Genomic DNA, 114,364 nt, shown 5'->3' with positions numbered 1-114,364 from the left:
GTAGAAGGTGTCGCCGAGGCCGAACATGGCGTAGCGCACGCCGGTGAGGTCGCCCGCGAAGTCCTTGAACTTCTCGAAGAACGGCAGGGCGGTGTTCGGCAGCTCGCCCTCGCCGTGCGTCGAGCAGACGATGATGTAAAAGTTGTCGGCGGTGATCGACTCGGGCTCGAAGTCCTGCAGGTCGAACACCTCCGATTCGTGGCCGTCCTGCTGCAGGCGGTCGTTGATGTCCTGCGCGATGAGCTCGGAGTTACCCGACTCGGTGCCGTAGAGCACGGTGATGGTCATGAGTGTCCTCACTTAGTGGTTGCGGCTCGCACCGTTGCGAGCATGGTGTCGTGGTCGGTGATCTTGTGGCGGATGCGCCCGGGCTCGGCCGCGCGCACCTCGGCCTCGTCGATGTGGCGCCAGTCGTCGAAGCTGACGGCGTTCGCGCGGGCGCGCTCGGGCAGGCCCTCGTAGCCCCGCGCCTCCTCGTGGGCGTGGAATCGGTCGGCCTCGACGTCGGCGATGATCTCCTTCGCGACCTCGTTCGCGTCGGCGCGGTTCGCGGGGATCGCGCCGTGGGGGCCCCGCTTGAGCCAGCCGACGCGGTAGAGCCCGTCCTCGATGCGCCCCGTGGCGTCGGCGGGCGTGAAGTCGAGGTGCTGGGCGTAGTGCCACTGCCCCGGGGCGTTCACGTCGAAGCCGATCGCGCTGATGACGGTGTCGCACTCGAGCACGCTCGGCTCGCCGGCGGGCGCGGCCTGGAGATGCAGGGCCTCGACGTGCTCGGTGCCGCGGATGCGCCCGGGCTCGGCGCCGAAGATGAAGTGCACGCGCACGCGGGGGTTGTCGACCTCGAGCGCCGCGAGCTGCGCGAAGGCCTCCTCGCGCTTGCGCCCCAGCGCGTTGTCGTCGGTGGCGGGGCTCGTGTTCGCGTAGCTGAACTTGACGCCGTCGATCTTGCCGAGCTCTTTCACCATCGCGACGTCGGCCTTGGCGGCGGCGATGGGGGAGCGGCTCAACACCGTGATCTCGGTCGCGGGTGCCTCGAGGTACTGCTGCAGCGCGGCGGATGCGACGTCGCTGCCCTCGTAGTCGGCATCGGTCTTGATGAGAAAGCGCACCATGTCGAGCGCGACGTTGCCCGCGCCGACGACGACGACCCGGCGGCCGATGCGGGGCATGGGGATCGCTGGTCGCGGCACGGCGTTGAGCGCGTTGACGATGTCGCCCGATACGACGACGCCGGGGAGTTTGCCGCCGGGAATCGAGAGCGCGCGGTCGCGCCACCGCCCCGAGGCGAGCACGACGATGTCGTAGTTCTGGCGCAACTGGTCGAGGCCGAGGTCGGTGCCGACTTCCATATTGCCAGCGAACCGCACGCCGCCGTCGGCGAAGCTGCGGTCGAACTGGCGGGTGATCGCCTTCGTGTGTTGGTGGTCGGCGGCGACCCCGTAGCGAATCAGCCCGTACGGCACCGCGAGCCGGTCGAAGACCGTGACTTCAGCATTCGGCCACTTGCGGTGGAGTGCTTGGGCGGTAAAGCAGCCGCTCGGGCCACTGCCGACGATGGCGATATGGCGCGGCGCTGCGTGATCCGTTGCGAGGATCTCGGACATGGGTCCTCCATTAAAAATCTGGTTTTCAATCATTACCCGCTCGGCGAGGATCCGGCAAGTGCTCCTCGCAAACCCCGTACACATTCAGAGAATCGGGCAAACTGCCCTCTTGCGCTTCCGTGGGGCCTGTGATTCTATTCATTCACCAATGAAGGTTTAACCACCTGAATCCCCGGAAATCGAAGAAGATTTGCAAGAAGGGAACGTCATGAGTCGCGCCGAAGTGATCGACGATCTGCCATATTTCGACATCGCAGACCCGAAGTTTGCGATGCAGTCCGAAGCGGTGCGCGATGCGCGCGAGCGCTCGTGGATCGCGAAGACCAACTACGGCTACGCGGTGCTGCGGTACGCCGAGGTGGCCGAACTGCTCAAGCACCCGAAGCTGTCGCAGGGCTCCGCCCGCTGGCCGGAACTCAACGGCGTGCACTCGGGCCTGTTCTCCGAGTGGTGGAGCAAGAACCTGCTCGTGCTCGAGGGCGACGAACACCACCGCATCCGCCGCCTGCTCAACCCGGCCTTCTCGCCCTCGATGGCGCGCCGGCTCGAGCCCGAGTTCACCGCGCTCGCGGAGGAACTCGTCGCGAGCTTCAAGGACCGCGGCGAGTGCGAGTTCGTCGCCGACTTCGCCGAGCCGTTCGCGACCCGCGCGCTGTGCATCATGATGGGGCTCGACCACAAGCACTGGCAGTTCATTGCGAGCCGGGCGAACACAGTCGGCTACGCGCTCAGCGTGAGCATCAAGGACGACATCGAGCAGATCGACGAGGCCGTGCACGAGCTGTACGAGTTCGTCGAGCAGCTCATCGAGGAGCGCAAGGTGAACCCCGGGCAGGACGTCGTGTCGCGGCTCGTGCAGTTCAGCGACGACGGCGACAAGCTTTCGGGCGAGGAGCTCCGCAACGCGCTCGTGCTCATGCTCTTTGGCGGGATGGACACGACCCGCAACCAGCTCGGGCTCGCGCTGCAGACCTACATCCGAAATGCCGCGGAGTGGGAGAAGCTCGCCGCCGACGAGTCGCTCGCGACCGCGGCGCTCGAGGAGGCGCTGCGCGTCAACCCGACCACGCGCTGGGTCACCCGCGAGGCGATCGACGACTTCGAGTACGAGGGCGTGCAGATCGCGAAGGGTACGACCGTGCACCTGTTCACCGCGACCTCGGGCACCGACCCGGTCGCGTATCCCGACCCCGAGGTCGACATCACCGCGTCGGAACGCAAGCCGCACTTCACGTTCGGTGGCGGCGTGCATCACTGCCTCGGCCACTACATCGCGCGCGCGGACATGAGCCAGGCACTGCCGGTGCTCGCGCGCAATCTCACCAACATCCGCTCGGCGGGTGGGGACGAGTGGCTGCCGGACTCCGGCAACACCGGCCCGGTGCGATTCCCCATCTCGTTCACGGCGCGGGCCTAAGCCCACGCGCACGGAAGGCAACGTAATGACCAACCACAGCACGACGACGGTTGAGCCGCACGTCGAGAAACTCCAGACCGCGGCGGTCGAGCTCGGGCGCAACCTTGGCGACTTCTATCGCGAGAGCGTCGAGGCGGCGCTCAACGACAACGGCGCGTTCGGCTACCACCAGGAACAGAACCTCGAGGACGACACGGTCGCCGAGATCGTCGAGAAGATCGAGCGCTCCGGCGTGAAGTACCTCTATTACATGCTGCCGACGCTCGGCGCGCGCACCGTCGCGAAGATGGTGCCGGCGAAGCACATCGTGCGCAACCTCGAGAAGGGCATCGCCTTTCACCGCACGGCGCTGAGCGACCTCCAGTCGGACATCTTCGGCAACCTCATCGGTGGCGGCATCGAGGCGAAGGAGTTCGTCGGCCTGCCCGAGCCCGAGTCGTTCCAGCAGCTACCGTGGGACGGCGAGGTCGGCCGCATCTTCTGCGCGGCCTACGAGCCCGAGCACCTGCCGGGCGTCGGCGGCCGCCCGCTCGCGATCGACTCGCGCGCGAACATGCAGCGCACGCACCAGCTGCTCAAGGACGTCTTCAGCCTCACGATGAAGTCGGGCACCGAGCCCGAGATGACCTGGACCGGCGACTCGATCGAGCCCACGCTCATCCCCGGGCACAGCCCCGCCTACCAGGTCGAGAACCTCGAGGTTATGCGTCCTATCTATAAGCGGCTCGAGGAGTACGCGACCGCGCTCGACTTCGACATGATCGAGGGCGACTACGAGGACAAGGGCCAGATCGAGCTCAACTGGATGTTCGACGACATTGAGCGCACCGCCGACCGCCTCGTGACCTATCGCCAGATCTGCTCGCAGGTCGCGCGCGAGTTCGGAGTCAAGGCGTCGTTCATGCCGAAGCCGTACCTCGGGTCGATGGGTAATGGCTGCCACCACAACCTGTCGCTCTGGGGCGACGAGGGCACGAACACGTTCATCACGCCGGGCGTCACCGAACTGCACATGTCGCAGCTGGGTCGCTGGGCCATCGGCGGCGTGCTCAAGCACGCGCCGGCGATGATGCTCGTTATGGCGAGCACCGTGAACTCGTACAAGCGGTTCTGGGACCCGGGCCAGTTCGCGCCCGCCAGCGCCGATTGGGGCCTCGACGACCGCGCCTCGATGGTGCGCATCTCGGCGAACGGCCGCGCCGAGGTGCGCGTGCCCGACGCATCCGTAAACCCCTACCTCTCGCACTCGCTGCTCGTGTCGGCGATGGCCGACGGCATCGGCAACGAGATCGAGCCGCCGGCCGCTGGCTCGGGCGGCGTCGACCTGCCGATGACGCTCGGCGAGGCGATCGAGGCATTCAAGTCGTCCGACTGGATTCAGGCGAACCTGCCTGAGGATCTTCGTCGCATCTATCTGGAGATGAAGTCGGACGAATGGGCCCGCTACTGCGGGGCCGTGACCGAGTGGGAATTCAATCAGTATTGGCAGGCGATTCCGTAATGCGCACCATCAAACTTGCATGTATCGATTCGGCGGCACCGCCGCTCTTTGACCTTTCGACCGACGGCGGCAAGACCCGCCCCGGCTTCGAGCCGGATGTGGCGGTGCTGGTCGCCGGCGAGCTCGGCGCCGAGGTCGAGTGGGTGATTCTGCCCTGGGACGACATGATTCCCGCGGTGCAGGATGGCCGCGCTGACGCCGTCTGGTGCGGCCAGGGCATCATCCCCTCGCGGCAGGAGCTCGTCGACTTCACCCGCCCCTACACCGTGTTCAACGAGTCGGTGCTCGTCCGTGCCGGCGACCCGGCGCGGGCGCCCGAGGACATGCGCGGCTACCGCGTCGGCGCGATCGCCGGCTCGACGAACATGAAGCTCGCCGAGACGTTCCCCGAGGTTGAGCTCGTGCCGTTCGGTGCGAGCGATGACGTATTCGCCGACATGCTCGAGGCCGTGCGTAGCGGCTCCGTCGACGCGATGATTGACGACGACGTGGTGACGGTGCCGCTCGGTGACGAACCCGAGTTCGACCTCGCGTTCACCGCGCAGACCCGCAACAAGTGGGGCGTCGGGGTGCGCAAGGGCAACACGGAGCTGCTTGAGGAGCTCAACGGCGCGATCGGCCGGGTGCTCGCAGACGGTCGGCTCGAGGCCGTCTGGACGAAGTGGATGCCGCACCTGCCGTTCCCGGGCGAGACCCTGCGCGGGGAGGACGCCTAACCGTGCGACCGATCATTGGCGTGCCGGGGCTGAGCTCGGCCAAGATTCAGGGCCTGCGCTTCGACGCCTCGGTGGCCGCCAACGCCGTCCTGCGCGCGATCCAGCGCGCGGGCGGCGACCCGGTCGTGTTGAGCCCGCTCGTCGACTGGGCGAACCCCGACTCGCGACTCTGGGGCTTCGTCGATGGGCTCGTGCTGCCGGGCGGGCCCGACATCGACCCGTTCCGGTACGGCCAGCTCGCCGAGGCGAGCTACGCGGGCTGCTCGTTTGATGGGCAGGATGACGCGGACGCCGCGGCCATCGCGGCGGCGGCCGAGCGCGGCATCCCTGCCCTGCTGATTTGTCGCGGGATGCAGCTGTGGAACGTCGAGCGCGGGGGCGACCTCGTGCAGCACTGGCCGCAGCAGCCGCAGGAACACGTCGACACCATTCACGACGTCGAGATCGCGCCGGGCAGCGCGCTCGCGGCGGCGCTCGGGGAGACCGCCTCGCGCGCCGTCTCGGTGTCGAGTTATCACCATCAAGCCGTTGGGCGCGTTGGCGAGGGCCTGCGCGTGACGGCGCGGGCCGCCGACGGCGCTGTCGAGGCACTCGAGGACCCGGAGCTGAACATCGTCGGGGTGCAGTGGCATCCCGAGGATCGCAGCGACTCGGTCGCGAGCGATCAGGCGCTGTTCGACTGGATCGTGGCCCAAGCCCGCGCGCGCTCGAGCGAGCGGAGCGCGGCGTGACGCCGCTGACGTGGGACGAGGCGGTGACGACCTCGGCGCATCCCGAGGCCGACGTCGAGATCGCCGTCGTCGTGCAGCTGAATACGCCGGGGCAGTCGTCGTTCTCGCGCGGGCTGAATCGCGATCTGATTCAGGTGGCGGTGGCGGCGTTGCACGATGCCGGCGCCCGCGCGAGCCTGCACGACGTGGCCGACGAGACGCCGCCCGACTCCGAAGCGATTCGCGGTGCCGACGGCATCCTCGTGCTCGGCGGTGGCGACGTCGACGCGACGCTCTACGGGCACACCGACCCCGTGCCGAACGAGTACGGCAAGGATCGCCGCGCCGACGACCGCGAGCTCGAACTCATCCGCACCGGCATCGCCGACGACGCGATCATGCTGCACCTCTGCCGCGGCTCGCAGCTGCTCAATGTCGCGTGCGGTGGCTCGCTCGTGCCCGATCTTGACCCGTTCGAGCTGCACAAGGGTGCGCCGGGCGATCCGCTCTTTGTGGATGAGGTGGTCGAGCTGGTCGAGGGCAGTCGCCTTCGCGAGCTGTACGGATCATCAAGCCTGACGGTGCGCAACGGCCACCACCAGGCGGTCGACCGGGTCGGCGCGGGGCTGCGCGTCGCGGCGCGTGCTCGCGACGGCATCACCGAAGCGACGGAGCGCGTCGAGAACACCTGGATTGTCGGGGTGCAGTGGCACCCCGAAGAGCTCGCGGCGAATCGTGACGACCGGCGCGTGCTCTTCGGGGAGTTCGTGCGGCAGGTGCGGGCGCGAGTCGGGGCTCGCTAGCCGCGCCGGCCCGGGAACTTCTGTAGCACCTTCTCGTAAAGCTCTTCTTCGGCGTTCGGGCCGGGCTTGACGCCGCCCGGAATCGCTACGAAGAACACGGCGCCGACGATCCACCAGACGCCGAAGATGAGCCACGACTCAACGCCGATGCCGGCGGGCATCCCGGGCAGGTAGAGCGAGCAGAGGAACGCGGTGATCGCGATCGAGAGGCCGCCGATGGCAACGCCGAACTTGCCCTTGCCACCGATGCGCAGCGGGCGCTCCATGCGCGGTTCGCGCACGCGGAGGATTACGAACGAGATCGAGACGAGCAGGTAGGCGATGACGATCATCGGCGAGCCGGCGTCGACGATCCAGCCGAGGGCTGAGGCGCCGAAGAACGGGGCGATCGTCGCGATGGCGCCGAGCACGATGAGGGCGTTCGCGGGGGTGCCGTACTTCGGGTGCAGCTTGCCGAACCACGCGGGCAGCATGCCGCCGCGCGCGAGCGAGAACATGAGGCGCGAGGCGCCGAGCTGCAGCGAGTTCCACGAGGTGATGATGCCGGCGACGCCGGCTGCGACCATGAGGTTGGCGAAGAACTGGTTGCCGAACAGCGCGCCCATCGCATCCGCCGCCGGCAGGCCCGAGCTTGCCATCTGGTCGTGGGTGAGGGCCGACGAGACCGTGAGCACGATCATGATGTACCAGGCCGCGGCGATGAGCACCGAGATGAACGAGATGTTGCCCACCTTGCGCGGCGGGATGTCCACCTCTTCGGCGGCCTGGGGGATCACGTCGAAGCCAACAAAGAGGAACGGCACGACGATGAGCACCGCGAAGAAGCCCGCGGAGCCGCCCGTGAAGAAGGGCTCGAAGTTTGCGCCAGAGCCGCCCGTGACCGAGCCGAAGATCTGCAGCGCGCCGATGGCGAAGAGGAAGATGACGACGAACATCTGCACGCCACCCGCGACCTTGACGCCGAGGATGTTGATGATCGTGATGAGCACCGCGACGACCGAGCCTACGAGGGCCCAGACGAGGAAGACCTCGGAGCCGCTGACGGTCCAGAGGTGGATCTGCTCAAGGTCGACGACGTAGTCGATCGCGCGGGGGAGCGCGACCGCCTCGAATGCGACCACCGTGGCGTAGCCGCCCGTGATCGCCCACGAGCCGATGAATGACCAGCGGGGGCCCATCGCGCGGATGATGTAGTTGTGCTCACCGCCGGCCTTCGGCATTGCGGCGACGAGCTCGGCGTAGACGAGCGACACGATCGCCATCATGAAGCCGCCTACGACAAACGCGAGGGTTGCGCCGAGCGAGCCGGCGCTTTCGATCCAGCCGCCGACGAGCGTGACCCAGCCGAAGCCGACCATGGCGCCGACGCCAAGGGTGAGGGTGCTCCAGACGCCGAGCGTGCGCTTCAGCCCTGTTGGTTCCGGTGGGTTGCGATCTTCGAGCGTTGTTGGGCTGGCGGACATGCGTGGTTCCTAACGTCGTTGTATGGCGCGGATGCCGTCGTGAAGTTTTTCAGCAAGTTAGCACGGAACGCCCAGCTTGAAGGATGCTTCTTTACCTGCTCGAGACGCACGGTGTGCCGAGTAGGCTCGGTGCCATGCGCTCGATCTATAAGTCCCCCGAAGAGCTGCGCCTCATGGTGCCCGCCGGACTGCTCACCTCGCAGGCCCTGGATGCGGTCGAAGCCGCCATTCGCCCCGGCATTTCGACGCTCGAGCTTGATGCCATTGCCGAGCGCGTGATCCTCGCCGGGGGCGGCGAGTCGAACTTCAAGCTCGTCGAGGACTACGCCCACACCGTGTGTGCCTCGGTGAACGACGTCGTCGTGCACGGGATCCCGAACGAGACGCCGCTGCAGCCGGGCGACATCGTGTCGATCGACTGCGGTGCCCAGTTGAACGGTTGGAACGGCGACTCAGCACGCACGTTCATCGTGCCGGGTAAGCCGCAGCGCGAGAACGCCGAGCAGTGGCTGCTGGATGCGCGCCGTACGAGCGCCGCTGCGCAGGCTGCCATGTGGGCGGGTATCGCCGCGGTTGCGTCGGCCCGCCACCTCAACGACGTGGGCGGCGCGATCGAGGACGAGATCGATATGCACCTCGACGAGGGTCCGCTCGGCAACCTCGAGGGCTACACCGGACACGGTATCGGCCGCGATATGCACGAAGAGCCGACCGTTTTCAACTACCGCGTGCGCCGTCGCGGCCCGGTCGTGAAGGCTGGCCTCGCGATCTGCATCGAGCCCATGCTTACCGCGGGCAGCCCCGATGTGCGTACCGACCCCGACCACTGGTCCGTGCGCGCGATCGATGGAACGCCGAGCGCCCACTGGGAGCACACCGTGCTGCGCCATAAAGAAGGTATCTGGGTCTCCACCGCCGCCGACGGCGGCGCCGCTGGTCTCGCGCCGCTTGGTGTGACGCCCGTTCCCGTGCCGTAGCCCCAAAGCGCCCCAGCGCATCCCGAGTACCGCTCTCGATGTGACGAGCGGTGCGGCCCTGATGTGGTCCGGTGGATGTGCTGGGGTGCTGGGGTGCGTTGGCCCGTTCGTGGGCAGACCGCACCCTTAGAAGGGTGGCGGATCGTGCACCTCGACAAAGCGGGGCCCCGGCGGTTCGGGTGAAACGTGGATGGTTCGCCCCTCGGGCGTGATCCATGCCAGTTCGCCGCCGCCGAGGTTGAAGACCTGCCACGGCTGCACGTGCTTCTGCGTGTGGTGGGCGCGGCAGAGGTGCCCGAGATTGCCCGGGTGCGTCTTGCCGCCGTCCTGCCACGCGACCGTGTGGTCGAGCTCGCTGCGATGCGCCGGCCGGCGGCAGCCCGGGAAGCAGCAGACGACGTCGCGGGCGCGGAGATACCTGCGCAGCGACGCGGTCGGCGCATAGGTGTCGGAAGTGATGACGTGCCCCGTGATGGGGTGCGTGAGGATGCGCTCGAGCTCGCCATCGGCGGCCCACTGGCGGGCCTCTTCGGCGCTCATGGGCTGGATGCCGTTGAGCATCGCCACCCCGGCGCAGGTGTCGGAGCCGCCCGCCCGAGCGAACGCCCCGGCGAACTTTGGGTCGCGCAGCGCCAGCACCGGCGTGACGATGCTCACCGTAGCCCTGACCCGCGCGGCGCCCTCGGCAGGGCCCTCGAGGATCGTCTGTGCCGTGGCAGTGAGCAGGGTGTCGGAGAGGATGTTGGCGCGGTGCTGGTCGCGCGTGCGCAGGTCGGCGTCGAACTCGGGCTCGTTCCGACGGTCCCTACCCTCCTGCTTTGCGACGTCGATCATCGCTTCGGCGTCGCGCGACAGCTGCTCGTCGATGGCGGCCGCGACGACGGAGGGGAGATAGGCGGTGAGGAAGGCCATGCCGAAGTCGTCGTGGTTGACGATGACTCGGCGCTTCTCGAACGCCTGCTTGTGGGCCTCTTCGAATTCCTCGCTCGCGAGTTTCGCCGCGAGTTTCTTCGCGTAGGTCTCGGTCTGAGGAGCGGTGTGCGCCTTCGCGTATCGCAGCACGCCGTTGCCGTAGGTGGCGTAGTGCTGCGGCGGTACGGGGGAGTGGTGCCGGAGCATCGCGCCCACGTGCCCGGCCTGCACCGAGGCCTCGGCGAGCGCATCGTGCCAGTACGGGAACTTCGTGAACAGGTTGTGCGCGCCCCGCGCGCGGTTCATCAGCGCGTTGTCGGTGAGCTGCGAGTCGCACGCGAACTCGCCCGCGACCGAGCGCAGATGCCACTGGAACGTCTCGGCGCGCTTCGTGGCCGAGACGGCGGGCCCACAATCGCGCGAGGTGTAGGCCTCGGCAGTGTTGTAAATAGTTGCGTAGGTGCGGAAGTCGGAGGCATCGACCGCCGCCCGCGCGCGCAGGTCGGCGTGGAACTGTTCGAGCGCGACGCGGAGGAATGCGTCGGTCTGGTCATCGTCAAACTCGGGTGCCGTGCTGGTCATCTCGCGCCGCCTCCTTCCGCGCTGCTGCGGGGTGCTCTTGTCGGTAATTGCAGTGGACTATGAGCCTCCGACATCTCCGCAGGCGTGCATCCGAAACCCACCGCTCGCTATGAGTGTGTTCTGCGCGCAAGGCTGTTAGGCTCAGGCTGTCTGAGTTCCGTGGGATCTGAACGGAACTCCCCCTTGCATTTCGCGAGCGCGCCAGCCTATAGTTGAAAGTCGGCTTGTCGTGCCTGCTTTGGCATGTCTGCGAGAAGTCGATTTCCGCATGACCGGCATGCGGCGAACTACAGCAAGCGACAGTGAGGCTATGGCCAAAAAAGACGGCGTCATCGAGATCGAGGGCACGGTCATCGAAGCATTGCCAAACGCAATGTTCCGTGTCGAACTTTCCAATGGACACAAGGTCCTCGCACACATCTCCGGCAAGATGCGGCAGCACTACATCCGCATCCTTCCCGAAGACCGAGTGATCGTAGAACTCAGCCCCTACGACCTCACGCGTGGCCGCATCGTCTACCGCTACAAGTAGCCTGCAGTTCGTTTCGGCCGGATAAGGAACGGCTGGCGCACCCGCGTCAGCACGAGGCCAGCGAAGAAAGAAGAACACTCATGAAGGTCAAGCCTTCGGTTAAGAAGATGTGCGACAAGTGCCGCGTGATCCGTCGTCACGGCCGCGTCATGGTCATCTGCGACAACCCGCGCCACAAGCAGCGCCAGGGCTAGTTGCGGTCGGCGGGCCTCGCGCTCGCCGCGCATCCGCCGCCTCGGTGGCACACAACTCAATAATGCAATCGCAGCGGTAAGAACCGATCGCACCACGGTCGGGGACACCTCCGGGCACGAGGCCGGGGCCCAGCTGCTGCACCACACCTCTCACCATCTAGGAGCACACTCCAATGGCACGTCTAGCAGGCGTTGACCTCCCGCGCGAAAAGCGCGTCGAGGTTGCACTCACCTACATCTACGGCATCGGCCGCACCCGCGCGCTCAAGTCGCTCGAGGCTACCGGCGTCGACGGCAACACCCGAGTCAAGGACCTCAGCGACGAGCAGCTCGTTGCCCTCCGCGACCACATCGAAGGTACCTACCAGGTTGAAGGTGACCTTCGCCGTGAGGTCGCAGCCGACATCCGCCGCAAGGTCGAAATCGGTAGCTACCAGGGCATCCGCCACCGTCGCGGTCTTCCCGTGCACGGTCAGCGCACCAAGACCAACGCGCGTTCGCGTAAGGGCCCGAAGCGCACCGTCGCCGGTAAGAAGAAGGCGAAGTAACCCATCCGCATTGCGGATGTGAGTGAACCGAATTTCGTAGGAGAGAAGAATTGGCTACCCCCAAGACCGCCGCGCGCAAGCCGCGCCGCAAGAGCAACAAGAACGTCGCCGTCGGCCAGGCGCACATCAAGTCGACGTTCAACAACACGATCGTTTCGATCACTGACACCACCGGTGCTGTGATCAGCTGGGCCTCGTCAGGCGCCGTTGGCTACAAGGGTTCGCGTAAGTCGACCCCGTTCGCCGCGCAGCTCGCCGCTGAGTCGGCTGCTCGCCAGGCACAGGAGCACGGCATGAAGAAGGTTGACGTCTTCGTGAAGGGCCCGGGTTCGGGTCGCGAGACCGCCATCCGTTCGCTGCAGGCCGCGGGCCTCGAGGTCGGTTCGATCACCGACGTCACCCCGCAGGCGCACAACGGTGCTCGCCCGCCGAAGCGTCGTCGCGTCTAACGCCCCCGGTCGCCCGGTCCTCACCTCGAGGGTTGGGCGACTTTCCGGCACCCGCCGGACCGCCTGTCTTTCGCACCACTACCTACCTCACGTGAGATCGCCACTCACGCACACGCCAAGCGTCATATAGCGGACGCTTTGCCGAAAGGAACCACACAGTGCTCATTGCACAGCGCCCCACCCTCACCGAGGAGCACGTCTCCGAGTACCGTTCGCGCTTCGTCATCGAGCCGCTCGAGCCTGGCTTTGGCTACACGCTCGGCAACTCGCTGCGTCGCACCCTGCTCAGCTCGATCCCCGGCGCGGCCGTTACGAGCATCCGCCTCGACAACGTGCAGCACGAGTTCACGACCATTTCGGGCGTGAAGGAGGATGTCACCGAGATCATCCTCAACATCAAGCAGCTCGTTGTTTCGAGCGAGCACGACGAGCCGATCACCGCGTACCTGCGCAAGACCGGCGCCGGTGAAGTGACTGCCGCTGACATCTCCGCCCCCGCCGGCGTGGAGATTCACAACCCGAACCTCGTCATCGCGACGCTGAACGACGACGCGAAGTTCGAGCTCGAGCTCACGATCGAGCGTGGCCGCGGCTACGTTTCGGCCCAGCAGAACCGCAACGAGTACTCCGAGGCCGGCCAGATTCCGGTCGACTCGATCTATTCGCCGGTGCTCAAGGTCACCTACCGCGTTGAGGCCACCCGTGCGGGTGAGCGCACCGACTTCGACCGCCTCGTGGTCGACGTCGAGACCAAGCAGTCGATGTCGCCGCGCGACGCCGTTGCTTCGGCCGGCGGTACGCTGGTTGAGCTGTTCGGGCTTGCACGCGAGCTCAACGTTGAGGCTGAAGGTATCGAGATCGGCCCCGCGCCGGTTGACCAGGTCATCAACGAAGAACTGTCGATGAGCATCAACGACCTCGACCTTTCGGTTCGTTCGTACAACTGCCTCATGCGCGAGGGCATCACCACGGTGTCGCAGCTCGTTGCGCTGAGCGAGACGCAGCTGATGAACATCCGGAACTTCGGTCAGAAGTCGGTGGATGAGGTGCGCGACAAGCTGTCGAGCATGGGCCTGAGCCTCAAGGATTCGGTGCCCGGTTTCGAAGGCACCCACTTCTACGGTGCTGGCGAAGACAGCGGCGAGTACATCTAAACCGCGCAGACGCGGATACCTAGTTTCAGAAAGAGATCACGAGAATGCCTAAGCCTACAAAGGGTCCTCGCATCGGCGCCGGCCCCACCCACGAGCGCATGATTCTTGGCCAGATGGCCGCGCAGCTGTTCACGCACAAGCGCATCCAGACTACCGAGACCCGCGCGAAGCGCCTCCAGCCCGTCGCTGAACGCCTCATCACGCAGGCCAAGCGTGGCGACCTGCACAACCGCCGCAAGGTGCTTGAGACGATCACTGACCGCGGTGTCGTGCACGAGCTCTTCACCGAGATCGCGCCGCTCGTCGCGGAGCGCCCGGGCGGCTACACCCGCGTCATCAAGACCGGTTACCGCAAGGGCGACAACGCGCCGATGGCCGTGATTGAGCTTGTGCTCGAGCCCGTCACGCCGAAGGTGAAGAACACCGCTGCCGAGACCCCCGTCGCCGAGGCGCCGGTTGTCGAGGACGACGTGGTGACCGAGGACGTCGAGGCCGAGGCCGCCGTCGAGGCCGAGGCAGCCGAGGCTGCCGCTGAGGTCGAGACCGACGAGGCCGCCGCCGAGGCGACCGACGAGGTTGCTGCCGACGACGCAGCCGAGGAAGAGACCAAGTAGTCTCCTCGCACCAACAGGAAGGCCCCCGCCACTTGGCGGGGGCCTTCCTCGTTTCCGCGCGAGCGCCTCGGCCCGGCGGGCGCACGGATGCGGCAAGATGGTGCGCATGAATGTCCGCGTGCGCCTCGACATCGCCTACGACGGCACGGCCTTCAGCGGCTGGGCCGCGCAGCCCGAGCTCCGCACGGTGCAGGGCACGCTCGAGGATGCGCTGCGCATCCTCTACCGCGCGCTGCCCGAGACCGGCCCGCTGCTCACGGTCGCTGGCCGAACGGATGCTGGGGTCCATGCCACCGGTCAGGTCGCGCACCTCGACCTCGATGACGAGGTGTGGGCGTCGACCGTGCGGGGGCGTGGCGATGACGACCCCGCGGCCGCGCTGGTGCGCCGCTGCGCGGGCATTCTTGGCGCCGACTCGGACGTCCTCATCACCGGCGCGCGCGAGGTCGGCACCGAGTTCGACGCCCGCTTCTCGGCACTCTGGCGCAGCTACGAATATCGTCTCGCCGACTCGACCTCGGTTGCGAATCCGCTCGAGCGGCACCGCACCACGGTCGTGCGCAGAGCCCTCGATCTCGACGCGATGAACGCTTCCGCCGAGGTGCTCGTCGGGCTGCACGACTTCGCGGGCTTCTGCAAGCCGCGGGAGGGCGCGACGACGATCCGCACGCTGCAGGAGTTCCGCTGGGAGGAGCTCGAGCGGGGCGTCTTCCGCGCGCACGTGCGCGCCGACGCCTTCTGCCACTCGATGGTGCGTTCGCTCGTCGGGATGTGCGCCGCGGTCGGGCAGGGCAGGCTTCCGCTCGCGCGCGTGCCCGAGCTGCTCGAGGTGCGCAGCCGCTCGAACGCGTTCACGGTGCTCGCGGCGAAGGGCCTGACCCTCACCGGGGTGGGGTACCCCGACGACGCTGACCTCGCATCCCGCCAGCTCGCGACCCGCGCGAAGCGGCCCGACAATGTCGTTGAATTACCACGACGCGAGGCCTCCAAACTGTAAGAATCTCGCCAATTCGCTGGAAGTCACTATGCTTGGCCACGCGCCGCACCCGCACGGCGCGCGTCAACTCAACGCAGAGCTGAACCAGTGAGAGCGAGAAAGAATGACAAGGATCGACGAATCGCGCGCCGACGACGCCGCGAATCCGCCCGTCGAATGGGATGAGTCCCAGCTCAACACCCCCGAGGGGTACCCGGTCGCCGGCGCCGACGCCAAGGCGCTCGACCGCGCGAGGAAGTGGACGCCAGGCAAGATCATCACGTGGGTGCTCATCGCCCTCGTCGGTGGCGTGGCCTGGACCATGCTCGCATTCGTGCGCGGCGAATCGGTCAACGGCATCTGGTTCGTGTTCGCCGCGGTGTGCACCTACCTCATCGCCTACCGCTTCTACGCGAACTACATCGAGAAGCACCTGCTGCGCCCGAACGACCACCGCGCGACGCCGGCCGAGTACCTGGCGAACGGCAAGGACTTCGTCGCGACCGACCGCCGCGTGCTGTTCGGCCACCACTTCGCCGCGATCGCTGGCGCCGGCCCGCTCGTCGGCCCCGTGCTCGCCGCGCAGATGGGCTACCTGCCCGGCACGATCTGGATCATCGTCGGCGTCGTGCTCGCGGGCGCGGTGCAGGACTACCTCGTGCTGTTCATCTCGACGCGTCGCCGCGGCCGCTCGCTCGGCCAGATGGCGCGGGATGACCTCGGTCGCGTCGGCGGCATCGCCGCGATTCTCGCGACCCTCACGATCATGATCATCATCGTTGCGATCCTCGCGCTCGTCGTCGTGAACTCGCTCGGCGAGAGCCCCTGGGGTGTCTTCTCGGTCGGCATGACGATTCCGATCGCCCTGTTCATGGGTATCTACCTGCGCTACCTGCGCCCCGGCAAGATCCTCGAGGTCTCGGTGATCGGCTTCATCCTGCTCATGGCCGCGATCATCGGCGGTGGCCAGATTGCCGCCACCGAGTGGGGCTCGTCGTTCTTCCTGCTCGACCACACCACCATCGCCTGGGCGATCATCATCTACGGCTTCATCGCCGCGGTGCTGCCGGTGTGGCTGCTGCTCACGCCGCGCGACTACCTGTCGACCTTCATGAAGATCGGCGTCATCGTCGTGCTCGCGGTCGCGATCGTCATCGTGCGCCCCGAGATCACAACCCCCGCGTTCAGCGAGTTCGCGGGCCGCTCCGACGGCCCCGTGTTCAGTGGCGCGCTGTTCCCGTTCCTCTTCGTCACAATCGCGTGTGGCGCCCTCTCGGGCTTCCACGCGCTCATCTCGTCGGGTACGACCCCGAAGATGGTGCACAAGGAGCGCCAGACGAAGTTCATCGGCTACGGCGGCATGCTCATGGAGTCGTTCGTCGCGATCATGGCGCTTGTCGCCGCCGTGTCGATCGACCGCGGCCTCTACTTCGCCATGAACTCCTCCGTCGCGGCCACCGGCGGCACGGTCGAGGGCGCGGCGATGTTCGTGAACTCGCTCGGCCTCAACGGCGTGCATGTCGAAGGGTCGTTCCTCCAGCAGATGGCCGAAGAGGTGGGGGAGGAGTCGATCGTCTCTCGCACGGGTGGCGCGCCCACGCTCGCCATGGGTATCGCTCACATCATGCACAACATCACGCCGGGCCTCATGGGCTTCTGGTACCACTTCGCGATCATGTTTGAGGCGCTGTTCATCCTCACCGCGGTCGACGCCGGTACCCGCGTGGCGCGCTTCCAGCTGCAGGAGGCCCTCGGCAACTTCTGGCCGCGCATTAAGGACAACAACTGGCGCGTCGGTGTGTGGCTCACGACCGCGCTCATGGTCGCGGGCTGGGGCTACATCCTGTTGCTCGGCGTCACCGATCCGCTCGGCGGCATCAACACGTTCTTCCCGCTGTTCGGTATCGCGAACCAGCTGCTCGCGGCGGTCGCGCTCGCCGTAGTCACGGCGGTGCTCGCAAAGCGCGGGCGCAAGATGTTCAAGTACCTCTGGATTCCCGGTATCCCGCTCATGTTCGACCTCGTCGTCACGATGGTCGGTTCCTGGCACAAGATCTTCTCGCCGGTGCGCAACATTGGGTACTGGGCCAATCACTTCGCCACGCGTGCCGACATCGACACGGCCCTCGCGGCCGATCCGAGCGCCGACGTCACCAAGCTTGAGGCGACTGTGCGCAACACGGCCGTGCAGGGCTCGCTCTCGATCCTGTTTGCGATTCTCACACTCGTGGTCGTCGGCGCGGCCTTCGTCAAGGTGTTTCAGGCCTGGAAGCACGATGGCCTGCCGACTTCTGAGCCGAAGCCGGTGCCGTCGTTGACCTTTGCTCCGGCGGGGATCACCGCGACCAAGCCCGAGAAGGAGCTCATGGAGAAGTGGGCGCAGCTGCCCGAGGACAAGCGCGATCGGACGCTCGAATAATGACCGCGCCCACGCACTCGAACAAGCCCGGGCGCATCCGGGCCTGGTTCGCGAACGCGAGCTGGTTCCTCAACGGCATGATGGGCGGGCACGCGTACGAGCGGTACGTGAACCACCTGCGCCGGGAGCACCCCGACGCCACGCCCATGACGGAGCGTGAGTTCTGGCGGCAGAAGGCGCGCGACGAGGATGCGAACCCCTCGGCGCGCTGCTGCTAGCGACTCCCAGCGGCGAAAGCACGGCGGCGGCCCCGATCTGGCATGGATCGGGGCCGCCGTTGTCTGTGCCGCGTTCGAGAACTTGTCGAGTTCGAGTGCAAGACTGGCCGTACCGAACGCGAGACAAGGAGCAGCCCATGGGCACAGTGGCGCAGAATCTGGTCGACAATCTTCGAGTGAACGGCGTGCGCCGCGTGTATGGGGTGCCGGGCGACTCGCTCAACGGCTTCACCGACGCGATTCGCAAAGACGAGCAGGTCGAGTGGGTGCACGTGCGCCACGAGGAGGCGGCGGCGTTCGCGGCCGCGGCCGACGCCGAACTCACCGGCGAGCTCGCGGTCTGCGCCGGCAGCTGCGGCCCCGGCAACCTGCACCTCATCAACGGACTCTTCGATGCGCAGCGCTCGCGCGTGCCCGTGCTCGCGATCGCCGCGCACATCCCGAGCGAAGAGATCGGTTCGAATTACTTCCAAGAAACGCACCCGCAGGAGCTGTTCCGCGAGTGCAGCGTCTACACCGAGCTGGTCTCGTCGGCCGAGCAGATGCCCCGCGTGCTCGAGATCGCGATGCGCGCGGCGATCGAGCGCCGAGGAGTCGCGGTCGTCGTGCTGCCCGGCGACGTCGCGCTGCAGCAGGCCATCCACGAGGGCGAGCACGTTGTGCGGGCCGCGCAGCCGCGGGTGCTGCCGTCCGAGGCCGAGCTGCACGAGCTTGCCGAGCTGCTCGCGGGTGCCTCGAGCCCGACCATCCTCGCCGGTGCCGGCGTCGCGGGCGCGCACGACGAGGTCGTCGAACTCGCCGACGTGCTCGGGGCGCCGATCGTGCACGCGCTGCGCGGCAAGGAGCACATCGAGCACGACAACCCGTTCGACGTTGGCATGACCGGCCTGCTCGGCTTCAACTCGGGCTACCGCGCCATGGAAGATTCCGACGTGCTGCTCATGCTCGGCACCGACTTCCCGTACCAGCAGTTTTTTCCGAAGGATGCGAAGGTCGCGCAGGTGGATATCCGCGGCGAGCAGCTTGGTCGCCGCACCCCGCTCGACCTCGGCCTGGTCGGCGACGTCGGCGACACCGTGCGCGCCCTGCTGCCGCTGCTCAAGCGCAACCGCAAGCGCGCGCACCTCAATGACTCGGTGAAGCACTACGAGCGCACGCGCAAGCGCCTCGACGAGCTCGCCGTGCCGTCGCGCGGCAAGCGACCCATCCATCCGCAGTATGTCGCGAGCGTGCTCGACGAGCTCGCCGACGACGACGCCGTGTTCATTCCGGACGTCGGCTCGCCCGTCGTCTACGCGGCCCGGTACCTCCACCTCGGTGGCGGCCGGCGCCTCGTCGGCTCGTTCAGCCATGGGTCGATGGCGAACGCGCTGCCCCACGCGATCGGCGCGCAGGCGGCGTTCCCCGAGCGGCAGATCGTCGCGCTCGCGGGCGACGGCGGCCTGTCGATGCTCATGGGGGAGTTGCTCACCGTGACGCAGAACAAGCTGCCGGTAAAGCTCATCGTGCTCAACAACTCGTCGCTCAACTTTGTCGAGCTCGAGATGAAGGCCGCCGGCTTCGTCACGTTCGCGACCGACCTCGAGAACCCGAACTTCGCGAAGGTCGCCGAGGCCGTGGGCATCCGCGGCTGGCGCGTCGAGGAGTCGAAGGACGTCGAGTCGACCATCGCCGAGGCGCTCGCGCACCCGGGCCCGGCCCTCGTCGACGTCGTCGTCGAGCGACAGGAGCTCTCGATGCCGCCGGCGATCACGGCCGAGCAGGTGAAGGGCTTCTCGCTCTACGCGATCCGCACCGTGCTCTCGGGCCGCGGGGACGAGCTGCTCGACCTCGCGCGGGCGAACTTCCGCCAGCTCTTCTAGCGCACTGCATCCGAGGTCAGCCATTGCGCCGCTGCCACGCCGTGAAGTAACATATTCAGGTTGCCCGCTTACCCGGGCATCGAAGTGGACCCTCAACTGTCGCGTTCACCCGTCGTTTGGCGGGCCAACACGACGACCGAGCGGGACTCACGACCATTCCCTTCGAACGAAAGATGCATTGCTATGCGTACTTACACGCCCAAGGCAGGTGAAATCACCCGCGAATGGTTCGTCATCGACGCAACCGACATCGTCCTGGGTCGTCTCGCCTCGCACGCTGCCGCCATCCTGCGCGGTAAGCACAAGGCCATCTTCGCTCCCCACGTCGACACCGGCGACTTCGTCGTCGTCGTGAACGCTGACAAGGTCGCGCTCACGGGTGCGAAGCTGGAGCAGAAGAAGGCTTACCGTCACTCGGGTTACCCGGGTGGCCTCCGCGCCGAGACCTACACCGAGCTCCTCGAGAAGCGCCCGGAGCGCGCCGTTGAAAAGGCGATCCGGGGCATGCTGCCGAAGAACTCGCTCGGCCGTGACCAGCTCAAGAAGCTCAAGGTGTACGCGGGTCCTGAGCACCCGCACGCTGCGCAGCAGCCCAAGCCCTACACCTTTGACCAGGTTGCCCAGTAGCGGCACGAAGAACGAAGGACTGAGATAGTGGCGACCATCGAAGACTCCACCGCGGAGCAGCTCACCAACTTCAGCACCGAGACTCCGGCCTCGGAAGCTGTCGAAACCACCCCGCGCCCCGCACTCACCGTGTCGGGCCAGGCCGTGGGCCGTCGCAAGCAGGCTGTTGCCCGCGTGCGCGTTGTCCCCGGTACCGGCAAGATCACCGTCAACGGCCGTGCCCTTGACGAGTACTTCCCCAACAAGCTGCACCAGCAGCTCATTAACGATCCGTTCACCCTGCTGACGTTGAACGGTGCTTACGACGTAATCGCAACGATTCACGGCGGCGGACCTTCGGGTCAGGCTGGCGCGCTTCGCCTGGGCATTGCGCGTGCGCTCAACGAGATTGACCGCGAGCACAACCGTCCCGAGCTGAAGAAGGCCGGCTTCCTTACCCGCGACCCGCGAGTCAAGGAACGCAAGAAGGCCGGTCTTAAGAAGGCCCGCAAGGCTCCGCAGTACTCGAAGCGCTAATCGGAAGGGCCAACATGGGTCGACTTTTTGGAACGGATGGTGTTCGCGGCCTCGCCAACGAACGCCTGACGGTAGAACTCGCAGTCGGCCTGGCTCAATCGGCCGCCGTCGTGCTCGCGCGTGAAGCGCGCGAGCGCGGCGAGCGCCCGGTCGCGGTTCTCGCCCGGGACCCGCGCATCTCCGGCCAGTTCATCAGCGCGGCAGTTGCCGCCGGACTCGCCTCCGCGGGCGTCGATGTCTTCGACGCCGGCGTGATCCCAACGCCCGCCGCGGCGTTTTTGACCGCCGATGTTGACGCCGACTTTGGCGTCATGATCTCGGCGTCCCACAATCCTGCCCCCGACAACGGCATCAAGTTCTTTGCCCGCGGCGGGAAGAAGCTGGCCGACGAACTCGAAGACGAGATCGAGGCCCAGCTTGAAGCCGAGCAGCTTCGCCCCACGGGCGACGGAGTCGGCCGCATCGAGCGCTTTGCCGATGCCGAAGACCGCTACGCACTGCACCTGCTTTCGTCGCTGCCGGTCGTGTACGACGACGGCCGCCCGCCGCTCGACGGCATGCGCATCGTCATCGACGGCGCGAACGGTGCCGCCGCGGGCGTTTCGCCCGAGGTGTTCGCCGACGCGGGCGCCGACGTCACCGTCATTGGTGGCGAGCCCGACGGCCTGAATATCAACGAGGGCGTCGGCTCGACGCACCTCGACAAGCTGCGTGAGACCGTCGTCTCGCTCGGCGCCGATCTCGGCGTCGCGCACGATGGCGACGCCGACCGCTGCCTCGCGGTCGACTCGAACGGTGAGGTCATCGACGGCGACCAGATCCTCGCGATCCTCGCCCTGTGGCTCAAGGGCCGCGGGATGCTCAAGGACGACACGCTCGTCGCGACCGTCATGTCGAACCTCGGCCTGCGCATCGCGATGCGCGAGCACGGCATTAACCTCGTCGAAACCAAGGTGGGCGACCGCTACGTGCTCGCCGAGCTCAACCGCCGCGAGCTCACCATCGGTGGCGAACAGTCGGGTCACGTCATCGTCACCCGCCACGCCACTACCGGCGACGGTGTGCTCACGGGACTGCTGCTTGCCTGCGTCGTCGCGTCTGAGGGCAAGCCCCTCAGCGAGCTGAAGCAAGTCATGAAGGTCTACCCGCAGGTGCTCGTCAACGTGCGCGGCGTGCGCAAGGACGAGTGCACCTCGAACGAGGCCGTTCAGGCCGCGGTCGAGAAGGTGACCCTCGCGCTCGGCGACACGGGCCGCGTGCTGCTGCGCCCATCCGGCACCGAGCCCGTCGTGCGCGTCATGGTCGAGGCCGAGACCGACGACGCCGCGCGCCTGCACGCCGACGCGCTCGCCGACGTCGTGAAGGCCGAGCTCGCGCTCGTCTAGTTTTTCGCGCAAACGGCTGCGGCCCCGACCAGATTGGTCGGGGCCGCAGCCGTTTCGCGTGGGTGTCGCTTAGTCTTCCGCGAGCTGGCCCGAGGCGAGCGCCATCTCGTTCACCTCGTGGGGGAGCGCGGCCGACTGTGTGACTTCGCCGCCGAGGTAGTCAACGACGTACATCGTCGAGGTGTTCGGGTCGCTGATGTAGACGAAGCCGCGGTCCTGCACGATCGCCGGGTGACTGGTCTGCCACTCATCGGGCACGGTCCACTCGTCGGTCACTGCGATCTCGTTGACGAGCTCGCCCGACTCGGGGTCGAAGACACGCAGGGTGCCGTCGGTGCCGAAGACGAGCGCTTCGCCGTCCTCGCCGCGGGCGAGGCCGTGCCAGGTGTACTCGGCGCCGGTGTCGACCACGTTGATCGACTCGTCGACGGTGTCGATGAGGGCGATCTGGCTCAGGTTGATGCCGCCCTCGGGGTCGGTCTTGTAGTCGCCGAGCACGGCGGTCGAGCCGTCCGCGGCAAACGCGTTGCCGGTGCGGCCGAAGTCGTCGGGCGCGTCGATCTTGTGGAAGTGGTCGCCGTGCGAGAGCAGCACGCCGTCTTCGCAGCCGGCGAGGACGAGGTCGTCGCCAACGGTGGTCTCACCGTGGATGCCGGGGCACTCGTCGGATTCGGCGATGACGTTGCCGTCGGCGTCAACGACCTGGGCGCCGCTGCGCTCCGACTCGTTGCCGACCGTCACGAACAGCTGGCCGTCGGCGAGCGGCACGGCGACGCCGTGGTGCGCATCGGCCGATTCGTAGGTCGCGGTCGGCGTGATGCTGCTGGCCTCGACCTGCTCCTCGAGCGTGGCGGTGTCGAAGATCGTGACCTCGCCCGTGCCGTCGTCGAACAGCGCGGTCTGGCCGTCGTGGTGCACGACGTGGCCGGGCGTCTCGGCGCTCGCGACGACGTCGCTGAGCACGGGCTCGGATGTGTAGGAGTGGGTGTGGTCGCCGTGCGGCTGCGTGTAGGTGCCGGCGTCGAGCACGGCCCAGCCGCCCGTCGTCGAGACGAAGACGTTGCGGTTGTCGCCGCCCGGGCTGAGGCGGTTGAAGCCGTCGATGGGCAGATCGGCGACGACCTCGAGCGAGTTCGCATCGACGACCATGATGCCGCCGTCGTAGGTCAGCGCGAGGCGGGGCTGCGGGCCCGACGACTCGGTCGCCTCGTGCTCGTGCTCGTGTTCGTGACCGTCTTCGTGGTGGTGTTCAGCCTCGGTCGACGCGGTGCTCCCGGGCTGCGAACCGGCCGCGCAGCCCGTGAGGGCAAGCGCGGCAATCGCAAGGGATGCGGCGGAGGCGAGCAGCGGCGCTCGACGGGACAGGATCGGTGCCATTGAGGCGGGTCCTTCCTAAAGAATCAGCAAATTCGATGCCGCTTCGGCGGCATTGCACGAGACTATCTGCGAATAAGAATCGTTATCAAATAGCGAGTCGCTGATATTTCGGCGCGTGGGCGCGAGGATCGTGAGCGGCGGGTGCGCGCGGGCCGCGCATCCGCTTGGCCGGCGCATCCGCTCGCGACTGCGCCCGCGCATCCGTTTGTCCGGCGCATCCGCTCTCAACTACGCCCGCGCATCCGATGCAGTTTTCTACGATCGATGCGGCTGTAACCGCAGCGAACCTAGAAAACTGCGTCGGAGTCGTCGGAGTCGTCGGAGTCGTCGGAGTCGTCGGGGCTATCGGGGCTGTCACCAGTGGCCACACCGACGGCGCGGCTACGACTTGCGGAGGAGGACCTTCGAGATTGCGTGGTTCTCGGATTTGCGCAGGATGAGCTTCGCGCGCGAGCGGGTCGGCAGCACGTTCTGCTCGAGGTTCGGCAGGTTGATCGAGTTCCAGATATCGGATGCGGTGGCGACGGCCTCGGTCGGGGAGAGATCGGCGTACTTGCGGAAGTACGACGACGGGTTCGCGAATGCGCCGCGCTGGAGCTGCAGGAACCGGTCGAGGTACCACTTCTCGATGTCGGAGGTGCGCGCATCGACGAAGATCGAGAAGTCGAACATGTCGCTCACCGCGAGCCCGCCGCCGCGCGACGGCGGCTGGAGCACGTTGAGGCCTTCGACGATGAGCACGTCGGGCGCGTTCACGACGATCTCGGCGTCGCGCACGATGTCGTAGACGACGTGCGAGTAGAACGGCGCGCGCACCTCGGGGGCGCCCGACTTCACCTGTGTGACGAAGCGCAGCAGCGCGCGGCGGTCGTACGACTCGGGGAAGCCCTTGCGCGACATGAGGCCGCGGCGCTTGAGCTCGGCGTTGGGGTAGAGGAAGCCGTCGGTCGTGATGAGCTCGACGCGCGGCGTGTCTTCCCAGCGCCGCAGCAGCTCGCGCAGGAGGCGCGCCACCGTCGACTTGCCCACGGCAACCGAGCCCGCGACACCAATGACGAAGGGAGTGCCATCGCCGCGGTCGCCGAGAAAGGAATTCTGCGCGCGGCGCAGCTGGCGCGCGTTGTTCACGTGGATGTTCAGCAGGCGGGTCAGCGGGAGATAGACCTCCCGCACCTCGTCGATGTCGATCGGGTCGCCGAGGCTGCGCAGGCGCGCGACGTCACCCTCGTCGATCGTCAAGGGCGTCGACGGTGCCAGCTCGGCCCAGTCGGCCCGATCGATCTCGTCGAACGGCGTCGACCACTTCGTGGTGGCCGGGCGCCGTGCGGTGGTGAGCATCCACCCAGCTTACTGGCAGCCAGGGCAGCACGAAACGCTGAACCCAATCGTCATATTCCTGAGCGCGGGCGCAGAGTACGCTGAACAGAGGATGAATCGCGACGTCGCGGTTCCGCCCGTATCTCACGAGGATCTGGAGGCAGTGGTGTCCGCAACTACCGCGCCGTCGACCGACTCAGCGTCAGGCGGCAATAACAAGTTCAGCGTCGGAGTCCAGAAGTTCGGCACATTCCTCTCGGGAATGATCATGCCGAACATCCCTGCCCTCATCGCGTGGGGTCTGTTCACCGCGTTCTTCATCGAAAAGGGATGGACGCCGAACGCGAGCCTGTCAGAGCTCGTCGGCCCGACCATCCACTACCTGATGCCGCTGCTCATCGCGAACACGGCCGGCCGCATGGTCTACAAGGAGCGCGGCGGTGTCGTCGCCACCGTCGCGACCATGGGCGTCATTGTCGGCAGCGACTACATCGTCGACCAGTTCAACGCGGCGCTGCCCGAGGGCGCGAGCGAGCTCGGCCAGGTGCACATGTTCATCGGCGCGATGATCATGGCGCCGATCGCGGCCTGGCTCATGAAGCAGCTCGACAAGCTCTGGGACGGCAAGATCCGCGCCGGCTTCGAGATGCTCGTCAACCTGTTCTCGGCCGGTATCTTCTCGTTCATCATGGCGATCGCGGGCTTCTACCTGCTCGCGCCGGTCGTCAACGGACTCATGACCGCCCTCGGCAACGCGGTCGGCTGGCTCATCAATAACGGCCTGCTGCCGCTGACGAGCATCCTGATCGAGCCCGCGAAGGTCTTCTTCCTCAACAACGCCATCAACCACGGCGTGCTGACGCCGCTCGGCACGCAGATGGCGTCGGTCGACGGCAAGTCGATCCTGTTCCTGCTCGAGGCGAACCCGGGCCCCGGCCTCGGCATCCTGCTCGCATTCTCGGTCTTCGGCGTCGGCATGGCCCGCGCCTCGGCACCGGGCGCTGCGATCATCCACTTCCTCGGCGGCATCCACGAGATCTACTTCCCGTACGTGCTCATGAAGCCGGCCCTGTTGCTCGCGGTCATCGCGGGTGGCATGAGCGGCGTGTTCACGAACATGATCTTCGACTCGGGCCTGCGAGCGCCCGCGGCGCCGGGCTCGATCATCGCGGTGCTGTTGCAAACCGCGAGCGATAGCTACCTCGGCGTGATCCTGTCGGTGGTCATCTCAGCCACGGTCACCTTCGTCATCGCCGCGGTGATTCTGCGGGCCTCGCGCAAGCGTGACCTCGAGGCGCTCGAGCGCGGCGAGGACGGCATGAGCGCGGCGGTCGCGAAGACTCAGCGCAACAAGGGCAAGGACTCGGCGGCGCTCTCGAGCCTCGCGGGCCAGGCCGCGGCCGGTTCGCTGCGCGACGAGGTGGCCGACCCGAATCGCGAGATCTCGAGCGTCGTGTTCGCCTGCGATGCGGGCATGGGGTCGAGCGCGATGGGCGCGAGCGTGATGCGCAAGAAGGTGAAGGATGCGGGCATCACCGGCGTGAGTGTGACGAACGCCGCGATCGCGAACCTCGACAGCTCGGCCGACCTCATCATCACGCAGGAGGAGCTCACGCCACGCGCCCGCCAGCGCCGCCCCGACGCGATTCACGTGTCGGTCGGGCAGTTCATGAACTCGCCGAAGTACGACGAGGTCGTGAACCTGCTCAAGCAGCGCCAGGACGGCGAACTCGCTCCGGCTCCGGCAGCGGCCGAGCCCGAGGCCTCGCCGTACGCCCCGGGCGAGGGTGCGGATGCGCTAGCGCCGGCCGCCGCGCCTGCCGCAGCCACCGCCACCGCCCCGACCACACCGGCGGCCGACCCCGACGTGCTCACGCTCGAGAGCATCACGACGGCGCCGACCGCGACCACCCGCGACGAGGCGATCCGCGAGGCGGGCGAGCGACTCGTCGCCCGCGGCTCGGTCACGCCCGACTACGTGGATGCGATGTTCGCCCGCGAGGCCGAGGTGTCGACCTTCATGGGCAGCTTCCTCGCGATTCCGCACGGCACGAACGACGCCAAGCAGGCGGTGGTCGCGTCGGGACTCTCGGTTGCGCGCTACCCGCAGCCGATTGACTGGGACGGCAACGAGGTGCGCTTCGTGATCGGCATCGCCGGTAAGGACGGCGGGCACCTCGAGATCCTTGCCAAGATCGCCCAGATTTTCGCCGACCAGAGCCAGGTTGACCGCCTGCTCGCGGCGCAGACCGACGAAGAACTCTACGAACTGCTGAGCGGAGTAAACGACTAATGGCCAAGACCGCAGTACATTTCGGCGCCGGCAACATCGGGCGCGGCTTCATTGGCCTCGCCCTGCACGAGGCGGGCTACGACCTCGTGTTCTCGGACGTCAACGCCGAGCTCGTCGACACCCTCAACGCCGCCGACAGCTACGAGGTGCGCGAGGTGGGCGCGAACGCCCGCACGCACACCGTCGACCGCTTCAGCGCCGTGAACTCGGCCTCCGACCCGGCCTCCGCGCAGGCGGCCGTGGCCGGGGCCGACATCGCGAGCTGCGCGGTCGGCGCCGGCGTGCTCAAGTTCATCGCGCCCGTCATTCGCGAGGGCCTGCGGCAGCGGGCGGTGGATGCGCCGAAGCTCGTCGTGCTCGCCTGCGAGAACGCGATCAACGCCACCGACACGCTGCGCGACTTCGTGCTCGACGGCGCCGAGGAGCTCGCCGACCGGGCGATCTTCGCGAACACCGCGGTCGACCGCATCATCCCGGCCGTGCACGCCGACGGCGTCGACGTCGTGGTGGAGGACTTCAGCGAGTGGGCGATCGAGCGCGGCCCGTTCGACGGCGCCGAGCCGAGCATCCCCGACGCCCATTTCGTCGACGACCTCGCCCCATACATCCGCCGCAAGCTGTTCACGGTGAACACCGGCCACGCGACGGCCGCATACTGGGGCTCGCTGCTCGGCGAGGCCTCGATCGCCTCGGCGCTCGCGAACCCACAGGTGCGCGAGCACGTCGACACGGTGCTCGGCGAGACGAGCGAGCTGCTCATCGAGCAGTTCGGCTTCGGCCACGATGAGCACGCCGCCTACGTTGCGCGCACGATTCAGCGCTTCGAAAACCCCGAGCTGCCCGACACCCCGACGCGCATCGGGCGTCAGCCCCTGCGCAAGCTGAGCCGGCACGAGCGGTTTGTCGAGCCCGCGGTCGACCTCGCGGCGCGCGGACTCGAACACGGCGGCCTGCTCGCGGCGATCGGCGCGGCCCTGCAGTTCCGCAGCGACGACGACGAGCAGTCGCACGAGCTCGGCGAGCTGCTCGAGACACGCCCGGCCGCCGACTTCGTGCCCGAGGTGATGGGCGTGCAGCCAGGCGAGCAGCTTTTCGACGAACTCGTGGCGGTCGTAAGCCGCGTGCAGCAGAGCTAGCGCGGCCCACGCCTCCGGCGCGCGCGTGAGGGTGAACGCGCGCGTCGGAGGGATGGGGCAGAATTACCCCTATGTGTGGAATCGTTGGATACGTCGGTGACCGAACCAGTCAGCAGATCCTTTTGTCGGGTCTGGCCCGACTCGAATACCGCGGCTACGACTCGGCGGGCATCGCCGTGGTCGACGAGCACGGTGCGCTGAACACCCGCAAGCGCGCAGGCAAGCTGCAGACGCTGCTCGATGACCTCGAGCAGGCTCCCATGGCAGATGGCCACATCGGCATCGGCCACACCCGCTGGGCCACCCACGGCCCCGCAAACGACAGCAACGCGCACCCGCACCTGTCGGACGGAGGCAAGCTCGCCGTCATTCACAACGGCATCATCGAGAACTTCCACGAGCTGCGCGAAGAGCTCAAGGCCGACGGCGTCGAGTTCCTCTCGGAGACCGACACCGAGGTCGCCGCGCACCTGCTCGGCCGCGAATACGCGAAGACGGGCGACCTCGTGCAGACGTTCCGCAACGTCGTGCCCCGCCTCGAGGGCGCGTTCACGCTGCTCGCGATTCACTCGAATCAGCCCGACGTCATCGTCGGCGCGCGCCTCAACTCGCCGCTCGTGATCGGCCTCGGCGACGGCGAGAACTTCCTCGGTTCCGACGTCGCGGCGTTCGTCGAGCACACCGACCGCGCGATCGCGGTGGGGCAGGAGCAGATCGTCGTCGTGCGCAAGGAGTCGGTCGAGATCACGACCTTCGACGGCGAGTCCGCCTCGGGCGACGAGTTCGAGGTGAGCTGGGATGCGTCGGCCGCCGACAAGGGCGGTTGGCCGTCGTACATGGCGAAGGAGATCGCTGAGAACCCCGAGGCGATCGAGAAGACAATCCTCGGCCGCATCGCCGACGACCACGTCAAGCTGCCCGACCTCGAGGGGCTTGGCGCCGACTACTTCCGCGAGATCGACCGCATCCTGCTCATTGCCTGCGGCACCGCGTACTACTCGGGTCTCACCGGCCAGTACGCGCTCGAGCAGTGGACCCGCGTGCCTGTGACGGTCGAGCTCGCCCACGAGTTCCGCTACCGCAACCCCGTCGTCACCGAGCGCACGCTCGTCGTGTCGCTCTCGCAGTCCGGCGAGACCATGGACACCCTGATGGCCGTGCGCTACGCCCGCGAGCTCGGTGCGAAGACCATCTCGATCTGCAACACCCAGGGCGCGTCGATTCCGCGCGAGTCCGACTCGGTCGTCTACACCCACGCGGGCCCCGAGGTCGCCGTGGCCTCGACGAAGGCGTTCACGGCGCAGGTCGCCGCCATCTACCTGCTCGGCCTCTACGTCGCCGGCGCGCGTGAGACCCTCTCGAAGGAGGAGGTCGCGGGCCACCTCGAGGAGTTCCGCCAGCTGCCCGAGAAGATGCAGCACGTGCTCGAGCACCACGACCGCATCCGCGAACTCGCGAACTGGATGGCCGACACCCGCTCGGTGCTCTTCCTTGGCCGCTCGACGGGCTACCCGATCGCGCTCGAGGGCGCGCTCAAGCTCAAGGAGATCGCCTACATTCACGCCGAGGGCTTCGCCGCCGGCGAGCTGAAGCACGGCCCGATCGCGCTAATCGAGCCCGGCCAGCCGGTGTTCGTCATCGTGCCGAGCCCGCGCCACGACAACACGCTGCACCCGAAGGTCGTCTCGAACATTCAGGAGATCCGCGCCCGCGGCGCCCGCGTGCTCGCGGTGGCCGAAGAGGGCGACGCCGCGGTACTGCCGTTCGCCGACGAGGTGTTCGCCATGCCGCTGACCGAGCACTTCTTCGAGCCGTTCCTGCGCGTGCTCCCGCTGCAGATCTTCGCGCTCGAACTCTCGACCGCGAAGGGCCTCGACGTCGACCAGCCGCGCAACCTCGCCAAGTCGGTCACCGTCGAGTAGCGGCGCCCGCATGTCGCTGATTTTCGGAATTGGCGTCGACACCGTCGAGCACGTGCGCGTCGAGCGCGCGCTGCGCGTGCCGCGCTTCGCCGAACGCATCTTTGCCGAGGCCGAACTCGCGCTGCCGCTCACGAGCATTTCCGCTCGCTGGGCGGCGCGCGAGGCCGCGGTGAAGGCGCTCGGCGGGCTGCACGGCCTCACCCTGCGCGAGCTCGAGGTGCGGCGCACCCACCTCGGCGCGCCCTCGTTCGTGCGCAGCGACAAGCTCGACGGCGTCCTCGCCGAACTCGGCGTGGGGCGCCTGCACCTGTCGATCTCGCACGATCGCGATGTTTCGACGGCCTTTGTCGTCGCGGAAGGAGCGGCGTCGTGACCCAGCGCGCCCCGGCCCCGCGCATCCACGTCGATCTCGACGCGGTGCGCCACAACCTGCGCGTTTTTGCCGACGCGGTGCAGGTGCCCGTGATCGCCATCGTTAAGGCGAACGCGTACGGGCACGGCATGGTCGAGGTGGGCCGCGCTGCGCTCGCGGCGGGGGCGAGCGCGCTCGGCGTCGCCGACGTCGACGAAGCGCTCGCGCTGCGCGCCGCCGGCATCACTTCGCCGGTCATCGCCTGGCTCGATGCCCCGAGCATCGACTTCGGCGCGGCGGTTGAGGCCGGCATCGAGCTCGGCTTCTCGAGCCCGCAGCACCTCGCGATGCTCGCCGACTGGATCGAGCGCGAGGGCCGGGTCGATGGTCCCGCGCGGGTGCACATCAAGCTCGACACGGGCCTCGGCCGCAACGGCGTGCGCGAGCCCGACTGGCCGGCCATGTTCACCCTCGCGAGCGACTACGAGGCGCGCGGCTACTTCGAGGTGCGCGGCCTCATGAGCCACTTCTCTGGCACGAGCGACGCCGACGACGCCGAGCAGATCGCCGCGTTCGACCGCGCCGCCGCCCTCGCCGAGACCTTCGGCCTGCAGCCGAGCCTGCGCCATCTCGCGGCGACGGCCGGCGCCCTGCGCTTCCCCGAGGCACGGTATGACGCGACGCGACTCGGCATCGCGCTCTACGGCCTCGACCCCATCGCGCCCGACGCCCGCTGCGGCCTCGAGCTGCGCCCTGCCCTGACGCTGACGGCGCACGTGCGCCGCTACGACGTCGACGACATGCCCCGCTGGCTGCTCGACGTCGGCCAGGTCGACGGACTGCTGCCCGTGGCCGAGGGTGAACTGTTGCTTCAGGACGAGGCTGGGGATCGCTGGCGCCTCGAACGCGTCGACGCCTGCCACTGCGTTGTCACGCCGCTCGGCGACGTCGAGCGCAGCGCGCATCGCCGCGTCACCGTCATCGGTGGCACCGCGAGTGCTGATGACTGGGCTGCCGCCTCGGGCACCATTAACTACGAGGTGACGACGCGGCTCAGCCCGCGCATCGTCCGCGAGTACCACGGGGGCGTGGCCGAGCATCCGAGCCACTCGGCCCGGCGCCGCACACCCGAGCGGCCCGCGTCGGCGTCGCCCCTGCCCGAGTTCGTGATCGACGATGCCGAGCTCGCCGCTCGGCTGCAGCAGCTCGCCGAGGCGGGCACGGCGCTCGACCTCACCGCCGACGCGTACGGCTTCGGCCTCGAGCGCGTGCTCGGACTCGCGGCCGGCCTGCGCCTCAACTACCTCGTGCGCCGGCCACACGATCTCGCCGCCCTGCGTGAGTTCGGCGTCTCGGCGACGGTCGAGCCGTTCGCACCCGCGGCGACGCGCGCCGCCTACGGCCTGGCCGACGACACCCGCGCGCCCGCCGTGCTGCGCAGCGAGCTCGCGCAGATCAAGCGCGTGCACGAGGGCCAGGGCGTGAGCTACGGCTACGAGTGGCACGCGAGCGAGACGACGACGATCGGCCTCGTGCCGGTGGGCTACGCGGATGCGATTCCCCGCTCGGCCGCGCACCGGGCCGAGCTGCTCGTGCGCGAGACTCCCGCGCCGCTTGTCGGCCGCGTCGCGATGGACCAGGTCGTGGTGAACCTCGGCGACCGCGACGGCGCTCCGGGCGAGCCGGTGCGCCTGTGGGGCCCGCGCTCGAGCGACTTCAGCCTGCAGGACTGGGCCGGCTGGACCGGCCTCTGCGTCGAGGGGCTCGTGGCCGGCCTCGGCACCCGCGTGCAGCGCCGTTCGGCCCGCGACAACGAAGCTGTGTAGGGTGCGGGCATGACGCGAATCGAGACCTCCGACGACATGGAACGCCTCGGCGCCGCGCTCGCGAGCGTGCTGCGCCGCGGCGACGTGCTCGTGCTCAACGGCCCACTCGGCGCGGGCAAGACGACGCTCGTGCGGGGCCTCGGCGAGGCGCTCGGCGTGCGCGGCGCGGTCGCGAGCCCGACGTTCGTGATCGCCCGCACGCATCCCTCGCTCGGCGACGGCCCCGCGCTGATTCACGTCGACGCCTACCGGCTCACCTCGGCGCTCGAGCTTGATGATCTCGATCTCGATCTCGACTCGGCCGTCACCGTCATCGAGTGGGGCAGCGCGGTCGTCGGCGCCATTACCGACGAGTGGCTCGAGCTCGACCTTGCACGGCCGCGCGCGGCGCAGGCTGAGCCGGCCGCCGACGACTCAGGCGACCCGGATGCGGCGGTCGAGGAGCCGCGCGAGGTCACGCTGCGCGCGGTCGGCGACCGCTTCGCCGGCGTCACGCTCGAGGCGCTGCTCGCCGACGACGGGGCGGCGCCGCGCGCGTAGACTTGGCGCCATGCTGCTCGCCATCGACACTTCCGCCGGAACCGACGTCGCCGTCGTGAGCGACCAGGGCCGCGTCATCGGCGAGTTCCGCGAGCCGAGCTCGCGTCACCACGCCGAGGTGATCGGCGCCGCCATCTCGACGGCGCTCGAGGCGGCCGGGCTCACCGCGGCCGAGATTACCGACGTCGTCTGCGGCATGGGCCCCGGGCCGTTCACCGGCCTGCGCGTCGGCGTGGCCGCGGCGCGCACCTTCGCGTTCGCGCGCGGCCTGCCACTGCATCCGATGCCGAGCCACGACGCGATCGCGCACGAGTGGCGCCACGCGCATCCCGCGAGCACCGGCCCGCTGCTCGTCACGACCGACGCCCGGCGCCGCGAGCTCGCCATGAGCCACTACCCGGCCGGCTCGGTGCTCGCCGACGGCGGCTTCGAGCTCATCGCACCCGACGCCGTGCCCGACGCCGATGCCCGAGCGGATGCGCGCCAAGTCTCGGCCGCGCACCTCGCCCTCGCGTGGCTCGCGCGGCAGGAGCAGGGTGTGCCCGCCGACGCCGACGAGATTCTCTACCTGCGCGCGCCCGACGCGAAGCCCGGCGCAGTGCCGAAGCGGGTGACCGCGTGAGCGTGCAGCTGCGGGCCGCGACCGTCGACGACCTCGACGAGATGGTCGCACTCGACCACGAGATGTTTCCGCTCGACCACTGGAGCGCGTCGGGCATGCACGACGAGCTTCGCAGCGAGCACACCCACTACGTCGTGCTCGAACGCGACGGCGCGCTCGTCGGCGCCGCGGGCGTGCTCGCAGCGCAGGGCGCGGGGGAGGCGGATGTGCAGACCATCGCCGTGCGCCCCGAACTGCGCCGCGATGGCTGGGGCACGCGCCTCCTGCGCGAGCTGCTCGCGTGGGCGCGCTCGCGCGGCGCGCGGCGCGTGTTTCTCGAGGTGCGCGAATCGGGAGCCCCGGCCCGCGCGCTCTACGCCGCCCTCGGCTTCACCGAGATCGGGCGGCGCGACAACTACTACCGCAAGGAACGGGAGGCCGCGATCGTGATGCGAGCCGACATCGACACGGCGCTCAGCGCGGCCGACGCGCGGCTCGAGCCCGCGCGGGAACCGCTCGTGCTCGGCATCGAGACGAGCTGCGACGAGACCGGCGTCGGCATCGTGCGCGGCACGACGCTGCTCACGAACTCGGTCGCCTCGTCGATGGACGAGCACGCGAAGTTCGGCGGTGTCGTGCCCGAGGTTGCGGCCCGCGCCCACGCCGACTCGATGGTGCCCGTGCTGCAGCAGGCCCTCGATGAGGCCGGCGTCACCCTCGACGACATCGACGCGATCGCCGTGACCGCGGGGCCCGGCCTCGCCGGCGCGCTCATGGTCGGCGTCGGCGCGGCGAAGGCCCTCGCGGTTGCCACCGGCAAGCCGCTCTACGGCGTGAACCACCTCGTCGGCCACGTCGCGGCCGACCTGCTGCGCGAGGGCGGCGACCCCGTCGAGTTCCCGACCATTGCGCTGCTCGTCTCGGGCGGCCACACCTCGCTGATCCGCGTCGACTCGCTCACCGGCGACTCCGAGCTGCTCGGCGAGACGATCGACGACGCCGCCGGCGAGGCCTTCGACAAGGTCGCCCGCGTGCTCGGCCTACCGTACCCCGGCGGCCCGCAGATCGACCGCGTCGCGGCCGAGGGCAACCCGAAGGCGTTCCGCTTCCCCCGCGGCCTGTCGCGCGCATCCGATCTCGAGCGGCACCGCTACGACTTCTCGTTCTCGGGGCTGAAGACCGCCGTCGCGCGCGAGGTCGAGCGTTTTGAGGATGCGGGGGAACCGGTGCCCGTCGCCGACATCGCGGCGTCGTTCCGCGAGGCTGTCGCCGACGTGCTGGTGACGAAGGCGCTCGCGGCGTGCCGCGACCTCGGCATCCCGCGGCTGCTGCTCGGCGGCGGCGTCGCCGCGAATGCGCGCGTGCGCGAGCTCACGGCCGAGCGGAGCGCCGAGGCGGGCGTGCAGCTGCACATCCCGCCCCTGTCGCTGTGCACCGACAACGGCGCCATGATCGCCGTGCTCGGCGCGCAGCTCGTGGCCGCGGGGCACGCCCCGTCGCCCGCCGATTTCGCCGCCGACTCCACGCTGCCAATGACCCAGGCACAACTCACGGAATCTTCGAGCCTGACAATTTAGGATGATGCCGATGGCGAAGGGAGCATGTCGATGACCGACAGCGAGGGCGCGAACACGCAGCGACCGCACGGCGAAGATGAACAGATTGTGCCGGCCTCGGGCGGCACCTTTGGCGTCACCGACGACCGCTCCGACTTCGGCCGGGGCCCGATTCACCCGCGCGACGCGGGCGACGACGGTGAGGCCGACGACAGTGACACCCTCGACGTCGACGGGCTCACGAACGACGACTACACCGACCGGGTGCAGCACCCCGAGCACCGCGAGTACGGCGACTACGCGGACGGCCAACCGCCGCTCGCCGGTCAGCCGTTGCCCCAGCAGCCGGGCCAGCAGGCTCCGGGCCAGCAGGCGCAGCAGCAGCCGGGGGGCTACGGCGCCCCGCCGGTGCAGCAGCCGGGCTACGGGCAGCCGCGCGAGCAGGAGTTTGCGCCGACGCAGTTCGGTGCACCCGCAGTCACCGCGGCGCGGCCGACCTTCTCGTACGTCGGGCTCGCGCTCGCGCTCGTCGCGCTGATTCTGCTCTGCTTCCCCGGCATCCTCTGGATCATCGCGGGCGCGCTCGGCGTTATCGGGCTTGTCGTCTCGGTCGTGGCGATGAGCCGCGAGCCGAACGGCAAGGCACTCGCCGGCATCGGCATTGCGGGCAGCGCGATTGCCATTGCGATCGCGATTGCGACCGCGATCGTCGTCGCGCTGTAGTCAGCCCGCGGCCAGGCCCGGGCAGCCTAGAGGAGTACTTGCCTGCCACTCCGTGATCGTCTGGTGCCGGAGACGACTTCCTCCACTTCTCCGGACTATCCCCGCGGCCGCAGTCGTCTCCCGCACATAGTGGCGCGCTCAGCGACAACTGGCGCAATCACCATCGCGCCAGTTGTCGCTGAGCGCGCCACTGCCATTCGTGCGGCGTCGCTGACAGCGCCACCTCCACTCGCACTGCATCGCTGACAACGCGACTGCTCACGCGGCAGTCACCAGAGCGCCGCTCAGCGACGGCCCCGCCGGAGCTCGCGTCCCAATCGCATCAGGTGGAGGGCTGAGCTGACCCGGGTGTCCCACAGAGTGCGTCAAGGGGTATATATCCCTCCTGATCGGATAGTGGGACAGTTGGGTCACGGGCGCGAAGCAGCGTGGGCTGGCGGTGATGCCGAGACGGACGCGGCACCTCACGCCAACCCGTTCACAACGTCACTGGGAAGAACGCCTAGGCGCGGTCAGCGAGGATCGCGACGCGGCGCTCGTCGACGCGGGTGCAGATGAGTGTCGCGGCGTTGTCGCCGCGCGGCTGCAGCTCCTTGCGGAACTTCGCGGGGTCGAGGTCGACGCCGCGCTTCTTGATCTCGAGCCGGCCGATGCCGAGCCCACGCAGCCGCTTCTTGAGCGAGCTCGCGTGCAACGGCAACACCTCGCGCACGCGGAAAACCTGCGCGAACGGCGTCTCGTGCAGCTCCGGCGCCGTCACCCAGGCGATCTCGGGCGAGATCATGTGCCCACCGAGGATGCGCGCGAGCTCGCCGATGAAGCGGCCGCGGATGAGCGCCGGATCGGGCTCATAGAGAAACTCGCCGAGCTCGCCGACGGGCGCATCGTCGCTCGCCGCGTCGGCCGAGGTGAGCTCGTGCGCGCCGTCGCGCAGCACGAGCGCGCTGCGGCACACGCCGGCCCGCGCCGTGGCGCCGAGCCAGACGGCGCACTCGACGAGCTCGCCGTCGACCGAGAGCCACTGCGTCTCGACGGGCCGGGATGTGGTGCTCGGCGGGAGCAACTCGTGCGGCAGCGCCGGGCCGAGCTTCACACCCGCCGCCCGGCCGTTCGCAGCGACGTCGAAGGCGAAGCCGAGCGACGGGCGCCAGTCATCGGGGTCGGCGAGCCGGCGAGTGCCGCCGCGCGACTCGGTGCGGCGCGCAGGGTCGAGGAACACGCCCTCGGCGCCGTCGAGGTTCGTGGCCTCGGCCGTCGAGTGCTCGACGCGCGCGTTCGAGAACGGTGCGAGGTTGAAGCTCGCGATGGCCGCCGTTAGCTCGTCGGCGTCGACCGCGAGCAGGTCGAAGCCGAGTGACGCGAACGCGAGCGAGTCGGCGCCGATGCCGCAGCCGAGGTCGGCGAGCGTGCGCACCTCGGCCCGGCGAAAGCGATCGGCGTGCCGCGCCGCGACCTGCAGCCGGGTCGCCTGCGCGAGCCCCGCATCCGTAAAGAGCATGTTCGCGGCGAACTTGCCGAACTTCGTGCGGGCCCGGCGCCGCAGCTGCAGCTGCGTGAGTACGACGGCGCTCGTGTGCGCGTCGACGCCCGCCTTGCGCAGGGTCATGACCGCGCCGACGGCATCGCTCACCGTGTCGAGCTCGGCGTACTCATCGAGCAAGCGCAGGGCCTCGGGGGTGAGCAGCACTTCCAGGTCGTCGCGATTCACCCTGCCTACCGTACTTGCCGGCGATGCCCTTCGCTCTGGGCGTACGCTCGGGCGGCTGGGTGGCACCATCAGGGAGCACCCAATACACTCGAGTTAGCACCCTCAGGGTGAGAGTGCTAACTTCAAACTTGCACAGCTCGTCAAGAGAAAGAGGATTGCCGTGTCGGTGAACATTCAGCCGCTCGAAGATCGCATTGTCATCCAGCAGGTCCAGGCCGAGCAGACCACCGCGTCGGGTCTCGTGATTCCTGACACCGCCAAGGAGAAGCCGCAGGAGGGCGAGGTTGTCGCCGTCGGCCCCGGCCGCTTCGACGAAGACGGCAAGCGCATCCCCGTGGATGTCGCCGTTGGCGACAAGGTCATCTACTCGAAGTACGGTGGCACCGAGGTGAAGTACGCCGGTGAGGACTACCTCATCCTTTCGGCTCGCGACGTGCTCGCGAAGATCGCCTAGGCTACTCGCGTAACGACCAGGCGGGCTCCCGGAATACCGGGGGCCCGCCTTTGTTGTTGCTTCGGCGTAAGCTGCCGAGGTGACCAACTCTGCAACCAGCCCCGCATCCGCACCGGAGCGATCGGGGTCGACGCAGACGACCGGCCTGATTCTCGGCATCTCGTCATTCGCGGTGTGGGGCCTGCTGCCGCTCTACCTGCAGACGGTGAAGCCGACGAGCACCTTCGAGATCATCGCGTGGCGCATCGTGCTGTCGGTGCTCTTCTGCTTCGCCGTGCTGCTCATCGCGCGGCGCTGGGGCGCATTCACGCGCATCATCAAGAACTGGCGCTCGATGCTGTTCCTCGGCCTCGCGAGCCTCGCCGTGTTCGCGAACTGGACGCTCTACGTGCTCACGGTCGAGGTGGGGCGATCGCTCGAGGGCTCGCTCGGGTACTACCTCAACCCGCTCATCTCGATGCTGCTCGGCATGGTGTTTCTGCGCGAGCGGCTGCGGCCGCTGCAGTGGGTCGCGGTCGCCTTCGCGACGGCGTCGTTCATCGTCATGGTCGTCGCCTACGGCGAGCCGCCGTGGCTCTCGCTCGCGATCGCGTGTTCGTTCGCGATTTACGGTCTGCTCAAGAAGCAGGTCGGCCGCAGCGTCGACCCGATCGCCGGGCTCACCATGGAGACGCTCTGGCTCGCGCCGCTCGGCATCGGCATCCTCATCTTCATCGAGGTGACCAGCGGCCTGACGATGGGTCGAGTTTCGGGCGGGCACACCACGATGCTGCTGCTCGCCGGCGTGATGACGAGCGTGCCGCTGCTGCTCTTCGCCGCCGCCACCGCGCGGCTCAGCCTCGTCGAGGTCGGCATCGTGCAATACGTCGCGCCGACCATGCAGTTCATCTTCGGCGTCGTGCTGCTGCACGAACCGATGCCGCCCGAGCGCTGGCTCGGCTTCGGCCTCGTCTGGCTCGGCCTCGTCTTCTTCACGATCGACCTCGTCATCGACGTCGGGCGCCGGCGGCGTCGCACCCGGGTCGAGCCTGATCCGACCGGCGAGATCAACGTCGTCTGAGCATCCGCTCTGGCCCTGACGGTGGGTGGGGAATGCCCCGCGCCGCCCCGGCGTTGGGTCGTACCATGGAGATACGCGCCCGCGTCCTCGGCGGGCGAACACAACCGCGTTTGCAGGAGCAAAATGACTGAGCACGATCCCTTCGGCTTTACCGGACTCACCTATGACGATGTGTTGCTGCTTCCGGAAGAAACCGATGTGATTCCGTCTGAGGTGGACACGACCACGCAGCTCACGCGCAACATCTCGATCAAGGTGCCGCTCGTTTCGGCGGCGATGGACACGGTGACCGAGTCGCGACTCGCGATTGCGATGGCCCGCCAGGGTGGCCTCGGCATCATCCACCGCAATGCCTCGATTCAGGACCAGTCCGTCATGGTCGACCGCGTGAAGCGGTCGGAGTCGGGCATGATCACCAACCCCATCACGACCTCGGCCGGCGCGACCGTCGCCGACGTCGACGAGATCTGCGGCCAGTTCCGCATCTCGGGCCTGCCCGTCGTCGACGAGGCCGGCAAGCTCGTCGGCATTATCTCGAACCGCGATATGCGCTTCGTCGCCGACAGCGAGAAGGCGACCACCAAGGTGCACGAGGTGATGACCTCGGAGGGCCTCGTGACCGGCCCCGTCGGCATCAGCGGCGACGACGCGTTCCGCCTGCTCGGCCAGCACCGCATCGAGAAGCTGCCCCTCGTCGACGAGGGGGGCATTCTGCGCGGCCTCGTGACGGTGAAGGACTTCGACAAGCGCGACAAGTACCCGCTCGCGACGAAGGATGCGAGCAACCGGCTGCGCGTCGGCGCGGCCATCGGCTTCTTCGGCGACGCCTGGGAGCGTGCGGGCTCGCTGCGCGACGCCGGGGTCGACGTCATCGTCGTCGACACCGCGAACGGCCACTCGCGCGGCGAGATCGACATGATCCGCAAGCTCAAGGCCGACCCGGCGTTCAAGGACGTCGACATCATCGGCGGCAACGTCGCGACCCGCGAGGGCGCCGCGGCGCTCGTCGAGGCGGGCGCGGATGCGGTCAAGGTCGGCGTGGGCCCCGGCTCGATCTGCACGACCCGCATCGTTGCCGGTGTGGGCGTGCCGCAGGTCACCGCGATCTACGAGGCCTCGAAGGCGACCCGCGGCACCGGCGTACCGGTCATCGCTGACGGCGGCCTGCAGTACTCGGGCGACATCGCGAAGGCGCTCGTCGCCGGCGCGAACGCCGTCATGCTCGGCTCGCTGCTCGCGGGCACCGACGAGGCGCCCGGAGACCTCATCTTCGTCAACGGCAAGCAATACAAGTCGTACCGCGGCATGGGCTCGCTCGGCGCGATGCAGACCCGCGGCAAGAAGACCTCGTACTCGCGCGACCGCTACTTCCAGGCCGACGTGCCGAGCGACGACGAGCTCATCGCCGAGGGCATCGAGGGCAAGGTGCAGTACCGCGGCACCGTGCGCCAGAACGTGTTCCAGCTCACCGGCGGCCTGCACCAGTCGATGTTCTACGTCGGCGCCCGCACGATTCCCGACCTGCAGTCGCGCGGTCGCTTCGTGCGCATCACGGCGGCGGGCCTCAAGGAAAGCCACCCCCACGACGTGCAGATGGTCGTGGAGGCCCCGAACTACAAGAAGTAGGCGCGTGCGCGAGGCCGGCGCCGCGCTCGCGGCCGGCCCCGCGCATCCGCCACCTCAGCCATAGGTGTTGCGTTTGGCCCCATTTTCACGCGATTCCAGCGAGGAAATGGGGCCAACCGCAACACCAATGCATCGTTGAGAGCGGCTAGTTTTCGGCGCGGCCGAGGCGCCAGTAGCCCATGAAGGCGACGGTGCGCTTGTCGATGCCACGCTCGCCGACGAGGTGCCGGCGCAGCGTCTTGACGGCGTTCGACTCACCCGCGAGCCAGGTGTAGAGCGAGGTCTGCTCGAGTGCGGCACCGCCCTTCGCGGTGCGGGGCACCTCCCAGAGCAGATCGGTGTCGAGGTTGATCTCGGTGACGGTCTGCGGCGTGCCTTCGGGCGCGAGTTCGGCTGCGGCCCGCTCGACTGCGGGGATGAGCGCCGAACCATGCTCGGCACCCGCCCGTGCGACGGCGCGCACCTCGAAGCCCGGATGTGCGGGGAAATACGCCGCGTCGGCGGCCGACTCGACCTCGACGACGGCCACGCCCCGAACATCCGCCGGCAACTGCTCGAGCATGACCGCGATCGCGGGCGCCGCCGTCTCGTCACCAATGAGCAGGAACTGCTCGGTGCGTGCCGGCGGCACGAAGTCGACGCCGCCGGGCTCGCCGTCGAAGCGCGCATCCGGGCCGAGCAGCACCAGCTCGTCGCCCACGGTGGCGGTCTCGAGCCAGCGCGAGGCCGGGCCGGTTCCGCCAGGGTGCACCACGAGGTCGACATCGACCTCATTGCGCTCGGCCCGCACGTAGCGGGTCGTGTAGGTGCGGATGGGCGGGCGCGAGTCTTCGGGCAGCTCGCGCCAATCGCCGTACCAGTCCGTCGAGCCGAGCAGCGTGCGCGCATCCGCGGTCGGCGTCGAGAAAAGCAGCTTGATGCGCTGGTCCCAGCCCGGGTCGCCGAAGTGTTCGAGCGAATCGTCGACGAACGTGACTCGGCGGAAGCCGGGGGAGATGTCGCGTACCGCGGCGACGCGCACCGGGAACAGGGCGAACGGGGCGACGGTGGTGCTAACGGGCATTGCTTCCTCCGGAGGGGTCGGTATGGTGACGGCCGACGGGCAGCACGAGCGGTGCGCCCGAGACCGGGTCGTCGATGACGCGCGAGGTTATGTCGTACACCTCGGCCATGGTGGCTTCGGTGACGACCTCGCGCGGGCTGCCGGTCGCGACGATCTTGCCGCGGCGCATGGCGATGAGGTGATCGGCGTAGCGGGCGGCGATGTTCACGTCGTGGAGCACCATGACGATGGTCGTGCCGCGCTCGCGGTTGAGGTCGGTGAGCAGGTCGAGCACCTCGTACTGGTGTGTCACGTCGAGGAACGTCGTCGGCTCGTCGAGCAGCAACACGTCGGTGCGCTGCGCGAGGGCCATCGAGATCCACACGCGCTGCCGCTGGCCGCCCGAGAGCTCGTCGATGGCACGGCCCGCGAGCTCGGTGACACCGGTCGCGGCGAGGGCGTCGGCGATCACCGCGTCGTCGTCAGCGGCATGCGTCTGAAACGCCCGGTGATGCGGGTGCCGGCCGCGCGCGACGAGGTCGTACACCGTGATGCCCTCGGGCGCGATCGGCTGCTGGGGGAGCAGCCCGAGCTGGCGGGCGAGCTCCTTCGACGGCATCGCGGCGACGTCGCGCCCGTCGAGCACGACGCTACCCGCGAGCGGCTTGAGCACGCGCACGAAGGTCTTGAGCAGGGTCGACTTGCCGCAGGCGTTGGCGCCGAGAATCACCGTGATTTTGCCGGGCGGGATGCGCACGGTCGCGTCATGGACGATCGCGGTGCGGCCGTAGCCCGCGTCGAGCCCCGACGCTTCGAGCACGAGAGCGTGCTTCGTCATTGGGCCCCCTTTCGGTTGGAGCGGATGAGGAGGTACAAGAAGAACGGCGCGCCCATGAGCCCCGTGACGACGCCAACGGGCAGGCGCACGCCGAGCGCGTGCTGACCGATGAGTTCGCACGCGAGCACGAGCACCGCGCCGACGAGCGCCGCGGGCACGATCGGCGAATGATTGCTGCGGCCCGTGAGGCGCAGCGCGATCGGACCCGAAAGGAATGCGACGAACGAGATCGGGCCGGATGCGGCGGTCGCGAACGCTGTGAGGGCGACGGCGAGCAGCATGAGGGCGAGGCGCGAGCGCTGCACGCGCACGCCGAGCCCGGTGGCCGCCTCGTCGCCAAGCTCCATTGGCAGCAGGTTGCGCTGGAGGGCGAGCACCCCACCGCCGCACACGACAACGGCGATGAGCAGCACAGGAATGTCGTCCCAACTCGCATTATTGAGACTGCCATTGAGCCAGCGCAGCGCCGCGGGCACGCTGTTCACATTGCCGTACATGAGCAGGTAGCTCGTCACCGAGACGAGCATGGCGCTCACACCAATACCGATGAGGATCAGTCGGCCGCCGAAGCCACCGCGTCCCGCGGCGAGCGCGGCGATGAGGAGCGCGATTGCGATGCCAGCGATCACCGCGAGGGCCGAGACGGCGGGCCCGCTGAGCCCGAGCACGAGGAGGCCGAACACGGCCGCCGTGCTCGACCCCGACGAAATACCGATGATGTCGGGGCTCGCGAGATCGTTGCGAAGCAGATTCTGGAAGACGGAGCCGCTGATACCGAAGGCGATGCCGGCGAGAACCGCGAGCGATGCTGCCGGGAGGCGTCGCTGGCCGACGTTGAATGATGCGCCCGGAACGTCCTGGCCACTGAGCACCGCCAGAATGTCGGTGATCGGGTAGACCACGTCGCCGATCATCGCAAAGGCGAGCATGAGCGCTGCGAGGAGCACCACGAGCACCCCAACGACGATGCGATAGCGGCGGGTGCGGGCGCGGCGGACGATGTCGAGGGTCATAGTTCGCGCACCTTCGCGCGGCGGGCGATGACGATGAGCATCGGCGCGCAGACGAACGCGGTGATGAGGCCGACCGCGAGCTCGCCGGGGCGCACGACGACGCGGCCGATGACGTCGGCGAGCAGCAGCAGTGTCGCGCCGCCGAGGGCCGAGAGCGGTACGACCCAGGCCTGGTTCGGGCCGACGAGGAACCGCACGATGTGGGGCACCATGAGCCCGACGAAGCTGATTGGCCCGGCGACCGCGGTGACGGAAGCGCAGAGCAGCACGCCCGAGATGGCGACGAGGATGCGCGTGCGCAGCACGTTCACGCCGAGCCCGGTCGCGGCCTCGTCGCCGAGCGCGAGCGAGTTGAGCGGGCCGAGCGAGAACGCCGTGAGGGCCGCCGCGATGATGAGCAGCGGCGAGATGATCGCGAGTGACTCCCAGCTGCCGCGGCCGACCGAGCCGACGGTCCAGTGCCGCCACACGTCGAGCACGTCGCTCTGCGTGAGCGTGACGACGCTGACGAGCGACGTGAGCACGGCGGTGGTCGCGACACCGGCGAGCGCGAGCTTCACGGGCGTCGCGCCGCCCGAGCCGAGCGAGGCGATCGCGTAGACCGCCACCGCCGTGACGAGCCCGCCGAGGAGCGCGAACGCGAGGTACTGGGGGAGGGTGGAGAGGCCAAAGACCGACATGCTCACGACGACGCCGAGCGCGGCGCCGGTGTTGATACCGAGGATGCCCGGGTCGGCAATAGGATTGCGGGTGAGGGCCTGCATGAGGGCGCCAGAGACACCGAGGGCGGCACCCGCCACGAGCGTGAAGATGGTGCGGGGAATGCGCTCCTGCACCGCGATCGCGCCGATGTCGGTCGCGCCGGCGTTGCCGGTGACGCCGTCAAGAAACTCCTGCCAACTCACCACCCGGGCGCCGAACGCGAGGGAAAGTGCGGCGGCCACCGCCAGCAGACCTACGAGCAGGAGGAGCCCGAGGAGTCTGCGGCGGCGGCCGATTCGCACACTGTGCACGCGGGGACTACTTGACCTTGTCGGCCGCGTCGGCGATCAGCTGCACGTACTCGTCGACACCCCACGGAATCGAGAGGGGCGACGGGTTCGCCGAGGCGGCGAGGGCGCCATCGTTGCCGAGCAGCACAACCGAGCCGTTCTGCACGGCGGGGATCTGGCTGATCAGCGGGTCGGCCTGCCACTCGTCGAGGAGTGCCTGGTCGCCGTAGACAACGAGCACGTCAACGTCGTTGAGCTGGTCGATGTTCTCTGAGCTAATGTCGACGTAGAAGCCGTCGGCGGTTTCGCTCGCGTCGGCCACCGACTGTGGCACCGAGAGGCCGAGGTCTTCGAGGTAGCCCGCGCGCGGGTCGAGCGACGTGTAGAAGCCGATCTGCGACTCGTCGCCGAGGCCGGCGTACATGAACGCGCCGGTCTTGCCGTCGATCTGCGGGTACTGGGCGACCTTCTCGTCGAGCAGCGTCTCGAGCTCGGTGGTGAGCGCTTCGCCTTCGGCAGCCAAGCCCAGGGCCTCCGAGTTGTACTTGATCTGGTCGCGCCAGGTCGTGGCCCACGCCGTCTCGGGGTACGCGACGGTGTCGGCGATGTCGCTCAGCGTGCCGTATTCCTCTTCGGTGATGCCCGAGTAGGCGGCGAGGATCACATCGGGGGCGGTGTTCGCGAGGGCCTCGTAGTCGATGCCGTCGGTCTCGTCGAAGAGCACGGGGTCGCCACCGAGCTCTTCGACCTTCTCCTTCGTCCACGGCATCATGCCGCTGCCGTCCTCGACGCCCCAGGTCTGGGCGCCGAAGCCGACGGGCGAGACGCCGAGCGCGAGCGCCGTGTCTTGGTTGGCCCAGCCGACGGCGGCGACGTTGGTCGGCTTCGCGTCGATCGTGGTAGTGCCGAGCGCATGCTCGATCGTGATGGGGTAGCCCGCCTCGCCGCTCGCGGCGCCGTCGCTGCCGGATGCGGGGCTCGAGCAGGCAGCAAGGGCCAAGGATGCGACAAGAGTCGTGGCGACGGTGGTCACGCGGCGTGCGCGCATGGGGGATCCTTTCGTAGGGACCTCAGGAGGAAGGTCACGCGATCGAGGACATTCGATGGAGCCCGTGTCGATCGTGACTCAGGTAAGGCTACCCTAATTCACTCCGAGCTTGGGTCGTTGTTGGGTGCACAGAATTACCGAGACGCCGACCAAGAATGGTCGCTTTTGCGTAATCTCACGCATCTGCGTGCAACAAACTTGCAAAGATTTTCAGGTTTCCTGAACGACATCTGTGCAATGGGTGAACAACCACCTAAAGTATTCATCCAAAGATCCGGCTTCGGGCAGGCAGAGTTGCACGCCCATTCCAGAGAAGTCGGCCTCACCAAAGAATTGAGGAAACATGTCGAGACGACCACGACTCCTGCGGGGCTCCATCGCCCTCGCAGCTGCAGGTGCGCTCATGCTCGCTGGCTGCGCCAGCGGCAACACCGGCGGCGATGGTGCGACGGAGGCCGCCAGCGGCGACTCGTCGGCGATCATCACCACCAACGGTAGCGAGCCCCAGAACCCGCTGATCACCTATGCCACCACCGAAACCGGTGGCGGCAAGATCCTGAGTGCGATGTACGCCGGCCTCGTCAGCTACGACGCCACCGGTCAGTACCAGAACGAGATGGCCGAGTCGATCGAAAGCGACGACGCGACCACCTGGACGATCACGATCAAGCCGGACTGGACCTTCACCAACGGTGAGGCGATCACCGCGCAGACGTACGTGGACACCTGGAGCCACGCGGCGCAGGACCCTTCGGGCGCCTACTGGTTCGGGAACTTTGAGGGCGCCAGCGAAGACGGCAGCACCGAGCTGACCGGCATCGAGGCGACCGACGACACCACCTTCACGGTAACGCTGAAGGAGCCGGAGGCTGACTTCCCGATCCGTCTTGGCTACACCGCGTACATGCCGCTGCCCTCGGTCGCGTTCGAAGACATCGAGGCGTTCGGCGAGAACCCGATCGGCAACGGCCCCTACATGCCGGATGGCGAGGACGCTTGGGCGCACGACGAGAGCATGTCGCTCGTCACCAACCCGGACTACTCGGGCAACCGCACCCCGGTCAACGGCGGCGTGAAGTTCGTCTTCTACACCGGTCTCGAGGCTGCCTACGCCGATGCGCAGGGTGGCAACCTTGACGTGCTCGACACCGTGCCAGACACGTCGTTCAGCACCTACACGACCGACTTCCCCGACCGCAACGTCAACCAGGCGGCCGCGATCTACCAGGGCATCAACATCCCCTTCTACCTCGACCACTTCGCCGATGACGAGGAAGGCAAGCTTCGCCGCGAGGCCATCTCGCTGGCGATCAACCGCGAGGAGATCACCGACACGATCTTCCAGGGCACCCGCACGCCGGCCACCGACTTCACGTCGCCGGTCGTTGAGGGCTACGACGAGAACCTCGAGGGCAACGAGGTGCTGAGCTACGACCCCGAGAAGGCGAAGGAACTCTGGGCCCAGGCCGACGAGATCTCGCCGTACGAGGGCACGTTCTACATTTCGTACAACGCCGACGGCGGCCACCAGGCCTGGGTCGACGCCACCGCGAACAGCATCTCGAACACGCTCGGCATCACCGCCGAGGGCGAGTCGTACCCGACCTTCGCCGCGGCCCTTGAGGACCGCGAGGCGCAGAAGCTCGACGGTGCTACCCGCGCTGGCTGGCAGGGTGACTACCCGTCGCAGGGTAACTTCCTCTCGGGTCAGTACCAGACCGGTGCTTCCTCGAACTACGAGGGCTACTCGAACCCCGACTTCGATGCGAAGGTGCAGGCAGCACTCTCGGCCGCTACTCCTGAAGAGGCAACCGCGCTCTACACCGAAGCCCAGCAGATCCTCCTTGAGGATCTCCCTTCGGTTCCGCTCTGGTACCAGAACGCGGTTGGTGTCTGGGGCGAGACCGTCAGCAACGTCACCTTCGGGTGGGACTCGGTGCCGCTCTACGAGCAGATCACCAAGGAATAACCATTCGAGAACCCGGGGTTCGGTTGCCGAGCGAGTACGCTCGGCAACCGGACCCCGGTTCCATCCGTGCGAACGGGATGCGACCCGTCCCCGTTCGTGACATGTCAAGGAGGAGCCGCCGATGCTTTGGTATCTCGGCCGACGCTTGCTGCAACTCATCCCCGTTTTCTTCGGGGCAACATTCCTGATTTACAGCCTCGTCTTTCTTTTGCCCGGCGACCCGATCGCCGCGCTGTTCGGAGACCGTCAGCCGTCACAAGCGGCCATTGATGCCATCCGGGCGCAGTATCACCTCGATGAACCCTTCATCGCCCAGTACTTCTATTACATTTCTGGCCTCGTCCGCGGCGACTGGGGTACGACCTTCTCGGGTCGCCCTGTCACCGAAGTGATGGCCCACGCCTTCCCCATCACCCTGCGCCTCGCGTTGCTCGCGCTCGCATTCGAAGCTGTCGCGGGCATCCTGATCGGCCTCATCGCTGGCCTGCGCAAGGGCAAGCTCTTCGACGCGAGCGTGCTCGTCGTCAGCCTGCTGCTTATTTCGGTGCCGACGTTCGTCATCGGTTATGTGCTGCAGCTCGTCTTCGCCATCAACCTTGGTTGGGCGCGAACTACCGTGAGCGCCGAAGCGCCCTGGGGTGAGCTGATCCTGCCCGCCATCGTGCTCGCGAGCGCATCCTTCGCCTACATCGTGCGGCTCACGCGTTCGAGCGTCGCCGAGAACATGTCGGCCGACTTCGTGCGCACCGCCACCGCAAAGGGCCTTTCCGGTCGACGCGTCATCACGGTGCACGTCGTGCGCAACTCGCTCATTCCCGTGATCACGTTCCTCGGCATCGACCTCGGCACGCTCATGGTCGGCGCCATCGTTACCGAGGGCATCTTCAACATCAACGGCGTCGGCGGCACGGTCTACCGCGCCGTGACTCTCGGCGAGGGGCCGACCGTCGTGTCGTTCGTCGCCATCATGGTGCTGATCTTCATGCTCGCCAACCTCCTCGTCGACCTGCTCTACGCGTGGCTTGACCCAAGGATTCGCTATGCCAAATAACACTCGTCTGCATCAAGAACGCTTCGTCGCACCCGTCTCAGAGACGCCGGTGCAGGCGGTCGACGCCGTGCGCACGAGCGGCAAGCCGCGCACCACCTGGGGCGACGCCTGGGAGTCGATGCGCCGTCGCCCGATGTTCTGGATCTCGGCGGTACTCATCGTCATCATCCTGTTCGTCGCCTTCTTCCCCGGCGTCTTCACGAACGAGTCGCCGAACCAGGGCTGCCTGCTCGCGAACAGCGACGGCCTGCCCACCGCCGGCCACCCGTTCGGCTACACTCGCCAGGGCTGTGACGTCTTCGCCCGCGTGCTCTACGGCGCGCAGGCCTCGGTGATCGTCGGCTTCCTCGCGACCCTGATCGTCGTGCTGTTCGGCGGCGTCGTCGGCGCGCTCGCCGGCTACTACGGCGGCTGGCTCGACACGATCATCTCGCGCGTGGGCGACATCTTCTTCGCGATCCCGACCGTCCTCGGCGCGATTGTCCTCATGTCGGCCCTCTCGGGGCGCACCCCGCTGCTCGTCGCCCTCGTGATCTCGCTGTTCGCGTGGCCGCAGGTCGCGCGCATCATGCGCGGCTCGGTCATGACCGCAAAGCAGTCGGACTACGTGACCGCGTCGATCGCGCTGGGGCTCTCGCGGTTCCGCATCCTGCTGCGCCACGTGCTGCCGAACGCGATCGGCCCCGTCATCGCCGTCGCGACGGTGTCGCTCGGTGTCTACATCGTGGCCGAGTCGACCCTGTCGTTCCTCGGTATCGGCCTGCCGCCGAGCACGATGTCGTGGGGTAACGATATTTCCCAGGCACGCGCATCCCTCAACACCAACCCGCTCGTGCTCGTGTTCCCGGCCGCCGCGCTGTCGCTCACGGTACTCTCGTTCCTCATGCTCGGTGACGTGGTCACCGACGCGCTCGACCCGAAGGAGCGTGCACGCCGATGACCACCAGCCCAGCAACTACGCCGGAGACGACGGGCGCGGCGGAGACGCCGCTGCTCGAGATCCGCAACTTGCAGGTGAACTTCGAGACGAAGTCGGGTTCTGTGCCAGCCGTGCGCGGCGTCGACCTCACGATCTATCCCGGCCAGTCGGTCGCGATCGTGGGCGAGTCGGGCTCCGGCAAGTCGACCACAGCGCAGTCGATTATTCAGCTGCTACCCGGCACCGGTCACGTGACCGGCGGCGAGGTTCTCTTCGAGGGGCGCGACCTCACGAAGCTGAACTCGCGCGATATCACCGAGCTGCGCGGCGAGCAGATTGGCTACGTGCCGCAGGACCCGATGTCGAACCTCAATCCGGTGTGGACCATCGGGTTCCAGGTCGAAGAGACGATTCGCGCGAACAACGTCGCACAGGGCCGCAAGGCGGTGCGCCAGCGGGCGATCGAGGTGCTCACCGAAGCTGGCCTGCCGGATGCGCAGGCTCGCCTTCGCCAGTACCCGCACGAGTTCTCGGGCGGCATGCGCCAGCGCGCGCTGATCGGTATTGGTATGTCGGCCCGGCCGAAGCTGCTCATCGCCGACGAGCCGACCTCGGCCCTCGACGTGACGGTGCAGCGGCAGATCCTCGACCACCTCGAGAGCCTGACGGCGACACACGGCACCTCGGTGCTGTTCATCACGCACGACCTCGGCCTCGCAGCCGACCGTGCCGAGCACCTCGTCGTCATGTACAAGGGCCAGGTCGTCGAGTCCGGGCCGTCGCGCGAGATCCTCACCGACCCGCAGCATCCCTACACGAAGCGCCTCGTGAGCGCCGCGCCGAGCCTCGCCTCGAAGCGGCTCGAGGTGGCTCGCCAGGACGACCTCGACGTGTCGCCGACGGGTGCCCTTGAGGAGCAGATGCTCGAGCGCGCCGCCGAGCGCGAGGAGGTGGCCGAAGAGGCCCCGTCGAGCGAGCCGCCGCTGATTCAGATCAAGGATGCGCAGAAGATTTACAAGCTGCGCACCCGCGGCCTCGCGAAGAAGGAGGTTCGCGCCGTCGACGGCGTGAGCGTTGACGTCGCGCGCGGCACGACCACGGCGATCGTGGGGGAGTCGGGCTCGGGCAAGTCGACCCTCGCGAAGCTGTTCCTGCAGCTCGAACCGCTGACCTCCGGCAGCATCGAGTTCGACGGCCGCGACATCACGCGACTGAGCCGTAAGGAGCTGCTCGCGTTCCGTCGTCGCGTGCAGCCGGTGTTCCAGGACCCGTACGGCACGCTCGACCCGCAGTACAGCGTCGGCAACACCATTGCCGAGCCGATGGCGATTCACGGCGTCGGTACGCCGAAGTCGCGCCGCGAGCGTGTCGAGGAGCTGCTCGAGCAGGTGGCCCTGCCGACCGAGCTGCGCGACCGCTACCCGAGCGAGCTTTCGGGCGGTCAGCGACAGCGTGTCGCCGTCGCCCGTGCGCTGGCGCTGCAGCCCGAGGTGCTTGTGCTCGACGAGGCCGTCTCGGCACTCGACGTGCTCGTGCAGGGGCAGATTCTGCAGCTGCTCACGAAGCTGCAGCACGAGCTCGGCCTGACGTATCTGTTCATCACGCACGACCTCGCGGTCGTGCGCCTGGTGGCCGACAACGTCTGCGTGATGCGCCAGGGCCAGATCGTCGAGCGTGGCACGACCGACGAGCTCTTCGACAACCCGCGCGAGGAGTACACGCAGCGCCTGCTCGAGGCGATCCCCGGTGCGAACTTCGAGTTCGCCGCCGAGGCCTAAGCCTCAGCACCACCCGCTGCCGCCCGGCGCTTCCTCGAAAGCCGGGCGGCAGCCCCCGTTTCCCGCTGTGTGAGGGGGGTTGAGTGGTCGTTTTTTGTAGTTCTGGCACCGCCAGAACTACAAAAAACGACCACTCAACCCCCCTCTAACGGCAACCCGGTTAGGGGGATTCCGGGGTGTGGCGTTGGAGGAACTCGAGGACGGCGACGCGGTCGACGCCCGTGAACGTGCCCGTCGGCATCGCCGCGAGCAGCGACGAGTTCATGCGGGCGCTCGGGTAGGAGCGCTCGCCCCAGCGCTCGACGAGCTCCTCCTCGGGCTCGCGGCAGCACGACGGGTTCGGGCAGTCAGAGCGCAGCCGCACCGACGTGTCGCGGCCACGGAACCACTTCGCCTCCGAAAACTTCGTGCCGACGCTGATCGAATAACTGCCGCCCGGCCCCGACTCGACCTGCGAGGTGCACCAATAGGTGCCCGCCGGCTTGTCGGTGTACTGCGAGTAGGTGCCGATGCGCTGATCGGTCGTGAAGACCTGCCGGGCGCTCCACCAGCGGCAGACGATCTGCCCCTCGACATTGCCCAGCGCATCCGTCGGGAAGAGCACCGAGTCGTTCTCGTAGGCCTTGAGCACCGCGCCCGACTCGTGCACCTTGAGGAAATGTACGGGTATTTCCAAGTGCTGTGTCGCGAGGTTGCTGAAGCGATGAGCGGCCGTTTCGTAGGTGACGCCGTAGTGGCCGCGGAATTCTTCGATCGACAGATCGCGCCGCTGCTTCGACGCGCGCAGCAGGGGAGCGGCGCTCGACTCGGGCAGGAGAATCGCGCCCGTGAGGTAGTTCGTCTCGACGCGCTGCTGTAGCAGGTCGCCGTAGTCGACCGGCTCGCGCTTGCCGAGCACATGCGCGGCGAGCGCCTGCAAGACGACCGAGCGCGAGCGACTCACACCGCTCGCGGAAAGATAGACGCGCATCCGCTCGCTGTCGGTGATGCTGCGGGTCGAGTAGGGGAGGTCGGTCACGGCGTGCAGCGTGAAGCCGAGGTGCTCGGCGATCTGCTTTACGGTGTCCATCGACACCGGCCCCTCGCGATAGCCGACGGCACGCAGCAGCGCTTCGGCCTCGCGCTCGAGCTCCTCGAAGTAGTTGCCGCGCTCGCGCTGATCGGCGCGCAGCTGCAGGTTCGCGAGGCGCGCGACCTCGGGCGTCGCGGCCCGCGTCGAATGCAACTCGGTGAGTTCGCCCAGCAGCTTGAGCATCGCCTGCATCGTTTCGTCGCTGAGCGACTTGCGCACCGGAATCTCCGGCAGCCCGAGGCTCGCGTAAAGGGGAGTGCGCTGCGCCCGCAAGAATTCGATCTCGAGCGCATCCCGTTCGCTCAGCTCGCCCGACTGAGCGAGCGCATCGCTTGAGGTGTCGAGCGCGGTCGCGATGTCTTGCAGCTCGCTCAAGCGCAGATCGCGCTGTCCGTTCTCGATCACCGAGACGCGCGAGGGCGCCTTGCCGATGCGGTCAGAGAACTCTTGCAGCGAGAGGCCGAGCTCGACTCGGCGGGCTCGGATGCGGCGGCCGAGGGTCAACGCGTCATTGGGGACCATGACGCAATCTTGGCCGAGCATCGGGTTCGGAGCAACGCGAACTTTTCCGAAGTGCGGAAAAACGGCAACATTTCTGCCCCGGTTTGGGAGTTCGAGGCGTGCCGGCGGCCGCAAGCTGGATGCACACCAGGCAACGAGCGCAGGCTCGGCCACCGAGAAGACAAGGAAGTCCGCGATGTCGAACAACCAGCTGCCAGGAGACCAGACCCAGACCGCCGCAGAGCTGCAGGCTGAGTGGGAGAGCAACCCCCGCTGGGATGGCGTCGAGCGTAACTACACCGCCGAAGACGTCATCAAGCTGCGCGGCCCGTTCCGCGAGGAGCACACGACGGCCCGCCGCGGCGCCGAGCGCCTCTGGTCGCAGATTCAGCGCAACCACGAGGACCCGAACGAGTGGACCTACGCCCTCGGCGCCCTCACCGGTAACCAGGCCGTGCAGCAGGTGCGCGCCGGTCTGCAGGCCGTCTACCTCTCGGGCTGGCAGGTCGCCGCCGACGCAAACCTCTCGGGCCAGACCTACCCCGACCAGTCGCTCTACCCGGCCAACTCGGTTCCCGCCGTCGTCAGCCGCATCAACAGCGCCCTCCAGCGCGCGGGCCAGATCGAGTTCGCCGAGACCGGCACGACCGAGCGCGACTGGATGGCCCCGGTCGTCGCCGACGCCGAGGCCGGCTTCGGTGGCCCGCTCAACGCCTACGAGCTCATGCACCAGATGATCTCGGCCGGCGCGGCCGGCGTGCACTGGGAAGACCAGCTCGCGAGCGAGAAGAAGTGCGGCCACATGGGCGGCAAGGTGCTCGTGCCCACCAGCCAGCACATCCGCACCCTCAACGCGGCTCGCCTCGCGGCCGACGTCGCCGACGTGCCGACCCTCGTCATCGCCCGCACCGACTCACTCGCGGCCACCCTCATCACGAGCGACGTTGACGAGCGCGACCGCCCCTTCGTGACCGGCGACCGCACCGCCGAGGGCTTCTACGAGGTGCAGAACGGTATTGAGCCGGTCATCGCTCGCTGCCTCGAATACGCGAAGTACGCCGACATGCTCTGGGTTGAGACCGCGGTGCCCGACCTCGAGCACGCCCGCGTCGTCGCCGAGCGCGTCCGCGCCGAGCACCCCGGCCAGCTGCTGGCCTACAACTGCTCGCCGAGCTTCAACTGGCGCCGCCACCTCGACGACGACCAGATCTCCCGCTTCCAGCGCGAGCTCTCGGCCATGGGCTACGCGTTCCAGTTCATCACCCTCGCCGGCTTCCACGCGCTCAACCACTCGATGTTCGAGCTCGCCCGCGGCTACGAGGAGCGCCAGATGGAGGCGTACGTCGAGCTGCAGGAGGCCGAGTTCGCCTCCGAGGCCAACGGCTACACCGCCACCAAGCACCAGCGCGAGGTCGGCACCGGCTACTTCGACCTCATCTCGACCGCGCTCAACCCCGACTCGAAGACCCTCGCTCTCGTGGGCTCGACCGAATCCGAACAGTTTCACTAGGCCGCCAGGGCCGCTCGCGCGAAGGAGCGCATCATGACCATTCTCACGACCGAACAGACCACCACCCGCACCGGCGGGCGCATCGAAATCCGCGGCACCATGCATCCTCGCTTCGACGAGGTGCTCACGCCCGAGGCCCTCGAGTTTCTCGCCCAGCTGCACGACCGTTTCGGTCAGCGCCGCTGCAACCTGCTCGCGGCTCGCGATGAGCGCCGCCGCGAAATCTCGCAGGGCGCGAACCTCGACTTCCTCGCCGAGACCCGACACATCCGCGAGGATTCGAGCTGGCAGGTCGCCGGTACGGGCCCGGGGCTCGAGGACCGCCGCGTCGAAATCACTGGTCCGACCGACCGCAAGATGACGATCAACGCGATGAACTCGGGCGCCAAGGTCTGGCTCGCCGACCATGAGGATGCGACGAGCCCCACGTGGTTCAACGTTATCGATGGCCAGCTCAACCTCGCCGACGCGATTCGCCGACGCATCGACTTCACGGCCGAAAACGGCAAGGAGTACCGCCTCGGCGAGCAGACGCCGACGATCGTGTTCCGCCCGCGCGGGTGGCACCTGCCCGAGAACCACCTTCGGTACGTGGATGAGCGGGGCCAGTCGGGCGTCGTGTCGGCGTCGCTCGTCGACTTCGGCCTCTACTTCTTCCACAACGCGAAGGAGCTGCTCGCGACTGGCACCGGCCCATACTTCTACCTGCCGAAGCTCGAGAACCACCGCGAGGCGCGCCTCTGGAACGACGTGTTCACCTTCGCCGAGCGCCACGTGGGCGTGCCGTACGGTTCGGTGCGGGCCACCGTACTCATCGAGACGATCACCGCGGCGTTCGAGATGGAGGAGATCCTCTACGAGCTGCGCGACCACTGCGCCGGCCTCAACGCGGGCCGCTGGGACTACCTGTTCAGCATCATCAAGACCTTCCGCGACCGCTCGAAGCGTTGGGTGCTGCCGAACCGTGGCCAGCTCTCGATGACGCAGCCGTTCATGACCGCGTACACCGAGCTGCTCGTGGCGACGTGTCACCGTCGCGGCGCCTTCGCAATTGGCGGCATGGCGGCGTTCATCCCGAACCGCTCCGACCCCGAGGCGACCGCGCGGGCGCTCGAGAAGGTGTCGGCCGATAAGCGTCGAGAGGCGGCCGCGGGCTTCGACGGCTCGTGGGTCGCGCATCCGGGGCTCGTCGAGACCGCGCAGGCGGAGTTCGACGAGGTGCTCGGGGATGCGCCGAACCAGATTTCGCGCCAGCGCCCGGATGTGCAGGTGACGGCTGCTGAGCTGCTCGACCTGCGCATCGAGGGCGGCGAGATCACCGTTGAAGAGGGCCTCAAGGTGAACATCCGCGTGGCCATGCTCTACATCGCGAGCTGGCTGCGGGGCACCGGTGCCGCGGCGATCTACGGCCTGATGGAGGATGCGGCGACGGCGGAGATCTCGCGCTCGCAGCTCTGGCAGTGGATTCACCAGGGCGTCGTGACGCAGGACGACGGGATTCCCGTGGTGCGCACCCGCATCGAGGGGTGCATCGAGCGCGTGCTGCGCGAAGACCTCGAGCGCTTCGAGGGCGACCGCCTCGACGAAGCCGCGGGCCTGCTCGCCGAGATCGTGCTCAGCGACGACTACCCGGCGTTCCTCACCATCCCCGCCTACAAGCACCTCACCAAGGACACCGTCCTCTAACAACACAACGGTTGAGTGGTCGTTTTTTGTAGTTCTGGCGCCGCCAGAACTACAAAAAACGACCACTCAACCGTTGTGGGTGGCGCGGAGGGCGCCTAGGGGAGGAGCGTCAGGATGTTGTTGTACGCCTCAATCGGGCGCATCACCTGCGACGCCTTCGCGTCGACCGGGCGGTAGTAGCCACCGATGTCGACCGGCTTGCCCTGCTCGGCGATGAGGGCCGCAGCGATGTCCTCGACCTGCTCGGCGAACGCCTCGGCGACCGGGGCGAAGGCTGCGGCGAGCTCGGCGTCGGCCGTCTGCTTCGCGAGCTCCTCAGCCCAGAACTTCGCGATGTAGAGGTGCGAGCCGCGGTTGTCGTGCTCGCCCGTCTTGCGGCTCGGCGAGAGGTTCTCGTCGAGCAGGCGCTCGGTCGCGGCGTCGAGGGCGTCACCGAGCACCGAAGCGCGCTCATTGCCGGCCGCGGCCTCGTGGCGCAGTGACTCGGCAAGGGCGAGGAACTCGCCGAGCGAGTCCCAACGCAGGTGGTTCTCGTGCACGAGCTGGTCGACGTGCTTCGGGGCCGAACCGCCGGCGCCGGTCTCGAACAGGCCGCCACCGTTCATGAGCGGCACGACCGAGAGCATCTTCGCCGAGGTGCCGACCTCGAGGATCGGGAACAGGTCGGTGAGGTAGTCGCGCAGCACGTTGCCGGTCACCGAGATGGTGTCGAGACCGTCGCGGATGCGCTGCACCGAAAGCTCGGTCGCGGCCTCGGGCGAGAGGATGCGAATGTCGAGTCCGTCGGTGTCGTGCTCGCCGAGGTAGGTGTTCACCTTCTCGATGAGGTTGCGGTCGTGCGCGCGGGTCTCGTCGAGCCAGAACACGGCCGGCGTGTCCGAAGCGCGAGCACGCGTGACGGCGAGCTTCACCCAGTCGCGGATGGGCGCATCCTTGGTCTGGCAGGCGCGCCAGATGTCGCCGGTCGCGACCTGGTGCGAGGTGAGCACCTCGCCCGACGAGTTGACGATCTCGATACGGCCGTTGCCCGGCGCCTCGAAGGTCTTATCGTGCGAGCCGTACTCCTCGGCCTTCTGCGCCATGAGACCGACGTTCGACACCGATCCCATCGTGGCCGGGTCGAAGGCGCCGTTTGCTTTGCAGTCGTCGATCGTCACCTGGTAGATGCCGGCGTACGACGAGTCGGGCAAAACGGCGAGCGTGTCTGCCTCGTTGCCGTCGGGGCCCCACATCTTGCCGCCGATGCGGATCATGGCGGGCATCGACGCGTCGACAATGACGTCGCTCGGCACGTGCAGGTTGGTGATGCCCTTGTCGGAGTTCACCATCGCGAGCTTCGGGCCGGTCTCGTAGGCCTTGTTGATGGCCTCGAGGATGCCGTCGCGCTGCGGCAGGTTCTCGGCGCCCTTGATGATCGCGGCGAGGCCGTCGTTCGGCGAGAGGCCGGCCTGGGTGAGCACATCGCCATAGGTGTCAAAGAGGTCGGGGAAGAAGGCGCGCACGACGCGGCCGAAGATGATCGGGTCGGAGACCTTCATCATCGTGGCCTTGAGATGTGTCGAGAACAGTACGCCCGCATCCTTCGCCGCCCGCACCTGTTCGCGCAGGAACGCGTCGAGGTCGGCGAGGTGCATGACCGTCGAGTCGACGACCTCGCCCTCGAGCACTGCGAGGTTGTCCTTGAGCACGCGCGAGGTGCCGTTGTCGCCGACGAAGCGGATCTCGAGGTTGTCAGCGGCGGGTAGCACGACCGACTGCTCGTTGTGGCGGAAGTCGCCGTCGGTCATCGTCGCCACCGCGGTCTTGCTGTCGGCCGACCAAGCGCCCATCGAGTGCGGGTGCTTGCGGGCGAAGTTCTTCACCGCCGCCGGTGCGCGGCGGTCCGAGTTGCCCTCGCGCAGCACCGGGTTCACGGCCGAGCCCTTGATCTTGTCGTAGCGGGCACGCACCTCGACGTCCTTCGCATCCTCCGACTCCTCGGGGTAGTCGGGGATGTCGAAGCCCTGCGCCTGCAGTTCGGCGATCGCGGCCTTGAGCTGCGGCACCGACGCCGAGATGTTCGGCAGCTTGATGATGTTCGCCTCGGGGCTCTTCGCGAGTTCGCCGAGCTCGGCGAGGGCGTCGCCGATGCGCTGCTCCTCGGTGAGGTTCTCGGGGAAGGTGGCGAGGATGCGGCCGGCGAGCGAGATGTCGCGGGTCTCGACCTCGACGCCAGCGGTCTTCGCGTACGCCTGGACGATGGGCAGGAACGAGTAGGTCGCGAGGAGCGGGGCCTCGTCGGTGTGCGTATAGATGATTTTCGCCATGCGCGGCACTCCCTTGTAGTTCTCTCTACTTCAAGATTTCTTGCCCAGTCTACTTTGCGCCGGTGACCGGCCGCTTGGCGTCGGGGCGGCCCGCGGGCTGCGACGGTCCACCTCGAGACACTTCTACGCGCATGGGTGTTGCGTTTGGGCCCGTTCTCGGCGCGAAAACGCCTTCGGATGGGGCCAAACGCAACACCTATCGCTCCGCTAGGCGAGGTCGAAGCTGCGCTCGACCGCGCGGAGCCAGCCTGCGCGGAGCCGGTCGCGCTCCTCATCAGACATGTTCGGCTCGAAGCGTCGATCCTCGCGCCAGAGGGATGCGAGCTCCTCGCGATCGCGCCAGAAGCCGACCGCGAGCCCGGCCGCGAACGCTGCCCCGAGCGCCGTCGTCTCGACGATCTTCGGGCGCACGACCGGCGTGCCGAGCAGGTCGGCCTGGAACTGCATCAGGGCATCGTTCACGGCCATGCCGCCGTCGACGCGCAGCTCGCGCAACGGCTCGGGCGCATCCGAGTTGCACGCGTCGAGCACATCGCAGCTCTGGTACGCCGCAGCCTCGAGTGCAGCGCGGGCAAAGTGCCCGGCCCGCACGTAGCCGGTCAGGCCCACGATCACACCGCGTGCATCCGGCCGCCACCACGGCGCATACAGCCCCGAAAACGCGGGCACGATGTAGCAGCCGCCGTTGTCGTCGACCGTCGCCGCGAGCGACTCGACCTCCTCCGACGTGCGGATCAGCCCGAGGTTGTCGCGCAGCCACTGCACGAGCGAGCCGGTCACGGCGATCGACCCCTCGAGCGCATACCGCGGCGCCTCGTCGCCGAGCTGGTACGCCACGGTCGTCAGCAGCCCGTGCTCGCTGTGCACGATCTGCTCGCCGGTGCCATAGATGAGGAACGAACCGGTGCCATACGTGTTCTTCGCCTGCCCCTCGCCGAACGCGGCCTGGCCGAACGTCGCCGCCTGCTGATCGCCGAGGATGCCGGCCACCGGCACGCCCGGCAGGGGAGTGCGCTCGGCGCAGTGCCCATACACCTCGCTCGACGAGCGCACCTCGGGCAGGCACGCGCGGGGAATGTCGAAGGCTTCGAGCAACTCGTCGCTCCAGTCGCAGCTGCCGAGGTCGAGCAGCAGCGATCGCGACGCGTTCGTCACGTCGGTGACGTGCACGCCCGAGCGCGGCCCACCCGTGAGCCACCAGGTGAGCCACGTGTCGATCGTGCCCGCGCAGAGCTCGCCCCGCGCGGCCCGCTCGCGGGTGCCCGGATGCTCGTCGAACAGCCACGCAAGTTTCGTCGCGGAAAAGTACGTGTTCAGCGGCAAGCCGGTGCGCTCGCGGAAGCGATCGACGCCGCCGTCGGCCGCAAGCCGGTCGACGATGCCCTGCGTGCGCGTGTCCTGCCACACGAGCGCCGCATGCACGGGGCGGCCGGTCGCGCGATCCCAGAGCACCGTGGTCTCGCGCTGATTCGTGATGCCAACCGCGGCGATGTCGCTCGGGGCGAGCTGCGCCTCGGCGAGCGCCGTGCCCATGCAGGCGCGTGCATTGCGCCAGATCTCGAGCGCGTCGTGTTCGACCCAGCCGGGCTGGGGGAAGTGTTGCTCGTGTTCACGCTGCGCGCTCGCAACGATCTGCCCGTCGTGATCGAAGATAATCGCGCGGGTCGATGTGGTGCCCTGGTCGAGCGCGAGGATGTAATCGGCCACGCTGCCTCCTGTCGTCGTGCGTCTATTCTGACGCGTTCATCGGAGAGCCCCGGTAGGCTAGGGGGGTGACTGAGATTGAGATTGGCGGCACGAAGCGCGCGCGCCCCGTGTTTGGCCTCGATGACGTGGCAATCATTCCTTCGCGGCGCACCCGCGACCCCGAAGACGTCTCGACGACATGGAAGATCGACGCGTTCACCTTCGACGTCCCCTTCCTTGCCGCCCCCATGGACTCGGTGATGAGCCCGGCGACGGCGATCGCCTTTGGCCAGCTCGGCGGCCTCGGCGTGCTCGACCTCGAGGGCCTCTGGACCCGCTACGACGACCCGACGTCGCTGCTCGCTGAGATCGCCGACCTGCCGCAGAAGCAGGCGACCGCGCGACTCCAGCAGATTTACCAGGAGCCGATCAAGGGCGAGCTCATCAAGGCGCGCCTGCAGGAGATCCGCGACGCCGGCGTCGTTGTCGCTGGCGCGCTCTCGCCGCAGCGCACGCAGGAGTTCTACTCCGACGTGCTCGCGGCCGGTGCCGACGTGTTCGTGATCCGCGGCGCGACGGTCTCGGCCGAGCACGTCTCGCAGAACCGCGAGCCCCTCAACCTCAAGAAGTTCATCTACGAGCTTGACACCCCCGTCATCGTCGGCGGCGCGGCTTCGTACTCGCCGGCGCTGCACCTCATGCGCACCGGCGCGGCCGGCGTGCTCGTCGGCTTCGGCGGCGGCGCGGCAACGACCACCCGCCGCGTGCTCGGCATCCAGGCGCCGATGGCGACCGCGATCGCCGACGTCGCGAGCGCGCGCCGCGACTACATGGACGAGTCGGGCGGCCGCTACGTGCACGTCATCGCCGACGGCGGCTTCGGCTCGTCGGGCGACATCGTCAAGGCCGTCGCGTGCGGCGCCGACGCGGTCATGCTCGGCGCGGCGCTCGCCCGGGCGACGGATGCGCCGGGTCGCGGCTGGCACTGGGGCGCCGAAGCGCGCCACCCGCGCCTGCCCCGCGGCAACCGCGTTGAGGTCGGCCAGGTTGGCAGCCTCGAAGAAATCGTGCGCGGCCCGTCGGCGACCGCCGGCGGCACCGCAAACCTCGTGGGCGCCCTGCGCTTCGCGATGGCGACGACCGGCTACACCGACCTCAAGTCATTCCAGCGAGCTGACCTCGTGGTGAGCCCCACCACCGCCAACTCGTAGTCGCGCGGCCGCATGCTGCGCACGATGCTCAAGCCCAAGTGGCTTGCGTTCCTCGCCCTGGTGCTCGTTGTCGTCGTGGCGTTCCTGCTGCTCGGCCGCTGGCAGCTCACGGCGGCGTTCGAATCAGCGGGCACCGCGGCTGACTCCGAGGCCTACGTTGAGCCGGTGCCGCTCGGCGAGCTCATCGCGCCCGACACCTGGGTCACCGACGAGGCCGCCGCGCGGCCGATCGTGGTCGAGGGGTTCCTCGTGCCCGGCGACTTCGGTGTGGTCGAGGGGCGGCTGCAGGATGGGGTGAGCGGCTTCTGGGTCGTCGGCCATTTTGCGGTCACCGATGACGGCACGACCAGCTTCGGCGGCGTCGACGCGAGCGAGCTGCCGGGCATGCCCGTCGCGCTCGGCTGGGTCGCCGACGAGGCGCAGGCCGTTCAGGCGATCGCCTCGCTCTCCGCAGCCGAGTCCAACCTCGGCAGCGCGCAGACGCCGCTGGTCGTCCTCGCGAAGCTCGAGGTCGGGCAAGACCCGGTACCCGCGCGCGATGGTGATCCGCAGCGCATCCTCTCGATGTCGCCGGGGCAGCTCATTAACACCTGGGCGACCGAGGCATCCGACTACTACCCGGCCTGGCTGCTCGCGACCGCCGGCCTGCCGGTGCCGGCCCCGCTCGAGGGCATCGATGTCGTGCCCATCGACGACTCGCTGCAGATCGATCTGCTCAACATCTTCTACGCGATCGAATGGCTCGTGTTCTGCGTCATGGCGATCTACATCTGGTGGCGCATGGTGCGCGACGATTACGTCACCGACAAGGCCGAGAAATCCGACGCCGCCGTCGCCGAGCGCGTGCGCCGCGAGTTGCTCCTCGAACTCGCGAATAAGCGCGACCGCGAGCGGTAACCGCCAAGCCCCGCCTCGTAGACTCAGCCCATCCCACCCCGACACCTCTGGAGCGCATCCCGTGGCCCGCATCCCCACCCCGACCGAGTTTCCGACCATCCGTAAGCGCCTGCGCTTCTACCAGGTCACCTCGGTGATCACGGGCGTGCTGCTGTTGCTGCTCGTGTTCGAGATGCTGCTGAAGTACATCTGGCACGTCGAGATCGAGCTCGGTGGGCCGTTCGGTTTCCTCTCCCTCGTGCAGGAAGACACGGTCACGGCGATCAACCTCTCGCGCTGGATCCTCATCGTGCACGGCTGGTTCTACGTGATCTACCTCATCAGCTGCTACCTGCTCTGGCAGAAGATGCGGTGGGAGCTCGGCTGGCTGCTCGCCCTCGCGGGTGGTGGCGTCGTGCCGTTCCTCTCATTCATCACCGAGGCGCTCATCACGCGCCGCACGAAGCGACTGCTCGGGGAATACCAGGAGATCTGGGACGAAACCGACGACGAGGACGCCCGCGTGGCCCGAGTCGAGGCCGAGCTCAGCGACGAGGAGCGCGCGGCGCTCGACGCGAAGGTCGCGGAGGAAGTGCGGCGTCGGCAGGAGAACTAGACTGGTCGCGTGACTGAAACCGTGACCCAGGCTCGTCCAGTGCTGGTCGTCGACTTCGGCGCGCAATACGCGCAGCTGATTGCGCGACGCGTGCGCGAGGCGAACGTCTATTCCGAAATTGTGCCGCACACCATCTCGGCTGCCGAGGTGCGCGAGCGACAGCCGCTCGCCATTGTGCTCTCGGGCGGCCCCGCGAGCGTCTACGCCGACGACGCCGCGAGCTTTGACGCCGAGGTGTTCGGCCTCGGCGTGCCCGTGTTTGGCATTTGCTACGGCTTCCAGACCATGGCGATCGCCCTCGGCGGCGAGGTCGCCAAAACCGGCCGGCGCGAGTACGGCGCGACGAGCGTGACGCTCGCGGATGCGGCGGCCGAGTCGACCATCTTCGCCGAGCAGCCCGCGCAGCAGACGGTGTGGATGAGCCACGGCGACTCGGTCGTGCGGGCTCCGGAGGGCTTCGAGGTACTCGCCTCGACCGAGACAACCCCGGTCGCGGCCTTCGGCAACCCCGAACGTGGCCTCTACGGCGTGCAGTGGCACCCCGAGGTGCTCCACTCCGAGCAGGGCCAGGCCCAGCTCGAGGCGTTCCTGCACCGCGCCGCGCAGATTCCCGGCGACTGGTCGAGCGCATCCATCATCGACGAGCAGGTCGCGCGCATCCGTGAGCAGATCGGCACCGACCAGGTCATTTGCGGCCTCTCCGGCGGCGTCGACTCGGCCGTGGCCGCGGCCCTCGTGCAGCGCGCGGTGGGCGAGCAGCTTACCTGCGTGTTCGTCGACCACGGCCTGCTGCGCAAGGACGAGCGCGAGCAAGTCGAGCAGGACTACGTTGCGGCGACCGGCGTGCGCCTCGTGACCGTGGATGCGCGCGAGCAGTTCCTCGGGCACCTCGCGGGTGTGACCGACCCGGAGCAGAAGCGGAAGATCATCGGGCGCGAGTTCATTCGCGTGTTCGAGCAGACCGCGGCCGACCTCGTCGCCGAGTCGCGCGCCGACGGCGGTTCGGGCGAGATCAAGTACCTCGTGCAGGGCACGCTGTACCCGGATGTCGTCGAATCGGGCGGCGGCACGGGCACTGCGAACATCAAGTCGCACCACAACGTCGGCGGCCTGCCCGAAGACATGACCTTCGCCCTCGTCGAGCCGCTGCGTGCCCTGTTTAAGGACGAGGTGCGCGCGATCGGCCGCGAGCTCGGCGTGCCCGAGGTCATCGTGGCCCGCCAGCCCTTCCCGGGCCCCGGCCTCGGCATCCGCATCATCGGCGAGGTGACGCAGGAGCGGCTCGACCTGCTCCGCGACGCCGACGCGATCGTGCGCGAGGAGCTCACGGCAGCCGGCCTCGACCCGCAGATTTGGCAGTGCCCGGTCGTGCTGCTTGCCGACGTGCGTTCGGTGGGCGTGCAGGGCGACGGCCGCACCTATGGTCACCCGATCGTGCTGCGCCCGGTCTCGAGCGAGGACGCGATGACGGCCGACTGGACCCGCCTGCCCTACGACGTCACGGCGCGTATCTCGAACCGCATCACGAACGAGGTCGATGGCGTCAACCGCGTCGTGCTCGACGTGACGTCGAAGCCGCCGGGGACCATCGAGTGGGAGTAGTCCCACCGCATCCTAACTGCGCGGCTTCGGCCTGACGGTGAGGAAACGACTGTGGCCCCGAGTAAATGCTCGGGGCCACAGTCGTTTTCCACGGGGATGCGCGTTACGCGTCCTCGCCCTGGCGGCGGCGGAGGATCATGAACGCGGCGCCGGCGACGAGCAGCACGGCAGCGGCGATCGCGATCGGGCCGAACGCGTCGGCACCGGTCGTGGCGAGCGAGCCGCCGTCAGCGTCGGTCGAGTCGCCCTGGTTGCCCGCGGCGGGGGCGTCGGTCGACGTCGCCGAAGCGGTGGGGTCGGTCGTCGCGGTCGCGGTGGGCTCAGCGGTCTCGGTCGGCTCAGCGGTGGGCTCGGGGTCGGTGGTCGGCTCCGGCTCGGTCGTCTGAGTCGGCTCCGGAGTCTCTTCCGCGGCAACCCACGTGGTGTCGAGCAGCCAGTTGGCCATGTCGACGTTCGAGAGGTAATCGGTGCGCACGAGGTCGTGGCCGGTGGCGAAGCCGAGGAGGTCTTCCGAGTACGCGCCCTTCACGAAGTAGGGAACGAGCATGGTGGTGTGGTTGTTCGAGAACCAGTCCTGCGTGGCAGGCGTGCCGGCGCCGTTCGGCGTCATGGGGCCCCAGTCGCCGAGCACGTAGTCGGTCGAGCCCTCAACGGGGATCTGGTTGCCGTCGGTGTCGGTCACGTAGTTCGCGCCCGAGAGGTAGCCGGTCTCGTGGTCGGCGGTGACGATCACGAGGGTGTCGTCCCAGCTCGAGTTGGTCTCAACCCAGTTGACCACCGAGTCGACGGCGGCCGAGAAGTCGACGGTCTCGTCGATGTCGCGCTGCGTCTGGTTGGCGTGGCCGGCCCAGTCGATCGCGCCGCCCTCAACCATGAGGAAGAAGCCATTCTCGTTGTTGTCGAGCACGTTGAGCGCGCCCTCGGTCATCGTCGAGAGGTCGACGACGTCGTTGTACGCGGCGTCGTCGCTGCGGCCCTGCTGGAGGGTCGAGCCGACCTGTGCGAGGCCGAAGACGGTCTCGGGGGTCTCACCGGTGGTGAGCGCCTCGAAGTCGGCGTCGTCCTCAACGAAGGTGAAGTCGGTCTCACCGGCGGCGAGCTGGTTGTACGACTCTTCTGAGATGTAGCTGAAGTCGCCGGTGGCCTGCTGCTCGTTGTCGTCGTTGTAGTACGGGTGGCCCGCACCCATCACGACGTCCATGTAACCGTTCGAGATCTGGTCCGCGGCGATGCCGTGGTAGTCGTTGCGGTTCGCGTTGTGCGCCGAGAACGCCGCAGGGGTGGCGTGCGAGAACGGCACCGAGCTGACCACACCGGCCGACTTGTCGAGCGCGTCCGCGCGCTCCGACACGTTCTCGACAACGTTGCCCTCATAGTCAACGCCGATGCCGGCGTTGTAGGTCTTGTAACCGGTGGCCATCGCGGTACCCGCTGCGGCCGAGTCGGTTGGGTTCTCCTTCGACGACTCGAAGTCGTTCCAGGCGGTGAATGAGTCGTACGGGGTCTGCTCGTACCAGGCGGTCTCCATCGAGGTGTGCTCCCACGACTGGAAACCCTCGGTCGGGGTCGAGTTGCCGCCCCACGGCTTCACCTTGTTGTCGCCGCCGCGGTCAACCTGCCAGTAGACCTCGTTGTTCTCGTAGGCGTTCATGTTGTCGAGGTGGTTGTACCCCATGCCGTCGCCGATGAGGAGGATGACGTTCTTGGGGCCATCTGCCGCGGTGGCGGCGGATGCGGGCGTTGCGAATGCGAAGCTTCCGAGCGCGACGGCTGCGGCGGTGCCGCAGGCCGAGAGCGACTTCACGAAGTTGCGAGTCTTCATGGCGTCCTTTCGACGATTTGTAAGGTGTCCCTAACAGCTGACTGAAGAAAAGTTAGGTGTCGAAAACCGCGATCGCGTGCTCTCTCGGTAACGCGCCGGTAACGAGCACAAGAAATCGACGTGTGTTGTGCAGTTCATTCGTGGTGAGGGCGCGGATGCGTCGAGCCAGCAGGCGCGCGGCTCGGCGCGCTAGCCTTGGAGGCATGTCCGACGCCCCCGCTCGCCCACCGATTTATCCCTTCGTGCTCACCGACGCCGTGCTCGTGATTGCCTTCGCCGCGATCGGTCGCTCGTCACATGGCGAGGCGCTCGGCGTGCTCGACATCCTCGGCACCGCGTGGCCGTTCCTCGCGGCGCTGCTACTGAGCTGGGTCATTGTGCGGCTGACCGACCGCGACCACTCGAGGGTGTGGCCTGCCGGCGTGCTCATCTGGGCCGTGACCGTGTCGAGCGGACTTGCCCTGCGCATCCTCTTCGGTGACACCGCCGCGCCCGCTTTCATCATCGTCGCGACGATCACCCTCGCGGTGTTTCTTCTCGTGCCCCGGCTTGTGTGGCAGCTCTTCCGTCGGCGACACCGCACGCCCGCAGCGAACACTGAGATGTAGCGGCAAAGTCTGGGGAAAAATCCCGGTGCGCGGCGAGAGGAGTCCGTAGACTTGCCTGAAGCGCACTACTTAGAGGAGAACTGATGTCGAGCTCTGCACTTCAGCGGAACCCGTACTTCAATGGCGAATACCAGCGACGAAACCAGCACTCGGGCGTAGCCCAGAATGCACAGGCGCAGTTTAACCAGGCGTACGGCAACCCCCAGACCGGTCAGCAGTACGGCCAGCAGCAGTACGGCCAGCAGCGGTACGGCCAGCAGCAGGCTCAGGGCTACCAGCAGGCCTATGGGCAGCAGCAGGCGTACGGCCAGCAGCCCCAATTCCAGCAGCCGGCGCCAAGCCCCGAGCAGCTGAACCGCCAGTACGACATGCCGTCGCCGTCGAACGACCAGCTCGACCGCATGACGATGGAAGACACCATCGCGAAGACCGCTGGCATGTTCGGCGTGCTGCTCGTTGCGGCCGCCCTCACCTGGTTTACCGTGCTCGCGGCACCGGCCGTCGGCTACGGCCTCACCGTCGCGGGGAGCATCGGCGCGTTTGTGCTCGCGCTCGTGATGACCTTCCGTCGCGAGCCGTCGCCCGTGCTCACGACGATCTTCACGATCGCCGAAGGCCTCGTCGTCGGTGGCTTCTCGTCGATCCTCGAACAGGTCTACCCGGGCATCGTGCTGCAGGCCACGCTCGCGACCCTCGTCGTCATCGGCGTGACCCTCGCCCTGTTCAGCTCGGGCAAGGTTCGCACCTCGCCGAAGCTCACGAAGTTCGTGATGATCGTGATGATCTCCTACGCGGCCTTCTCGCTCGTGAACTTCATCCTGCAGGTCACCGGCGTCGTCAGCGACCCCTGGGGTCTGCGCACGAGCGTCGAGATCTTCGGCATTCCGCTCGGCGTCATCGTCGGTATCCTCGCGGTGCTCATGGGCGCCTACATGCTCATCATGGACTTCGAGTTCATCCAGAACGGCGTGAAGTCGGGTGCCCCGCGCAAGTACGGCTGGGTCGCCGCCTACTCGCTCATCTCGACCGTCGTGTTCATCTATATCGAGATCCTGCGACTCATCGCGATCTTCCGCGGCAACGACTAGTTCCGCGCACCCACATCACGCCCCCGTCGCGCGCAAGCGCGGCGGGGGCGTGATGTTTCCGGAAATTTACCAACGCGGCGCATGCTGGTCGCCATGGCACAGCGCATGCCGTGGCTCATCGGCCACCGCGGGGCTCCCGCATACCTCCCCGAACACACCGCCGCCAGCTACGCGCTCGCGATCTCGCAGGGTGCCGATGCGGTGGAGCCCGACCTCGTGCCGTCGGCCGACGGCGTGCTGGTGGTGCGCCACGAGCCGGTGCTCGACGACACGACCGACGTTGCCGAGCATCCCGAGTTCGCGGCGCTGCGTCGCGAGGCGACGCGCGACGCGGCGGCGGGCTGGTACGCCGAGGACTTCACGTGGGCCCAGCTGCAGACGCTGCGCGCCGTCGAGCGCCTGCCCGAGCTGCGCCCCGCATCCGCCGCCCATTCGGGGGAGCAGGGGCTGCTGCGCCTGCGCGACCTTGTGCTGCTCATCGACGAGGCGGCGACCGCTCGCGGGCGCGATTGCACGCTCGTGCTCGAGCTGAAGTGGGATACCTGGATGCGCGCGCGCGGCTTCCGCTTCGAAGAGCTGCTCGTGCGCGAGCTTGAGCCCGTGCGCTCGGCGCGCTGCCTGCAGGGCGCGCGCATCGAGAGCTTCGAGGTGTCGGCGCTCGACCGCCTCTGCGGCTCGGCCCTCGTGCGCGAGCTTGATGCGCGCCTCGTCGTGCTCGTCGAGGACGAGCCGTGGCTGCGGCCGGGATCGGGCGAGGAGGGGCCTGAACGGTGCACTGACGAGGGCCTCGACGACGCCGCCTACCGCTACGACGGCATCTCGGTGCGCACGACGCTGCTCGACGCCGACCTTGTCGACCGGGCACATGCGCGCGGCCTCGAGGTGTTCACTTACACCCTGCGCGCCGAGGCGCCGTTCGTGCCGCCGGAGTTCGCGGGCAGGCCGTTCGACTACTGGCGTGCGCTCGCCGCGACCGGGGTCGATGGCGTGTTCGCCGACGACCCTGGGGCCTGTCGCGCCGCGCTCGGCGGGGCGCCACAGCTCGGCTCGGATGCGCCGGTCGCGGGCGAGGTCTCGGCCGCCTGAGCGCACGGACCGGGGCGTCTGTCGACCTGTGGATGGTCGGAGCCGGTGTCGGGGGTGCCACCTAGGATGGATTGGCCATGACCTATCTGTCGTATGACCCCATTCCCGCCGACCTCGTGGACGGCCTGAACCCGCCGCAGCGCGCTGCCGTCGAGTACCGCGGCGACGCGCTGCTCATCATCGCGGGCGCGGGGTCGGGCAAGACGCGTGTGCTGACGCACCGCATCGCCGGGCTCATCGCGACGCGCGAGGCGTGGCCAAGCCAGATTCTCGCGATCACCTTCACGAACAAGGCCGCGGCAGAGATGCGTGAGCGCGTCGGCCACCTGCTCGGCGAGACGGTGCAAGGCATGTGGATCTCGACGTTCCACTCGGCGTGCGTGCGCATCCTGCGCCGGGAGGCCGAGAAGTTTGGCTACCCGCAGGGCTTCACCATCTACGACTCGGCCGACTCGAAGGCACTCGTGAAGCGCATCGTCAAGGCGCTCGAGGCCGAGTCGCTCGGCGTGACGCCGTCACACGCGCTCAACCGCATCTCGGCACTGAAGAACGAGCTCATCGACCCCGACGGCTTCGCACGCAAGGTCGACGCGTCGAACCCGCGTGACCAGCTCGTGCTCGAGATCTACCGGCAGTACCAGCGCGAGCTCGAGCGCAACCGCGCCTTCGACTTCGACGACCTCATCACGCAGACGGTCTGGCTGTTCCGCGCGTTCCCCGACATCGCCGCGCTCTACCGCCGCCGCTTCCGCCACGTGCTCGTCGACGAGTACCAAGACACCAACCACGCGCAGTACGCGCTCATCCGCGAGCTCACGCACGTGACGCCGGCACAGCATGTGCCCGCCGACACCCGCATCGAACTCGCGGCCGACGGTTCGATTCCGCCCGCATCGCTCACGGTCGTGGGCGACTCCGACCAGTCGATCTACGCGTTCCGCGGCGCCGACATTCGCAACATCACCGAGTTTGAGCACGACTTCCCCGGCGCCGAGACGATCCTGCTCGAGCAGAACTACCGCTCGACCCAGAACATCCTCGACGCCGCGAACGCCGTGATCGGCAACAACTTCGACCGCCGCGAGAAGAGCCTCTGGACGGCCGAGGGCGCGGGCCAGCAGATCGTTGGCTTCGCCGGTTTCTCGGCGCACGACGAGGCGCAGTTTGTCGCCGACGAGATCCACAAACTGCACGACTCGGGCACGAACTTCAACGACATCGCGGTGTTCTACCGCACCAACGCCCAGACGCGTGCGCTCGAAGAGATCCTGATTCGCTCGGCCGTGCCGTACCGCCTCATCGGCGGCACGAAGTTCTATGAGCGCGCCGAGGTGAAGGACATCCTCGCGTACCTCCTCAGCGTCGCGAACCCGAACGACGAGCTCTCGCTGCGCCGCATCATCAACGCGCCGAAGCGCGGCATCGGGCCGGCCACGGTCACCGCGATCTCGAACTTCGCGAACGAGCACGACATCACGTTCCGCGAGGCGCTGCGCCGGGCCGACGACCTCGGCGTCGGGCCGAAGCTGCGCGGCAAGATCGCCGAGCTCGCGCAGATTCTCGACCACGCCGAGGCCTCGATCGACCCGCAGCGACCCACCGGCCCCGTGCTCGTGTCGAAGATGCTCGAGACGATCATCGAGCAGACCGGTTACATCGAAGCGGTGCGCGCGACGGGGAATCCGCAGGACGACGCGCGCGCCGAGAACGTTGAGGAGTTCATCAACGTCGCGAAGGAGTTTGATAAGCAGCACCCCGACGGTAACCTTGTCGATCTGCTCACCGAGGTTGCGCTCGTCGCGGCGGCCGACGACATCGATCACGAGTCGGGCGCCGTGTCGCTCATGACGCTCCACACCGCAAAGGGCCTCGAGTATGAAGCCGTGTTCCTCACCGGCGTCGAGGAAGAGCTCCTGCCGCACCGCATGAGCGCGGATGAGCCGGGCGGGCTCGCCGAGGAGCGGCGCCTCTTCTACGTGGGCATCACCCGTGCGCGCAAGGTGCTGCACCTCTCGCTCGCGGTGTCGCGCACGCAGTACGGTGAGGCGTCGACCGCGATGCCGAGCCGCTTCCTCGACGAGATCCCGGCGTCGCTCATCGCGTGGCGGCAATCGCCGCAGGACGTCATGTCGCGGCCCACACTGCGGCCTACCGGTTCGTCGGGCTGGGGCGGGGGAGAGCGCCGCTTCGGCGAGGTGCGCACGAGCAATGTGCTCGAGGGCGCGCGGGGGCTCAAAGAGCCGTTCAACCCGCGCCGCGGCAAGCGCAGCTTCGACAACACCGTGACGGGCGCGGTGAAGGACAACTCGGCGCTCGAGCTCGCGCACGGCGACCGCGTGAAACACACCGACTTCGGCGAGGGCACCGTGCGTGCCGTGCTCGGCACTGGCTCGAAGCGCGTCGCCGAGGTCGACTTCGACGAGGTCGGGCGCAAGAAGTTGCTCATCAAGGTCGCGCCGCTCGAAAAGCTCTAACGAGCCTTCGCGAGCGGCGCGAACAGGGCTGCGGTGCTAGTAGCGGATCGCGTCGACGATCTGCACGCGGGTCGCCTTAAGCGCGGGCAGCGCGCCCGCGAGGGCGCCGACGAGGGTCGCCGCGGCGAGGCCGATGAGCACTGCCGAGATCGGGAATGGCCGCGGCTCGTAGAGTCCCGCCGACTGCAGCAGCCCCTGCAGCCACGAGCTTTGCAGGATCGCGACGGTGAGCACGACGCCGACGACGCCGGCGAGGAAGGTCGCGACCATCGACTCGAGCAGCACCCCGAAGAAGATGCGCGCCGAGGTCGCGCCGTAGCTGCGGCGAATGCCGATCTCGCGCACGCGGTGCTGCATCGTGACCAGGTTGATGTTCACGAGGCCGAGCGCGCCGAGCAGGAACATGCCGACGGCCGCGCCGATGACGAACCACCGGATGAACGCAGTGGAGTCACCCATCTGGGCGGCCCAGTCGCCGCGGTAGACCATGATGTTGCTCGCGCTGAGCTGCTCGTTGAGCTGCGCCGCGAGCTGATCGGAGATCTCCTCGGGCACCCACATCGAGAGGGTCGTCGAGCCCTGCGCCGCGGCCGTGCCGGGCACGAGCGAGAGCTGGTCGTAGAGCATCCAGGCGATCGGTGAGTCGAACTCGCTCGTGTTGGGCGAGACGCCGACGATCGTGAATGCCTGGCTGTTGCCGCCCCCGACAAACTCGACCCGCGGCTGGGTCGCGAGGTCGGGGCTGCCGAGCGCCTGCCAGAGCTTGTTGTTGACTACGAGCGCGGGGGCGAGCAGGTCGGCGTCGGAGTCTTCAAGGAACCTGCCCTGTTCGACGACCGTGCGGTAAATCTCGCCGTAGTCGGGCTCGACCGCGGTGAGCGAGACAGGGATCTGGGCGCTCGGCGTCCACACCGTTGCCTCGGTCGTCGCCGAGAGCGCGTGCTTCGTCACGCCGAAGTCGTCGGGCAGGCGGCTCAGGCGGTCGACGACCGCGGGCGTCGTCTGCCCCTCGGCGACGACGTTTGCGGTGCGGCCGCCCGAACGCTCGGCAGTTTCGGTCTGCAAGTCGGTGAGCAGCTGCCCGACGCCGAGGGCGCCGGTGAGGCCGATCACCGCGACGGCGATGCCGACGAGGGCGAGCAGGATGCGCAGGCGATTGACGCGCAGCTCGTGCCAGGCGTCGACGAGGGTCGCGACGACGTTTGTCGCCCCGTCGCCCGGGGTGTTGTCTCGCTTCGGCTTGCTCATGCGCTCGCCACCTCGTGCTGCTCGCGCACCTGTTCGACGAGCATGCGTTCGGCCTGCTCGATCGTGCGCTCGTGGAGCACGCCGTGCTGCAGCACGAGAATGCGCTCGGCGAGTGCCGCGACCGCGAGATCGTGCGTGATGGTGATGAGCGCGGCGCCGGTCGAGTCGCCGAGCTGCGAGAGCGTCGCCATGATGTCGTGGCCCGTGCCGACGTCGAGCGCGCCCGTGGGCTCGTCGGCGAGGAGTACGGCGGGCTCGCGCACCATGGCGCGGGCGATCGCGACGCGCTGCTGCTCGCCGCCCGAGAGCTGGCGGGGGAGCTGATCGGCGCGGTGGGCGAGGCCCACCTTGTCGAGGGCGGCGAGCGCGAGCTCGCGGCGCCGCCAGAACTGCCAGGCCGCGCCATAGAACAACGGCATCATGACGTTCTCGATGGCCGTGCGGTTGTCGAGCAGATTGAACTGCTGAAACACGAAGCCGACCGACTTGCCACGCAGCCGCGCGAGTTTCGTCGCCGACAGGCCCGACGCATCCTGGCCGCGGAAGAGCACCTCGCCGCTCGTCGGCTGGTCGATGAGCCCGAGCAGGTTGAGCAGCGTGGTCTTGCCCGCGCCGGAACGGCCGAGCACGGCGACGCGCTCGCCGGGCAGCACCTCGAGGTTGACGCCGCGCAGGATGCGCAGCATTTGGCCGGTGGGCAGCTGGACTTCGCGGGTGACGCCCCGCACTTCGAGCACCGGGGCGGGCATTAGTAGACCCCGCTCATGTCGTCGCTGTACATCGGCACTTCGCTCGGCACATATTCGAGTACGATCGCGCCCTCCTCGAGGCCTGAGGTGATCTCGACGAACATGCCGTCGGTAATGCCGAGCTCGACCGCGACCTCCTGCGGCTCGCCGCCCGGCGCATCCACGACGTAGACGAGGCCGGTCGCGTAGTCGCCGCGCACGGCGGTGGTCGGCACGAGCAGGGCGTCATCGACGCCGTCGGCGACGACGGTGACCTCGGCGCTCAGGCCGGCGAACACCGTCTCGCCGTCGGGCACGGCGCAGCGCACCTGGCCGGTGACCGAGGTCGAGCCGCCGGTGACGTCGGCGTAGGGATCCGCGTAGGGGTCGGCATACGGATCGACCGCAGTGGACGGGGTTTCGCCGTCGTCGGCCGGCGCACCAATCTCGAGCGAGGTGCACTCGAACGGCGCCGGACCGCCGGTGATCGCGACGGTTGCGGTCGCGGGCGCGTCGAGCATCCGGTACTGCAGGTCGGCCGAGAGGTCGGCGACGACCGTGAAGGTTCCTGGGCCGACCTCGCCGATGGTTTCGCCGATGGTGACGTCCATCTTTGCCAGCGGCGTGAACTCGGTGAGCACGCCCGTCTCGGTCGCGGTTACCGTGTGATATTCGTACACCGGCTCGGGGGAGGTCATTTCTTGCTCGCCGGTCTCTTCGTCGGGTTCGCCGACGGGCTGCGGGTCGGTCTGCCCGACCTCTTCGCGCAGTTCGTACAGGGGCTGGCCGTACTCGACGTGGTCGCCGACCTTGACGTAGACGATCGTGACCGAGCCCTGCTCGGTCGAGCGCTGCGGTACCCCGGCATCGGCCGAGACCGAGCCGCTGACGACGAACTCGTTGGTGACGCTGCCGCGCGTTACCTCGACGGTCGGCGACTCGAGCTGGCCGGTGGGCTCGGCCTGCTCGGCCGTGTCGTTCGAGAAGAACGCGAGCTTCGCGAGCGATGCCGCGGCGACGACGCCGACGACAAGCCAGACCGTGCCGAAGATCGCCTTGCGGGCGCGGCCCTTCGGGCGGCGTGCCCTGGGCTGCTTCGCCGGCTTGCTCGGCCTCGCCGAGGCGGATGCGCCGCTCGCCTCCTCCTCGACCGCGTCGTAGTACCCATCGCGCGCCTCGGAATGCTCAGGATTCGTGAGTGGCTCGAACGGGTCGTTGGAGCCAGCGGGCGCGGGCGAATTCGGCATGAGTTTCCTCTCGCGGGCGCGGCTGAGGGCAGCGGCGCACGGTGGACAGTACGGCGGTCATTTGATCCCACCAGCGGGTCCGACCCGTGTCCATGGGGAAAACCCCACGTGTTGCGCGGCGCCGGCAACTAGTGGGCGTCGTCCATCCCGGTCACGTGCACGGCGTAACCGTCGCAGCCCGCCGTCGTCCAGTGATAGACGTAGTTCGGGTCGTAGTCAGGGCTCATGAAGTCGTTCTCGCCCCAGAGCGCGGCCTGAAACCCGGGCGTCTGGTCGCTCCAAGTACCGGGGATGGTGTAGTCAGCGGGGTGCGAGATGGTCGCGTCGGGTGACTCATCCGAGAACGAACCCTCGAACCCGCCGTCGTAGTAGACCCATCGCCACTCGAAGCCAGCATCGGCCATGCAGTCGGCGATGTAGTACTGCTGGAGATCCCAGACATCGACGAGGCCCGCGTCGTCGGCGAGCTGCTGCCCAGCCAATGAAGGGATCTCGGGCAGCGTCGGCAGCGAAGCCAACGGCTCCGACAAAAACTCATCGGCGTCCTGCGGGAGGTCGAGGAACGCGACCTCGTCGCTGTAGACCCAGACCCCGGTGACGGGGTCGACCTCGGCACCCGCCGGCAGGTTTGCGGGGGTCGCGACCGGCGCATCCGTCGCCTCGCCCGGCTCGCCGCCCTCAGCCACGTAGGTCGAGGTCGCGTCAGCAGTCGCGTCGTCGCTCGAGGCAGACGCGGATGCGCCGCTCGCGGTCGGCGCGGCGGCCGCGGGATCGCCCGGCGCGACGCAGCCCGCGAGAGCGAGGATCGTGACGGCACTGAGGGCAAACAAATAGGCAGGGGAGCGGAGCTTCACGATGCGGCCTTTCAATGGGACGATGCGTCTTCGGTGTCGAGCAAGCTGATCGTCGCACGAGCCAACGACATCGAGCCCCGGATGCGCGCCGCCGCGGCCCGGGAAGCTGCACGAACCCGAGAAATGCCGTAGCGCAGGTCAGTTATGCTTGCGTGCGGATGTGCGCCGCGGCGCTTCGTTTCTCGAGCCACGCACTCGACACCTTTCGCGCGGTCGCTCCGAACCCAGTTCCTGCTCGTGTGAGCAAGTCAAACTCGGCATTGCCGTGGATTGGAAGAAACGTGGATCTTTTCGAGTATCAGGCGCGCGACCTGTTCGAGGCACACGGTGTTCCGGTGCTGAAGGGCATCGTCGCCGACACCCCCGAAGACGTGAAGGCAGCTGCTGAGCAGCTCGGCGGCGTGACCGTCGTCAAGGCGCAGGTCAAGGTTGGCGGCCGCGGCAAGGCCGGCGGCGTGAAGGTCGCGAAGACCGCCGACGACGCGTTCGAGGCCGCCAAGAGCATCCTCGGGCTCGACATCAAGGGCCACGTCGTTGAGCGTGTCATGGTCGCCGAGGGCGCCGACATCAAGGAGGAGTTCTACTTCTCGGTGCTCCTCGACCGCGCGAACCGCAACTACCTCGCCATGTGCTCGGTTGAGGGTGGCATGGAGATCGAGCAGCTCGCCGAAGAGCGCCCCGAGGCCCTCGCCCGCGTTGCGGTCGACCCCATCGTCGGCATCGACGAGGCCAAGGCGCGCGAGATCGCCGAGGCCGCTGGCTTCTCGGCCGAGCTCGTCGAGAAGGTCGTGCCCGTCTTCCAGAAGCTCTACGAGGTGTACGTTGGCGAAGACGCCACGCTCGTCGAGGTGAACCCGCTCGTGCTCACCGGTGAGGGCAACATCATTGCGCTCGACGGCAAGGTCACGCTCGACGACAACGCCGAGTTCCGCCATGAGGCACACGAAGCGCTTCGCGTCGCGGCCGGTGGCCTCGACCCGCTCGAGGAGAAGGCCAAGGAGCACGACCTCAACTACGTCAAGCTCGACGGCCAGGTGGGCATCATCGGTAACGGTGCCGGCCTCGTCATGTCGACCCTCGACGTCGTCGCTGGCGCCGGCGAGAAGCACGGCAACGTAAAGCCCGCGAACTTCCTCGACATCGGTGGTGGCGCCTCGGCTGAGGTCATGGCTGCCGGTCTCGACGTCATCCTCGGCGACGAGCAGGTCAAGAGCGTGTTCGTCAACGTTTTCGGTGGCATCACCGCGTGCGACGCTGTCGCGAACGGCATCGTCGGCGCCCTGCAGCAGCTCGGCGACGCCGCCACCAAGCCGCTCGTTGTGCGCCTCGACGGCAACAACGTCGAAGAGGGTCGCGCGATCCTCGCTGACTTCAACCACCCGCTTGTCACCGTCGTGGCGACCATGGACGAGGCCGCCGACAAGGCCGCCGAACTCGCGAACGCCTAGGGCTCGGAAGGACTACAGAACACAATGGCAATTTTCCTCGACGACAAGTCCGTCATCATTGTCCAGGGCATCACGGGTTCGGAGGGCTCGAAGCACGCGACGCGCATGCTCGAGGCCGGCGCGAACGTCGTCGGTGGCACCAACCCCCGCAAGGCCGGTCAGACGATCGAGCTCGCGGGCAAGGAACTGCCGATCTTCGGCACCGTGAAGGAGGCCATGGAGGCCACCGGCGCGAACGTCACCGTCATCTTCGTGCCGCCGGCATTCGCCAAGGGCGCCATCGTTGAAGCGGCCGAGGCCGAGATCCCCCTCGCCGTCGCGATCACCGAGGGCATCCCGGTCAAGGACGCCGCTGAGGCGTTCACCCGCGTGCAGGAGCTCGGCAAGACGCGCCTCATCGGCCCGAACTGCCCCGGCATCATCACCCCCGAGGTGTCGCTCGCGGGCATCACCCCGGCGAACATCACCGGCAAGGGCCCGATCGGCCTCGTGTCGAAGTCGGGCACGCTGACCTACCAGATGATGTACGAGCTGCGCGAAATCGGCATCTCGACCGCCATCGGTATCGGCGGCGACCCGGTCATCGGCACCACCCACATCGACGCGCTCGAGGCGTTCCAGAACGACCCCGAGACCAAGGCCATCGTCATGATCGGTGAGATCGGTGGCGACGCTGAAGAGCGCGCGGCCGAGTACATCAAGGCGAACGTCACCAAGCCGGTCGTCGGCTACGTGGCGGGCTTCACCGCGCCCGAGGGCAAGACCATGGGCCACGCTGGCGCCATCGTCACCGGTTCGGCTGGCACGGCCGCCGCGAAGAAGGAGGCCCTCGAGGCCGCCGGCGTTCGCGTGGGCACCACCCCGACCGAGACGGCGAACATCATGAAGGAAATCTTCGCCGCCCTTTAGTCACCAAAATGCGTTGAGTGGTCAGTTTTTGTAGTTCTGGCACGGCCAGAACTACAAAACTGACCACTCAACGCATTTCCGGGGTGGGCGGCTTGGCAGGGCGGATGCGCCAGCCGGCTGCACTACGCTCAGAACGCTATGTCCCGCCTCGCCACGATGTTCGCTGCGCTCGCCGACACCGCGCTCGCGGTCGTTGTCGGCATCCTTACGCCACTCGCCGTTGCCGCGGCCGGGTGGCTCATTTCTGGCAGCTTCCAGACGACTCCGTGGGAAGTGCCGCTCGCCGCAGCGATGGCGCTGTGGACGCTCGGCCTCACGAGCGCCGTCGGCTTCACGGTGCGTCCCGAGGCCTTCCCCTCGCTGCAGCTCGCCGAGCCGTTCGGCTTCGTCGTCTCGCTCGCCCCGCTCGCGATTACGGCCTACGTCGCCTGGTTCGCCTGGCGCACCGGCCGCCGCATCGCCGACGCCGACGACGACGGCCCGTGGCTCTCGCTCGCGGTGAGCGCCGGCACCTTCATCGTCGGCAATCAGCTGGCGCTGCAGCTCGGCGGCACCGACGTCGCGCGCCTCGAGCCGGGCGGAGTCGCCGCGGGCGGCACACTCATCTGGGTCGTCGGTCTCCTCGCCGGTGCCCGCGTCTGGGAATTTGTGCCCTGGACCCGCCTGCTCGGCGACCGCACCGACGTGATGCTCACCGCGGCGTCCCGTGCCCTGCGCCTTGCGCTCGGCTTCGTCGTCGGCCTGTTCGCCCTCGCGAGCGCCCTCGTACTCATCGGTCTCGTGCTCAACATGGGCGACATTGTCGGCCTGACGCAGTTGCTGCAGCTCGACGCCTGGGGCAACGTCGCGGTCGGCCTCACCGAGTTGCTGTACCTGCCGACACTGCTCGTCTGGGCGGTGTCTTGGCTACTTGGCGCGGGCGTGCAGCTTGGCGCGGGCACTATGGCGAACCCCGGCGCGACCGACGCCGGCCCACTCCCGATCTTGCCGCTGCTCGGCATCGTGCCCGAACCTCAATCCACCCTGCTCTGGTCACTGCTCGCGCTGCCCGTGCTGCTCGCGGCGGTGCTCACGCTGTGGCTGCGCACGACTACGCGGGGCGCGGATGCGGGGCCCTGGTGGCAGCGCCTCGTCGTGCCCGCCGCGGGCGCGATCATCGCAGCGTTGCTGCTTACCTGGCTCGCCTACCTCTCGCGTGGCGCGGTCGGCCCCGGGCGGCTCACCGAGTTCGGCCCGGTGCCCTGGCTCGTGCTCCTCTACGCCGTCGCACTGCTGCTCGTCGGCGCGGTCGTTGGTGCCTATATTCCCGTGCGTGCCCTCGCTGCCGCCGAGCTCGAGGTCGAGGCTGCGCCGGGCGAGTTCCGCGACCTCGCGACCGAGGACCTCGAGGATGTGCGTGCCGAGCGCACCCTCCGAGCGGTCGAAGACGACGACGAACTCTATGCCGAGTTCGACGATCTCGATGGCCCCGCCCGCACCCCCTGGTGGCGGCGCGCCATCTACGCGACCCAGGACCGCCTCGACGACCTCACCGCCGGGCGCCGACGCACCACGGCCGCGCGCGACGACGACGCCGACGAGGACTGGGAGGACCGCGACCGCGACGACGCGTCCGAGCTGCGGGACAAGTTCGACACCGACAAGTTCGACACCGACAAGTTCGAGCGCGACGAACTCCGCGACGACGCCTCCGACGCTGACGAGTTCGAGGACGACGACGAGGATGCGCCGCTCACGGTCGTGCGCCGGGCCCGGCAGCGATCGGGGGCAAGCAACGCCGACGCGCGCAAAGACGCCGAGACCGACCACTCGAGCGACGAACCCAACGTCGACACCGACACCGACCCCGACGCATCCGCCCCCGCGCCCCGCCAGCGTGACGCAGACCAGCGCACGACCCGCGGCCGCAAGCCCGCGCCCCGGCGCGACCTCGGCGACCTCGCAGACGCACTGCGGCGCCCCGACGAACCCGATATCTATGGCGATATCGACCTCGACGAGGCGCCGCGAGGACCTCGGAAGTAGCGTTACTGCTTCGTGGCGTTGCCGTCGCCGAAGTGGGGCGCCTGCTGGCCGTACTGCGGAGCGGCGGCGTCACCCTGGGTCGGCTGCGCCGGGTTGTAGCCGGCCTGCGCGCCGTACTGCTGGGCCTGCGCCTGAGCCTGCAGCGCCTGCTCCTGCGCCTGCTGCAGCTGCTCGGGCGCCCACTGCGATGCCTGCGCCGCGGTGGCCTGCGCCGCCTGCGACTGCTGCTGCCACTGCTGCGACTGCTGGGGCGCGCCGTACTGCGGCGCGGCCTGCTGGTCACCAAACTGCCCCGCGGCCGGCTGCTGCTGCGCATCCTGCTTGCCCTTGCGGGTCACGACCGCGACGATGAGCAGAATGATGCCGAGCGGGATGAGAATGACCGGGCCCCACACCTGCACCATGAGGCGAACGTTGTTCGCGCCGTTCGTGCCCTCGGTGACCCAAAAGACGTCCATGAAGTCGATGCCGGGGTACTCGGCCACGGTGCGCGCCGTGTTGAAGATGTTGAGCGCGAGCAGCACGATGCCGATGACGAGCGTGCTGAGGCCGAAGCGAACGAACGGGTTGGCCTGTTTACGGAACATGTGGGGGTCTCCCTCGAAGTGGTCTGGCGCCCATGCGCCGTGTCTCCTCAAATCATTCCGGGCGGACGCTCGGGGCGGATCGGTCGGCGGATGTACTGCTTGGCCTACCTCGCGCGCATTTCCTGCAGGGCGGGGCACGCGACGGGCTCCCGCGGCGTCCAGTCGCTCGCCGCGTAGAATTGCCTGGTGCTTAAGGTCGTCGTGCTCATCTCCGGAACCGGATCGAACCTTCGCGCGCTCCTCGACGGCCTCGACGATGCGCGCGCGAGCGATGCGCCCATCGCCGCCGAGATCGTCGCGATCGGCGCCGACACCGAGCGGGCGAACCTCGCGCTCGGCGAGGAGCGGGGCATCCCGACCTTCGTCGTGGCGCCGGGCGAGTACCCCGACCGCGCCGAGTGGGGGGATGCGCTCCTCGCGAAGGTGCGCGAGTTCGGCCCCGACCTCACGATCCTTTCGGGCTTCATGCGTCTCGTGCCGCCGCGCGTGGTCGACGCGCTCGCGCCCGAGCTGCTCAACACGCATCCCGCCTATTTGCCCGAATTCCCCGGCGCCCACGCCGTGCGCGATGCCCTCGCGGCCGGCGCCACCGAGACCGGCGCCACGATCATGATCGTCGACAACGGTGTCGACACGGGCCCCATCATCGACCAGCGCCGCATCGCCATCACCCCCGATGACACCGAGGCGACGCTGCACGAACGCATCAAGGTCGTCGAGCGGCAGCTGCTGCTCGACACGGTGCGACACCTCGCCGCCGGCACCCTGAACCTGAAGGAGATCGCGTCATGAGCGCCCCGAAAATCACCGAACCCCGTCGCGAGCGCGACCGCGTCGAGATCCGCCGCGCCCTGATCTCCGTCTCGGACAAGACCGACCTCGAGCGCCTCGCGAGCGCGCTCGGCGAGGCCGGCGTCGAGATCGTCTCGACCGGCTCGACCGCGGGGCGCATCCGCGACCTCGGCGTCACCGTGACCGACGCCGCCGACGTCACCGGCTTCCCCGAGATGCTCGACGGCCGCGTCAAGACGCTGCACCCGGCGATTCACGGCGGCCTGCTCGCCGACCTGCGCCTCGCGTCGCACGAGCAGCAGCTCGGCGAGTTCGACATCAAGCCCTTCGACCTCGTCGTCGTGAACCTCTACCCGTTCGCCGAGACCGTCGCCTCGGGCGCGCAGGGCGACGACGTGGTCGAGCAGATCGACATCGGCGGCCCCGCGATGGTGCGCGCCTCAGCGAAGAACCACGCGAACGTCGCGATCGTCGTCTCGCCCGCAAGCTACGACGAGGTCATCGCCGCGCTCGGCGACGGCGGCACGACGCTCGAGCAGCGCCGCAAGCTTGCGGCCGCGGCCTTCGCGCACACCGCTGAGTACGACACGAACGTCTCGAACTGGTTCCAGCGCGAGCTCGCGGACGCGTCCAAGGCGGATGCGCCTGCCGCGCTGCCCGAGCAGCTCGAGGTCGTCGCTGCCGAGCGCACCCCGCTGCGCTACGGCGAGAACTCCCACCAGCAGGCGGCGCTCTACCGCCTTGCCGACGGCCGCGGCATCGCCCAAGCAACGCAGCTACACGGCAAGGAAATGTCGTACAACAACTACGTCGACGCCGACGCCGCCGTGCGCGCCGCGTACGACTTCGCCGAGCCCGCCGTCGCGATCATCAAGCACGCGAACCCCTGCGGCATCGCGATCGCGCCCGCCGGCCTCAACGACGCCGCGGCCATCGCCGAGGCGCACCGCCGCGCGCACGCGACCGACCCCGTGTCGGCCTTCGGCGGCGTGGTCGCCGCGAACCGCGAGGTGTCGGCCGAGATGGCGCAGACCCTGAGCGAGATTTTCACCGAGGTTGTCGTCGCCCCCGGCTTCGCCGACGAGGCGCGCGAGATCCTCTCGCGCAAGAAGAACATCCGCCTGCTCGAGCTGCCCGAGGGCTACGCCCGCGAGGCGCTCGAACTGCGCCAGATCTCGGGCGGCCTGCTCGCGCAGACCCCCGACACCTACGCGCCCGAGGGCATCAGCGCAGGCTGGGAGCTCGTGACCGGCGAGGCCGCCGACGAGGCGACCCTGCGCGACCTCGAGTTCGCGTGGAAGGCCGTGCGCGCCGTGAAGTCGAACGCGATCCTGCTCGCCCACGACGGCGCCGCGGTCGGCGTCGGCATGGGCCAGGTCAACCGCGTCGACTCGTGCCAGCTCGCCGTGAACCGTGCGGGCGAGCGCGCGAGCGGCTCGGTCGCCGCATCCGACGCCTTCTTCCCCTTCGCCGATGGCCTCGAGACCCTCATCGCGGGCGGCGTGCGCGCCGTCGTGCAGCCGGGCGGCTCGATTCGCGACGACGAGGTGAAGGCCGCAGCCGAACAGGCCGGCATCACGATGTACTTCACCGGCGAACGCCACTTCTTCCACTAAACCGCGCGGCCCTCCCGCCGACTCAGAAAGCCCGATTTGTCTCAGCAGTCCACTCCGAAACCCCAGCTCGCCGTCGTCGCGCTCGCCGCGCTCGCGGCGGCCGGGGTGACGCTCGCCGCGACCCTGTTCAAGACGAACGAACGCGACCTCACCTTCTCTGTTTCGGTGTGGGACACGTTCTCGAACGCGTTCGGCATCGCCGTGGTGCCGGTGCTCATCTACTTCGTCGCGCTCGCGATCTTCGGCCTGTTCGGCTGGCTGCGGAACTGGTGGCGCGGGCTCATCGCAGGCACGGCGTCGATCCTCATCGGCGGCGCCCTCGGCTACCTGCTGCAGATCGTCTCGAACGGCGTCGAGCTCAACGGCGACGCCTGGGCCGCGATCTTCAGCGAGTTCCTTGGCCTCAACTTCCCGCTGCTGATCTCGGGGATGCTCTCGGCCACCTTCGTCGCGCCCGCAGCGCTGCGCACGCTCGCCCCGGTGGCGGGGGAGCCCGCGCGCTACGCGGCGGCCGCGGGCGGCGAGGCCACCGCCTCGACCTTCGAGTCCGGCTCGGCGTTCCTGCGCATCCCCTCGGATGCGCTGCTCGAGCGGCTCGGCGATGACTCGGACGACGCGAACGAGCAGTGGGAGGCGCTCGTCTCGGCGTTCGAGCAGCACGACTGGGGCACGCAGGCCGTGCCCGGCGGCGACGACGACGACGAGCGGGCGGTGCTGCTGGGCGACACCGCGCTCGTGCTCGGCGAGCAGGTCATCATGGCCCGCCCGAAGCACGGCGACGCGCGAGCGAGCCTCATCGCCGTGCGCGAAACGCTCGAGACCGCCGGCGCCGTGTTCGACGAGCTCGAAGCGCCCGCCGAATTTCACCCCGCCGACGTCGTGCAGGCCGAGGGCGTGCTCTATGTTGGCGTCGGCGGCACGACAAATAAGTCGGCCGTGCGCGGCCTGCGCCGACTCCTCGGCGACCGCGGCTACCGCATCGTCGGCGTGCCGATGATGGGCTCGGTGCCGCTCAGCGAGGCGCTCAGCGTGCTGCCCGACGGCACGCGCCTCATCTGGCGCGAGGCACTCGAGACGCCGGATGTGCTTGGTGACTGCCTCATTGCGCCTGAGCCCGCGGGTGCCGCGGTGCTCGCGCTCTCGCCGACCACGATCGCCGTGTCGGCTGATGCCCCGAACACCGCCGACTTGCTCGAAGACCTCGGCTACGAGGTCGAGCGACTCGACATCAGCGCCTTCGCGGCAGTCGGCGGCACGCTGCCGCGGCTCTCGCTGCGCTCGCGGGACTAGGCTTCGCGCGGCCTCAGCCCCAACGACGAACCCCCGCGACCACTGGTCGCGGGGGTTCGTCGTTGCGTCGCCGTGCGCGGGGCGAGCTAGGAGATCTTGCGGATGCCGATGACCTCGCCGTACTGCGTCTCGCCGACGATCTCGAAACCCATCGCGGTGAAGAACTTGCCGGGGCCAAGGTCGCCGTCTTCCCAGACCGCGACCACCTGATCGAAGCCGCGGTTGACCGCCTCGTCGACCACCGCATCCACCGCGAAGCGGCCAATGCCGCGGCGCTGGTGCGTCGCGTCGACGTTCATGCGGAGGATCGTGGCTCGGTAGAGCTCATCGGCGGCCTCCTCGTTGAAGGTCGCCATGATGAAGGCAACGACGTTGCCGTCGGCCTCAACCACGCGCGGCCACATCGTGTCTTGGTTGACGTAGGCCTCGGCGATGGAGTGGGAAACGGGCGCGACGAAGGCCTCCTGCCCGGGCTTGAGCGTGAGGGCGTTAGCGGCGACGACGTTGTCGGCGGTCAGCGGGGCGATGCGCATCTCAGTCATGTTCGCAGCGTACCTGGAAGTTTTGAAACCGCCCGGGGTGTTTACCAGGATGAGGCGAAACTCGCACGTGACGGCAACCTAGACTGGAGGGAGGTTTGTTGAAGGCGCGCCGGCACGAGACCGGCCGCATACGGGGAGGTCGGGATGACTCAGGAGGCGACAGGCGGCTTGCGCGAGCTCACGGTGCTGGTGCGCGCCGATGGCGAGGGCGAGCTGCGCGATGGTGGCCGAGTGACCCGGATGCGCGCGGCGGATTCCGACGAACTCCGCGGCATGCTCATGGAGCGGGCGCTCGCGGTCGCGTTCGACGAGGGCGTCGACGTGCACGTGACGACGATCGACATCGACGGCGTCTACGACCTGCTCTGCACGGCCGACGGCCAGGTCGACGAGGTCGGCGACATGCGCCCGCTGCAGCCGGGCGACAACGACCTCACGCCCGAGGCACCGACCCGCCAGACCGACGGCGGTTACGCCGCGCTGTTTGGTCTTGACGTCGACGAGCCGTCGACCGATGTCGATGCGCCGAGCGTGCCCGTGCACGAGACCGAGCGCCTGCCGCGCGAGGCGATGATGGCGAAGCTCGACTACGACGAGTTGCTGCGCGGCGAGGAGACAGCGCAGGACGAAGACGCCGAGCTCTCGACGCAGGGCCTGTTCGACGGCGCGAAGACCGGCCCGGTGCCGGTCGGCGAGGCCGATGAGCTGCTCGACGAAGAGGTCGACGACGAGTTCCACGACGAGGGGCTCGACCACGACTTCGACGAGCTCGACGAGCAGCAGGCGGCCGCCGACGACGCGGCCCCGGCCGAACAGGAGGGCGCTGCCGAGTCCGGCGAGACCGACTCGGCCGAAATCGACGAGACCGACCCCGCCGAGTCCGACGTCGCCACCGATCGCCCGCCGTTCGAGCAGACCCCGGGTGCGAAGCCGCCCGTGTGGCGCGACCGGCCCGCCGACGCCGCGCCGCCGGCGTGGCGCGACCAGGACGCAACGGTCGAGGACGCCGCCGACCCCGACGAGTGGCAGCCGAACTTCCTGCGCGGCCGCGACGCGAATGCCGCGCCTGCGCCGACGCCGCACCAGAGCCCCGCGGCCGCTCGCGCGGCGCAGGCCGCCGCGAGCGTCGCATCCGAGCACGGCGGCAGTCACGACCGACGGGCCACGCCGCCGAAGCCCGCACACCGCCCGAACACCGAGGGTGTGCCGACGCTCGACGACTTCTTCGCCGAGAAGTCGCCCGAGCGCAAGCGGCCCGCCGAGCAGGGGTGGCGCGCGAACCTGCGCCGCATGACCGGCGGCCTCATCACACTCGGCCCGGGCGCGAAGGAGCGCACCCGCCGCGAGGAGATCGCGTCGATTCAACGCACCTTCCAGGGCCCGCGCACGATCGTCGTGATGAACCCGAAGGGCGGCGCCCACAAGACCACCGCGACCCTGATGATCGCGGCGACCTTCGGCACCATGCGCGGCGGCTACACGCTCGCGTGGGACAACAACGAGACCCGCGGCACCCTCGGCTGGCGCTCGCGCCCCGGCGTCAACAAGAACACCGCGGTCGACCTGTTGCGTGAGCTGCCACGCTTCGAAATTTCGGGCGGCATGACGATCGCCGACGTCGACCGCTACGTGCGCAACCAGGGCGACGCGAAGTTCGACGTGCTCGCGAGCGACGACGACGCGGCGAGCGCCGCGATCATCGACGACGACGCGTTCAGCCGCCTGCACACCGTGCTCTCGCGCTTCTACCGCATCATGGTCATCGACACCGGCAACAACATGCGTGCCTCGAACTGGGAGGCGGCGCTCGACGTCGCCGATCAGCTCGTCATCGTCTCGACGGCCCGTGAAGACACGGCGGCGTCGGCGGCCTGGCTCGCCGATGGCCTGCGCGAGCGCGGCTACGGCGACAAGCTCGCGAACGCCGTGACGATTCTCTCGTCGCCCTCCGAAAAGGAAGACACCGAGCTGACGCAGAAGCTCACCTCGCACTTCCAGCAGCTCACGCGCGCCGTTGTGTCGGTGCCGTATGACCAGGAGTTCGTGGGCGGTGGCGAGCTCGACATCCCGAGCCTGCAGCCGGCGACCCTCGAAGCCTGGCGCCACGCGGCGGCCGTGATCTCGCAGGGCCTGTAGCGCGCATCCGGGGGCCGCGAGGCATCTAGGCTAGAAGCATGTTGCGTGTTGTAGCGGGAGAGCAGTCGGCCACCCCGGCCGAAATGGATGCGATCGTTGCCGGGCTCGACGAGCGCGCGGGGGTTATCCTCGCGTCGGGCGTCGAATACCCGGGCCGTTACACGCGATGGGACATCGGCTTCATCGACCCTCCGCTCTCGCTCGAGGGCCGCGGGTTTGAACTGCGGATGCGCGCGCTCAACGACCGCGGGCGGATACCGCTCGCGTGCTTCACCGACGCGCTCGAGGCGGCCGACGGCATCGAGGTGGAGCGGGTCGACGAGACCGACACGCGCATCCGTGTCGCCCCGCAGCGCGACGAGCTGCTGCCGGAGGAGCAGCGCACGCGGCGCCGGTCGAGCTTCACGGTGTTGCGCGTCATTCTCGAGCAGTTGCCGAAGGACTCCGGCCGGCACTTCGGCCTCTACGGCGCGTTCGGCTACGACCTCGTGCGGCAGATCGAGACCCTCGCCGAGCCCGCGGGTGGCGAGCAGCGCGACCTCGCGGTGTACTTGCCCGACAGCATCCTCGCGGTCGATCGGCAGCGCGGCGACGCGCGCCGCTATGACTTCGACTTTGCGTACGCCGGTGCCTCGACCGTCGGCGTCGCCCGCGACGAGACGGTGTCGCCGTTCATGCCCGCGCCAGCCTCGGCCGAGGCGAGCCGCGACCACGAGCCGGGGGAGTACGCCGCGCTCGTGCGCGAGGCGAAGCACTCGTTCGCCCGCGGCGACCTATTCGAGGTCGTGCCAGGCCAGGCGTTCCGCCGGCCCGTGCGCACCTCGCCGGCGCAGGTTTTCCGCACTCTCGTGCGCGACAACCCCGCGCCCTACGGCGCGCTCATGAACCTCGGCGACAACGAGTTTCTCGTCACCGCGAGCCCCGAGATGTTTGTGCGCGTGCAGGGCACGCGTGTCGAGACCGCGCCGATCTCGGGCACGATCGCCCGCGGCGCCGACGCGATCGAGGACGCCGACCGCATCCGCACCCTGCTCAACTCCGACAAGGACGCCTCGGAGCTCACGATGTGCACCGACGTCGACCGCAACGACAAGTCGCGCATCTGCGAACCCGACTCGATTCGCATCATCGGGCGCCGCCAGGTCGAGCTCTACTCGAAGGTGATCCACACCGTCGACCACGTCGAGGGCACGCTCCGCGCAGGCTTCGACGGGCTCGACGCGATTGCGACGCACATGTGGGCCGTGACGGTGACCGGGGCGCCGAAGATTTGGGCCATGCGTTTCATCGACGAGCACGAGCGCTCGCCGCGCACCTGGTACGCGGGCGCGCTCGGCGTGCTCTACGCCGACGGCGACGTCAACACCGGCCTCACGATTCGCGCCGCGATGATCCGCGAGGGCATTGCCGAAGTGCGCGCGGGCGGCACCCTGCTCATCGACTCGACGCCCGAAGACGAAGAGCGCGAGACCGAGATGAAGGCGCAGGCGCTGCTCGAGGCGATTGCCGCGGGGTCGGATGCGCCGACCGCGATCGAGCCGGAGGCCGCGCAGGTCGCGGCGAGCGGCGCGGGCCACCGCATCCTCATGTTCGACCACGAGGACTCGTTCGTGCAGATGCTCGCCGGCTACCTGCGCGCGACCGGCGCCGAGGTGCGCACGGTGCGCGTGCCGCGCGGCGGGCTGTCGGACGCCGACATTCAGGCCGCGCTCGACGACGCCGACCCGAGCCTGGTGGTGATGTCGCCCGGGCCGGGAAATCCGCGTGATTTCGAGGATGCGCGCATCCTCGCGGCCGTCGACGCCCGCGGCCTCGCCGTGTTCGGCGTGTGCCTCGGGCAGCAGGCGATCGGTGAATACTTCGGTGCCTCGCTCGGTCAGCTCGGCTACCCGCTGCACGGTAAGGAGCGCGAGGCGGTGCGGCTGGCCGAGGGCTTTCTCGACGCCCTGCCCGAGCGCATCGTCACCGGCCGGTACCACTCGCTCTTTATCGACCCGGCGACGCTGCCCGATGAGCTCTACGTCGTCGCGAGCGATGACGACGGCGTGCCGATGGCGATTCAGCACCGGGAGCAGCCGTGGTTCGCGGTGCAGTTCCACCCCGAGTCGCTGATGACACTGCGCGATGCGGCTGGCCGACGCATCATCGATTCCGTGCTCGAACGCATCCCCGCGCCGCAGCCTTCGGTGCGCTAGCCGGGCGTGTCGCGGCGGCCCGTTTCGGCGGGCCGATGAGTGTACGCAATGTACGGTGAATCCCGCGATCAGAGGCGTTTTCGGAGACACTTTGTAACTCGGTTTACGGGCGTTGAAAAGTCGGTCAAAATTGGCGGGTTTTCGGCGGCGCGTCGATTACCAACCGTTCACCGAATGCCCGCAAAATCGAGCGGTGAATACGCGTATTGATTTCCGCTACCTCTCCGAGGACGACACGATCGCCGCCGGAGTGATGGACATGGCCGCCTGCGTCGACGCGATGGAAGAGACCTTCGCGCTCTATGCCGCAGGCGACTACCGCATGGCCGGCCCGAACAATGACTCGCACGGTGCCCGCATGATCTTCCCTGATGACCCGCCGTTCGAGAACATGCCCGCGAACAGCGACGACCGCCGCTTCACCGCGATGCCGGCCTACCTCGGGGGTTCCTTCGGCACGACCGGCATGAAGTGGTACGGCTCGAACCTCGCGAACCGCGACAAGGGCCTGCCGCGCTCGATCCTCATGTTCATGCTCAACGACACCGACACGGCGGCGCCGCTCGCGCTCATGTCGGCGAACCTGCTGTCGGCGATGCGCACCGGTGCGGTCTCCGGAGTGGCTGCTCGCCACTTCGCTCGCAGCGACTCACGTGTTGCCGGCGTCATTGGGCCCGGTGTCATGGGCCGCACAACGCTCGCCGCGCTCGCGGTTGCCTGCCCGATGCTCGACACCGTCAAGGTGCGCGGTCGCAGCCAACAGGGGATTGACGACTTCCGCGCGTGGGTGGCCGAGTTCGTGCCGCAGATCACGACGATCGAGCAGGTCGAGCGCGACGAAGACGCCGTGCGCGGCTGTGACGTGGTGGCCGTGTGCACGACGGCGAAGGCGGGGGACATCGATGCGTACCCGATGATTCGCCGCGAGTGGCTCGAATCGGGCGCGTTCGTGACGATGCCGGCCGCCGCGAACATCGACGAGGGCCTTGAGGCGCAGGAAGTGCGCAAGGTCGTCGACTCCTACGGGCTCTATGAGGCGTGGGGCATGGAGTTCCCGACCCCGACGCACCACCACGTCGGCATCATCGGCAACAAGTTCCTCGACCTCGTGTCAGAGAACAAGCTCCGGCACTGGGACATCGAGGAGCTCGGCCCCGTCGTCGAGCGCCGCACCGAGGGTCGCCGCACTCCGGAGGAGGTCGTGCTCGTGTCGGTTGGCGGCCTGCCGATCGAGGACGTCGCGTGGGGCACCGTGCTCTACCGCAATGCGATCGAGCGCGGCATCGGCACGAGCCTGCCACTCTGGCAGACGCCCGCGCTCGTCTAGCGCGGCGTTCGACCGGCGCCTGATCTCGTCCGTGACAGCTCGCGGCGGGGTTGCCTTGGCTGCGTGACCCAGCTGTCCCAGATATGCCACAGCAGGGATATCTACCCCCTGGGCCGTATGTGGGACAGCTGGGTCACGTCGGCCGAGTGACGTCGCGTTAGAAGGCGCGGTAGTCGACCTTTTCGAGGCGGGGCCCCCGGCGCGGGCGGCGGGGGCCGGCCGCGAGCAGCAGGCGCACGGCACGGAAGCGCTGGCCGCGCCATGGCTCGAGTGCGGCGAGCATCTCATCGTCGCTGAAGTCGCGGCCCTCGAGGGCATGACCCACGTGCTTGCGCAGGTGGTAGTCGCCGACCGACACCGCATCGGCGTCGCCGAGGGCGCGCTGTGCGAGCTCGGCGCTCGTCCAGCGACCGACGCCCGGCAGCGACTCGAGCCGCTCGCGCGCGACCGCGGCCGGCTGCGCCGCAAGGCGATCGATGGCGCCGGCACGCTCGGCGAGCTGCACGACGGTGCGGCTTCGCGCCGGGTCAACGCCCGCACGATGCCAGTCCCAGCTCGCCACGCGTCGCCAGGCCGCAGCCGCCGGCGCCACGCGCATGCGGGCCGCCAGGTCTGGCGGCAGCGGGCCCGGCGGTACCTCGCCGAAGCGCAGCACGAGGCGCCGGTACGACGCGGTGGCCTGCTGCACGATCACCTTCTGCTCGAGCACGATCGGCACGAGCTCGGCAAACACGGTGCCCGTTCGTGGCACGCGCATGCCGCTCGAGCGTCGAAACTCGGCCCGCACTTCGGGAAGCAGCGGGTCGAAATCGGCGGCGTCGTCTGCGGCACCACAGATCTCGGGTGCGGCCGCGAGGACCGCCGCGGCACCATCGCCCCAGCTTCGGGCGCGCAGCATGCCGCCCGGGAGCTGCGTGAGCCGCAGGGTCGCGGTGGCCTCGCCGAAGCGACGAGTGAGCAGCGCATCCGTGCCACGCTCGAGCCATTGAAAGGTTGGGTCCCCAGCGCCGTGCTGCAACGCCGACAGGGTCAGCCCCAGGTCGGTCGCATGCGGCGGCTGCCACTCGCGCTCGAGGAAATCGCTCATGTGCCCATCCTCCTCCGTGCCACCGACACCGCGTCGGTGACGCGCGCGTGCGCCTAGCGGAAGACGATCGTGCGGTGCCCGTCGAGCAGAATGCGGTGCTCGGCGAACCACTTCACGGCCTGCGTGAGGGTGCGTGACTCTTCGTCTTGGCCCATCGCCTGCAGCTCGGCCACGGTGTCGGCGTGGTCGACGCGGCGCACGTTCTGCTCAATGATCGGCCCCTCGTCGAGGTCGGTCGTCACGAAATGCGCGGTTGCGCCGACGAGCTTCACGCCGCGGGCGTGGGCCTGGCGGTACGGGTTCGCCCCCTTGAATCCGGGCAAGAACGAGTGGTGAATGTTGATGAGCCGACCTTCGAGGGCCGCGCAGAGCTCGGGGGAGATGATCTGCATGTAGCGGGCGAGCACGACGAGCTCGATGTTGTCGCTTTCGACGACTTCGAGCACACGGCGCTCGAAGTCGGCCTTCTCCTGCGCGTTGCGCACGGGGCGAAACTCGAACGGCACGTCGTAGAAGCCGGCGAGCTTGCCGAGCACCTCGTGGTTCGCCATGACGCGCGGCACCGTGATCGGCAGGTAACCCGCTCGTTGGCGGAACAGCAGGTCGTTCACGGCGTGCTCGGCCTTCGACCCGAGCACGAGCGTGCGCAGCGGGCGGTGCGCCTCGTCGATGTGTACCTCGGCCTTGAGCGCGTCGCGTACCTCGTAGATACCGGCCTCGAAATCGGCGCGGCCCGATGACGTTTCGACCTCGCAGCGCAGGAAGAAGCGGCCCGCGTCGAGCGAGGAGAACTGCTGCAGCTCGACGATGTTGCCGCCCCCGCCCGTGATCGCTCCCGTGAGCTCGTGCACAATTCCGGGCTGGTCGTCGCAGACCAGGGTCAAAACGAGGTGCGAAGCGGGCGATGCGGCGGTGTTCGAGGGCGTGTCAGTCACCGCACCAGCGTAGCCTCAGAGCGTGCCAGAAACCTCGTCACGCGCGCCAGAACGGCCGTTTCCGCTGATCCCGCTCATCACGCTCGCCGCCGCGGCATTCCTCTCGGTGACGGTCGAGATGCTGCCCACGGGGCTCATGCCCCTCATGTCGGCGGGCCTCGGCGCGAGCGAGTCGCAGATCGGCCTGCTCATGACGATCTTCGCGTTTACCGTCGTCGCCCTGTCGACGCCGCTCGTCTACCTGCTGCAGCGGGTGCCGAAGCGCCTCCTGCTCGTCGGCGTGCTCAGTGCCTTCGCGATCGGCACGATCGGCACGGCGTTCGCGCCGAGTTACACGATCGTCGTGCTCACCCGCATCTTCACCGGCGCCGCGCACGGCGTTTTCTGGGCAACGGTGACGTCGTACACCGGTGCGCTCGTCACGTCGAAACAGCTCACGAAGGCGGTGTCGATCACGGGCGGCGGCGGTGGCCTCGCGTTCGTGCTCGGGGTGCCGCTCGGCACCGCGCTCGGACAGCTGCTCGGCTGGCGTACGACCTTCTTCGCGATCGCCGCCCTCTGTGTGCTCGTGGCGGCGTTGCTCTGGTTCGTGCTGCCACAGCGGGTCGAAGAACAGCCCGAGACCTCGGCCATCGAAGTTGTGCCGGCCCCGCAGCCGATCGGCGATGTCGAGCAGACCGGCCTCGACGGGCCGCGCGTGCCTCGGCCGGCGCGGTCGATGTACCTCGTCGCGCTGCTCATTCTGCTGTGTGCGCTCACGATGTCGGGTAACTATTCCTTCTACTCCTATATCTCGCCGTACCTGCTCGGCATCGTCTCGCTGCCGGCCGAGTGGCTCGCGACGGCGCTGTTCGCATTCGGCATCACCTCGGCGCTCGCGACGATGCTCACTGGCCTGTTCTTCTCGAACCGCTCGACGCTCGGCTTCGCCGTCGCCTACGCCTGCATGCTGCTCGGCGCGGGCTGCCTCGCATTCGCGCCGCAGGTGCTGCCGCTCGTCATCGTCGGCCTCGGCCTCTGGGGCGCCGGGATGGGCTTCCTCCCGACTCTGCTGCAGTCGCGTCTGCTCGCGGTGGCGCCACGCAAGCACCGCGACCTCTCGAGCGCGCTCTACACCTCGGGCTTCAACCTCGGCATCGGTTCGGGCGCCTTCATCGGCGGGCTGCTGCTCGACGACTACGGTATTTGGTCGGTCGCGCCGGCCTTCCTCACCCTCGTCGGTTGCGCGTTCATGGGCATGATGGTGGTGGACTTCCGGCAGCGCCGCGCGGGCGTCGCAACCCCGCGCATCCGCTGATTCGCGCAGCCGCGGCCAGCGAGGGTGGCCCGGCGTGCGCTAGCCTGGCCGAAGACACGGGGTGCCCCACCGAGGGGCTGAGATCACACCCGAGAACCTGATCGAGTTCGCACTCGCGGAGGGATGTCGCGGCGACGTTGTCACGTCGGCACGCGCCGGCTTGCTGGCGCAGCATCTGTCCTCGATGCTGCTCAGGAAGCCGAGGCCGACCATGATTCCCAACGTTCTCTCGATTGCCGGAACCGACCCGAGCGGCGGGGCGGGCATCCAGGCCGACCTCAAGGCCTTCGCAGCCCAGGGCGCCTACGGCATGAGCGTCATCACGGCGGTCGTCGCGCAGAACACGCAGGGGGTGCGCGACATCGTCGCCCTCGAGCCCGACTTCGTGGCCTCGCAGCTCGCCGCGGTGCTCGACGACGTGCGCGTCGACGCGATCAAGATCGGCATGGTCGCGAACGCGGGCATCGTCGGCGCGATCGCGCGCGGCCTCGACACGGTGCCCGAGGTGCCGGTTGTGCTCGACCCGGTGATGGTCGCGAAGAGCGGCGACCACCTGCTCGCGCGGGACACGGTGGCGGCGATCCGCGACGAGCTGCTGCCGCGCGCCACGGTGATCACGCCGAACCTGCCCGAGGGCGCGGTGCTCGCGCGAGCCGAGGCCGAACCCCGCGACGTCGACGGGATGCACGCACTGCTGCAGCGCCTGCGGGTGTGCGGCGGCGAGTGGGTGCTGCTCAAGGGCGGCCACCTCACGGGCGAGGAGAGCCGCGACCTGCTCGCGAGCGGGCACGTCGACGAGCCGCGCGTGCGCGAGTACGCGGCCCCGCGCATCCGCACCCGCAACACCCACGGCACGGGCTGCACCCTCTCGGCCGCGATCGCGGCGCTGCTGCCGCGGCACGACGTGCCCACGAGCATCGAGCTCGCAAAGCGGTACCTGACGGGCGCGCTGCGGCACGCCGACGAGCTCGAGGTGGGCTCGGGGCACGGGCCGGTGCATCACTTTCACGAGCTCTGGCCCGCGCCCGCGGTCGTCGGCCCGTAGGCGCTAGTTCTTCACGAGCCCGCCGTCGACGACAAGGTTCTGTCCGGTCACGGCGCGCGCCCACGGCGAGGCGAAGAAAAGCGCCGCGTCGGCGAACTGGGCCGGCGTCGTGACCGAGCGCAGCGGGGTGCCCTGCGCGATCGCGTCGAACACCGCATCCGGCGTCGCGGCGCTCGCATCGGTGGTGCGCAGCAGGCCGCCGCTGATCATGTTCACGGTGATGCCGCGCGGCCCGAGGTCATCGGCGAAGGTGCGCGTGAGCGAGAGCAGCGCCGCCTTCGCGGCGGTGTAGTCGTGGTAGGGCACGACGGGGTACTGGAACAGGTTCGTGCCGATGTTGATGACGCGGCCCGAGCCCGCGCGGGCGAAGTGCGGGGCGGCCGCCTGAATCACGTTGAGCGCGCCGCGGATCGTGCCTGAGAACTGCGTGTCGAAGTCGGCGTAGTTGATGTCGTCGGCCTTCGCGCGGGCATCGCCGTTGAACGAGAAGTCGACGAGGGCGTTGTTGATGACCGTCGTGACGGGCGCGGCGAACGCGGTGTCGGCGGCGGCGAAGAGCTGCTCAACTTCGGTGCGGTCGCGCACGTCGGCGCGGGCGGCCACCACGCGCCCCGGATGCGCCGCCTTGAGCTGCGCGGCCGCCTCGCCGCTCTCGCGGTAGTTGACGACGACGCGGGCACCTTCGCGCACGAACGCCTCGGTGAGGGCGCGGCCGAGCCCGCGGGCGCCACCCGTGACGAGCACCGTCTGCTCGGCGAGGGGGAGGGCGGTGGTGGGTTCGCTGGTGATGGTCATGCGTGGGCCTTTCGGGTTGGGGTGGATGCGGTGTGCCAGGCCGCGGTGAGGCCGCGGGCGGTGAACGAGGGGTCGGGTGCTGCGCAGATTGCCGAGACGACGGCGATGGCGGCCGCACCGGCCTCGCGCAGCGGGGCGACGTCGTCGGCGTGGATGCCGCCGATCGCGACGGCGGGCAGCGGCGTGGCCGCGGCGAGTGCGGCGAAGCCGTCAACGCCGAGGGCGGGCGGATGGTCGGGTTTGGTCGAGGTCGGGCGGATCACGCCGATGCCGAGGTAGTCGACCGTGCCCGCCGGCAGCGCCGCGACGGCAGCGAGGTGGGCGGTGGTGTTTGCGGTGAGGCCGACGATGGCGTCGGCGCCGAGCGCGTCACGGGCCTCGTGCACGGCGGCGTCGCCCTGCCCGAGGTGCACGCCGTCGAGGCGGATGCCGAGCTTGCGCGCCGCTATCGCCACGTCGAGGCGGTCGTTGATGATGAGCGTCGCGCGGCCGTCGATCACCTCGGCGAGCCGCTCGAGGTCGCGCAGCTGGTCTTCGGCGCCGCGCCGCTTCTCGCGGTACTGCACCGTCGTGACGCCGCCCGCGACGGCCGCATCGACGGTCGCGAGCAGGCCGCGGTCGCCCGTGAGGTGGCGGTCGGTGACGAGGTAGATGCCGGTGATGGGCGCGGGCTGGCGACGGGGCGTGGACGCCGGATTCGGTTGCGTTAGCTTGGCGCCGACTGGCTCCCGTGGGCCTGCGGGGCTCATGCCGCGCCGCCCGAGGTGGCCTGGGCAGCGGCGAAGCCACCCGTTGCGGCCTGCGCGGTGGCGCTCTCGCCTGCAGGCTCCACCCGGATGCGCGTGCCCGCGGCCACCTCGCCCGCCGTGATGGCGGCGAGCGCGTCGAGCAGCTCGACCGCGAATGAGCCCGGCCCACCGGCCCGGGCGGCCGCCCGTTCGGCCGCGACGCCGTAGCTCACGTGGGCCGCGACGAGCGCATCCAGCGCCGAAATCTCACCCCGCACGGCGAGGAACGCCGCGACGATCGACCCGAGCGCGCAGCCGCCGCCGGTCACCTTGGTGAGCAGCGCATCCCCGCCCTCGACCCAGACGACCGAGCGGCCGTCGGTGATGAGATCCTCCTCGCCCGAGACCGCGACGACGGTGCCGAAGCGGGCCGCGAGCTCGACCGCCGCGGCCCGCGCGCTCGCGGCGGAGTCGGTCGACTCGACGCCGCGGCCGCCTGCCCCCGCGCCGGAGAGCGCGAGCACCTCCGAGGGGTTCCCGCGCACCGCGGTCGGCTGCTGGGCGACGAGCTCGGCCGCAAGCCGGGTGCGGATCGGCAGGGCGCCGATCGCGACCGGGTCGAGCACCCAGGGCGTGCCGGCGTCGCGCGCGCCCGCGACCGCCTCGGCGATCGCGCCGCGCTGCTCGGGCGTCGGCGTACCGAGATTCACGAGTAGTCCGCCGGCGACGCGGGCGAACAGGCCGGCCTCGCCGACGATGTCGACCATGGCTGGCGCCGCGCCGAGCGCGAGCAGGGCGTTCGCAGTAAACCCGGTGACGACATTGTTCGTGATGCTGTGCACGAGTGGGGCGGATGCCCGCACGCGGCCGAGCAGTTCGGCGACGGTGTCGGGCGTGGTCGCGTCGATGGTCGACGCGGTGAGAGGTGGCATGGCGACATTCCCTTCATCGGCGAAGGGCGCGGCGCGTCACGGCCTGGCCGCGCGCGGCGAGGCCGACGGCGGAACAGCAGCGAATTGGACGATCCCTTCGCCAGTACTAACTGGATCAGGTTCGACGGGTGTGATCTCAGCCGATCGCTCGGCACCCCGTGTCACTGCGGCCACCCTAGCGCACGGCCGGGCCGCGCATCCGGCCCACGACTTTCTGCGACGCACGCAGCTATCAGTACCGCGCATCCGTTTAGACTGGCGGAGTCGCGACTGGCGTCAGATGGGTCACCATCGGGGAGCGGCATCCGGAGCACGAGCCGCACGCCTGGGCTCGCCGACACGAACGACCGATTCGATTCCGCGAATCAGCGAAGGAGTCCCAGTGTCCGAATACCAGAACCTGCCACTTTCTGAAGTCGACCCCGAGATCGAGCAGGTGCTCAAGAACGAGCTCGACCGCCAGCGCAACACGCTCGAGATGATCGCGAGTGAGAACTTTGTGCCCCGCTCGGTGCTCGAGGCCGTCGGCAGCGTGCTCACGAACAAGTACGCCGAGGGGTACCCCGGCCGCCGCTACTACGGCGGCTGCGAGGCCGTCGACGTCGCCGAAGACCTCGCACGCGACCGCGCGAAGGAGCTCTTCGGCGCCGCCTACGCGAACGTGCAGCCCCACTCGGGCGCGAGCGCGAACGCCGCGGTGCTGCACGCGCTCGCGAAGCCTGGCGACACCATCCTCGGCCTCTCGCTCGACCACGGCGGCCACCTCACGCACGGCATGAAGATCAACTTCTCGGGTCGCCTCTACGACGTGGTGGCCTACGGCGTTGACTTCTCGACCGGCCGCATCAACATGGAGCAGGTGCGCGAGCTCGCGCTCGAGCACAAGCCGAAGGTGATCATCGCTGGTTGGTCGGCCTACCCGCGCCAGCTCGACTTCGAGCAGTTCCGCGCGATCGCCGACGAGGTTGGCGCGTACCTCTGGGTCGACATGGCGCACTTCGCTGGCCTCGTGGCCGCGGGCCTGCACCCGAACCCGGTGCCGCACGCCCACGTTGTCTCGTCGACCGTGCACAAGACCATCGGCGGCCCCCGCTCGGGCTTCATTCTTACGAACGACGCCGACCTCTCGAAGAAGATCAACTCGGCCGTGTTCCCGGGCCAGCAGGGTGGCCCGCTCATGCACGTGGTCGCCGGTAAGGCCGTCGCGTTCAAGCTCGCGCAGACTGAGGAGTTCAAGGACCGCCAGGCCCGCACCCTCCGCGGCGCGCAGATTCTCGCCGAGCGCCTGCTGCAGGACGACGTGAAGGAGGCCGGCGTCGCCCTGACCACCGGCGGCACCGAGGTGCACCTCGTGCTCGTCGACCTACGCGACGCGCCGATCGACGGCCAGCAGGCCGAAGACCTCCTGCACGAGGTTGGCATCACCGTGAACCGCAACTCGGTGCCCGACGACCCGCGCCCGCCGATGGTGACCTCGGGCCTGCGCATCGGCACGCCGGCGCTCGCGACCCGTGGCTTCGGCGACGAGGAGTTCCGCGAGGTAGCCGACGTCATCGCCGAGGCGCTCAAGCCCGAGCCGAACATCGAGTCGCTCCGCGCACGCACCAAGGTGCTCGCCGACAAGTTCCCGCTCTACCCGGGCCTGGTGTACGCATGACGGCAGTTCGCCTCGACGGCAAGGCCGCGGCGGCAGCGATCAAGGCCGAGCTCGCCGAGCGCGTGAGTGCGCTGCGCGAGCGCGGCATCGTGCCGGGGCTCGGCACGGTGCTCGTGGGCGAAGACCCGGGCTCGAAGCTCTACGTCGCGGGCAAGCACCGCGACTGTGCCGAGGTCGGCATCGAGTCGATTCAGGTTGAGCTGCCCGCCACGGCGACGCAGGAGGAGGTGGCCGCGGCCCTCGACGAGCTCAATGCGAACCCGGCGTGCACCGGCTACATCCTGCAGCTGCCGCTGCCGAAGCACCTCGAGCAGGATGCGCTGATCGAGCGCATCGACCCGGCCAAGGACGCGGACGGGCTGCACCCGACGAACCTCGGCCGGCTCGTGCTCAACGTGCGCGAGGAGATCACCACCCCGCTGCCGTGCACGCCGCGGGGCTGTGTCGAGCTGTTGCAGCGCAACGGCTACTCGCTCGACGGCAAGCACGTCGTCGTCGTGGGCCGCGGCGTGACGGTGGGGCGGCCGATCGGCGCCCTGCTGACGCGGCGCGACCTCAACGCGACCGTGACGCTGACGCACACCGGCACGCAGAACATCGCCGAGATCGCCCGCACTGCCGACGTGATCGTCGCCGCGACCGGCGCCGCGCACCTCGTGAAGCCTGACTGGGTGAAGCCGGGCGCCGCGGTGCTCGACGTGGGCGTCTCGCGGGTCACCGACCCCGAGACGGGCAAGTCGAAGGTGTACGGTGACGTCGACCCGGCGGTCGCCGAGGTCGCGGGCTACCTGTCGCCCAACCCCGGCGGCGTCGGCCCGATGACGCGAGCGCTCCTGCTCGCGAACGTCGTAGAAACCGCCGAACGCGCCGCCTAAAGCTGAGCAGTTGAGTGGTCGTTTTTTGTAGTTTTGGCGCCGGTGGATTCATACGGTCGTTGCAACATGAGGAGGATGTTGCATGCCGAAGAATCCCCACGGGAACCGATACAAGCAGGCCGTTCGGGACCAGTTCGTTGACCTGATCTGCAAGGACGGGTTGCCGCCCGCCAGGGCGGCAACCCGTCTCGGCATCGGGTCAGGCACTGCGGCCAGGTGGCGACGGAAGTATGTCGGAATGACCGCGTTCGAACTCCGCCACCACACCCCAATCACTATCGATCAAGAACACATCGGACGCGGCCTCACGTTCGAAGAACGCGTGCTCATCCAGGCCGGGATCCGTGACCAATGGACCCAATCCCGCATCGCGGCAGAGATCGGCCGGGACCGGTCCGTGGTCTGCCGCGAACTGCACCGCAACACCCACGCAGACGGCCAGTACTCGGCCGCGGCCGCGCACCTGAACGCCCGCCACCGACGACGTCGGCCAAAACCCCCGATCCTGTGCCGCGAGGACACCGCTCCGTTACGCGGGTTCATCGAAGACGCGATGGATGTGGGCTGGTCCCCGAAACTCATCGCGGACATGTTGCGCCGGGAACCCGACGCCACAATGGGGCGTGTGAGCCACGAAACGATCTACCGCGCCCTGTACGTCCAAACCCGGGGCGGGCTGCGGCAAGACCTGGCAAAACAGCTATCCCTGGGGCGTAGCCAACGCAAACCCCAGGGCACGACCGAGCGGCGGGGCCGGTCAATCTACCAGGATGCGTTCACGATCAGTGAGCGCCCGCCCGAGGTCGAAGACCGCGCCATCCCCGGGCATTGGGAAGGCGACCTCATCGTCGGGCCGGGGAGTAAGTCCGCGATTGGCACGCTCGTGGAACGCGCGACCCGGTTCGTGATCCTGCTCCACCTCCCCGACGGGCACACCGCGAACCAGGTCGCGACGCAAATGATCCAACAAATGCGCCAACTCCCAGAACAACTACGGCAATCGATCACCTGGGACCGCGGCACCGAATTAGCGGAGTACCGGCGCATCCAAACCGAACTCGTGGACGCCGTGTACTTCGCCGACCCCCACTCGCCCTGGCAGCGCGGATCGAACGAGAACACGAACCGACTGCTGCGGCACTGGTTCAAAAAGGGCACCGACCTGCCCGGGCACACGCAACAGGACCTGGACGAGGTCGCACGCAAACTCAACACACGACCCCGCCCAACCCTGGACTACGACACCCCAGCCAAGCGCCTCAACCAGATCCTTGTTGCATCCACCAGTTGACAATGCCGCCGCCAAAACTACAAAAAACGACCACTCAACTGCTTCGGCGACAGGACGAGGGGGTGCCTCGGTGGGGCTGCCGGGGTGGGAGCTTCCGGTTAGAGATCGCGGCGGGGGCCGTCGGCCGATGAGGTCGTGACGACCTCGAGGCCGCTCCAGCCGAACTCGGCGAAGGCCTCGTTGAGGTTGTTGCGGAACTCGTCGACGCGGTCGAGCGGAATCAGCACGAAGACCGTGCCGCCGAAGCCCGAACCCGTCATGCGCGCGCCGAGCGCGCCATTCGCGAGCGCGAGCTCGCTGATGAGGTCAATGCGCTGCGTCGACGCCCCGAAGTCCTCGCGCAGCGACTGCTGCGAGGCGTTGAAGATCGGCCCGGTGTGGGCTGCGCCGTCGGTGCGCAGCACCCGCGTGATGTCGAGCACGCGCTGCATTTCGGTGAGCACGTACGCCGCGCGCTTGCGGTCGACCGGGTCGAGGTTCGTCGCGGCTTCAAAGTCCTCGAACTTCACCTCGCGCAGGTACTGGCAGCCAAGCGCCTTCGCGACCCGGTCGCAGGCGTCATGCCGGTCGGTGACGATGCCCTCCCAGTTGCGGTGGTTCTCGCCCGAGTGCACGAGCAGTTGCGCGAGGCCAAGCTCGGCCAGCGGCGGGGCATCGAGCAGCGTCACGTCGTTACCGCGCGCGTCGAAGAAGACGTCCTTGTCTGCCTCGGCGCTGAGGCAAACGATGTGGTCGGCAAGGCCGGCGGATGCGCCGACATAGTCGTTCTCGACGCGGTAGCCGAGCCGCGCGAGCCGCTGCGTGTCGAGCTCGAAGCCCCACAGCGCGTTGATCGCGAGCGAGATCGCGCCGCAGATCGACGCGCTCGAGGCGAGGCCGCCGCCGATGGGCAGGTCGGTCGTAATAAAGAGGTCGAGTCCGGTCGGCTCGAGCGCCGCATCCTCGTCGCCATCGACGAGCTCGGAGTTGAACATCTGAATGTGCTCGAGCCCCGCCCAGATCGTGCCGAGGGGATAATCGAACCAGTTGTGCTCGGCCGGCGGCACGAGCTGCTCGAGCGTCGTCTCGATGACGTCGGAGGCGAGGTCGGTGCGCACCCGCACGAGCGAGTCGTCGCGCCTCGACATGGCGACCGCCGAGCGCCGCTCGGTCGCGTGCGCGAGCGTGAGCCCGTCCTCGATGTCGGTGTGGTCGCCCATGATGCTCACGCGGCCAGGTACCGACCAGACGCCCTCGGGCTGAGCCCCGTACGCGGCGGCGAATTGTTCGGCAACGAGTCGGCTCGTGTCTCGAATCATCAGTCTTCCCGGGGTACGCGGTCAGGGCATGCGCGAGCAAAACGTCGGCACCTCGACTCTACGACGATTTGCTGAGCCCAATCGCAGACCTGAATGCGCCGGCGCCGATGGTGCGGGCTCCGAGCGCCTCGGCGCGGGCCCGCAGCTCGCGGTCGCTCGTCACCACGAGCGTCGTCGCACCCGGCTCAATTGCGGCAACGACCTCGTCATCGCCTGAGCCGGCAGCGGCGCGGATGCGCACCCCGGGTTCGGATGCGCAGGCCTCGGCCACGGGTCGGGCCGCACCCTCGACAACGAACGTGACGCGCGGCCAGGCGGTCGCAACGTCGAGCCCGAACAGCGACGCAGGGCAGCCGTCGGCGGCAATGGGGGAGATCTCCGCAACGACGCGCCGGGCCCCACCGGTGCGATCCTTCCACCAGCCGTCGGGCCGCGAGCCCATGACGTTCGCGACGTCGACGATGATCTCGACCCGGGCATCCAGCAGCGGCCGCAGCGTCGGCCAGGCGCGGGCAAAGCCGGGATGCAGGCGGAGCCGCTCGAGCTCGTTGACGGCCACCCAGGCGAGCTGGTGCGACTCGTTGTCGTTCATGTGCGCCTCGAACGGCGTCGTCACCCGCGCGATGACGGTCGTGTACTGCCAGAAGCCGAGGTCGCGCACGTAGGTGAAGCGCGGGCACACCGCATCCTGCGGCACCGCCGCCTCTTCGAACGACTCGCGCAGCGCCGCCTGCACCGGCGTCTCGTCGAGATTCCGCGCGCCGCCGGGGATGCCCCAGGTATCGCCGTAGTGGCTCCAGGGTGCGCGGTGTTGCAGCAGGATGCCCCGGTCGGGATCGTGCGCGACAAGTCCGGCCGCGCCAAACAGCCCCCACATTCGGGTGCCGTCGGGGCCCTCCGCCCATCCGTCGCCGGAATTACTCACCCGGGCAGTCTACGAGGATGCCCTGGGCTCGGCGTGGCGGGCGACTCGCGGGGTCATGCGCTCGGCACTCACTTAACGCCCAGGAAAGTCAATTGACTTAACCGTGTGGAATGTGATTCTCTTAACCACATGGAAAGCAACATGGCCCCGCATAACGAAGAGAACTTTTCGGCCGCCGATGCCCTGCAGCAGATCGACTCCGATCGGGCTTCCTACAGCGAGCGCATGAAGACGCCCCGCTGGTATTACCCCGTGCTCTCGATTGCGGCCGCCCTCGTCGTGGCCGCGCCCGCACTGATTCACGCGGGCGGCTGGAACCTTGTCGTGCTCGCCGTGAGCCTCGCGATCAGCGTCTCGCTCATCTTCATTTATCGAAAGCGCACCGGTGTGTCCAGCACGAAGCCGTACGGCCCCCGTAGCTGGACGGTGCTGATCGTCATGATGGCGCTGCTGATCATGTGCATGGTGGTGGCAGGAGCGCTCGGGGGCGAGGGACTCAGCCTCTGGGTCTTCGCCCCGATGCTCGCCGCCATCGTCGTGTTCTGCGTCGGCGGGCCGATCTACGACCGCGTCTCGATTGCGGAGTACAACAGTGTCCGTTAATCCCGCGTTCCACGACGAAATCCACGCGCCGAACCGGCTGCGCATCCTGAGCCTGCTGCGGCCGCTCGAGGGTGCCGAGTTCACGGCGGTGCAGGAAGCGCTCGATCTCTCCGATGCGAACCTCTCGAAGACGATCAAGACGCTCGTCGAGCTGCAGTACGTCACGACGAGCAAGCTCGCGACGAGCGAGCGCGACCGCCGCCGTCGCACCTCGGTGCGCATCACGCAGCTCGGCGCAAAGACCTTCGACGAGCACGTCGCCGCGCTACGTGAGCTGGTCGCTGGCGCCGAGCTGCCGAGCTAGCAGCGCGCGGCGAGCCCAGAGCTGGGCCCCGTCGATCCCCCGATCCCACGCGGCTGCCGTGCCCTGATCTGGGTGGGGCTTGCTACGCACGCCGGTGTCGCCGGAGCGCGACGAGCTCGGCGCTGTGTGAGGATCCTTGCCGCGGTTTTCTCACTTCTCTGCGATTTTCCAACAGCGATGCGGTTTCCTAGTGAAGCCATAGTTCTCGACCACCGACGTGGTCTTGTGGCGGAGTCGCGGTTTTCTACCAGCGATGCGACTCTCCATCGAAGGAGCAAGAATGCGAGCAGTGATGATGTACGCGCCCGGCGACGTTCGGGTTGATGAAGTCGCCAAGCCGACGATCGAGGCGCCGACCGACGCCGTCATTCGCGTGACCGCGACCTGCGTGTGTGGCTCTGACCTTTGGCCGTACCGCGGCGCGCAGCCGGTGAATGGGCCGTCGCCGATGGGCCACGAGTACATCGGCGTGGTCGAGCAGGTCGGTGACGAGGTGCGGGAGGTCGCGGTCGGAGACTTCGTCGTCGGCTCGTTTGTCGCATCCGACAACACCTGCGAGATCTGCGAGGCGGGGTTCCAGTCGCGCTGTATCCACCAGGTGATGATGGGCGGCATCGGCACCCAGGCCGAGTTCGCGCGCATCCCGCTCGCCGACGGCACGCTCGTGAAGGTGCCCGGCGAGCCGACCGAGGCGCAGCTGCGCAGCCTGCTCGCGGCGTCGGATGTGCTTGGGACAGGTTGGTACGCGGCCGTCGCGGCCGAGGCGGGTCCGGGCAAGACCGTCGCCGTCGTCGGCGACGGCGCGGTCGGCCTGCTCGGTGTGCTCGCGGCGAAGCAGCTTGGCGCCGAGCGCATCATCGCGATGTCGCGCCACGCCGACCGGCAGGCGCTCGCGCGTCAATTCGGCGCGACCGACATCGTCGAGGAGCGCGGCGAGGCCGGCGTCGCGAAGGTGAAGGAGCTCACCGGCGGCTACGGCGCGCACGCGACGATCGAAGCCGTGGGCACGCAAGAGTCGATGCAGCAGGCGATTCACGCGACGCGCGCCGGTGGCCGCGTCGGTTTCGTCGGGGTGTCGCACGATGTGCAGCTTGAGGGCCAGGAGCTCTTCTTCGCATCGGTCGGTCTGCTTGGCGGCCCCGCGCCGGTGCGCCGATTCCTGCCCGACCTCATCGACCGCATCATGCGCGATGAGATCGACCCCGGTGTGGTGTTTGACCTCACGCTGCCGCTCGAGGAGGCGGCCGAGGCCTACCGTGCGATGGACGAGCGCCGCGCGACCAAAGTCATGCTGACGTTGTAGGTCATCGCGGGAACTTTCCTGCACTGACGTTCCTCTAACCCTCAGCAGTGCGTGACCTGCCGCCTCGTTTGTCGTGGCGGCAGGTCCGTTTCGAGGTGATGGAGGCAGAAAATTGGATATCGCGGAGCTGCACGAATGGCTCGGGATCAGCTTGCCGGTGTCGTCGCGCACCGACGAATCGCACCGGTATCAGGACACGCTCGCCGGCGTCCTGCTGGCGATCGGTTCGCGGAGCTTTCGCGCGACCGCGACGCTGACGGAGTCGGGCACCAAGCGGTTCGACTCGGTCGTGTTCTCGGCGACCTTCGCGACGAACGACTTTCTCGTCTTTGCCGACCGCGACCTCACCATCGACGCGCCATCGCTCATTGAGATCGTGCGTTGGGGTGCGGTCGAATCGATCGGACTGAACAGCCACGTCGGCGCCCGCGGCGGCGTCGCCAGTTCGGTGACGCTGCACTTCTCGGGCAACCGCTCGTCCCGCCACATTGAGCGCTCGACGATTCGCTCGGGCGAGGGGTTCAACGAGCTCGTTGGGTTCATGCTCGACCGGTTGCGGTAGGGCGCTGGGCGGGCGCGGATGCTCGCACAACGAGCTCCGGCTCGAAGATCTTCACCGTCGGACGCGTGTCGCCCTCGATCTGTCGAAGAAGCAGTTGCACGGCCTCGTGTCCGAGCGTGGCGATGGGCTGGCGAACTGTCGTGAGAGGGACGAGGGCGCCTTCTGCGTACTCAATGTCGTCGTAGCCGACAACAGCAATGTCCTCTGGGACACGAAGGTGTGCGTCCGTGACGATTGCGTGGACGACCCCCATCGCCACCTGGTCGGTCGCGGCGAAGACACCATCGGGCCGACTCGCAGCATCCATTGCACAAAGTTCGCGTCCGAGGAGTAGTCCGCCTTCGAATGTGAGCGCAGTCGCTCGCAGATCAATGCTTGTCGCCCCCGCTGCCTGAATCGCGCTTTCCGCTCCGGTCATACGCTCCACAATCTGAGGAAAATCGACGGGTCCCTGCACGAGGCCGATGCGTGTGCAACCGGATTGTGTGAGATGGGCTGCGGCGAGCTCACCGCCACGGACGTGGTCGACGGCAACCGAAGGGAATCGGCCCTGGGGATCGACGTAGTCGATGAGCGTAACGGGGAGCCCGCGACCGACAACCTCCGCGAGCTGGTCGAGGTCACGGCTGACAGGGGCAACGAGCAGGCCCCTCATCCGTTGGGCTTCGAACAATACGATCCGTTTGGACTGGCGGGCCGGGTCCTGTCCGCTATTACCTAGCAACACTGCGTATCCGTGGCGCTCCGCCTCGTTCTCTACGGACCGGTCGAGCTCGGCGTAGTAGGGGCTTGTCGCATCGATCACGACCATCCCGAAGACGTTGCTGGAGCCCAGGCGGAGTTGACGAGCCGCGTCGTTGCGGATGAATCCAAGCTCGGCAATCGCGGCGTTCACGCGTTCGAGCGTGCTCGCAGCCAATCGTTCGGGATGGTTCACCGCATTCGAGACGGTGCTGAGAGCGACGCCCGCACGCGCGGCGACGTCTCTGACCGTCACGGAAGCCCGTCCGGCGCTCTCACCCGTCTCGGACCCGGAGAATGACCCTCCTCGATCTCGGGTTGGAGTCCCACCTGTCACAGAGGTCATGCGGTCCAGAATGCCTCGGATGTCAGCCATCCGGCAATTCGGCGCACGGAACGGGCACCCGCGTCGTCGACCTGGCGCTCCAGGTGGCCGTGCATGGCACCGGGCTCTACCTGATACGCGAAGGAAACGCCGTCCTCCGTAAGCTGGCCCGCAAACAGCTCGGCGGACATGCGAAGTAGATCGAGCTCCGAGACGATGAGGTGGACTGGAGGGAGTCCTGCGAGCGAGCCGTTGGCGGGGAAAGCATAGGGATGTGTGTCGGCGGCATCGCCTTGCGCGTAGGACGTGAATGCACGGACCGCCTCGTTGTCGTAGACCCACTCGGGCGGCACGCCCTCCATCCGAGCCGCAAGCTCAGGCGTGGGGTCGGGGAGCCCGGCGTGGAGGACGGGATAGAGGAGCGTCAACGTGCGAGGCACAGCTTGTCCCTCGTCGCGGAGTCGTTTTGCGACGCCCGCGACCAAACAGCCTCCGGCACTGGCACCGCCCAGATGCCACGGGCTCCCATTGCCGAGGGCGCTCACTGCATAGAGCCAGCCGGCCTGGACGTCATCGCAGAGGTCGAGGATGTGTGTGCGCGCGTTCGCATAGCGGTAGTCGAGTGCGAGCACCTCGATACCGATGTCCGCCAACCGTCGCGCCGTCGTGTCGGACTCCGCCATGTCGAGATCGCCCAAGACGAAGGCTCCGCCGTGCACCCAGACAAAGCGGGCGGCGGGAGCGCCTGTCACGGTGTAGTGGCGTGCGGGCAGGTCCCCGCTTGCGGTGGGGATCCGAAGATCCGCCACCGCAGCCAGACGCCCATGAAGGGAGACCGCGCTCATACGCCGCTCTTCGCCGCGGGGATGCGGGCAGCATTCTCCGTGGCACTCTGGACGCTGCCGTAGCGCTCGCGTTCTATGTCGTCGAGCGAGCGACCCTGCGTGTTCGGGGCAAAGATTGCGCCGACGAGGAGAGAAGCGATGAGTACTGCGATGAGAATCGCGCCGACGCCAGACAGCCCGGTCGTCGTGAGAAGTACAGGGAACACCAGGCTGATGGGCGAGAGCAGGCCGCGCACGAGGAATGTCAGAACTCCCTGTGCCGTGGCCCGGTAGCGCGTGGCAAAAAGCTCGCTCGCCCAGACTGCGAAGAAGGCCTGCGCGCCAAGACCTGACGAGACGCCCCAGAGCACTGCGAAGGAGAGGAGAGACACTGGGCCGGCGGGTCCGTAAACGAGTACAACCCATCCGACGACGCCGAGCGCAGCTCCGACGATGAAGAGAAGCCTGCGGCTCACACGGTCTCCCAACCACATGAAGATCAGTGTGGCCACGCAGGTCCATCCCCAGAGGAAGACTTGGAGCCAGAACTGCTGGGTCGGGTCGGTGAGCCCGCTGGCCTCATAGATACGCGGCATGAAGATGCCTGCCTGACCCGCCGCAGTGCCCCACAGCAGGTAGAGCGCGAACAAGAAGACTAGAGGGCCGAGGTTGATCCGGTTCGCAAGAAGCTGTGCGATCGACGAGCCGAACGACGGCGGTTTGGTTCCTGTCTCGTCTTTCCAGATGGATGACTCCGGCAGTCCCTGGCGCACCCACCATGCGACGGCAGCGACAGCGAAGAGAACGAGGAAGACGATACGGCCGCCGAGCAACCCGAGCGGTGACAACACTGCGGCGAGGGCGAAGCCGACGAACGGTCCAAGCGACCAGAACAGTTGCGCGGTGCCGACCCTCCGTGCGCGCGTGTCGGCTGGCGCCTCCTCCGAGATATACGTCCACGACGTCGGAATACCAGCACCGACCGCGATGCCAGTAATGACAACTGCGATGAGCAACATCGTGAAGTTCACTGAGAAGGCCGCGAGGAGTACACCGAGCATGTACAGGAGCAGGTCGTAGGTGTAGATGAACTTCCGGCCGAGGCGGTCGGCCAACATGCCGCCTAGGATTGCGCCGACCGCGCCACCGCCAGCGTTCGCGCTAATCGCGGCGAGCAGGCCGACGCCGAGGTCGCTGATTCCGAACTCGGTCTGAAAGAAGCCAAGGGTTGTCGCAAGGGCGATGATCGACCCTGCTTCGATGTAGTTCGACATGGAGACGGCGACAGTAGCGCGCCATCCAGTTGTGCTCTTGCTTCCGAATCTTGCCATGCGCGTTCTCTCCTTTGAGTGGCTGGCAGCACGTCTTCGTGCTTGTAACGTTGCAATGAGGCTAACAGTGCGTTTGTAACGTTGCAATAGTTGACCGCGAAACATGCTGGTGTTGACTGATTCCGAGGATGTCGACTGCTGCGGATATGGTGCGAACCATGCGCAAACTCGTTGTTCTCGCTCTGTTCGCGTCGCTCGCGCTGGCCGGCTGCTCGACCGGCCAACCGGATGCGGCTGAGCGGCTAGGCGCCCGGCACGCGGCGTCGCTGCTGACGCCCGAGGAGCGCATCGCGGCCACCGAGGCTTGCATGATGCTCTGGGTTGAGCCAGCGCAGCCGATGTTTTACGACTACGAAGGCGGTGCCGAGGGTCGCTTCGGGGAACTCTACGATGTCGAAGAGGTACGGGTATATCCCGATCCCGGCCATACGTACGTCTACTTTCCCCAAAACCCGGACGTGGGCGATCCGGTCGGCACGTATCAGTGCACCTGGGACGGCGAAGTTGCGACGGTGGGGTGGTGACCGCACTCCACGAGAGGTGAAACCCTGGCTACATAGCCGCTGAGGTGGAGAGGAAAACGAGTGCGCCAATACTCGTGCCGGTGCGCACCAGGTTCCAACGGTTCCAGCGGCGTTCAAATCGCTGACGAGCAGTGCTGGAATCCTTTGCCGATTGGACGGACTCCCGGTCAAGTCGTCGATTGAGCGGTACATTGGCCGCCACCGTGATCCCGAACGTGAGCACTGAACAGCTCGCGCCCGCGAGCAGCGCACACACCGACACATCGCTACTCTCCAGTGGGTGGAGCGCAACGCTGGCGATGGTCAGTGCTGGTGCGGCAAAGAAGATGAGAAGGAACCATCCGTTTGGGATCGCCCTGTTGATCGCTTGGAACGCCAATACAAAGGTGACGTCATCGACCGCGCGGAGCCCCGGCGTGACGGCACAGGCGAACGCAAGGAACAGCCCCGCCATGATGCCGTTGGTGATAATTGCTGCCGTTAGCGAGATGAGCTGGGGCATGAGTCGTGACCTCTCATGCTCCGATTCACTGCGAAATGGTGGCCGCTAGGCCCGTGGTCACGTGAATGCTCCGGTCGCCGCGAGGCGCGAGCGATCCACGTTCGTCCGCGCGGTGCAGCTCGGCGAGAGATCCTGCGATATGAGGGCGGAACCCCGCGTCAATGAACGCTTCCACCCAAGCCTCTTCGGGGATGACGGCTACATGTATTTCACGCCCAAGCGCGGCGCCGAGCCTCTGCGCGACCGCGCGCTCCGAGTAGGCCGGGCCGATGAGATCCACCGATTCACTGGAAGCAGGCCGGGACAGCAATGCCTGTGCGGCGATCTCTCGGATATCTCGGGTGGCGACCATCGGAATCGTGATATCGGCCGAGGTCGCGCACACGGGATAAACCCCGCCTGCACGCGCACTCTCGAGAACGTCGCCGACCTTCTCCAGGACGTGTCCCGAACGAAGGGCCACCAAAATGACACCGGACGCAAGGAGCGCTCGCTCCAAGAGATACAAACCGGTAATCGGTCCGGTTCCCTCGGCCAAGTCTGCTCCTCCCGAGGAGAGCATCACAACATGCGGCACCTGCTGCTCGGTCACCGCGCCGACAATCGAAGTAACCAGCGCATCCGCGTGGGCACCAAGATCCTCAACCGTCAGGTCGAACGGCAAGAGTGTGAAGAACCCCATGGAAGATTCCGTCAGCTTCCACGTCGTCACGACGGGCTCGTGCTGGTTGCGGCTACCTGAGGTCGAGCCGATCGAACTGCGAGCCGGTGACCTCGCGCTCGTTCCGCACGGTCGGGGACATGACCTGCTCAGCGAGCCCGCGGCTGTGCGCGGACCACGCGTGGATCTGCTGCCTCAGAAGTATCTCAGCGAGAAGTACTCGATTCTTCGGCACGGAGGCCCCGGGCGCACGACTCAACTGATCTGCGGCATCGTGTCTCTTGACGACCCCGCTGCGCGTGAGCTGATGAGAACTCTCCCAAGCGTTCTGTTTGTTGACGGAGGCACCTTATCGGCGGCATCCGCCAGTCGAGATACCCTGCGCCTCATGGCGGGGGAACTCGCCCAACCCCAGCCCGGCGGAGAAGCGATAGCAACGCGCCTCGCCGACATCCTCGTCGTCCAAGCGATCCGAATGTGGCTCGATACCGATCCACGTGCAAGGACGGGATGGCTTCGCGCACTCCAACATGAGCGGATTGGTCGAGTCCTGGAAGCGATTCACGACGACGCCGGGGGTGAATGGCATCTCAACCGCATGGTGAGCCTCGCCACCATGTCGCGATCGTCGTTTAGCGCGCGCTTCACCGAGCTCGTTGGCGAAGCCCCGATGGGCTACCTCACACGCTGGCGAATGAGCATTGCCCAGTCCAGGCTCCTCGAAGAAGACATCACCGTTGCCAAGCTTGCCCTCGAATTGGGCTACCAATCCGAAGCGGCCTTCAACCGCGCCTTCACTCGCCTCGTCGGGAAGACACCCGGATCGATCCGGCGGGCTCGGCACGCGCCGCCGCCTTCGCCCACCCAATCAGCTCGAGTGTGAAAATCGCCCGGCAGAGAGATCGAACCCCTACAGGACTACTCTGCGGGGAGGCTCGGCAAACTCCGTCTCAGTGGAGAGGACACCGACATCGGTGAGCCTTAGGAATAGTTCGATTTGTCCTTCGGCCTTGCTGCGTAGACGAAGCGGCCCGCCGCGAGGGGCGGGCCGCTGAGTCGAGGTTTCAAACTGGTATTGAGGCCGGTTTGAGCGACGACGTTGTGGTGGGCCCAGCGGGGCTCGAACCCGCGACCCATGGATTAAAAGTCCACTGCTCTGCCAACTGAGCTATAGGCCCGCCCGCAAGTCTAACGGCTACGCGCGCGCCGAACCGCCATCGGTGAGGTCGTCGTTCGACGCGGCGTCGGTCGTGTCTGGCTCGTCGGCCCCCGCGCGATCCTGATCGACCTGCGCATCCGTCAGTTCGGATGCGTCTGACGCGGCCCGCGCATCCGGCTCGTCGTTGAGGTCGAGCAGCTCGTCCATGCCGCCGTCGGCCTCGAGCGGTGGGCCGAGGCGACGCTTGCGCGACGGCCAGAGGCCTCGCTCGCCGCGGCGCCACCAGTTGTAGAGGGTCACGGCGGTGAAGACGGCGGCCATGGTCGCGGGGAGCATGCCCCACAGGGTCGGGAACTCGCCGAAGGTCGTCTCGAGGCGCACCCAGCCGAGCACGACGAGCCAGAGCTGGCATAGCAGCGAGAAGATCGCCCAGAGCGCGATGTTCGTGGCGGGCAGCGCGCGGGGACGCGTCGCGCGCACGACGAGCAGCAGCGCGAGAATCAGGCTGGATGCGGTCGGCACGACGCCCCAGAGCACGTTGCCGAAGGCGGAGAGTCCGGTTTGGCTCGCCCAGTCGCCGAAGCCGAGGCCCAGGCCGAGCAGCTGCCAGCCGTTGAGGGTGTCGGTGTCATTGCGGATCGGGTAGGCGGTGAGCCACCACGGCAGGAACATCGAGATGACGATGAGCGCGGCACAAATCCACGCCGACCAGCGCTTCTCCGGCGTTCCCGGCTGCACGCGCTGACTCGTCGAGTCGCTCAGCGTCGCCTGGTCGTCGACGGATGCGGCGGGTTCCGGCAAGGCGGATGCGGGGGAGGAAGGACGAAGTGCCATGGCCACAAGAATACTTGCGGGGCGCATCCGCCGAGCCGAACGAGGTTCGCCGAGCGCGCACCCCCTCGCATCCCCGCACGGAACGCGAGAGAATTGGTGGCGTTGCCCGGCGCTCGTCGGGCCGGAGGGAGTTGCTGTGGAACGCTTTCATCGACCGGTGCGGATGCCCATCGAGGCGTTTGACGTGTTCGAGGGCGCTCCCGACCCCGCTGCCGTGAAGCGTGTCGCGCACGACACCGCGCACGCGCTGCTCAACCGCGTGCACGAGAGCGAAGATCCCGAGGTGGTCGAACGCACCGTGCGCTACGCGAACCACAACGGCCTCGACGACCTCGTGCAATTGTGGGCGCCGGCCGCGGCCCAGAGCCTGCCCGGCTCGCTGTGGCGGCTCTACCTCGTGCACGCCGCCGTGACGCAAGATGCCGCGAACGCGAGCTACCTCTACCGCCGTGGCGCCGAGGTCGACGTGTCGATCAACCACGTCGTCGCCGGCGCGGTCGAGCCCACCGGGCCGGCCGAACTGCAGTCGCTCATCGAGACGATCCTGCGTGGCGCGTTCACGGGCGACTTCGCGGATGCCCTCGACCGCGCCGCCGCCTTCTGCGCCGTCATGTCGCAGGGAGCCGCCGCAGTCGCCGAGTCGGACGAACACACGAACCCGAGCCGAGCATCCGCCGCGCTGCGCCGAGGCGCGCGCTACCTCGACTTCGCGCGCGACCTCGCGACAAGCGCGAAACTCTGGCGCGTCGGCGCCCTCGACTAGCGGCACGGATGCGCGCGGGCTCGGGTGGGCCCGCGTGGCGCCTGCTGGATGTTCGGGCCGCGTCGGCGCGAGCGCAACGCGACGCGCCCGCATGCTCGCGAGGGGCGAACACGCCTTGCGCGCTCCTGCTCGGGTCGTAGAATTGACGACGCCGGGCCGCAGTAACCCCGGGCTCCAATTTCTGCCGCTTCGAGCGGCCTTCCGCCGAGAGGCGTTCTGCGGTCCGGCACTTTTCGTCTCTGGTGGCGGCTAGCTACGCCCGCCCGCCGCAAAGTGTCACCGTTGTCCCACTTTTTCGCTCAGAAGTGGGATGTTGGGGACACTGTGTCGCGGCATCGACTGGGTGCCTGGCTGGTTTGGTGGGCCTCGCCGCAGGGTGTCCCTGAAGTCCCACTTTTTCGCTCTGAAGCGGGATGTGGCGGACACTCTTGGACCGCCTCCGGCACCTGTGGATAGCCACACCACAAGCAGGGTCGCGAGCGGTAGCTTGCCCGCGTGACTTCCCCAGACATCCCGCATCAGCTCATCCACGCACCCTTGAGTGTCGCGGCCGGCAAAGCCGCGGGCATGACGCGGGCGCAGCTTCGACGGCGAGGCCTCTCGACGCCTCGCCGTGGCGTCCGCGTGGCCAAGGCGACCACGAACGACCTGCTTG

The 114,364-nt window shown here is 68.2% G+C and carries 102 protein-coding genes, 1 tRNA gene and 3 riboswitches (2 of these 106 only partly in view); of the genes, 67 read left to right on the top strand and 36 right to left on the bottom strand.

The genetic code is table 11. The annotated features are described in order from the left end of the window. Both M3M28_RS09765 and M3M28_RS09760 read right to left on the bottom strand, forming a co-directional pair. A protein-coding gene (locus M3M28_RS09765; protein ID WP_249386282.1) for a flavodoxin domain-containing protein crosses the window boundary here: on the bottom strand, positions 1–288 show its 5' portion. 171 nt of this gene lie to the left of the window's left edge; the window shows 288 of its 459 coding nt (coding positions 1–288); its start codon is at positions 286–288; its stop codon lies beyond the left edge, outside the window. An 8-nt stretch (positions 289–296) separates the two neighbouring features. Then, positions 297–1,604: an FAD-dependent oxidoreductase gene (locus tag M3M28_RS09760; protein ID WP_249386281.1), complete on the bottom strand. Its 1,308-nt coding sequence runs from the start codon at positions 1,602–1,604 to the stop codon at positions 297–299. A 208-nt stretch (positions 1,605–1,812) separates the two neighbouring features. On the opposite strand from M3M28_RS09760, the gene M3M28_RS09755 reads away from it, so the two are divergent. From M3M28_RS09755 to M3M28_RS09735, 5 genes are read left to right on the top strand one after another with little or no spacing between them, the layout of a single operon-like run. Beyond that, a complete protein-coding gene (locus tag M3M28_RS09755) occupies positions 1,813–3,021 on the top strand; it encodes a cytochrome P450 (protein WP_249386280.1) in 1,209 nt (402 codons plus the stop codon). Between the two features lie 25 nt (positions 3,022–3,046). Then, positions 3,047–4,522, top strand: a complete 1,476-nt coding sequence (locus M3M28_RS09750; RefSeq protein ID WP_249386279.1) for a glutamine synthetase family protein — start codon at positions 3,047–3,049, stop codon at positions 4,520–4,522. Next, the gene (locus M3M28_RS09745; RefSeq protein WP_249386278.1) at positions 4,522–5,238 is read left to right on the top strand and encodes a substrate-binding periplasmic protein; all 717 of its coding nucleotides are present in this window, start codon (positions 4,522–4,524) and stop codon (positions 5,236–5,238) included. Before M3M28_RS09750 ends, M3M28_RS09745 begins: the two co-directional genes overlap by 1 nt. Positions 5,239–5,240: 2 nt before the next feature. Then, positions 5,241–5,969: a gamma-glutamyl-gamma-aminobutyrate hydrolase family protein gene (locus M3M28_RS09740; protein WP_249386277.1), complete on the top strand. Its 729-nt coding sequence runs from the start codon at positions 5,241–5,243 to the stop codon at positions 5,967–5,969. Continuing rightward, entirely contained in the window at positions 5,966–6,751 is a 786-nt protein-coding gene (locus M3M28_RS09735) for a gamma-glutamyl-gamma-aminobutyrate hydrolase family protein (RefSeq protein ID WP_249386276.1), read from the top strand. Before M3M28_RS09740 ends, M3M28_RS09735 begins: the two co-directional genes overlap by 4 nt. On the opposite strand, the gene M3M28_RS09730 is transcribed toward M3M28_RS09735, so the two are convergent. After that, complete coding sequence (locus M3M28_RS09730) at positions 6,748–8,214, bottom strand: APC family permease (RefSeq protein WP_431193843.1); 1,467 nt, start codon at positions 8,212–8,214, stop codon at positions 6,748–6,750. The genes M3M28_RS09735 and M3M28_RS09730 overlap by 4 nt on opposite strands. 134 nt (positions 8,215–8,348) lie before the next feature. Here M3M28_RS09730 and map point away from each other — a divergent pair, with 134 nt between their 5' ends. Beyond that, positions 8,349–9,191, top strand: a complete 843-nt coding sequence (gene map / locus M3M28_RS09725; RefSeq protein ID WP_249386275.1) for a type I methionyl aminopeptidase — start codon at positions 8,349–8,351, stop codon at positions 9,189–9,191. 126 nt (positions 9,192–9,317) lie between these two features. Here the strand turns inward: map and M3M28_RS09720 are convergent, their stop codons facing one another. Then, positions 9,318–10,685, bottom strand: coding sequence for an HNH endonuclease signature motif containing protein (locus M3M28_RS09720; RefSeq protein WP_249386274.1), 1,368 nt, complete (start codon positions 10,683–10,685; stop codon positions 9,318–9,320). Positions 10,686–10,995: 310 nt separating this feature from the next. On the opposite strand from M3M28_RS09720, the gene infA reads away from it, so the two are divergent. From infA to glmM, 13 genes are all read left to right on the top strand, one after another. Continuing rightward, positions 10,996–11,217, top strand: a complete 222-nt coding sequence (gene infA / locus M3M28_RS09715) for a translation initiation factor IF-1 (protein WP_019619037.1) — start codon at positions 10,996–10,998, stop codon at positions 11,215–11,217. Positions 11,218–11,297: 80 nt separating this feature from the next. Further along, entirely contained in the window at positions 11,298–11,411 is a 114-nt protein-coding gene (gene rpmJ / locus M3M28_RS09710; protein WP_019619036.1) for a 50S ribosomal protein L36, read from the top strand. 173 nt (positions 11,412–11,584) lie between these two features. After that, complete coding sequence (gene rpsM, locus M3M28_RS09705; RefSeq protein ID WP_249386273.1) at positions 11,585–11,959, top strand: 30S ribosomal protein S13; 375 nt, start codon at positions 11,585–11,587, stop codon at positions 11,957–11,959. 50 nt (positions 11,960–12,009) lie between these two features. Next, a complete protein-coding gene (gene rpsK / locus M3M28_RS09700) occupies positions 12,010–12,408 on the top strand; it encodes a 30S ribosomal protein S11 (RefSeq protein ID WP_125107009.1) in 399 nt (132 codons plus the stop codon). Positions 12,409–12,566: 158 nt separating this feature from the next. Then, positions 12,567–13,562, top strand: a complete 996-nt coding sequence (locus M3M28_RS09695; protein ID WP_249386272.1) for a DNA-directed RNA polymerase subunit alpha — start codon at positions 12,567–12,569, stop codon at positions 13,560–13,562. Positions 13,563–13,606: 44 nt separating this feature from the next. Beyond that, positions 13,607–14,176, top strand: a complete 570-nt coding sequence (gene rplQ / locus M3M28_RS09690; protein ID WP_249386271.1) for a 50S ribosomal protein L17 — start codon at positions 13,607–13,609, stop codon at positions 14,174–14,176. Positions 14,177–14,273: 97 nt separating this feature from the next. Further along, complete coding sequence (gene truA / locus M3M28_RS09685; RefSeq protein ID WP_349305327.1) at positions 14,274–15,173, top strand: tRNA pseudouridine(38-40) synthase TruA; 900 nt, start codon at positions 14,274–14,276, stop codon at positions 15,171–15,173. A 103-nt stretch (positions 15,174–15,276) separates the two neighbouring features. Beyond that, positions 15,277–17,571 carry a carbon starvation CstA family protein gene (locus M3M28_RS09680; protein ID WP_249386270.1) on the top strand — a complete coding sequence of 765 codons (2,295 nt, stop codon included), beginning with the start codon at positions 15,277–15,279 and terminating at the stop codon, positions 17,569–17,571. Continuing rightward, positions 17,571–17,789: a YbdD/YjiX family protein gene (locus tag M3M28_RS09675; RefSeq protein WP_249386269.1), complete on the top strand. Its 219-nt coding sequence runs from the start codon at positions 17,571–17,573 to the stop codon at positions 17,787–17,789. The genes M3M28_RS09680 and M3M28_RS09675 overlap by 1 nt, the downstream gene beginning before the upstream one ends. A gap of 137 nt (positions 17,790–17,926) precedes the next feature. Next, positions 17,927–19,651 carry a ubiquinone-dependent pyruvate dehydrogenase gene (poxB, locus tag M3M28_RS09670; RefSeq protein WP_249386268.1) on the top strand — a complete coding sequence of 575 codons (1,725 nt, stop codon included), beginning with the start codon at positions 17,927–17,929 and terminating at the stop codon, positions 19,649–19,651. 183 nt (positions 19,652–19,834) lie between these two features. Beyond that, positions 19,835–20,278 (top strand): 50S ribosomal protein L13, encoded by a 444-nt coding sequence (gene rplM / locus M3M28_RS09665; protein WP_249386267.1) that lies wholly within the window; start codon positions 19,835–19,837, stop codon positions 20,276–20,278. 27 nt (positions 20,279–20,305) lie between these two features. After that, positions 20,306–20,794 carry a 30S ribosomal protein S9 gene (gene rpsI, locus M3M28_RS09660; RefSeq protein WP_249386266.1) on the top strand — a complete coding sequence of 163 codons (489 nt, stop codon included), beginning with the start codon at positions 20,306–20,308 and terminating at the stop codon, positions 20,792–20,794. A gap of 14 nt (positions 20,795–20,808) precedes the next feature. Beyond that, the gene (gene glmM, locus M3M28_RS09655) at positions 20,809–22,179 is read left to right on the top strand and encodes a phosphoglucosamine mutase (protein WP_249386265.1); all 1,371 of its coding nucleotides are present in this window, start codon (positions 20,809–20,811) and stop codon (positions 22,177–22,179) included. A gap of 69 nt (positions 22,180–22,248) precedes the next feature. Here glmM and M3M28_RS09650 read toward each other — a convergent pair whose 3' ends face one another. Both M3M28_RS09650 and coaA read right to left on the bottom strand, forming a co-directional pair. Beyond that, positions 22,249–23,556, bottom strand: a complete 1,308-nt coding sequence (locus M3M28_RS09650) for a hypothetical protein (protein WP_249386264.1) — start codon at positions 23,554–23,556, stop codon at positions 22,249–22,251. Between the two features lie 381 nt (positions 23,557–23,937). Next, positions 23,938–24,894 carry a type I pantothenate kinase gene (coaA, locus tag M3M28_RS09645; protein WP_249386263.1) on the bottom strand — a complete coding sequence of 319 codons (957 nt, stop codon included), beginning with the start codon at positions 24,892–24,894 and terminating at the stop codon, positions 23,938–23,940. A 145-nt stretch (positions 24,895–25,039) separates the two neighbouring features. On the opposite strand from coaA, the gene M3M28_RS09640 reads away from it, so the two are divergent. From M3M28_RS09640 to M3M28_RS09600, 9 genes are all read left to right on the top strand, one after another. Beyond that, positions 25,040–27,166, top strand: coding sequence for a PTS mannitol transporter subunit IICBA (locus M3M28_RS09640; protein WP_249386262.1), 2,127 nt, complete (start codon positions 25,040–25,042; stop codon positions 27,164–27,166). Continuing rightward, on the top strand, positions 27,166–28,302 hold the full coding sequence (locus M3M28_RS09635; protein ID WP_249386261.1) for a mannitol-1-phosphate 5-dehydrogenase: 1,137 nt from the start codon (positions 27,166–27,168) through the stop codon (positions 28,300–28,302). Before M3M28_RS09640 ends, M3M28_RS09635 begins: the two co-directional genes overlap by 1 nt. A 71-nt stretch (positions 28,303–28,373) precedes the next feature. After that, positions 28,374–30,224 carry a glutamine--fructose-6-phosphate transaminase (isomerizing) gene (gene glmS / locus M3M28_RS09630; RefSeq protein ID WP_249386260.1) on the top strand — a complete coding sequence of 617 codons (1,851 nt, stop codon included), beginning with the start codon at positions 28,374–28,376 and terminating at the stop codon, positions 30,222–30,224. Between the two features lie 10 nt (positions 30,225–30,234). Beyond that, positions 30,235–30,597: a holo-ACP synthase gene (locus M3M28_RS09625; protein WP_249386259.1), complete on the top strand. Its 363-nt coding sequence runs from the start codon at positions 30,235–30,237 to the stop codon at positions 30,595–30,597. Beyond that, entirely contained in the window at positions 30,594–32,402 is a 1,809-nt protein-coding gene (locus M3M28_RS09620) for an alanine racemase (RefSeq protein WP_249386258.1), read from the top strand. Before M3M28_RS09625 ends, M3M28_RS09620 begins: the two co-directional genes overlap by 4 nt. 9 nt (positions 32,403–32,411) lie before the next feature. Beyond that, a complete protein-coding gene (gene tsaE, locus M3M28_RS09615; RefSeq protein ID WP_249386257.1) occupies positions 32,412–32,942 on the top strand; it encodes a tRNA (adenosine(37)-N6)-threonylcarbamoyltransferase complex ATPase subunit type 1 TsaE in 531 nt (176 codons plus the stop codon). 10 nt (positions 32,943–32,952) lie between these two features. Further along, positions 32,953–33,564: a tRNA (adenosine(37)-N6)-threonylcarbamoyltransferase complex dimerization subunit type 1 TsaB gene (tsaB, locus tag M3M28_RS09610; RefSeq protein ID WP_249386256.1), complete on the top strand. Its 612-nt coding sequence runs from the start codon at positions 32,953–32,955 to the stop codon at positions 33,562–33,564. After that, positions 33,561–35,120, top strand: coding sequence for a tRNA (adenosine(37)-N6)-threonylcarbamoyltransferase complex transferase subunit TsaD (gene tsaD, locus M3M28_RS09605; RefSeq protein WP_249386255.1), 1,560 nt, complete (start codon positions 33,561–33,563; stop codon positions 35,118–35,120). Before tsaB ends, tsaD begins: the two co-directional genes overlap by 4 nt. A 30-nt stretch (positions 35,121–35,150) precedes the next feature. Then, positions 35,151–35,822: a hypothetical protein gene (locus M3M28_RS09600; RefSeq protein ID WP_249386254.1), complete on the top strand. Its 672-nt coding sequence runs from the start codon at positions 35,151–35,153 to the stop codon at positions 35,820–35,822. Positions 35,823–36,324: 502 nt separating this feature from the next. Here M3M28_RS09600 and M3M28_RS09595 read toward each other — a convergent pair. Further along, positions 36,325–37,530 (bottom strand): class I SAM-dependent methyltransferase, encoded by a 1,206-nt coding sequence (locus M3M28_RS09595; RefSeq protein WP_249386253.1) that lies wholly within the window; start codon positions 37,528–37,530, stop codon positions 36,325–36,327. A gap of 160 nt (positions 37,531–37,690) precedes the next feature. On the opposite strand from M3M28_RS09595, the gene groES reads away from it, so the two are divergent. From groES to guaB, 3 genes are all read left to right on the top strand, one after another. Continuing rightward, positions 37,691–37,984: a co-chaperone GroES gene (groES, locus tag M3M28_RS09590; protein ID WP_249386252.1), complete on the top strand. Its 294-nt coding sequence runs from the start codon at positions 37,691–37,693 to the stop codon at positions 37,982–37,984. Positions 37,985–38,063: 79 nt separating this feature from the next. Further along, positions 38,064–39,044 carry an EamA family transporter RarD gene (rarD, locus tag M3M28_RS09585; RefSeq protein ID WP_249386251.1) on the top strand — a complete coding sequence of 327 codons (981 nt, stop codon included), beginning with the start codon at positions 38,064–38,066 and terminating at the stop codon, positions 39,042–39,044. A 123-nt stretch (positions 39,045–39,167) separates the two neighbouring features. Further along, on the top strand, positions 39,168–40,670 hold the full coding sequence (guaB, locus tag M3M28_RS09580) for an IMP dehydrogenase (protein WP_249386250.1): 1,503 nt from the start codon (positions 39,168–39,170) through the stop codon (positions 40,668–40,670). A gap of 145 nt (positions 40,671–40,815) precedes the next feature. Here the strand turns inward: guaB and M3M28_RS09575 are convergent, their stop codons facing one another. The 5 genes from M3M28_RS09575 to M3M28_RS09555 are packed head-to-tail and all read right to left on the bottom strand — an operon-like array spanning position 40,816 to position 45,603. Continuing rightward, entirely contained in the window at positions 40,816–41,733 is a 918-nt protein-coding gene (locus M3M28_RS09575) for a siderophore-interacting protein (protein WP_249386249.1), read from the bottom strand. Continuing rightward, positions 41,723–42,550: an ABC transporter ATP-binding protein gene (locus M3M28_RS09570; RefSeq protein ID WP_249386248.1), complete on the bottom strand. Its 828-nt coding sequence runs from the start codon at positions 42,548–42,550 to the stop codon at positions 41,723–41,725. Before M3M28_RS09570 ends, M3M28_RS09575 begins: the two co-directional genes overlap by 11 nt. Continuing rightward, positions 42,547–43,563 carry a FecCD family ABC transporter permease gene (locus tag M3M28_RS09565; RefSeq protein ID WP_249386247.1) on the bottom strand — a complete coding sequence of 339 codons (1,017 nt, stop codon included), beginning with the start codon at positions 43,561–43,563 and terminating at the stop codon, positions 42,547–42,549. The genes M3M28_RS09570 and M3M28_RS09565 overlap by 4 nt, the downstream gene beginning before the upstream one ends. After that, the gene (locus M3M28_RS09560; protein ID WP_249386246.1) at positions 43,560–44,576 is read right to left on the bottom strand and encodes a FecCD family ABC transporter permease; all 1,017 of its coding nucleotides are present in this window, start codon (positions 44,574–44,576) and stop codon (positions 43,560–43,562) included. The genes M3M28_RS09565 and M3M28_RS09560 overlap by 4 nt, the downstream gene beginning before the upstream one ends. Before the next feature lie 7 nt (positions 44,577–44,583). Beyond that, positions 44,584–45,603 carry an iron-siderophore ABC transporter substrate-binding protein gene (locus tag M3M28_RS09555; RefSeq protein ID WP_249386245.1) on the bottom strand — a complete coding sequence of 340 codons (1,020 nt, stop codon included), beginning with the start codon at positions 45,601–45,603 and terminating at the stop codon, positions 44,584–44,586. A gap of 343 nt (positions 45,604–45,946) precedes the next feature. On the opposite strand from M3M28_RS09555, the gene M3M28_RS09550 reads away from it, so the two are divergent. From M3M28_RS09550 to M3M28_RS09535, 4 genes are all read left to right on the top strand, one after another. Then, on the top strand, positions 45,947–47,572 hold the full coding sequence (locus tag M3M28_RS09550) for a peptide ABC transporter substrate-binding protein (RefSeq protein WP_249386244.1): 1,626 nt from the start codon (positions 45,947–45,949) through the stop codon (positions 47,570–47,572). 121 nt (positions 47,573–47,693) lie between these two features. After that, positions 47,694–48,623 (top strand): ABC transporter permease, encoded by a 930-nt coding sequence (locus tag M3M28_RS09545; protein ID WP_249386243.1) that lies wholly within the window; start codon positions 47,694–47,696, stop codon positions 48,621–48,623. After that, positions 48,613–49,563 (top strand): ABC transporter permease, encoded by a 951-nt coding sequence (locus M3M28_RS09540; protein WP_249386242.1) that lies wholly within the window; start codon positions 48,613–48,615, stop codon positions 49,561–49,563. Before M3M28_RS09545 ends, M3M28_RS09540 begins: the two co-directional genes overlap by 11 nt. Then, a complete protein-coding gene (locus M3M28_RS09535) occupies positions 49,560–51,320 on the top strand; it encodes a dipeptide ABC transporter ATP-binding protein (RefSeq protein ID WP_249386241.1) in 1,761 nt (586 codons plus the stop codon). The genes M3M28_RS09540 and M3M28_RS09535 overlap by 4 nt, the downstream gene beginning before the upstream one ends. Positions 51,321–51,480: 160 nt before the next feature. On the opposite strand, the gene M3M28_RS09530 is transcribed toward M3M28_RS09535, so the two are convergent. After that, entirely contained in the window at positions 51,481–52,914 is a 1,434-nt protein-coding gene (locus M3M28_RS09530; RefSeq protein WP_249386240.1) for a helix-turn-helix domain-containing protein, read from the bottom strand. A 175-nt stretch (positions 52,915–53,089) separates the two neighbouring features. On the opposite strand from M3M28_RS09530, the gene aceA reads away from it, so the two are divergent. Together aceA and aceB are read left to right on the top strand one after the other, a co-directional pair. Then, on the top strand, positions 53,090–54,403 hold the full coding sequence (gene aceA, locus M3M28_RS09525) for an isocitrate lyase (RefSeq protein ID WP_249386239.1): 1,314 nt from the start codon (positions 53,090–53,092) through the stop codon (positions 54,401–54,403). A gap of 33 nt (positions 54,404–54,436) precedes the next feature. Further along, the gene (gene aceB / locus M3M28_RS09520; protein WP_249386238.1) at positions 54,437–56,089 is read left to right on the top strand and encodes a malate synthase A; all 1,653 of its coding nucleotides are present in this window, start codon (positions 54,437–54,439) and stop codon (positions 56,087–56,089) included. Between the two features lie 95 nt (positions 56,090–56,184). Here the strand turns inward: aceB and M3M28_RS09515 are convergent, their stop codons facing one another. Both M3M28_RS09515 and glpK read right to left on the bottom strand, forming a co-directional pair. Next, positions 56,185–58,395 (bottom strand): NADP-dependent isocitrate dehydrogenase, encoded by a 2,211-nt coding sequence (locus M3M28_RS09515; protein WP_249386237.1) that lies wholly within the window; start codon positions 58,393–58,395, stop codon positions 56,185–56,187. Between the two features lie 207 nt (positions 58,396–58,602). Beyond that, positions 58,603–60,102, bottom strand: a complete 1,500-nt coding sequence (glpK, locus tag M3M28_RS09510; protein WP_249386236.1) for a glycerol kinase GlpK — start codon at positions 60,100–60,102, stop codon at positions 58,603–58,605. Positions 60,103–60,167: 65 nt separating this feature from the next. Here glpK and M3M28_RS09505 point away from each other — a divergent pair, with 65 nt between their 5' ends. The 4 genes from M3M28_RS09505 to guaA all read left to right on the top strand — a co-directional run bounded on the left by M3M28_RS09505 (position 60,168) and on the right by guaA (position 64,386). After that, positions 60,168–61,292 carry a GuaB3 family IMP dehydrogenase-related protein gene (locus tag M3M28_RS09505; protein WP_249386235.1) on the top strand — a complete coding sequence of 375 codons (1,125 nt, stop codon included), beginning with the start codon at positions 60,168–60,170 and terminating at the stop codon, positions 61,290–61,292. 24 nt (positions 61,293–61,316) lie between these two features. Then, positions 61,317–62,189: an SURF1 family protein gene (locus M3M28_RS09500; RefSeq protein ID WP_249386234.1), complete on the top strand. Its 873-nt coding sequence runs from the start codon at positions 61,317–61,319 to the stop codon at positions 62,187–62,189. A 61-nt stretch (positions 62,190–62,250) separates the two neighbouring features. Further along, positions 62,251–62,784, top strand: a complete 534-nt coding sequence (locus M3M28_RS09495; RefSeq protein ID WP_249386233.1) for a DUF3817 domain-containing protein — start codon at positions 62,251–62,253, stop codon at positions 62,782–62,784. Between the two features lie 9 nt (positions 62,785–62,793). Beyond that, a complete protein-coding gene (guaA, locus tag M3M28_RS09490; RefSeq protein ID WP_249386232.1) occupies positions 62,794–64,386 on the top strand; it encodes a glutamine-hydrolyzing GMP synthase in 1,593 nt (530 codons plus the stop codon). Between the two features lie 103 nt (positions 64,387–64,489). Here guaA and M3M28_RS09485 read toward each other — a convergent pair whose 3' ends face one another. After that, positions 64,490–66,208: an alkaline phosphatase gene (locus M3M28_RS09485; RefSeq protein WP_249386231.1), complete on the bottom strand. Its 1,719-nt coding sequence runs from the start codon at positions 66,206–66,208 to the stop codon at positions 64,490–64,492. Between the two features lie 203 nt (positions 66,209–66,411). Here M3M28_RS09485 and M3M28_RS09480 point away from each other — a divergent pair, with 203 nt between their 5' ends. The 4 genes from M3M28_RS09480 to M3M28_RS09465 all read left to right on the top strand — a co-directional run bounded on the left by M3M28_RS09480 (position 66,412) and on the right by M3M28_RS09465 (position 71,464). Further along, positions 66,412–66,816, top strand: coding sequence for a DUF3054 domain-containing protein (locus M3M28_RS09480; protein WP_249386230.1), 405 nt, complete (start codon positions 66,412–66,414; stop codon positions 66,814–66,816). 83 nt (positions 66,817–66,899) lie between these two features. Continuing rightward, entirely contained in the window at positions 66,900–67,904 is a 1,005-nt protein-coding gene (locus M3M28_RS09475; protein WP_249386229.1) for a Bax inhibitor-1/YccA family protein, read from the top strand. Positions 67,905–67,997: 93 nt separating this feature from the next. Then, the gene (locus M3M28_RS09470) at positions 67,998–68,990 is read left to right on the top strand and encodes a glycerophosphodiester phosphodiesterase family protein (protein WP_249386228.1); all 993 of its coding nucleotides are present in this window, start codon (positions 67,998–68,000) and stop codon (positions 68,988–68,990) included. Positions 68,991–69,067: 77 nt separating this feature from the next. Then, positions 69,068–71,464 (top strand): ATP-dependent helicase, encoded by a 2,397-nt coding sequence (locus M3M28_RS09465; protein ID WP_249386227.1) that lies wholly within the window; start codon positions 69,068–69,070, stop codon positions 71,462–71,464. A gap of 36 nt (positions 71,465–71,500) precedes the next feature. Here the strand turns inward: M3M28_RS09465 and M3M28_RS09460 are convergent, their stop codons facing one another. The 4 genes from M3M28_RS09460 to M3M28_RS09445 all read right to left on the bottom strand — a co-directional run bounded on the left by M3M28_RS09460 (position 71,501) and on the right by M3M28_RS09445 (position 75,541). Next, positions 71,501–72,712: an ABC transporter permease gene (locus M3M28_RS09460; protein WP_249386226.1), complete on the bottom strand. Its 1,212-nt coding sequence runs from the start codon at positions 72,710–72,712 to the stop codon at positions 71,501–71,503. Beyond that, positions 72,709–73,461, bottom strand: coding sequence for an ABC transporter ATP-binding protein (locus M3M28_RS09455; RefSeq protein WP_249386225.1), 753 nt, complete (start codon positions 73,459–73,461; stop codon positions 72,709–72,711). The genes M3M28_RS09460 and M3M28_RS09455 overlap by 4 nt, the downstream gene beginning before the upstream one ends. Beyond that, positions 73,461–74,687, bottom strand: a complete 1,227-nt coding sequence (locus M3M28_RS09450; protein ID WP_249386224.1) for an efflux RND transporter periplasmic adaptor subunit — start codon at positions 74,685–74,687, stop codon at positions 73,461–73,463. The genes M3M28_RS09455 and M3M28_RS09450 overlap by 1 nt, the downstream gene beginning before the upstream one ends. 128 nt (positions 74,688–74,815) lie before the next feature. Beyond that, positions 74,816–75,541, bottom strand: a complete 726-nt coding sequence (locus M3M28_RS09445; protein ID WP_249386223.1) for a hypothetical protein — start codon at positions 75,539–75,541, stop codon at positions 74,816–74,818. 281 nt (positions 75,542–75,822) lie between these two features. On the opposite strand from M3M28_RS09445, the gene sucC reads away from it, so the two are divergent. From sucC to M3M28_RS09430, 3 genes are all read left to right on the top strand, one after another. Continuing rightward, complete coding sequence (sucC, locus tag M3M28_RS09440; RefSeq protein WP_249386222.1) at positions 75,823–76,989, top strand: ADP-forming succinate--CoA ligase subunit beta; 1,167 nt, start codon at positions 75,823–75,825, stop codon at positions 76,987–76,989. A gap of 24 nt (positions 76,990–77,013) precedes the next feature. Next, complete coding sequence (sucD, locus tag M3M28_RS09435; protein ID WP_249386221.1) at positions 77,014–77,898, top strand: succinate--CoA ligase subunit alpha; 885 nt, start codon at positions 77,014–77,016, stop codon at positions 77,896–77,898. Between the two features lie 138 nt (positions 77,899–78,036). After that, positions 78,037–79,923 carry a cell division protein PerM gene (locus M3M28_RS09430; RefSeq protein WP_249386220.1) on the top strand — a complete coding sequence of 629 codons (1,887 nt, stop codon included), beginning with the start codon at positions 78,037–78,039 and terminating at the stop codon, positions 79,921–79,923. A 2-nt stretch (positions 79,924–79,925) separates the two neighbouring features. Here M3M28_RS09430 and M3M28_RS09425 read toward each other — a convergent pair whose 3' ends face one another. Further along, the gene (locus M3M28_RS09425) at positions 79,926–80,510 is read right to left on the bottom strand and encodes a hypothetical protein (RefSeq protein ID WP_249386219.1); all 585 of its coding nucleotides are present in this window, start codon (positions 80,508–80,510) and stop codon (positions 79,926–79,928) included. A gap of 186 nt (positions 80,511–80,696) precedes the next feature. On the opposite strand from M3M28_RS09425, the gene purN reads away from it, so the two are divergent. Genes purN through M3M28_RS09410 form a run of 3 tightly spaced genes read left to right on the top strand, consistent with a single transcriptional unit; the run spans position 80,697 to position 84,208 of the window. Continuing rightward, positions 80,697–81,302: a phosphoribosylglycinamide formyltransferase gene (gene purN / locus M3M28_RS09420; protein ID WP_249386218.1), complete on the top strand. Its 606-nt coding sequence runs from the start codon at positions 80,697–80,699 to the stop codon at positions 81,300–81,302. Then, entirely contained in the window at positions 81,299–82,918 is a 1,620-nt protein-coding gene (gene purH / locus M3M28_RS09415) for a bifunctional phosphoribosylaminoimidazolecarboxamide formyltransferase/IMP cyclohydrolase (RefSeq protein WP_249386217.1), read from the top strand. The genes purN and purH overlap by 4 nt, the downstream gene beginning before the upstream one ends. Before the next feature lie 36 nt (positions 82,919–82,954). Continuing rightward, a complete protein-coding gene (locus M3M28_RS09410; RefSeq protein WP_249386216.1) occupies positions 82,955–84,208 on the top strand; it encodes a hypothetical protein in 1,254 nt (417 codons plus the stop codon). Between the two features lie 86 nt (positions 84,209–84,294). Here the strand turns inward: M3M28_RS09410 and M3M28_RS09405 are convergent, their stop codons facing one another. After that, entirely contained in the window at positions 84,295–84,750 is a 456-nt protein-coding gene (locus M3M28_RS09405) for a GNAT family N-acetyltransferase (protein WP_249386215.1), read from the bottom strand. A 144-nt stretch (positions 84,751–84,894) separates the two neighbouring features. Here M3M28_RS09405 and M3M28_RS09400 point away from each other — a divergent pair, with 144 nt between their 5' ends. The 3 genes from M3M28_RS09400 (at position 84,895) to M3M28_RS09390 (ending at position 90,408) form a co-directional block, all read left to right on the top strand. Further along, entirely contained in the window at positions 84,895–86,886 is a 1,992-nt protein-coding gene (locus tag M3M28_RS09400; RefSeq protein WP_249386214.1) for a MinD/ParA family ATP-binding protein, read from the top strand. A 38-nt stretch (positions 86,887–86,924) separates the two neighbouring features. Continuing rightward, the gene (locus M3M28_RS09395; RefSeq protein ID WP_249386213.1) at positions 86,925–89,081 is read left to right on the top strand and encodes an anthranilate synthase component I; all 2,157 of its coding nucleotides are present in this window, start codon (positions 86,925–86,927) and stop codon (positions 89,079–89,081) included. A gap of 193 nt (positions 89,082–89,274) precedes the next feature. After that, positions 89,275–90,408, top strand: coding sequence for a tyramine oxidase subunit B (locus tag M3M28_RS09390; protein ID WP_249386212.1), 1,134 nt, complete (start codon positions 89,275–89,277; stop codon positions 90,406–90,408). A gap of 157 nt (positions 90,409–90,565) precedes the next feature. Here the strand turns inward: M3M28_RS09390 and M3M28_RS09385 are convergent, their stop codons facing one another. Further along, entirely contained in the window at positions 90,566–91,495 is a 930-nt protein-coding gene (locus M3M28_RS09385) for a DNA-3-methyladenine glycosylase family protein (protein ID WP_249386211.1), read from the bottom strand. Between the two features lie 53 nt (positions 91,496–91,548). After that, the gene (locus M3M28_RS09380; RefSeq protein WP_249386210.1) at positions 91,549–92,430 is read right to left on the bottom strand and encodes a formyltetrahydrofolate deformylase; all 882 of its coding nucleotides are present in this window, start codon (positions 92,428–92,430) and stop codon (positions 91,549–91,551) included. A gap of 22 nt (positions 92,431–92,452) precedes the next feature. Between M3M28_RS09380 and M3M28_RS09375 the strand changes: the two genes are divergently transcribed. Both M3M28_RS09375 and thiD read left to right on the top strand, forming a co-directional pair. Further along, complete coding sequence (locus M3M28_RS09375; RefSeq protein ID WP_249386209.1) at positions 92,453–93,727, top strand: MFS transporter; 1,275 nt, start codon at positions 92,453–92,455, stop codon at positions 93,725–93,727. Positions 93,728–93,774: 47 nt separating this feature from the next. Further along, positions 93,775–93,868: riboswitch (TPP riboswitch) on the top strand. Between the two features lie 70 nt (positions 93,869–93,938). After that, positions 93,939–94,772, top strand: a complete 834-nt coding sequence (thiD, locus tag M3M28_RS09370; protein WP_249386208.1) for a bifunctional hydroxymethylpyrimidine kinase/phosphomethylpyrimidine kinase — start codon at positions 93,939–93,941, stop codon at positions 94,770–94,772. Between the two features lie 3 nt (positions 94,773–94,775). Here thiD and M3M28_RS09365 read toward each other — a convergent pair whose 3' ends face one another. The 3 genes from M3M28_RS09365 to thiM are packed head-to-tail and all read right to left on the bottom strand — an operon-like array spanning position 94,776 to position 97,227. Continuing rightward, positions 94,776–95,567: a 3-oxoacyl-ACP reductase gene (locus tag M3M28_RS09365; RefSeq protein ID WP_249386207.1), complete on the bottom strand. Its 792-nt coding sequence runs from the start codon at positions 95,565–95,567 to the stop codon at positions 94,776–94,778. Then, complete coding sequence (gene thiE / locus M3M28_RS09360; RefSeq protein ID WP_249386206.1) at positions 95,564–96,316, bottom strand: thiamine phosphate synthase; 753 nt, start codon at positions 96,314–96,316, stop codon at positions 95,564–95,566. The genes M3M28_RS09365 and thiE overlap by 4 nt, the downstream gene beginning before the upstream one ends. Next, positions 96,313–97,227 carry a hydroxyethylthiazole kinase gene (gene thiM, locus M3M28_RS09355; RefSeq protein ID WP_249386205.1) on the bottom strand — a complete coding sequence of 305 codons (915 nt, stop codon included), beginning with the start codon at positions 97,225–97,227 and terminating at the stop codon, positions 96,313–96,315. Before thiM ends, thiE begins: the two co-directional genes overlap by 4 nt. A gap of 74 nt (positions 97,228–97,301) precedes the next feature. Beyond that, positions 97,302–97,396: riboswitch (TPP riboswitch) on the bottom strand. An 87-nt stretch (positions 97,397–97,483) separates the two neighbouring features. Further along, a riboswitch (ZMP/ZTP riboswitch) is annotated at positions 97,484–97,565 on the top strand. Positions 97,566–97,609: 44 nt separating this feature from the next. On the opposite strand from thiM, the gene glyA reads away from it, so the two are divergent. From glyA to M3M28_RS09340, 3 genes are all read left to right on the top strand, one after another. After that, on the top strand, positions 97,610–98,884 hold the full coding sequence (glyA, locus tag M3M28_RS09350) for a serine hydroxymethyltransferase (protein ID WP_249386204.1): 1,275 nt from the start codon (positions 97,610–97,612) through the stop codon (positions 98,882–98,884). After that, positions 98,881–99,759, top strand: a complete 879-nt coding sequence (locus tag M3M28_RS09345) for a bifunctional methylenetetrahydrofolate dehydrogenase/methenyltetrahydrofolate cyclohydrolase (protein ID WP_249386203.1) — start codon at positions 98,881–98,883, stop codon at positions 99,757–99,759. Before glyA ends, M3M28_RS09345 begins: the two co-directional genes overlap by 4 nt. 322 nt (positions 99,760–100,081) lie before the next feature. After that, positions 100,082–101,050 carry an IS30 family transposase gene (locus tag M3M28_RS09340; RefSeq protein ID WP_249386202.1) on the top strand — a complete coding sequence of 323 codons (969 nt, stop codon included), beginning with the start codon at positions 100,082–100,084 and terminating at the stop codon, positions 101,048–101,050. A 98-nt stretch (positions 101,051–101,148) separates the two neighbouring features. Here M3M28_RS09340 and M3M28_RS09335 read toward each other — a convergent pair whose 3' ends face one another. Beyond that, positions 101,149–102,348, bottom strand: coding sequence for a galactokinase (locus tag M3M28_RS09335; protein ID WP_249386201.1), 1,200 nt, complete (start codon positions 102,346–102,348; stop codon positions 101,149–101,151). Positions 102,349–102,406: 58 nt separating this feature from the next. Then, the gene (locus tag M3M28_RS09330) at positions 102,407–103,273 is read right to left on the bottom strand and encodes an NUDIX domain-containing protein (protein WP_249386200.1); all 867 of its coding nucleotides are present in this window, start codon (positions 103,271–103,273) and stop codon (positions 102,407–102,409) included. A gap of 141 nt (positions 103,274–103,414) precedes the next feature. On the opposite strand from M3M28_RS09330, the gene M3M28_RS09325 reads away from it, so the two are divergent. The 4 genes from M3M28_RS09325 to M3M28_RS09310 all read left to right on the top strand — a co-directional run bounded on the left by M3M28_RS09325 (position 103,415) and on the right by M3M28_RS09310 (position 106,045). After that, on the top strand, positions 103,415–103,876 hold the full coding sequence (locus M3M28_RS09325; protein WP_249386199.1) for a hypothetical protein: 462 nt from the start codon (positions 103,415–103,417) through the stop codon (positions 103,874–103,876). Next, positions 103,866–104,180 (top strand): transcriptional regulator, encoded by a 315-nt coding sequence (locus M3M28_RS09320; protein WP_249386198.1) that lies wholly within the window; start codon positions 103,866–103,868, stop codon positions 104,178–104,180. Before M3M28_RS09325 ends, M3M28_RS09320 begins: the two co-directional genes overlap by 11 nt. A gap of 280 nt (positions 104,181–104,460) precedes the next feature. Next, positions 104,461–105,483, top strand: coding sequence for a zinc-dependent alcohol dehydrogenase family protein (locus tag M3M28_RS09315; RefSeq protein ID WP_193128148.1), 1,023 nt, complete (start codon positions 104,461–104,463; stop codon positions 105,481–105,483). A 112-nt stretch (positions 105,484–105,595) separates the two neighbouring features. Next, on the top strand, positions 105,596–106,045 hold the full coding sequence (locus M3M28_RS09310) for a hypothetical protein (RefSeq protein WP_249386197.1): 450 nt from the start codon (positions 105,596–105,598) through the stop codon (positions 106,043–106,045). Here the strand turns inward: M3M28_RS09310 and M3M28_RS09305 are convergent. The 3 genes from M3M28_RS09305 to M3M28_RS09295 form a co-directional block, all read right to left on the bottom strand. Then, positions 106,023–107,042, bottom strand: a complete 1,020-nt coding sequence (locus tag M3M28_RS09305; protein ID WP_249386196.1) for a LacI family DNA-binding transcriptional regulator — start codon at positions 107,040–107,042, stop codon at positions 106,023–106,025. The genes M3M28_RS09310 and M3M28_RS09305 overlap by 23 nt on opposite strands. Positions 107,043–107,128: 86 nt before the next feature. Continuing rightward, the gene (locus M3M28_RS09300; RefSeq protein ID WP_249386195.1) at positions 107,129–107,956 is read right to left on the bottom strand and encodes an alpha/beta hydrolase fold domain-containing protein; all 828 of its coding nucleotides are present in this window, start codon (positions 107,954–107,956) and stop codon (positions 107,129–107,131) included. Next, complete coding sequence (locus M3M28_RS09295; RefSeq protein ID WP_249386194.1) at positions 107,953–109,209, bottom strand: MFS transporter; 1,257 nt, start codon at positions 109,207–109,209, stop codon at positions 107,953–107,955. The genes M3M28_RS09300 and M3M28_RS09295 overlap by 4 nt, the downstream gene beginning before the upstream one ends. Before the next feature lie 215 nt (positions 109,210–109,424). On the opposite strand from M3M28_RS09295, the gene M3M28_RS09290 reads away from it, so the two are divergent. Beyond that, positions 109,425–109,790, top strand: coding sequence for a hypothetical protein (locus M3M28_RS09290; protein WP_249386193.1), 366 nt, complete (start codon positions 109,425–109,427; stop codon positions 109,788–109,790). 28 nt (positions 109,791–109,818) lie between these two features. On the opposite strand, the gene M3M28_RS09285 is transcribed toward M3M28_RS09290, so the two are convergent. Beyond that, positions 109,819–110,292, bottom strand: coding sequence for an anthrone oxygenase family protein (locus M3M28_RS09285; RefSeq protein ID WP_249386192.1), 474 nt, complete (start codon positions 110,290–110,292; stop codon positions 109,819–109,821). A gap of 25 nt (positions 110,293–110,317) precedes the next feature. After that, positions 110,318–110,974, bottom strand: coding sequence for a Rossmann-fold NAD(P)-binding domain-containing protein (locus M3M28_RS09280; RefSeq protein ID WP_249386191.1), 657 nt, complete (start codon positions 110,972–110,974; stop codon positions 110,318–110,320). Here M3M28_RS09280 and M3M28_RS09275 point away from each other — a divergent pair. After that, positions 110,973–111,836, top strand: a complete 864-nt coding sequence (locus tag M3M28_RS09275; RefSeq protein WP_249386190.1) for an AraC family transcriptional regulator — start codon at positions 110,973–110,975, stop codon at positions 111,834–111,836. The two genes, M3M28_RS09280 and M3M28_RS09275, sit on opposite strands and share 2 nt — an antisense overlap. A gap of 219 nt (positions 111,837–112,055) precedes the next feature. Here M3M28_RS09275 and M3M28_RS09270 read toward each other — a convergent pair. Continuing rightward, positions 112,056–112,131, bottom strand: a tRNA-Lys gene (locus M3M28_RS09270). A gap of 17 nt (positions 112,132–112,148) precedes the next feature. Then, a complete protein-coding gene (locus tag M3M28_RS09265; RefSeq protein WP_249386189.1) occupies positions 112,149–112,946 on the bottom strand; it encodes a hypothetical protein in 798 nt (265 codons plus the stop codon). A gap of 136 nt (positions 112,947–113,082) precedes the next feature. Between M3M28_RS09265 and M3M28_RS09260 the strand changes: the two genes are divergently transcribed. Beyond that, positions 113,083–113,709 carry a DNA-directed RNA polymerase subunit beta gene (locus M3M28_RS09260; protein ID WP_249386188.1) on the top strand — a complete coding sequence of 209 codons (627 nt, stop codon included), beginning with the start codon at positions 113,083–113,085 and terminating at the stop codon, positions 113,707–113,709. Positions 113,710–114,204: 495 nt separating this feature from the next. Next, positions 114,205–114,364, top strand: the 5' end (the start) of a protein-coding gene (locus tag M3M28_RS09255) for a hypothetical protein (protein ID WP_249386187.1). 872 nt of this gene lie beyond the right edge of the window; 160 of the gene's 1,032 nt are visible here — the first part of the coding sequence; its start codon is at positions 114,205–114,207; the stop codon falls past the right edge of the window.

The organism is Gulosibacter sediminis (genome assembly GCF_023370115.1).
Classification (GTDB): Bacteria; Actinomycetota; Actinomycetes; order Actinomycetales; family Microbacteriaceae; genus Gulosibacter; species Gulosibacter sediminis_A.
The sequence above is the reverse complement of the archived record's forward strand: the minus strand, read 5'-3'. Positions and strand labels throughout refer to the sequence as shown.

What these genes read in the sequence shown, in the direction of transcription:
- M3M28_RS09760 (WP_249386281.1), bottom strand. Translation starts at nt 1,604, where the DNA reads ATGTCCGAGATCCTCGCAACGGATCACGCAGCGCCGCGCCATATCGCC.
- M3M28_RS09755 (WP_249386280.1), top strand. Translation starts at nt 1,813, where the DNA reads ATGAGTCGCGCCGAAGTGATCGACGATCTGCCATATTTCGACATCGCA.
- M3M28_RS09750 (WP_249386279.1), top strand. Translation starts at nt 3,047, where the DNA reads ATGACCAACCACAGCACGACGACGGTTGAGCCGCACGTCGAGAAACTC.
- M3M28_RS09745 (WP_249386278.1), top strand. Translation starts at nt 4,522, where the DNA reads ATGCGCACCATCAAACTTGCATGTATCGATTCGGCGGCACCGCCGCTC.
- M3M28_RS09730 (WP_431193843.1), bottom strand. Translation starts at nt 8,214, where the DNA reads ATGTCCGCCAGCCCAACAACGCTCGAAGATCGCAACCCACCGGAACCA.
- map (WP_249386275.1), top strand. Translation starts at nt 8,349, where the DNA reads ATGCGCTCGATCTATAAGTCCCCCGAAGAGCTGCGCCTCATGGTGCCC.
- M3M28_RS09720 (WP_249386274.1), bottom strand. Translation starts at nt 10,685, where the DNA reads ATGACCAGCACGGCACCCGAGTTTGACGATGACCAGACCGACGCATTC.
- infA (WP_019619037.1), top strand. Translation starts at nt 10,996, where the DNA reads ATGGCCAAAAAAGACGGCGTCATCGAGATCGAGGGCACGGTCATCGAA.
- rpmJ (WP_019619036.1), top strand. Translation starts at nt 11,298, where the DNA reads ATGAAGGTCAAGCCTTCGGTTAAGAAGATGTGCGACAAGTGCCGCGTG.
- rpsM (WP_249386273.1), top strand. Translation starts at nt 11,585, where the DNA reads ATGGCACGTCTAGCAGGCGTTGACCTCCCGCGCGAAAAGCGCGTCGAG.
- rplQ (WP_249386271.1), top strand. Translation starts at nt 13,607, where the DNA reads ATGCCTAAGCCTACAAAGGGTCCTCGCATCGGCGCCGGCCCCACCCAC.
- truA (WP_349305327.1), top strand. Translation starts at nt 14,274, where the DNA reads ATGGTGCGCATGAATGTCCGCGTGCGCCTCGACATCGCCTACGACGGC.
- M3M28_RS09680 (WP_249386270.1), top strand. Translation starts at nt 15,277, where the DNA reads ATGACAAGGATCGACGAATCGCGCGCCGACGACGCCGCGAATCCGCCC.
- M3M28_RS09675 (WP_249386269.1), top strand. Translation starts at nt 17,571, where the DNA reads ATGACCGCGCCCACGCACTCGAACAAGCCCGGGCGCATCCGGGCCTGG.
- poxB (WP_249386268.1), top strand. Translation starts at nt 17,927, where the DNA reads ATGGGCACAGTGGCGCAGAATCTGGTCGACAATCTTCGAGTGAACGGC.
- rplM (WP_249386267.1), top strand. Translation starts at nt 19,835, where the DNA reads ATGCGTACTTACACGCCCAAGGCAGGTGAAATCACCCGCGAATGGTTC.
- glmM (WP_249386265.1), top strand. Translation starts at nt 20,809, where the DNA reads ATGGGTCGACTTTTTGGAACGGATGGTGTTCGCGGCCTCGCCAACGAA.
- M3M28_RS09650 (WP_249386264.1), bottom strand. Translation starts at nt 23,556, where the DNA reads ATGGCACCGATCCTGTCCCGTCGAGCGCCGCTGCTCGCCTCCGCCGCA.
- coaA (WP_249386263.1), bottom strand. Translation starts at nt 24,894, where the DNA reads ATGCTCACCACCGCACGGCGCCCGGCCACCACGAAGTGGTCGACGCCG.
- M3M28_RS09635 (WP_249386261.1), top strand. Translation starts at nt 27,166, where the DNA reads ATGGCCAAGACCGCAGTACATTTCGGCGCCGGCAACATCGGGCGCGGC.
- glmS (WP_249386260.1), top strand. Translation starts at nt 28,374, where the DNA reads ATGTGTGGAATCGTTGGATACGTCGGTGACCGAACCAGTCAGCAGATC.
- M3M28_RS09625 (WP_249386259.1), top strand. Translation starts at nt 30,235, where the DNA reads ATGTCGCTGATTTTCGGAATTGGCGTCGACACCGTCGAGCACGTGCGC.
- tsaE (WP_249386257.1), top strand. Translation starts at nt 32,412, where the DNA reads ATGACGCGAATCGAGACCTCCGACGACATGGAACGCCTCGGCGCCGCG.
- tsaB (WP_249386256.1), top strand. Translation starts at nt 32,953, where the DNA reads ATGCTGCTCGCCATCGACACTTCCGCCGGAACCGACGTCGCCGTCGTG.
- M3M28_RS09600 (WP_249386254.1), top strand. Translation starts at nt 35,151, where the DNA reads ATGACCGACAGCGAGGGCGCGAACACGCAGCGACCGCACGGCGAAGAT.
- guaB (WP_249386250.1), top strand. Translation starts at nt 39,168, where the DNA reads ATGACTGAGCACGATCCCTTCGGCTTTACCGGACTCACCTATGACGAT.
- M3M28_RS09575 (WP_249386249.1), bottom strand. Translation starts at nt 41,733, where the DNA reads ATGCCCGTTAGCACCACCGTCGCCCCGTTCGCCCTGTTCCCGGTGCGC.
- M3M28_RS09570 (WP_249386248.1), bottom strand. Translation starts at nt 42,550, where the DNA reads ATGACGAAGCACGCTCTCGTGCTCGAAGCGTCGGGGCTCGACGCGGGC.
- M3M28_RS09565 (WP_249386247.1), bottom strand. Translation starts at nt 43,563, where the DNA reads ATGACCCTCGACATCGTCCGCCGCGCCCGCACCCGCCGCTATCGCATC.
- M3M28_RS09555 (WP_249386245.1), bottom strand. Translation starts at nt 45,603, where the DNA reads ATGCGCGCACGCCGCGTGACCACCGTCGCCACGACTCTTGTCGCATCC.
- M3M28_RS09550 (WP_249386244.1), top strand. Translation starts at nt 45,947, where the DNA reads ATGTCGAGACGACCACGACTCCTGCGGGGCTCCATCGCCCTCGCAGCT.
- M3M28_RS09545 (WP_249386243.1), top strand. Translation starts at nt 47,694, where the DNA reads ATGCTTTGGTATCTCGGCCGACGCTTGCTGCAACTCATCCCCGTTTTC.
- M3M28_RS09540 (WP_249386242.1), top strand. Translation starts at nt 48,613, where the DNA reads ATGCCAAATAACACTCGTCTGCATCAAGAACGCTTCGTCGCACCCGTC.
- M3M28_RS09535 (WP_249386241.1), top strand. Translation starts at nt 49,560, where the DNA reads ATGACCACCAGCCCAGCAACTACGCCGGAGACGACGGGCGCGGCGGAG.
- M3M28_RS09530 (WP_249386240.1), bottom strand. Translation starts at nt 52,914, where the DNA reads ATGGTCCCCAATGACGCGTTGACCCTCGGCCGCCGCATCCGAGCCCGC.
- aceA (WP_249386239.1), top strand. Translation starts at nt 53,090, where the DNA reads ATGTCGAACAACCAGCTGCCAGGAGACCAGACCCAGACCGCCGCAGAG.
- aceB (WP_249386238.1), top strand. Translation starts at nt 54,437, where the DNA reads ATGACCATTCTCACGACCGAACAGACCACCACCCGCACCGGCGGGCGC.
- M3M28_RS09515 (WP_249386237.1), bottom strand. Translation starts at nt 58,395, where the DNA reads ATGGCGAAAATCATCTATACGCACACCGACGAGGCCCCGCTCCTCGCG.
- M3M28_RS09500 (WP_249386234.1), top strand. Translation starts at nt 61,317, where the DNA reads ATGCTCAAGCCCAAGTGGCTTGCGTTCCTCGCCCTGGTGCTCGTTGTC.
- M3M28_RS09485 (WP_249386231.1), bottom strand. Translation starts at nt 66,208, where the DNA reads ATGAAGACTCGCAACTTCGTGAAGTCGCTCTCGGCCTGCGGCACCGCC.
- M3M28_RS09480 (WP_249386230.1), top strand. Translation starts at nt 66,412, where the DNA reads ATGTCCGACGCCCCCGCTCGCCCACCGATTTATCCCTTCGTGCTCACC.
- M3M28_RS09475 (WP_249386229.1), top strand. Translation starts at nt 66,900, where the DNA reads ATGTCGAGCTCTGCACTTCAGCGGAACCCGTACTTCAATGGCGAATAC.
- M3M28_RS09470 (WP_249386228.1), top strand. Translation starts at nt 67,998, where the DNA reads ATGGCACAGCGCATGCCGTGGCTCATCGGCCACCGCGGGGCTCCCGCA.
- M3M28_RS09465 (WP_249386227.1), top strand. Translation starts at nt 69,068, where the DNA reads ATGACCTATCTGTCGTATGACCCCATTCCCGCCGACCTCGTGGACGGC.
- M3M28_RS09460 (WP_249386226.1), bottom strand. Translation starts at nt 72,712, where the DNA reads ATGAGCAAGCCGAAGCGAGACAACACCCCGGGCGACGGGGCGACAAAC.
- M3M28_RS09455 (WP_249386225.1), bottom strand. Translation starts at nt 73,461, where the DNA reads ATGCCCGCCCCGGTGCTCGAAGTGCGGGGCGTCACCCGCGAAGTCCAG.
- M3M28_RS09450 (WP_249386224.1), bottom strand. Translation starts at nt 74,687, where the DNA reads ATGCCGAATTCGCCCGCGCCCGCTGGCTCCAACGACCCGTTCGAGCCA.
- sucD (WP_249386221.1), top strand. Translation starts at nt 77,014, where the DNA reads ATGGCAATTTTCCTCGACGACAAGTCCGTCATCATTGTCCAGGGCATC.
- M3M28_RS09430 (WP_249386220.1), top strand. Translation starts at nt 78,037, where the DNA reads ATGTCCCGCCTCGCCACGATGTTCGCTGCGCTCGCCGACACCGCGCTC.
- M3M28_RS09425 (WP_249386219.1), bottom strand. Translation starts at nt 80,510, where the DNA reads ATGTTCCGTAAACAGGCCAACCCGTTCGTTCGCTTCGGCCTCAGCACG.
- purH (WP_249386217.1), top strand. Translation starts at nt 81,299, where the DNA reads ATGAGCGCCCCGAAAATCACCGAACCCCGTCGCGAGCGCGACCGCGTC.
- M3M28_RS09405 (WP_249386215.1), bottom strand. Translation starts at nt 84,750, where the DNA reads ATGACTGAGATGCGCATCGCCCCGCTGACCGCCGACAACGTCGTCGCC.
- M3M28_RS09400 (WP_249386214.1), top strand. Translation starts at nt 84,895, where the DNA reads ATGACTCAGGAGGCGACAGGCGGCTTGCGCGAGCTCACGGTGCTGGTG.
- M3M28_RS09395 (WP_249386213.1), top strand. Translation starts at nt 86,925, where the DNA reads ATGTTGCGTGTTGTAGCGGGAGAGCAGTCGGCCACCCCGGCCGAAATG.
- M3M28_RS09385 (WP_249386211.1), bottom strand. Translation starts at nt 91,495, where the DNA reads ATGAGCGATTTCCTCGAGCGCGAGTGGCAGCCGCCGCATGCGACCGAC.
- thiD (WP_249386208.1), top strand. Translation starts at nt 93,939, where the DNA reads ATGATTCCCAACGTTCTCTCGATTGCCGGAACCGACCCGAGCGGCGGG.
- M3M28_RS09365 (WP_249386207.1), bottom strand. Translation starts at nt 95,567, where the DNA reads ATGACCATCACCAGCGAACCCACCACCGCCCTCCCCCTCGCCGAGCAG.
- thiE (WP_249386206.1), bottom strand. Translation starts at nt 96,316, where the DNA reads ATGAGCCCCGCAGGCCCACGGGAGCCAGTCGGCGCCAAGCTAACGCAA.
- thiM (WP_249386205.1), bottom strand. Translation starts at nt 97,227, where the DNA reads ATGCCACCTCTCACCGCGTCGACCATCGACGCGACCACGCCCGACACC.
- M3M28_RS09345 (WP_249386203.1), top strand. Translation starts at nt 98,881, where the DNA reads ATGACGGCAGTTCGCCTCGACGGCAAGGCCGCGGCGGCAGCGATCAAG.
- M3M28_RS09335 (WP_249386201.1), bottom strand. Translation starts at nt 102,348, where the DNA reads ATGATTCGAGACACGAGCCGACTCGTTGCCGAACAATTCGCCGCCGCG.
- M3M28_RS09325 (WP_249386199.1), top strand. Translation starts at nt 103,415, where the DNA reads ATGGCCCCGCATAACGAAGAGAACTTTTCGGCCGCCGATGCCCTGCAG.
- M3M28_RS09315 (WP_193128148.1), top strand. Translation starts at nt 104,461, where the DNA reads ATGCGAGCAGTGATGATGTACGCGCCCGGCGACGTTCGGGTTGATGAA.
- M3M28_RS09300 (WP_249386195.1), bottom strand. Translation starts at nt 107,956, where the DNA reads ATGAGCGCGGTCTCCCTTCATGGGCGTCTGGCTGCGGTGGCGGATCTT.
- M3M28_RS09295 (WP_249386194.1), bottom strand. Translation starts at nt 109,209, where the DNA reads ATGTCGAACTACATCGAAGCAGGGTCGATCATCGCCCTTGCGACAACC.
- M3M28_RS09290 (WP_249386193.1), top strand. Translation starts at nt 109,425, where the DNA reads ATGCGCAAACTCGTTGTTCTCGCTCTGTTCGCGTCGCTCGCGCTGGCC.
- M3M28_RS09285 (WP_249386192.1), bottom strand. Translation starts at nt 110,292, where the DNA reads ATGCCCCAGCTCATCTCGCTAACGGCAGCAATTATCACCAACGGCATC.
- M3M28_RS09275 (WP_249386190.1), top strand. Translation starts at nt 110,973, where the DNA reads ATGGAAGATTCCGTCAGCTTCCACGTCGTCACGACGGGCTCGTGCTGG.
- M3M28_RS09280 (WP_249386191.1), bottom strand. Translation starts at nt 110,974, where the DNA reads ATGGGGTTCTTCACACTCTTGCCGTTCGACCTGACGGTTGAGGATCTT.
- M3M28_RS09265 (WP_249386189.1), bottom strand. Translation starts at nt 112,946, where the DNA reads ATGGCACTTCGTCCTTCCTCCCCCGCATCCGCCTTGCCGGAACCCGCC.